Source organism: Poseidonocella sedimentorum, from assembly GCF_900116005.1.
GTDB lineage: Bacteria > Pseudomonadota > Alphaproteobacteria > Rhodobacterales > Rhodobacteraceae > Poseidonocella > Poseidonocella sedimentorum.
Genome location: NZ_FOYI01000006.1, coordinates 1 through 115343, shown reverse-complemented (window position 1 = coordinate 115343; position 115343 = coordinate 1). Strand labels below are relative to the sequence as shown.

Annotated in this window: 94 protein-coding genes, 2 tRNA genes and 2 riboswitches (1 of these 98 running past the window's edge); of the genes, 39 read left to right on the top strand and 57 right to left on the bottom strand. The window is 65.5% G+C overall.

Annotated features, from left to right (window positions below):
* Both queA and BM353_RS10185 read right to left on the bottom strand, forming a co-directional pair.
* Nucleotides 1–183, bottom strand: the start of a protein-coding gene (gene queA / locus BM353_RS10190) for a tRNA preQ1(34) S-adenosylmethionine ribosyltransferase-isomerase QueA (protein ID WP_092080298.1). Its footprint begins 867 nt before the window's first position; only the first 183 of its 1050 coding nucleotides appear in the window; its start codon is at nucleotides 181–183; the stop codon falls past the left edge of the window.
* Nucleotides 184–189: 6 nt separating this feature from the next.
* Entirely contained in the window at nucleotides 190–3471 is a 3282-nt protein-coding gene (locus BM353_RS10185) for an AsmA-like C-terminal region-containing protein (RefSeq protein WP_092080294.1), read from the bottom strand.
* 63 nt (nucleotides 3472–3534) lie between these two features.
* On the opposite strand from BM353_RS10185, the gene BM353_RS10180 reads away from it, so the two are divergent.
* From BM353_RS10180 to BM353_RS10165, 4 genes are all read left to right on the top strand, one after another.
* Nucleotides 3535–3996: a peroxiredoxin gene (locus BM353_RS10180; RefSeq protein ID WP_092080291.1), complete on the top strand. Its 462-nt coding sequence runs from the start codon at nucleotides 3535–3537 to the stop codon at nucleotides 3994–3996.
* A 14-nt stretch (nucleotides 3997–4010) separates the two neighbouring features.
* A complete protein-coding gene (locus BM353_RS10175) occupies nucleotides 4011–4799 on the top strand; it encodes a ferritin-like domain-containing protein (protein WP_092080631.1) in 789 nt (262 codons plus the stop codon).
* A 189-nt stretch (nucleotides 4800–4988) separates the two neighbouring features.
* Nucleotides 4989–6326, top strand: coding sequence for a DUF5930 domain-containing protein (locus BM353_RS10170; RefSeq protein ID WP_092080288.1), 1338 nt, complete (start codon nucleotides 4989–4991; stop codon nucleotides 6324–6326).
* Nucleotides 6316–6822, top strand: coding sequence for a bactofilin family protein (locus tag BM353_RS10165; RefSeq protein ID WP_092080285.1), 507 nt, complete (start codon nucleotides 6316–6318; stop codon nucleotides 6820–6822). The genes BM353_RS10170 and BM353_RS10165 overlap by 11 nt, the downstream gene beginning before the upstream one ends.
* A 76-nt stretch (nucleotides 6823–6898) precedes the next feature.
* Here BM353_RS10165 and BM353_RS10160 read toward each other — a convergent pair whose 3' ends face one another.
* The 9 genes from BM353_RS10160 to BM353_RS10120 form a co-directional block, all read right to left on the bottom strand.
* Entirely contained in the window at nucleotides 6899–9982 is a 3084-nt protein-coding gene (locus BM353_RS10160; protein WP_177220526.1) for a methyl-accepting chemotaxis protein, read from the bottom strand.
* A gap of 194 nt (nucleotides 9983–10176) precedes the next feature.
* On the bottom strand, nucleotides 10177–11535 hold the full coding sequence (gene glmM / locus BM353_RS10155) for a phosphoglucosamine mutase (RefSeq protein ID WP_092080279.1): 1359 nt from the start codon (nucleotides 11533–11535) through the stop codon (nucleotides 10177–10179).
* A gap of 1 nt (nucleotide 11536) precedes the next feature.
* On the bottom strand, nucleotides 11537–12547 hold the full coding sequence (gene folP, locus BM353_RS10150; protein WP_092080276.1) for a dihydropteroate synthase: 1011 nt from the start codon (nucleotides 12545–12547) through the stop codon (nucleotides 11537–11539).
* Nucleotides 12548–12565: 18 nt separating this feature from the next.
* Entirely contained in the window at nucleotides 12566–13495 is a 930-nt protein-coding gene (locus tag BM353_RS10145; protein WP_092080273.1) for a dihydroneopterin aldolase, read from the bottom strand.
* A 105-nt stretch (nucleotides 13496–13600) separates the two neighbouring features.
* Nucleotides 13601–14215: a cell wall hydrolase gene (locus tag BM353_RS10140; RefSeq protein WP_245759620.1), complete on the bottom strand. Its 615-nt coding sequence runs from the start codon at nucleotides 14213–14215 to the stop codon at nucleotides 13601–13603.
* A 149-nt stretch (nucleotides 14216–14364) separates the two neighbouring features.
* Nucleotides 14365–16920, bottom strand: coding sequence for a putative PEP-binding protein (locus tag BM353_RS10135; protein ID WP_092080267.1), 2556 nt, complete (start codon nucleotides 16918–16920; stop codon nucleotides 14365–14367).
* A 150-nt stretch (nucleotides 16921–17070) separates the two neighbouring features.
* Nucleotides 17071–19152, bottom strand: a complete 2082-nt coding sequence (gene glyS / locus BM353_RS10130) for a glycine--tRNA ligase subunit beta (protein ID WP_092080264.1) — start codon at nucleotides 19150–19152, stop codon at nucleotides 17071–17073.
* A gap of 12 nt (nucleotides 19153–19164) precedes the next feature.
* Nucleotides 19165–19683 carry a DUF6446 family protein gene (locus BM353_RS10125; RefSeq protein ID WP_092080261.1) on the bottom strand — a complete coding sequence of 173 codons (519 nt, stop codon included), beginning with the start codon at nucleotides 19681–19683 and terminating at the stop codon, nucleotides 19165–19167.
* Entirely contained in the window at nucleotides 19680–20612 is a 933-nt protein-coding gene (locus tag BM353_RS10120) for a glycine--tRNA ligase subunit alpha (protein ID WP_092080258.1), read from the bottom strand. The genes BM353_RS10125 and BM353_RS10120 overlap by 4 nt, the downstream gene beginning before the upstream one ends.
* 226 nt (nucleotides 20613–20838) lie before the next feature.
* Between BM353_RS10120 and BM353_RS10115 the strand changes: the two genes are divergently transcribed.
* Complete coding sequence (locus tag BM353_RS10115) at nucleotides 20839–22557, top strand: serine protease (RefSeq protein WP_092080628.1); 1719 nt, start codon at nucleotides 20839–20841, stop codon at nucleotides 22555–22557.
* Between the two features lie 13 nt (nucleotides 22558–22570).
* Here the strand turns inward: BM353_RS10115 and BM353_RS10110 are convergent, their stop codons facing one another.
* From BM353_RS10110 to metZ, 3 genes are all read right to left on the bottom strand, one after another.
* A complete protein-coding gene (locus BM353_RS10110; RefSeq protein ID WP_092080255.1) occupies nucleotides 22571–24019 on the bottom strand; it encodes a TrkH family potassium uptake protein in 1449 nt (482 codons plus the stop codon).
* Nucleotides 24020–24087: 68 nt separating this feature from the next.
* Nucleotides 24088–25173, bottom strand: a complete 1086-nt coding sequence (gene folE2, locus BM353_RS10105; protein ID WP_092080252.1) for a GTP cyclohydrolase FolE2 — start codon at nucleotides 25171–25173, stop codon at nucleotides 24088–24090.
* 93 nt (nucleotides 25174–25266) lie between these two features.
* Nucleotides 25267–26448 carry an O-succinylhomoserine sulfhydrylase gene (metZ, locus tag BM353_RS10100; protein ID WP_092080250.1) on the bottom strand — a complete coding sequence of 394 codons (1182 nt, stop codon included), beginning with the start codon at nucleotides 26446–26448 and terminating at the stop codon, nucleotides 25267–25269.
* 74 nt (nucleotides 26449–26522) lie between these two features.
* A riboswitch (SAM riboswitch) is annotated at nucleotides 26523–26600 on the bottom strand.
* A gap of 152 nt (nucleotides 26601–26752) precedes the next feature.
* Here metZ and BM353_RS10095 point away from each other — a divergent pair.
* Nucleotides 26753–27640, top strand: a complete 888-nt coding sequence (locus tag BM353_RS10095) for an alpha/beta hydrolase (protein WP_177220525.1) — start codon at nucleotides 26753–26755, stop codon at nucleotides 27638–27640.
* Nucleotides 27641–27644: 4 nt separating this feature from the next.
* Here BM353_RS10095 and BM353_RS10090 read toward each other — a convergent pair whose 3' ends face one another.
* Complete coding sequence (locus BM353_RS10090; RefSeq protein ID WP_092080625.1) at nucleotides 27645–28475, bottom strand: fumarylacetoacetate hydrolase family protein; 831 nt, start codon at nucleotides 28473–28475, stop codon at nucleotides 27645–27647.
* 125 nt (nucleotides 28476–28600) lie between these two features.
* Here BM353_RS10090 and BM353_RS10085 point away from each other — a divergent pair, with 125 nt between their 5' ends.
* Together BM353_RS10085 and BM353_RS17120 are read left to right on the top strand one after the other, a co-directional pair.
* Nucleotides 28601–30421, top strand: a complete 1821-nt coding sequence (locus tag BM353_RS10085; protein WP_092080245.1) for a M3 family oligoendopeptidase — start codon at nucleotides 28601–28603, stop codon at nucleotides 30419–30421.
* 83 nt (nucleotides 30422–30504) lie between these two features.
* Nucleotides 30505–30648 carry a hypothetical protein gene (locus BM353_RS17120; protein ID WP_245759619.1) on the top strand — a complete coding sequence of 48 codons (144 nt, stop codon included), beginning with the start codon at nucleotides 30505–30507 and terminating at the stop codon, nucleotides 30646–30648.
* A gap of 7 nt (nucleotides 30649–30655) precedes the next feature.
* Here the strand turns inward: BM353_RS17120 and BM353_RS10075 are convergent, their stop codons facing one another.
* From BM353_RS10075 to BM353_RS10060, 4 genes are all read right to left on the bottom strand, one after another.
* Nucleotides 30656–30958, bottom strand: a complete 303-nt coding sequence (locus BM353_RS10075; RefSeq protein WP_092080239.1) for a DUF4389 domain-containing protein — start codon at nucleotides 30956–30958, stop codon at nucleotides 30656–30658.
* Nucleotides 30951–31940: a Gfo/Idh/MocA family protein gene (locus BM353_RS10070; protein ID WP_092080622.1), complete on the bottom strand. Its 990-nt coding sequence runs from the start codon at nucleotides 31938–31940 to the stop codon at nucleotides 30951–30953. The genes BM353_RS10075 and BM353_RS10070 overlap by 8 nt, the downstream gene beginning before the upstream one ends.
* Before the next feature lie 219 nt (nucleotides 31941–32159).
* Nucleotides 32160–33056 carry an RNA polymerase sigma factor RpoH gene (rpoH, locus tag BM353_RS10065; RefSeq protein WP_092080236.1) on the bottom strand — a complete coding sequence of 299 codons (897 nt, stop codon included), beginning with the start codon at nucleotides 33054–33056 and terminating at the stop codon, nucleotides 32160–32162.
* Nucleotides 33057–33314: 258 nt separating this feature from the next.
* Nucleotides 33315–34346, bottom strand: a complete 1032-nt coding sequence (locus BM353_RS10060) for an RluA family pseudouridine synthase (protein ID WP_092080233.1) — start codon at nucleotides 34344–34346, stop codon at nucleotides 33315–33317.
* Between BM353_RS10060 and BM353_RS10055 the strand changes: the two genes are divergently transcribed.
* Entirely contained in the window at nucleotides 34345–34647 is a 303-nt protein-coding gene (locus BM353_RS10055) for a DUF6476 family protein (protein WP_092080230.1), read from the top strand. The genes BM353_RS10060 and BM353_RS10055 overlap by 2 nt on opposite strands.
* A gap of 30 nt (nucleotides 34648–34677) precedes the next feature.
* Here BM353_RS10055 and BM353_RS10050 read toward each other — a convergent pair.
* The 4 genes from BM353_RS10050 to BM353_RS10035 all read right to left on the bottom strand — a co-directional run bounded on the left by BM353_RS10050 (nucleotide 34678) and on the right by BM353_RS10035 (nucleotide 38087).
* A tRNA-His gene (locus tag BM353_RS10050) sits at nucleotides 34678–34754 on the bottom strand.
* Between the two features lie 182 nt (nucleotides 34755–34936).
* Nucleotides 34937–35010: transfer RNA gene (locus tag BM353_RS10045), tRNA-Gly, on the bottom strand.
* Between the two features lie 83 nt (nucleotides 35011–35093).
* Nucleotides 35094–37196 carry a putative bifunctional diguanylate cyclase/phosphodiesterase gene (locus BM353_RS10040; protein WP_092080227.1) on the bottom strand — a complete coding sequence of 701 codons (2103 nt, stop codon included), beginning with the start codon at nucleotides 37194–37196 and terminating at the stop codon, nucleotides 35094–35096.
* Nucleotides 37197–37454: 258 nt separating this feature from the next.
* The gene (locus tag BM353_RS10035) at nucleotides 37455–38087 is read right to left on the bottom strand and encodes an EF-hand domain-containing protein (protein ID WP_092080224.1); all 633 of its coding nucleotides are present in this window, start codon (nucleotides 38085–38087) and stop codon (nucleotides 37455–37457) included.
* Between the two features lie 276 nt (nucleotides 38088–38363).
* Between BM353_RS10035 and BM353_RS10030 the strand changes: the two genes are divergently transcribed.
* From BM353_RS10030 to BM353_RS10020, 3 genes are read left to right on the top strand one after another with little or no spacing between them, the layout of a single operon-like run.
* Nucleotides 38364–39086, top strand: coding sequence for a response regulator (locus tag BM353_RS10030; protein ID WP_092080221.1), 723 nt, complete (start codon nucleotides 38364–38366; stop codon nucleotides 39084–39086).
* Entirely contained in the window at nucleotides 39083–40453 is a 1371-nt protein-coding gene (locus tag BM353_RS10025; protein ID WP_092080218.1) for an ATP-binding protein, read from the top strand. Before BM353_RS10030 ends, BM353_RS10025 begins: the two co-directional genes overlap by 4 nt.
* Before the next feature lie 44 nt (nucleotides 40454–40497).
* Entirely contained in the window at nucleotides 40498–41076 is a 579-nt protein-coding gene (locus BM353_RS10020) for a thymidine kinase (protein ID WP_092080215.1), read from the top strand.
* Between the two features lie 180 nt (nucleotides 41077–41256).
* On the opposite strand, the gene BM353_RS10015 is transcribed toward BM353_RS10020, so the two are convergent.
* The 7 genes from BM353_RS10015 to BM353_RS09985 all read right to left on the bottom strand — a co-directional run bounded on the left by BM353_RS10015 (nucleotide 41257) and on the right by BM353_RS09985 (nucleotide 48282).
* Nucleotides 41257–43284 carry an ion transporter gene (locus tag BM353_RS10015; RefSeq protein ID WP_143104146.1) on the bottom strand — a complete coding sequence of 676 codons (2028 nt, stop codon included), beginning with the start codon at nucleotides 43282–43284 and terminating at the stop codon, nucleotides 41257–41259.
* Between the two features lie 247 nt (nucleotides 43285–43531).
* Nucleotides 43532–44659, bottom strand: a complete 1128-nt coding sequence (locus tag BM353_RS10010; RefSeq protein ID WP_092080208.1) for a beta-ketoacyl-ACP synthase III — start codon at nucleotides 44657–44659, stop codon at nucleotides 43532–43534.
* Nucleotides 44660–44730: 71 nt separating this feature from the next.
* The gene (locus BM353_RS10005) at nucleotides 44731–45681 is read right to left on the bottom strand and encodes a 2-hydroxyacid dehydrogenase (protein ID WP_092080205.1); all 951 of its coding nucleotides are present in this window, start codon (nucleotides 45679–45681) and stop codon (nucleotides 44731–44733) included.
* On the bottom strand, nucleotides 45678–46016 hold the full coding sequence (locus tag BM353_RS10000; protein ID WP_092080202.1) for a tRNA-binding protein: 339 nt from the start codon (nucleotides 46014–46016) through the stop codon (nucleotides 45678–45680). The genes BM353_RS10005 and BM353_RS10000 overlap by 4 nt, the downstream gene beginning before the upstream one ends.
* On the bottom strand, nucleotides 46009–46824 hold the full coding sequence (gene proC, locus BM353_RS09995; RefSeq protein ID WP_092080200.1) for a pyrroline-5-carboxylate reductase: 816 nt from the start codon (nucleotides 46822–46824) through the stop codon (nucleotides 46009–46011). Before proC ends, BM353_RS10000 begins: the two co-directional genes overlap by 8 nt.
* 66 nt (nucleotides 46825–46890) lie before the next feature.
* A complete protein-coding gene (locus BM353_RS09990; RefSeq protein WP_092080197.1) occupies nucleotides 46891–47391 on the bottom strand; it encodes a type III secretion system chaperone family protein in 501 nt (166 codons plus the stop codon).
* 225 nt (nucleotides 47392–47616) lie between these two features.
* A complete protein-coding gene (locus BM353_RS09985; protein ID WP_092080194.1) occupies nucleotides 47617–48282 on the bottom strand; it encodes an SDR family NAD(P)-dependent oxidoreductase in 666 nt (221 codons plus the stop codon).
* A gap of 453 nt (nucleotides 48283–48735) precedes the next feature.
* Between BM353_RS09985 and BM353_RS09980 the strand changes: the two genes are divergently transcribed.
* From BM353_RS09980 to BM353_RS09950, 7 genes are all read left to right on the top strand, one after another.
* The gene (locus tag BM353_RS09980; RefSeq protein WP_092080192.1) at nucleotides 48736–50310 is read left to right on the top strand and encodes a 2-isopropylmalate synthase; all 1575 of its coding nucleotides are present in this window, start codon (nucleotides 48736–48738) and stop codon (nucleotides 50308–50310) included.
* A 149-nt stretch (nucleotides 50311–50459) separates the two neighbouring features.
* Complete coding sequence (locus BM353_RS09975; protein ID WP_092080189.1) at nucleotides 50460–51506, top strand: rod shape-determining protein; 1047 nt, start codon at nucleotides 50460–50462, stop codon at nucleotides 51504–51506.
* A 25-nt stretch (nucleotides 51507–51531) separates the two neighbouring features.
* Nucleotides 51532–52461 carry a rod shape-determining protein MreC gene (mreC, locus tag BM353_RS09970; protein WP_092080186.1) on the top strand — a complete coding sequence of 310 codons (930 nt, stop codon included), beginning with the start codon at nucleotides 51532–51534 and terminating at the stop codon, nucleotides 52459–52461.
* Nucleotides 52454–52993: a rod shape-determining protein MreD gene (locus BM353_RS09965; RefSeq protein ID WP_143104145.1), complete on the top strand. Its 540-nt coding sequence runs from the start codon at nucleotides 52454–52456 to the stop codon at nucleotides 52991–52993. The genes mreC and BM353_RS09965 overlap by 8 nt, the downstream gene beginning before the upstream one ends.
* Complete coding sequence (gene mrdA, locus BM353_RS09960) at nucleotides 52990–54909, top strand: penicillin-binding protein 2 (RefSeq protein WP_092080180.1); 1920 nt, start codon at nucleotides 52990–52992, stop codon at nucleotides 54907–54909. Before BM353_RS09965 ends, mrdA begins: the two co-directional genes overlap by 4 nt.
* Entirely contained in the window at nucleotides 54906–56054 is a 1149-nt protein-coding gene (rodA, locus tag BM353_RS09955; RefSeq protein ID WP_092080177.1) for a rod shape-determining protein RodA, read from the top strand. Before mrdA ends, rodA begins: the two co-directional genes overlap by 4 nt.
* Complete coding sequence (locus tag BM353_RS09950; RefSeq protein WP_092080174.1) at nucleotides 56051–56983, top strand: 2-hydroxyacid dehydrogenase; 933 nt, start codon at nucleotides 56051–56053, stop codon at nucleotides 56981–56983. The genes rodA and BM353_RS09950 overlap by 4 nt, the downstream gene beginning before the upstream one ends.
* A gap of 2 nt (nucleotides 56984–56985) precedes the next feature.
* Here BM353_RS09950 and BM353_RS09945 read toward each other — a convergent pair whose 3' ends face one another.
* The 3 genes from BM353_RS09945 to aroC are packed head-to-tail and all read right to left on the bottom strand — an operon-like array spanning nucleotide 56986 to nucleotide 59468.
* Nucleotides 56986–57774, bottom strand: coding sequence for an SseB family protein (locus BM353_RS09945; RefSeq protein WP_092080172.1), 789 nt, complete (start codon nucleotides 57772–57774; stop codon nucleotides 56986–56988).
* Nucleotides 57767–58375, bottom strand: coding sequence for a uracil-DNA glycosylase family protein (locus BM353_RS09940; protein WP_092080170.1), 609 nt, complete (start codon nucleotides 58373–58375; stop codon nucleotides 57767–57769). Before BM353_RS09940 ends, BM353_RS09945 begins: the two co-directional genes overlap by 8 nt.
* The gene (gene aroC / locus BM353_RS09935) at nucleotides 58359–59468 is read right to left on the bottom strand and encodes a chorismate synthase (RefSeq protein WP_092080167.1); all 1110 of its coding nucleotides are present in this window, start codon (nucleotides 59466–59468) and stop codon (nucleotides 58359–58361) included. The genes BM353_RS09940 and aroC overlap by 17 nt, the downstream gene beginning before the upstream one ends.
* Before the next feature lie 131 nt (nucleotides 59469–59599).
* Nucleotides 59600–59709, top strand: a riboswitch (TPP riboswitch).
* Between the two features lie 36 nt (nucleotides 59710–59745).
* Here aroC and BM353_RS09930 point away from each other — a divergent pair.
* From BM353_RS09930 to BM353_RS09900, 7 genes are all read left to right on the top strand, one after another.
* Nucleotides 59746–60732 carry a thiamine ABC transporter substrate-binding protein gene (locus tag BM353_RS09930; RefSeq protein ID WP_092080164.1) on the top strand — a complete coding sequence of 329 codons (987 nt, stop codon included), beginning with the start codon at nucleotides 59746–59748 and terminating at the stop codon, nucleotides 60730–60732.
* On the top strand, nucleotides 60708–62222 hold the full coding sequence (locus tag BM353_RS09925) for an ABC transporter permease family protein (protein WP_092080162.1): 1515 nt from the start codon (nucleotides 60708–60710) through the stop codon (nucleotides 62220–62222). Before BM353_RS09930 ends, BM353_RS09925 begins: the two co-directional genes overlap by 25 nt.
* A complete protein-coding gene (locus tag BM353_RS09920) occupies nucleotides 62209–62904 on the top strand; it encodes a thiamine ABC transporter ATP-binding protein (protein ID WP_092080159.1) in 696 nt (231 codons plus the stop codon). The genes BM353_RS09925 and BM353_RS09920 overlap by 14 nt, the downstream gene beginning before the upstream one ends.
* Nucleotides 62905–62966: 62 nt before the next feature.
* Entirely contained in the window at nucleotides 62967–63905 is a 939-nt protein-coding gene (locus BM353_RS09915) for a bifunctional riboflavin kinase/FAD synthetase (protein WP_092080620.1), read from the top strand.
* Nucleotides 63902–64372, top strand: coding sequence for a YcgN family cysteine cluster protein (locus tag BM353_RS09910; protein ID WP_092080157.1), 471 nt, complete (start codon nucleotides 63902–63904; stop codon nucleotides 64370–64372). Before BM353_RS09915 ends, BM353_RS09910 begins: the two co-directional genes overlap by 4 nt.
* The gene (locus tag BM353_RS09905; protein ID WP_092080155.1) at nucleotides 64372–65406 is read left to right on the top strand and encodes a threonine aldolase family protein; all 1035 of its coding nucleotides are present in this window, start codon (nucleotides 64372–64374) and stop codon (nucleotides 65404–65406) included. The genes BM353_RS09910 and BM353_RS09905 overlap by 1 nt, the downstream gene beginning before the upstream one ends.
* Nucleotides 65407–65543: 137 nt before the next feature.
* Nucleotides 65544–66554, top strand: a complete 1011-nt coding sequence (locus BM353_RS09900) for a ribose-phosphate pyrophosphokinase (RefSeq protein ID WP_092080152.1) — start codon at nucleotides 65544–65546, stop codon at nucleotides 66552–66554.
* 80 nt (nucleotides 66555–66634) lie between these two features.
* Here BM353_RS09900 and BM353_RS09895 read toward each other — a convergent pair whose 3' ends face one another.
* The 7 genes from BM353_RS09895 to BM353_RS09865 all read right to left on the bottom strand — a co-directional run bounded on the left by BM353_RS09895 (nucleotide 66635) and on the right by BM353_RS09865 (nucleotide 73704).
* Nucleotides 66635–67288 carry a VPLPA-CTERM sorting domain-containing protein gene (locus tag BM353_RS09895; RefSeq protein WP_143104144.1) on the bottom strand — a complete coding sequence of 218 codons (654 nt, stop codon included), beginning with the start codon at nucleotides 67286–67288 and terminating at the stop codon, nucleotides 66635–66637.
* 506 nt (nucleotides 67289–67794) lie between these two features.
* Nucleotides 67795–68229, bottom strand: a complete 435-nt coding sequence (locus BM353_RS09890) for a F0F1 ATP synthase subunit epsilon (protein WP_092080146.1) — start codon at nucleotides 68227–68229, stop codon at nucleotides 67795–67797.
* A gap of 12 nt (nucleotides 68230–68241) precedes the next feature.
* Nucleotides 68242–69666 (bottom strand): F0F1 ATP synthase subunit beta, encoded by a 1425-nt coding sequence (gene atpD / locus BM353_RS09885; protein ID WP_092080143.1) that lies wholly within the window; start codon nucleotides 69664–69666, stop codon nucleotides 68242–68244.
* A 15-nt stretch (nucleotides 69667–69681) separates the two neighbouring features.
* Nucleotides 69682–70560, bottom strand: a complete 879-nt coding sequence (locus BM353_RS09880; protein WP_092080141.1) for a F0F1 ATP synthase subunit gamma — start codon at nucleotides 70558–70560, stop codon at nucleotides 69682–69684.
* 12 nt (nucleotides 70561–70572) lie between these two features.
* Complete coding sequence (gene atpA / locus BM353_RS09875; protein ID WP_092080138.1) at nucleotides 70573–72111, bottom strand: F0F1 ATP synthase subunit alpha; 1539 nt, start codon at nucleotides 72109–72111, stop codon at nucleotides 70573–70575.
* On the bottom strand, nucleotides 72112–72672 hold the full coding sequence (locus BM353_RS09870; protein ID WP_092080617.1) for a F0F1 ATP synthase subunit delta: 561 nt from the start codon (nucleotides 72670–72672) through the stop codon (nucleotides 72112–72114). It lies immediately after the preceding gene.
* 231 nt (nucleotides 72673–72903) lie between these two features.
* Entirely contained in the window at nucleotides 72904–73704 is an 801-nt protein-coding gene (locus tag BM353_RS09865) for a class I SAM-dependent methyltransferase (RefSeq protein WP_092080136.1), read from the bottom strand.
* A gap of 61 nt (nucleotides 73705–73765) precedes the next feature.
* Here BM353_RS09865 and gloB point away from each other — a divergent pair, with 61 nt between their 5' ends.
* The 3 genes from gloB to BM353_RS09850 all read left to right on the top strand — a co-directional run bounded on the left by gloB (nucleotide 73766) and on the right by BM353_RS09850 (nucleotide 78275).
* Nucleotides 73766–74533, top strand: coding sequence for a hydroxyacylglutathione hydrolase (gloB, locus tag BM353_RS09860; protein ID WP_092080133.1), 768 nt, complete (start codon nucleotides 73766–73768; stop codon nucleotides 74531–74533).
* A gap of 179 nt (nucleotides 74534–74712) precedes the next feature.
* The gene (gene clpA, locus BM353_RS09855) at nucleotides 74713–77040 is read left to right on the top strand and encodes an ATP-dependent Clp protease ATP-binding subunit ClpA (protein ID WP_092080130.1); all 2328 of its coding nucleotides are present in this window, start codon (nucleotides 74713–74715) and stop codon (nucleotides 77038–77040) included.
* Between the two features lie 125 nt (nucleotides 77041–77165).
* A complete protein-coding gene (locus BM353_RS09850; protein WP_092080128.1) occupies nucleotides 77166–78275 on the top strand; it encodes a bifunctional transcriptional activator/DNA repair enzyme AdaA in 1110 nt (369 codons plus the stop codon).
* Here the strand turns inward: BM353_RS09850 and BM353_RS09845 are convergent.
* The 4 genes from BM353_RS09845 to BM353_RS09830 all read right to left on the bottom strand — a co-directional run bounded on the left by BM353_RS09845 (nucleotide 78227) and on the right by BM353_RS09830 (nucleotide 82472).
* On the bottom strand, nucleotides 78227–78634 hold the full coding sequence (locus BM353_RS09845; RefSeq protein ID WP_092080125.1) for a VOC family protein: 408 nt from the start codon (nucleotides 78632–78634) through the stop codon (nucleotides 78227–78229). The genes BM353_RS09850 and BM353_RS09845 overlap by 49 nt on opposite strands.
* Nucleotides 78631–80601, bottom strand: coding sequence for a peptidoglycan -binding protein (locus tag BM353_RS09840; RefSeq protein ID WP_092080121.1), 1971 nt, complete (start codon nucleotides 80599–80601; stop codon nucleotides 78631–78633). Before BM353_RS09840 ends, BM353_RS09845 begins: the two co-directional genes overlap by 4 nt.
* A 3-nt stretch (nucleotides 80602–80604) precedes the next feature.
* A complete protein-coding gene (locus BM353_RS09835; protein ID WP_092080118.1) occupies nucleotides 80605–81765 on the bottom strand; it encodes a biopolymer transporter ExbB in 1161 nt (386 codons plus the stop codon).
* A 173-nt stretch (nucleotides 81766–81938) separates the two neighbouring features.
* Nucleotides 81939–82472, bottom strand: coding sequence for a gamma-glutamylcyclotransferase (locus BM353_RS09830; RefSeq protein WP_092080115.1), 534 nt, complete (start codon nucleotides 82470–82472; stop codon nucleotides 81939–81941).
* Nucleotides 82473–82585: 113 nt separating this feature from the next.
* On the opposite strand from BM353_RS09830, the gene BM353_RS09825 reads away from it, so the two are divergent.
* A complete protein-coding gene (locus BM353_RS09825; RefSeq protein ID WP_092080112.1) occupies nucleotides 82586–83581 on the top strand; it encodes a DUF2125 domain-containing protein in 996 nt (331 codons plus the stop codon).
* Here the strand turns inward: BM353_RS09825 and BM353_RS09820 are convergent.
* The 8 genes from BM353_RS09820 to BM353_RS09785 all read right to left on the bottom strand — a co-directional run bounded on the left by BM353_RS09820 (nucleotide 83578) and on the right by BM353_RS09785 (nucleotide 99163).
* Nucleotides 83578–84279 carry an extensin-like domain-containing protein gene (locus BM353_RS09820; RefSeq protein ID WP_092080109.1) on the bottom strand — a complete coding sequence of 234 codons (702 nt, stop codon included), beginning with the start codon at nucleotides 84277–84279 and terminating at the stop codon, nucleotides 83578–83580. The genes BM353_RS09825 and BM353_RS09820 overlap by 4 nt on opposite strands.
* Nucleotides 84279–85196: a prephenate/arogenate dehydrogenase family protein gene (locus BM353_RS09815; RefSeq protein WP_092080106.1), complete on the bottom strand. Its 918-nt coding sequence runs from the start codon at nucleotides 85194–85196 to the stop codon at nucleotides 84279–84281. Before BM353_RS09815 ends, BM353_RS09820 begins: the two co-directional genes overlap by 1 nt.
* Nucleotides 85193–86278, bottom strand: coding sequence for a histidinol-phosphate transaminase (gene hisC, locus BM353_RS09810; protein ID WP_092080104.1), 1086 nt, complete (start codon nucleotides 86276–86278; stop codon nucleotides 85193–85195). The genes BM353_RS09815 and hisC overlap by 4 nt, the downstream gene beginning before the upstream one ends.
* A gap of 121 nt (nucleotides 86279–86399) precedes the next feature.
* A complete protein-coding gene (gene rpsD / locus BM353_RS09805; RefSeq protein WP_092080101.1) occupies nucleotides 86400–87020 on the bottom strand; it encodes a 30S ribosomal protein S4 in 621 nt (206 codons plus the stop codon).
* Between the two features lie 393 nt (nucleotides 87021–87413).
* Entirely contained in the window at nucleotides 87414–87956 is a 543-nt protein-coding gene (locus tag BM353_RS09800; protein ID WP_092080098.1) for a VPLPA-CTERM sorting domain-containing protein, read from the bottom strand.
* A gap of 30 nt (nucleotides 87957–87986) precedes the next feature.
* Entirely contained in the window at nucleotides 87987–96644 is an 8658-nt protein-coding gene (locus tag BM353_RS09795; protein ID WP_092080095.1) for a Calx-beta domain-containing protein, read from the bottom strand.
* A 157-nt stretch (nucleotides 96645–96801) separates the two neighbouring features.
* Nucleotides 96802–98016 (bottom strand): glycosyltransferase, encoded by a 1215-nt coding sequence (locus tag BM353_RS09790; protein WP_092080092.1) that lies wholly within the window; start codon nucleotides 98014–98016, stop codon nucleotides 96802–96804.
* A gap of 4 nt (nucleotides 98017–98020) precedes the next feature.
* Nucleotides 98021–99163, bottom strand: coding sequence for a TIGR03032 family protein (locus BM353_RS09785; RefSeq protein ID WP_092080089.1), 1143 nt, complete (start codon nucleotides 99161–99163; stop codon nucleotides 98021–98023).
* 280 nt (nucleotides 99164–99443) lie between these two features.
* On the opposite strand from BM353_RS09785, the gene BM353_RS09780 reads away from it, so the two are divergent.
* Complete coding sequence (locus BM353_RS09780) at nucleotides 99444–100526, top strand: tyrosine-type recombinase/integrase (RefSeq protein WP_425439407.1); 1083 nt, start codon at nucleotides 99444–99446, stop codon at nucleotides 100524–100526.
* 67 nt (nucleotides 100527–100593) lie between these two features.
* On the opposite strand, the gene BM353_RS09775 is transcribed toward BM353_RS09780, so the two are convergent.
* A complete protein-coding gene (locus tag BM353_RS09775) occupies nucleotides 100594–101706 on the bottom strand; it encodes an alcohol dehydrogenase catalytic domain-containing protein (protein WP_092080086.1) in 1113 nt (370 codons plus the stop codon).
* A 189-nt stretch (nucleotides 101707–101895) separates the two neighbouring features.
* On the opposite strand from BM353_RS09775, the gene BM353_RS09770 reads away from it, so the two are divergent.
* The 4 genes from BM353_RS09770 to BM353_RS16625 all read left to right on the top strand — a co-directional run bounded on the left by BM353_RS09770 (nucleotide 101896) and on the right by BM353_RS16625 (nucleotide 106680).
* Nucleotides 101896–102510, top strand: a complete 615-nt coding sequence (locus BM353_RS09770; protein WP_092080083.1) for a glutathione S-transferase family protein — start codon at nucleotides 101896–101898, stop codon at nucleotides 102508–102510.
* A gap of 17 nt (nucleotides 102511–102527) precedes the next feature.
* Nucleotides 102528–103130, top strand: a complete 603-nt coding sequence (locus tag BM353_RS09765) for an SDR family oxidoreductase (protein ID WP_092080080.1) — start codon at nucleotides 102528–102530, stop codon at nucleotides 103128–103130.
* A gap of 355 nt (nucleotides 103131–103485) precedes the next feature.
* Complete coding sequence (locus BM353_RS09760) at nucleotides 103486–106278, top strand: ATP-binding protein (RefSeq protein WP_177220523.1); 2793 nt, start codon at nucleotides 103486–103488, stop codon at nucleotides 106276–106278.
* A 117-nt stretch (nucleotides 106279–106395) separates the two neighbouring features.
* On the top strand, nucleotides 106396–106680 hold the full coding sequence (locus tag BM353_RS16625; RefSeq protein ID WP_143104143.1) for a hypothetical protein: 285 nt from the start codon (nucleotides 106396–106398) through the stop codon (nucleotides 106678–106680).
* A gap of 21 nt (nucleotides 106681–106701) precedes the next feature.
* Here the strand turns inward: BM353_RS16625 and BM353_RS09755 are convergent, their stop codons facing one another.
* Genes BM353_RS09755 through BM353_RS09745 form a run of 3 tightly spaced genes read right to left on the bottom strand, consistent with a single transcriptional unit; the run spans nucleotide 106702 to nucleotide 110668 of the window.
* Nucleotides 106702–107691: an ATP-binding protein gene (locus tag BM353_RS09755; protein ID WP_092080074.1), complete on the bottom strand. Its 990-nt coding sequence runs from the start codon at nucleotides 107689–107691 to the stop codon at nucleotides 106702–106704.
* On the bottom strand, nucleotides 107688–109931 hold the full coding sequence (locus tag BM353_RS09750; RefSeq protein WP_092080071.1) for a Mu transposase C-terminal domain-containing protein: 2244 nt from the start codon (nucleotides 109929–109931) through the stop codon (nucleotides 107688–107690). Before BM353_RS09750 ends, BM353_RS09755 begins: the two co-directional genes overlap by 4 nt.
* The gene (locus tag BM353_RS09745; protein ID WP_092080068.1) at nucleotides 109928–110668 is read right to left on the bottom strand and encodes a hypothetical protein; all 741 of its coding nucleotides are present in this window, start codon (nucleotides 110666–110668) and stop codon (nucleotides 109928–109930) included. Before BM353_RS09745 ends, BM353_RS09750 begins: the two co-directional genes overlap by 4 nt.
* A gap of 1324 nt (nucleotides 110669–111992) precedes the next feature.
* On the opposite strand from BM353_RS09745, the gene BM353_RS09740 reads away from it, so the two are divergent.
* From BM353_RS09740 to BM353_RS09720, 4 genes are read left to right on the top strand one after another with little or no spacing between them, the layout of a single operon-like run.
* The gene (locus BM353_RS09740; protein WP_143104142.1) at nucleotides 111993–112409 is read left to right on the top strand and encodes a hypothetical protein; all 417 of its coding nucleotides are present in this window, start codon (nucleotides 111993–111995) and stop codon (nucleotides 112407–112409) included.
* Nucleotides 112406–113092 (top strand): hypothetical protein, encoded by a 687-nt coding sequence (locus BM353_RS09735; RefSeq protein ID WP_092080062.1) that lies wholly within the window; start codon nucleotides 112406–112408, stop codon nucleotides 113090–113092. Before BM353_RS09740 ends, BM353_RS09735 begins: the two co-directional genes overlap by 4 nt.
* A complete protein-coding gene (locus tag BM353_RS09725; protein WP_143104141.1) occupies nucleotides 113068–113712 on the top strand; it encodes a hypothetical protein in 645 nt (214 codons plus the stop codon). The genes BM353_RS09735 and BM353_RS09725 overlap by 25 nt, the downstream gene beginning before the upstream one ends.
* The gene (locus tag BM353_RS09720) at nucleotides 113709–114773 is read left to right on the top strand and encodes a hypothetical protein (RefSeq protein ID WP_143104140.1); all 1065 of its coding nucleotides are present in this window, start codon (nucleotides 113709–113711) and stop codon (nucleotides 114771–114773) included. Before BM353_RS09725 ends, BM353_RS09720 begins: the two co-directional genes overlap by 4 nt.
* Before the next feature lie 307 nt (nucleotides 114774–115080).
* Here the strand turns inward: BM353_RS09720 and BM353_RS09715 are convergent.
* Nucleotides 115081–115343: transposase (locus BM353_RS09715; protein WP_177220522.1), on the bottom strand; the 263-nt coding region annotated here is incomplete at its 5' end.

Sequence of the window (115343 nt, the reverse complement as noted above, 5' to 3'; positions counted from 1 at the left end):
GACCTTGGTGTCGTTGAGCACGAGCCGGTCGCCGGGCCGCAACCAGCGCGGCAAATCAGAGACCCGCGCATCCGAAAACCGCGCGCCCTCTGCCACCAGAAGTCGCGCCGATGAGCGCGGCTTTGCCGGGCGCGTGGCGATCAGATCCTCGGGCAGGTCAAAGTCGAAATCCGAAAGCTGCATAGCCTCTCAATTCTCCTCGGGCACGGGCGCCGGGCGGCGGAATATCTCGCGCAGGAACCCCGGCGTGAGGGCCGACAGCGGATTGACCCCGATGCGCGGCGCGGCCGGATCGCCCGTCACTGTGTAGGTAAATCCGATCAGCCCCTCGCCCTTGCGCGCGAGAAACCCGCCAAGCATGTTGATCGCATAGATCGGCGACAAGACGCCCTGCATGTCCAAGTTCCGCCTCTGCCGGTCATAGATTCCATCGACCGTGATCCCAAGCGAGGGGCCGGTCGCGCGGGCTTCCGTGATGGTAAGGCGGCTCGGGGTCAAGCGGAATTTGGCATCGACGTTTTCAAAGAAAATGCCCGGGCCCCGCATCTGGTCGAGGATCCCGACGACGGAGATCGCATCGAGAAGTTGGGCCAGCGCGGGCAGATTCTGCAGCCGCACGTCGGAGATCGAGAGGCTGCCGTCATAGCTGCCCGGCCCGGCGCGCGGCACGAGGCGCAGATCGAGCGCGCCCTCCCGTGCCCGCTCCAGAAGGCCCGCATCGCGCATGGCGCGCCCGGCGTCCTCGGCGGTGAGGCGGATCGCCGTGCGCCCGTTCTGTGGCGAGAGCTCCGCGCGGACCGGCGTCTTGCCGTTGATCCGCCCGGTGATGACGCCCGACAGCCCGCTTGCGCTGGTGAGCTGCCCGCGCAGACCGGTCAGCGTGACCTCGTCGGAGAGGACAAGCCGGTCGAGCGACAGATCGAGCGGAACGCGCCCCGCGCCCCCGCCGGTCTCGGGCCGCGCGCGCAGATCGACGCGCCCGCCACCGATGGCGATGGCCGGAGCCTCGCCCGCGCCCCGTGCGGTGAGCGTGACCGGCGCATCGAGCCAGCCCCCGCTCCGCAGCCTCGAGAACCGCGCCGCGCTGAAGGCGCCGGTCCCGGTGAGCGACAGCGTGCCTTCGAGGTCGAGCCCCGGCGCGCTGAGGGCGATGCGGTCGATCCGGGCGGGGGTGGCGAGCGCCCCGGAAATCTCGAACCGGCCCGCCGCGCCCGGCCCCTTGCGCCAGCCAAGCGGATCGATCCGCAGCGCCGCGCCGCGAAGCTCCGATGTCAGGGTGAACTCGGGCGGCGCGCCTTGGGGCAACGCGATCGCGATCCGCGCCGGGGTCTCGCCGGTGAGGGTTCCCGGCGGCAGGGCGATGCCGAGCGCGTCCAGCCCCGCGGGCGAGATGGTGAGATCCGCATCCACCGTCGCGGGGCGTTCGGACCCGTCCAGCGCGCGGAACGGCCGCGACCATTGCCCGTCGAAGGGTACGCCGTCGAATGTCCCCTCGCCCGTGATGCGCAGCCCGGTGTTGTCCGCCGCAAAGCGCAAGGCCGGCGCCGCGATGCGCCGCCCCGGCACGATCATCTCGCTGCTCACGTCGCGCAGATCGGCGGCGATGTGATAGCGCACCTCCGCCGGGGTCAGCCGGCGCTTGAGCGGGAAGGCGATCTCGCCCGTGGCCGCCGCCGTCCCCTGGGCCAGATCGGTGCCCCGGCCCGAGCGGGACATGAAGCGGAACGGCGGGCGGTCGATAGTCGACAGAATCGCCGGGATCGGTCCCTCCGCCGCGAGGCGCACGGTGGCGGGCATCGGCCGCTGGCGCATGTCGGACAGCTCGAAAACGCTGCCCGCGATATCAATCACCCCGCCCTCGGGCGCCTCGAGACTGCCCGCCTGCGATGTGGCGACAAGCCGGTGGTCGTGAATTTCGAGATAGCCCGAAAGCCCCGTCGCCTCCGGCAAATGCTTCAAGAAGCGCAGCCGTGCGCCCTCGAATCCGGTCCCGAGATAGAGCGCCGGCGCGCCCCCCGGCCGCAAGCGCAGCGCGGCGTTCAGATCGCGATAGCGCGCGTCCCGGATATTCTCGGCGATCCATTGGCGGGGCACGACTTTATGCGCCGGCGGCCAGAAATTCAGGATCGTGTCATGGGCGATCTGGCGCGCCTGCGCATCGGCGCTGACCGACCAGCCCGCATCGAGAGCGACGGCCTCGCCGCTGATCGTGACCACATCGGCCCCCGCAACGAGGCTCCCCTGCCCCAGTTCAATGCGAAACGGATCGAGCGAGAGGCGGGTGTCAAACCGTGCGCTCTCGACGGCGCGCGGGGTGTCGAACATGCCTTGCGGGTTGGCGCTGAGCTCGGTGAAAACGACCTGGCCGTCAAAGCCTTCGGGCCAGCCGTCCGGCCCGAGCCGCATCCGCGAATGCCCCCGCCCCGCGCCGCTGACCCATGGGCTCGACAGGGTGAAATCATCCACCGACAGCACCCCCGTCGCGGGATCGTAGCTGACATAGCTTTCCACCATGTCGAACGGCACCGGTTTGGTCTGGGCGTTGGGCTGAAGCACGCCCTTGCCGATCTGCATCGTCGCGGCCACCGGGCCGAGCGCGCCCGCCTCGTCCAAAACGCCGCGCAGAGCGCCGGAGATCGGCGCGCGCAGGGGCTCCATCCAGGCGAGAGCAGGAAGCTGCGAGGCCAGATCCTCCGAAGCGACCTGATCAAAGCGCAGGGCGAAGCGCGCCTCGTCCTGCGCCTCCGGAACGAAGAGGTTGGCCTCCAGCACCGCGAGCCCCGTCGCGCCGCCGAGCAAGGTCACGGTGCTCGACAGCTCCACGCCACCGGCCTCGCGCGTGATGCGGATCGTGCCGTCATCGGCGGTCCAGGCCCGGCCGGAATGCGCGTCCTCGTAGCGCAAGGTAAAGCCCTGCACCGTGATGCTGCGCAGCCGCGCGAGCCGGGGGGCGGACATCCACGCGCCAAGATCGTCGCGCAGGCGTTGCAGGCTGAGCGGCTCGGCCTCTGCCCCGCCATCCGCGGCCTGAAGGCCGAAGCCCAGATCCTGCGCGCGCCGCACCGCCGCCGAGCCGCCGATGACCGACACCGAACGCAGCATGATCTCGCGATTGAGCAGCGAGCGGACCGAAAACCCGAGGTTCACATCGTCCAGCCGCACTGCCGGCGCGCCGCCCAGTCCGATCGTCACATCGCGCAGCCGCACCCCGGGCCGGCGAAATTCGGCAATGTCGAAGACCATCGCTTCGAAGCGCACGTCGGCCTCCGGGGCGACCTCGGCGATGCGCTCGACCACGCGCCGTTGCACCCAGTCCGGCGCCTCGATCTGCCGCTCATAGGCATAAAACCCCACCGCCCCGACAAGCAGCGCGGAGACGAGAAGCGCCGCCGCGCCCCAGCCGATCGAGCGGCCGAGCCATCGCCGCGCGCCCGTATCCCGGGCCGGTTTTTCACGATCCTGCCGTGTCATGCCTTTATTCTCGCCCCGAGACCCCTAAGATCAACCGAAGTTTGATACCGCAGGAGCAAACCGATGATCGAAACTGGCGCCCCGGCCCCTGACTTCACCCTGCCGCGTGACGGTGGCGGCGAGATTTCCCTGTGTGACCTGCGCGGCCGGGCGGTTGTGCTGTTCTTCTACCCGCGTGATGACACGTCGGGCTGCACGAAGGAAGCCATCCACTTCACCGAAAGCGCCGCGGCTTTCAAAGCAGCGGGCGCCGAGGTGCTTGGCGTCTCGAAGGACGACGTGGCCAGCCACGACAAGTTCCGCGACAAGCACGCGCTTGGGGTGATCCTGCTGTCGGACGCCGAGGGCGACACCTGCGAGCGCTACGGCGTCTGGAAGGAAAAGAGCATGTATGGTCGGAAATTCATGGGGATCGAGCGCACCACGGTGCTGGTCGATGCCGAGGGGACCATCGCGCGGATCTGGCCGAAGGTGAAGGTCGCGGGCCATGTCGAGGCGGTTCTGGACGCGGTGCGCGCGCTGTGATGACGCTCGCGCAGATGGCGGTCGAGGTGCTGAGCTGTGCCGGGGGTCGCGAAAAAACGCGCCTCTCGCGCGCCCATGCCGCGACCTGGTTTGCCGCGCGGGAGGCCGGCACGCCGCTCGAGATCGGCCGGGCCGCGCCCCCCGATCGCCCGGCCAGGCCGGCCAAGCCCGAACTTCTCGACCCGCGCGAGGTGCCCAAGCGCAAACCGGGCAGCCCGGAGGGGCGCATCGCGCTGCTGCACGCGGTCGCGCATATCGAGCTCAACGCCGTCGATCTGCATTGGGACATTCTCGCGCGGTTCAGCGATGTGCCCATGCCGATGGGGTTCTACGACGACTGGGTGAAGGCCGCGGACGAGGAGAGCAAGCATTTCACCCTGATGTGCGACTGCCTCGAAGAGGCGGGCAGCTTTTACGGCGCCCTGCCCGCCCATGCCGGCATGTGGCGCGCCGCCGAGGACACCGCCCACGATCTGCTGGGCCGGCTCGCGGTTGTGCCGATGGTGCTCGAAGCGCGGGGGCTCGACGTGACGCCGGGGATGATCGGGATCTTTCGCAAGGCCGGTGCGAAAAGCGCGGTCGCGGCGCTGGAGACGATCTACGCCGAAGAGGTCGGGCATGTGGCCTTTGGCTCCAAGTGGTTTCACTTCCTCTGCGGCCGCCACGAAAAAGACCCCAAGGTTGTCTTCCACGACCTGGTCCAGACCTATTTCCACGGGGCACTCAAGCCGCCCTTCAACGAGGAAAAACGCGCCGAAGCGGGCCTGCCGCCGGATTTTTACTGGCCGCTCGCCAACGCCTGAGGCCCCGGCCCGAGACCGCGCGGCGCGATTTTCGGCGGAAACCTGCCGCAAATCCCTCAATTCGGGGCATTTTCCGCCTTCCCATGCGCGAGAGCATTGCTGCGCCGCGCCGCGCCCGTTATCCATACGCCGACGGCGCCTATGGGGACTACGGAGCGCCGATAAACACAAAGACATGGGGAGCGGACAGTGACATCTCGCTTCAGACAAAGACTTGATTCCGCGCTGGAACGGTATCTGCCGGAACGGCGCATCTTCCTTCGGTCCGACAGCGAGACGCGCTTCATTCGCCTCAAACCCAGCTCGCAACTGCTCGCCGCGAGTGGCTGCGCGGTTGTGGTCGGCTGGGCGGTGGTCGCGACGGCGATCCTCGCCATGGACAGCATCGGATCGGGCAATTTCCGCGATCAGGCCGAGCGCGACCTCGCGATCTATCAGGAGCGCCTGAGCGCGCTGGCCGAAGAGCGGAATACGCGCGCCCGCGAGGCACTCGACGCGCAGGAGCGCTTTGCCTCGGCGCTCGAACAGGTTTCGGTGATGCAAGGCGAGCTTCTCTCTTCGGAAGAGCGCAACCGCGAACTGGCCAAGGGGATCGACGTGATCCAGTCGACCCTGCGCACGGCGATGAAGGAACGCGATGCGGCGCGCGAAGATGCTCTGCAACTGCAAGCCTCCCTGACCGGCGAAAGCGGCGCAGAGGCCGTGGCCGCCCTGCCCGCCGAGACGGCGGCGACGCTTGAGCTTGTCTCCGAGGCGCTGGCCGACACCGCGCGCGAGCGCGACGATATCCACACTGCCGCCGCAGATGCGCTCGGCCACGCCCAGGATCTGTCCCACAAACTCCGGCTTATGGAAGACAAGAACGATCTCATCTTCCGCCAGCTGGAGGAGGCGATGGCCGTTTCGGTGGAGCCGCTCGACAAGATGTTCCGCAGCGCGGGCGTCGATCCCGACACCGTGCTCGATCAGGTCCGCCGGGGCTATTCCGGCCAGGGCGGGCCGCTCACCCCGATCACCTTCTCGACCATGGGCGAGGCGCCCGGCGCCGACGAGGCGCGCGCCAACAAGATCCTCGACAAGCTCGACCGCCTGAACCTCTACCGGATCGCGGCCGAGAAACTGCCCTTCGCAACGCCCGTCGCCTCGTCCTATCGCTTCACCTCGCCCTTCGGCTACCGGCGCGATCCCAAGACCGGCGCGCGGCGGATGCACTCCGGTGTCGATTTCGCCGCCGGCCACGGCACCCCGCTTCACGCCACCGCCGACGGCACGGTCGTCTTCGCCGGCTGGCAGTCCGGCTACGGCCGCCTCGTGAAGATCAGACACCAATTCGGAATCGAAACGCGCTATGCGCATATGTCCAAAATCCGGGTAAAGGTGGGCGATAAGGTCTCGCGCGGGGATCGGATCGGTGATATGGGAGCGTCCGGACGTGTGACCGGCGTACACCTGCATTACGAAGTCCATGTGAACGGCCGTCCTGTCAATCCCATGAGCTACATCAAGGCTGCAAGAGATGTTTTCTAAGAGCAAAATCAACGAGCCCGCAAAGACCCCCTCTGAAACACCTCGGCCGAGCGCGCCTGCGGGATCCGCGCCGACGGGCGCCGGCGATGCCAAGACCCCTCGCCCCGCCCCAAAGGCCAAGCCGCCTGCCTCCGTGCTGTCTTCGGATCTGCACGTGACCGGCAACATGAAGACCACGGGCGACATTCAGGTCGAGGGCACGGTCGAAGGCGACATCCGCGCGCATTTGCTGACCATCGGCGAGGGCGCGACGATCAAGGGCGAGGTGATCGCCGATGACGTGGTGATCAACGGGCGCATTGTGGGCCGTGTCCGCGGGCTGAAGGTTCGCCTCACCTCCACCGCGCGCGTGGAAGGCGACATCATCCACAAGACCATCGCCATCGAATCCGGCGCGCATTTCGAAGGCTCCGTCCAACGGCAGGATGATCCGCTCAACGCTGGCGGCAAGTCCGCCATGGCAGAGCCCATCGCGACGCCAAAAGCCGCAAGCTGATCCCAGCTCAAGTTTAGATGAAAAAGCCGCCCCTGAGGGCGGCTTTTTTTGTTTGTTTCGGGGGATCCCTTGGGGATCAGAAGTCGCCCCAATCCGAGTCGAAGTCGGTCTTGAGAGCTGCCGATCCGTCAAAGCTGGCCGGGCTCCCCGCGGCCTTCGCGGGTTTTGGTGCCAGTGCCGCCGGGGCGACTTTCGGGCTACGCCCCGAGGCGAGCACCGCCGTGTCCCCGACCTTGAATTGCTTGGTCGTGTCGGTCAGGCGCGTGGCCTCCTGCGCCAGAAGTTGCGAGGCCGCCGTGGTTTCCTCGGCCATCGCGGCGTTGTGCTGCGTTGCCTGATCGAGCTGGTTGACCGACGAATTGATCTCCTGCAAGCCGCCCGCCTGTTCGACGGAAGCCTGCGCGATCTGTCCGACGTGGCCGGAGATATCGATCACCGATTCCACGATCCCCTTCAGTGCTTTACCGGTGGCATCCACCAGCGAAACCCCGCGCTTGACGTGATTGCCCGACGCCGTGATCAGGTTGTTGATCCGGCTCGCCGCTTCCTGCGAGCGTTGGGCAAGTTCGCGCACCTCGGAGGCCACCACGGCAAAGCCACGGCCGGCATCCCCCGCGCGCGCCGCCTCGACGCCGGCGTTGAGTGCGAGCAGGTTGGTCTGGAAGGCGATATCGTCGATCAGGCTGGTGATCTTGGAAATCTCCTGCGAGGAGGTCTCGATCTCCTTCATCGCCTCGACGGCTTCGCGGACCACCGATCCGCTGTTTTCCGCATTGCCACGCGCGTCCTTGACCACGTTCTCCGCCTGCTGGGCCCCGTCCGACGCGGACTTGACCGATGCGGTCAGCTCGTCCAGCGCGGCGGCGGTCTGTTGCAAGGTAGCGGCCTGGCTCTCGGTGCGTTTCGACAAGGCGTCGACGGCCGAGCTGATGTCGGAGGCCTCTTCGCGGATCTGGCTCGCATTGGCGACAACGTTCTGCATCGCATCCTGCAAGCGGGTCACGGCGCGGTTGAAGTCTTCGCGAAGCTGCTCGTATTCCATCGGGAAGGGCGTATCGAGCATGGCCGTGAGGTCGCCCTCGGCCACCCGCTCGAGGCAGACCCGCAGCCCGTCGACGACGCGTGCCTGATCGGCGGCCATCGCCTTGCGGCGCTCATCCGCGGCTTCGATTTCCGCCCGCGCTTCGGTCACATCGCCGCCCATCAGAATGAACCCGGAGGGCTCACCGTGCTGGTTCGGTACGGGTGAGATGCTGCCTTCGAGGATACGTGTGCTGCCATCCTCGCTCTTCACGGCAAATCGGCCCAAAACGCTGCGCCCGCTGCGCAGATCGCTCCACATTTCACTCTGCTTGCCTTCGCTGTCGTCGTAGGACACCATCTTGGTCGCGGATCGCTCAAGGAGGTGGCCTTCATCCATGCCCACCGCCTCGCAGAACGTCTTGTTGACGGTCTTGATCGATCCTTCGACGCAAATCAGCGCGCGGCACAGGTTCTTGTCGAGCGCCTCGAGCGTGGTCTCATTGCGGATTTCTTCGGTCCGGTCGCTCCACTCAAGCGCATACCCGATCGGCTCGCCGTCGCGGCCGCGGACAAGGCCCGCGAAGAGTTCGAGCGAGGTATCGCCGGCGTCGATCTTCAGATGCTTGGGCAGCACGGCCGGATCAAGAAGCGCGGCCACCGAGGAGCCGAACAGACCCTTGAACAGATCGAGGTGGTGACCGACGATCGCCGCCGGATCGAAGCCGGGCACCTTGGTCGCGATATCGTCGGCGGCGGTTTCCACGAGCTTTTCGAAGGCCGGGTTGACCGTGAGCACCTTGTGCTCGAGATCTGTGAGCATCATCGGAGAGGCCGAGGCACCGTAGGCCGCGCCCTTGAAGGCTGCGTCTCGGGCGTCTTCCTCAGCATCGGCCAGTACCGCCCTGAAGGACTCCAGCGCAGAGGCAATCTGGCCGATCTCATCGCCGCGATCCTGCGACGCCACTTCGGCATCGTAATTGCCCGCGGAGATTTCGGCCACAGAGCCCGACAGACGCCGCAGCGGCATGGCGATCCCGCGGGACACGACGATGCCGATGGCGATGGCCGCAGCGAGCAGGATCGCGCCCTGGATCATCTGGACCCGAAGCGTCTTGCCGACGGCCGCGAAGAGCTCATCCGTGCTCTGTTCGACGATCATGCCCCAGGTCACACCGCCGAAGTTGATCGGGGCGTAGTAGCCATAGACCTCATTGCCCCAGGAGTCGTTGAACAAACCGAGCCCCTGTTCCCCGGCCAGAGCGCGATTCACGACATCCGCATCGAGACGGGTGGTCAGAGCGTCGTTCACTTCTGACTTGGGCGTGTCGGTGCGGTAAAGATGGTCGCCGCCGATGACGAACGCGGTCCCGCTCTCGCCGAGACCGGCGGTGGAGGACACGGCACTGTTGAGACGTTCGGTCGGGATCGTGAAGGCCACGACGCCAATCCGGTCACCATCATTGCCGAAGACAGGGCGTGCGATGAAGGAGGCCGGCAGATCAGCGGCAGCACCATAGGGCGCAAAGTCGGCAAAGGCGGAGCCACCATCGGGCGCGGCCTGATTGGCGCGGCGGAACACGTCGGCGAGGCCGGTGTCCTTCCAGGGGCCGGAGAGAAGGTTTGTCGCGAAGTCCACGCCCTTGGAGACGCTGTAGATGATGTTGCCCTCGTCATCGATCAGGAAGATGTCCTGATAGCCCATGGCATCGCGCAAACCGTGGAAGGCGGGATGGTACTGCCGATGCGCGGCGTCGTAGAATGTCCCGTTGTCCGCCGCGGTCATGGCCGCTTTCTCATCGGTGCCGTTGGGATTGTCGGTGATGTAGATCTGCTGGAGTTCCGACGCCGGATCCCCAATCCACTGGTAGGCGCGGGCAAAGGCCGACATCGCGCCAACAACCCCGGGGCTTCCGGCCTGCAACTGAATGTCGCGCTCGATCTCGGCGAGCATCTGTTCGAGAGTCTGGACCTGAAGCTGGGCGATACCTTCGAGCTTCGATCCGGCCTCTTCTTCGAGGGTCGACCTCATGCTCTGATAGGAAAAGTAGCTCAGCCCAGTGATCGAAGCGACGATAAGAAGAGAAATGATGATGGGGAGCTTTGCCCCGATCGACATGTTCTGCAGTTTGGACAGCATTTGGGGATCCCTTGACACGGTAGCGCTCAGACAGGCCGACGACGTGGCCCGGGATGGGTCGCGCATCAGATTGCCAATTTGGGAGCACCTTGGTGGGGGAGCTTTAAAAAAACTGTTTACGCCATGGAAATTCAACGTGCGCAGACACAAGGCCTTTGCCTCTAATTTTCAAGGCTATGATATGTATACACTTTTTATAGAGAGGCGGTTTCTATCGCCTCGACCACCTGCCCCACAACCTGCTCCAGCTGCGCCTGATTCTCGCATTCCGCCATGACGCGGATGAGCGGTTCTGTCCCGGATTTCCGGATGAGAAGACGACCGGAGCCGGAAAGCGCGGTCTCGGCCGCCGCGATCGCGGATTTGACCTCCGCCGCCTCCAGCGGGGCGTCTCCGGCCCCGTATCGCACGTTGCGCAGCAGTTGCGGGACCGTCTCGAAGCGCCGCGCGAGGGTGCTGGCGCTGGCGTTGCTGCGCACCATCTCGGCGAGGAACTGAAGCGCGGCCATGAGCCCGTCGCCGGTGGTGGCGTAATCGGTCATGACGATATGTCCCGATTGCTCGCCGCCGAGGTTGAACCCGCCGCTGCGCATGCGCTCAACCACGTAGCGATCGCCGACCCCGGTGCGCTCGAGCCCGACCCCGCGCTCCGCGAGAAAGCGCTCCAGCCCGAGGTTGGACATGACCGTGGCAACAAGCGCGCCGCCCGCAAGCCGGCCCTCGGCGGCCCAGCGTTCGGCAAACAGGGCCATGATCTGATCGCCATCCGCGACCGCCCCGGTCTCGTCGATCAGGATGACCCGATCCGCGTCGCCATCGAGGCAGATCCCCACATCCGCGCCATGGGCCACGACCTGCTCGGCGGCGGCCTGCGGCTTGGTGGAGCCGCAATTTGCGTTGATGTTCTTGCCATTGGGCGTAACGCCCATCGGGATCACCTCGGCCCCAAGCTCCCACAATACTTCGGGCGCCGCGCGATAGGCTGCTCCGTTGGCGCAATCGATCACGACCTTGACCCCTTCGAGCGTCATGCCCTGCGGGAAGCTGCTTTTCACCCGTTCGATATAGCGGAAGCGGCCGTCGTCGATCCGCTTGGCGCGGCCGATGTTCTCAGCTTGCGCGGGCTCGACCCCCTCGGCGACCAGCGCCTCAATCTCGACCTCGGCGTCATCGGAGAGCTTGAATCCGTCGGGGCCGAAGAACTTGATCCCGTTGTCCTGATGCGGGTTGTGGCTGGCCGAGATCATGATCCCCAGATCGGCGCGCATCGACGGCGTCAGAAGGCCCACCGCGGGCGTCGGGACCGGGCCGAGCAGCAACACATTCATGCCCGTGGAGGTGAGCCCCGCGGTCAGGGCGTTTTCGAACATGTAGCCCGACAGGCGGGTGTCCTTGCCGATGACAACCCGGTGCGCCGCCGATCCACCGCGGCGGAAATAGCGGCCCGCCGCGGCCCCGATGCGCAGCGCCATCTCGGCGGTCATGGGCGCCGTGTTCGCTGTGCCGCGCACACCGTCCGTGCCGAAAAGCTTGGGTGGGATATCCTTGGCCATGTCAGTGGCTCCCTGTTGTGGCGGCGCGGTAGAGGCAGATGCCTTGCGCGGTTTCGGCCACGTCATGAACGCGCAGCACCTGCACCCCTTGTGAGACGGCGGCGAGGGCGACGGCAAGCGAGCCCGGCATCCGCGCCCCGGCCTCCGCCGCCCCGGAGATCGTGCCGATGAACCGCTTGCGCGAGACGCCGAGCAGGATCGGCAGGCAGAGCCCGTGAAACAGGCTGATCCGCGCCAGAAGCGCGAGATTATGCGCGACGGTTTTGCCAAAGCCGATGCCGGGATCGATCATGATCCGATCGCGCGGAATGCCCGCCTCGACGGCCGCATCGACGCGCGCGCCGAGATAGTCGTAGACCTCGAGCAGCACATCGTCATAGCGCGGATCGTTCTGCATTGTCTGCGGCGCGCCTTGGGAATGCATGAGGCACACGGGCGTGCTGGTGTCGGCCGCGAGGGTCATGAGGGCGGGATCGAAGCCGAGCGCGGCCACGTCGTTGATCATGTCGGCGCCGGCTTCGAGCGCGGCTTCGGCGACGGGCGCCTTGCGGGTGTCGATGGAAATCGGGGTCGCGATCTCCTGGCGAAGCGCGGCGATCACGGGGGCCGTGCGAGCGATTTCCTCGGTGATGGCAACCTCATCCGCGCCCGGGCGCGTCGATTCGCCACCGATGTCGATCATGTCGGCCCCCGCCGCCACCATCGCGCGGGCCTGAGCGAGCGCGGACTTCGGCTCGCGGAAGAGGCCCCCGTCGGAAAAACTGTCGGGCGTGACATTGAGGATGCCCATGATCGAGGGGCGCTCGAAACCCAGCCCCGCCATGCGGCGGCGCGGCGCGCTCAGGCGGCTCCGCCACGGTTCGGGCAGGTCCGAGGCGGGGATGACTTCCGGCGCGCGCCCCCGTTCGAGGCATTCGACATGGGTGAACCAGCACCAGCCGCCAGCGAGCGACAGGGCCCCCTCGGGCCGGCCGGGGCCGGTTTGGGCGATCGGGCGGAAATACTGGCTCATGCGGGGATCATCGCCGGGTCAGATTGTTGGGCTCTGCACGGAGACGAGGCTCACGGGACAGGGCGCCGAGGCGGGCGGGCGGGCGCCGACAACGGTCAGCTCCGTCGCCTTCACCTCGCCGGCGAACCACGACACCAGCTCCAGCGCATCCTGCGGCGCCGCCATCGGCCCGCCGACCGCATCGAGCACGACCTTGGACGGCGCCCAGACGCTCAGCTGCCCGTTGCGCATGCCCCAGTCCAGTTCGGTCCGCGAGCCGGTCACAACGCAGCGCCGGTCACAGCTCGCGAGAACCCAGGCGTTTTGCTCGATGGCCAGAAGATCCACCCGTCGTTGCACGAGCGGACGGCCCTCGATCCGCGGCGCGGGCATATCCGGCGCCCCGACGCAGAGAATGACCGGATCGGCGCTCGCATCGAGTTGGTCAATCCAGGATTTGAGATGCGGCGCGGTGAAGGCCTCGTTGGAGACATAGATCACGCGCGGATGCGGAACCGGATCTGCGTCCTCGGGCGCCGCAAGATCCCGGCGCGCGCGGACGATTTCGACCCCGAGCGCCCCCGGCCCCCGGTCGAGCTTCTCGATCCGGACGAAAACGCGCACGGCCTGAGGCTCATGCAAGATGCGCTCGGCCACACGGTCTGCCAATGTTTCCAAAAGGTTGAGCCGCTCCGCGCGGAGCTCGAAAGCGATCGCCTCGGTCACGCGGTCATAAGAGAGGATGCGGTCCACGTCATCGCCAAGCGGCGCCTCCATCGGCGCGACCTCGACCACCACGTTGAAACAGATCCGCTGGGAAATCCCGCGCTCGGCCTGAAACGCGCCGATCTCGACTTCGACGGTGTGATCGCGCAGCGAGATCCGGTCCAGCGGACGGTCCTGCCCCATGGACGAGGCGGCAGCCCGCTCGTCGGGATGCGCGAATGCAAGGCGAACTTCGTTGCTCATGAGCCCTCCACGGCTGCGGGCATCTCCCGCGCCCCGCCTGTTTCTAACAGGGGGGAAAGCCATGGGAAAGCCCGTCTGCGCCCGCGCGCGCCGGCGCGGCGCGGATCAGCCGCGGTAGAAGTGGTGCACCCCGATCGTCGCCGTCCGGCGGAACACGCGCGACCAGCTCGGGCTCACGTGTTTGGTGTGGTAAAAAAGCGCGCCGTTGGTGAGCGTTTTGGGCATACCGTCAAGTGCCGCACGGGCGATCTTGCCCACGCGCTGCCAGGCCCGCTCTTCGGCGATGATCTCTTTCTTGCCATCGCAGGTATAGGTGAACTGGCATTGATATTTCCGGCCCGTGCCTTGGGTGATCACGCCGCAAACCGAGTTGGGGAACTTTGCGCTCTTGACCCGGTTGAGAATGACCTCGGCGACGGCAAACTGACCCTCGACCGTCTCGCCCCGCGCCTCGAAGTAGAGCGCCTCGGCAAGGCAGCGCCACTGTTCGTCGCCGCTCGCCTTGGGCAGCTTGGCGATGAAATCGCGGGTGTAGCGGATCTGCGGGAAGCTCTTGCGCAAGGGCACGTTGAGGTCCCGAAGCTGTTCGGTGTCGAGGCTCGCGAGAACCTGATCCTCTGCGGTCACCAAAGATTTGAGGCGATCCGCCGTTTCGGCCTGAGCGGTGGCAGCCGCGAGGCCAAGGAGCAGTCCAACGCTCCAAAGCATTTTATTAAACATCTCTTCCGTCCCCCAGGATCGGTATCGGTCCAACCATCGTTATCGATCGAGGCGGATACCCCAGAGTCACCCGGCGGTCCACCCTGCCCGCCCTCCGCCCCCTCCAAGCGGCGAAAACCTGCCGTCTGGGGCGCTCTTGGCGCGAAACCTCAGGGTTTGCCGGGGGTCTGGTCTCTGGCGGCGATGGCAAGCCGGGCGGCGGCGAGTCGCGCCACGGGCACGCGGAAGGAGGAGCAGGACACATAGTCGAACCCCAGATCGCGGCAGACGGCGATGGATTCGGGGTTTCCCCCGTGCTCGCCGCAGATCGACAGGGTTATACCGGGGCGCGCGCCGCGTCCGCGCACCGCGCCGATCGCCAGAAGCTCGCCGACCCCATCGGTGTCGAGCGTGTGGAACGGGTCTTCGGGAAAGACCCCGGCGCTGACATAGGCCGACATGAAGCGCCCCGCGTCATCGCGCGAGAGGCCATAGGTCATCTGGGTGAGGTCGTTCGTTCCGAAGCTGAGGAAATCGGCGTGGTTGGCGATGTCGCCGGCCCGCAGCGCGGCGCGCGGGGTCTCTACCATAACGCCCAGCCGGAAGGCGACATCCTGCCCCGTTTCATTGCGGACCGCGGCGGCCACCGCATCGATGCGCGTCTTGACCAGCTCGACCTCGCGGCGCGCCGAGACCAGCGGGATCATGATCTCCGGCACCACCGGCTCGCCCTTGCGCGAGGCCGCGACACTCGCCTCGAAAATCGCGCGCGCCTGCATGTCATAGATCTCGGGCACAGTGATCCCGAGCCGCACCCCGCGCATGCCCAGCATCGGGTTGTATTCCGCCAGCGCCTCGACCCGCCGCGTCACATCCGACATCGGCAGATCCAGCGCCTCGGCCAGCTCGCGCAGCCCGGTCCGGTCGGTGGGCAGGAATTCGTGCAACGGCGGATCGAAGAGGCGGATGCAGACCGGCATGCCCGCCATGATGTCGAAAAGCGCGCTGAAATCCGCGCGCTGCATCGGCAGCAACAGATCGAGCGCGACGCGCCGGTCTTCGGCCACGTTGGCAAAGATCATCTCGCGCATGGCCCGCAGCCGCTCGGCATCGAAGAACATGTGCTCGGTGCGGCACAGCCCGATCCCCTGGGCCCCGAAATTCCGCGCCGTCTGCGCGTCCTGCGGCGTATCGGCATTGGCGCGCACGTCGATATCGCGGCACGCATCGGCCCAGCTCATGAGCTCCTGAAACGCGTCGTCGAGCGCGGGCTCCTGTAGCGCCGGGCTGCCCGCGAGGACGCGCCCGCCCGTGCCGTCGACCGTCAGCGTATCGCCCTCGGAAAAGACCCGCCCGTCGGGCATGACGAGGCGCCGCATACGCAGCTCGAACCGGATCTCGGAGGCCCCGACGACACACGGCACCCCAAGCCCGCGCCCGATCACCGCCGCGTGGCTCGTCATCCCGCCCCGTTCCGTCAAAACCGCCGAGGCCGCATGCACCCCGCGCACGTCCTCCGGCCCCGTCTCGCGCCGCACAAGCACACAGGCCTCCCCCCGCGCCGCGGCCAGTTGCGCCGCATCCGCCGAGAAGACGAGCCGGCCGGTCGCCGCGCCGGGGCTGGCCGCCACCCCCCGCGCGAGGACGTCGAGCGGCGCGTTAGGGTCGAGTTGCTGGTGCAGCAGCTCGGTCAGAGCCTTGGGCTCGATCCGCATCAACGCCTCATCTCGTGGGATGATCCCGTCGCGCGCCAGCTGCACCGCGATCCGCACCGCCGCCCGGGACGAGCGCGAAACGCGTACCCCGTCAAGAATGTGCAACTGCCCGTCCTGCAGGGTAAACTCGACCTGCATCTCCTCGCGCAGCCGCTCCCGCATCCGCGCGGCATGCGCCTTGAGCGCGGCGAAAGCCTCCGGCACCTCTTCCTCCAGCGAGGGCCCGCGCGGATCCCGCTCCAGAAACAGCGCCCGCGCTCCGGGCTCCAGGGCTTCTCGCCCCTGGCTCTGCGAAAGATACCGCCCGGTGACCTGCGCCATGCCGGTCTGCGAGCTCACGATCTGCAACACGCCCGAGCCGCTCTCGCCGCGCCCAAGCCCAAGCGCCAGCCGCTGGACCACGAGCCCGAGCCCCGCATCCGCCGGCGCGCCCTTCGCCTCGCGCAACAGCCGCGCCGATGTCCCCTCCCAGGCCCGCGCCATGGATTGCAGGACCTCCGAAAGCTGAACCTCAAGCGCCTGCGGGAACGGCTCCTCGGCTTCATCCTCATAGGCGGCCAGCGCGCGCTCCAACGCCGCCCCGAGATCCTCGGGCAGATCGTCAAACATATCCGGATCGAGCCGCGCGACATCGATCGCGTAGGTCTGAACGAAGCGCAGATACAGCGCCTTTGCCGCCACCTCGCCGATCACCGGGATCAGCGCGGCACAGGTCTCATCGCTCATCCCGATATTGAGGATCGCCCCCGGCCCGCCCCAGTCGGGATCCTGGCTTGACGGCCGGACACAGAGCAAGGGCGCCGCGCCGAAGGGCGCCAGCAAACTGCCAAGATCGGAAATCGCCCCCTGCGCGATCCGGTGCACCGCATCGAATGAAAGCGCGACCGTCGTCGGGACCGGCAGATCAAGCCGAATGAGCCGCTGCAAACACTTCGCGCGCCCGCCATGGCTCTCGGACGAAAGCGTCGCGGTGGCGGTGATCAACGTGTGATCGCGGGTCTGCTGGAGCATTCGGGCTATCCTGATGTCGCAGCCGCAGCATAACCACCCCGCTCAGCCACGCAAGCGCCACCACGCGGGCCGGGCACCGGAAGGCGCCCCGCGCCGACGCGGGCGGGGAGGCTTCGATGGCCTCCCCGCCCGCCCGTTCTCACGCCGGTCTCAGCCCTCGAGCCGCGTCAGATCGGCGACGGTGCCGCAGATCCGTCGAATCTGCCCCAGAAGGTTCAGCCGGTTGCGCCGGACAATCTCGCTCTCGGCATTGATCTGCACCGTTTCGAAGAACGCGTCGATCGGCGCGCGCAGCGCGGCCATCCCGGCCATCGCGTCGCCATATCGCTCCGCCTTCGCCGCCGCCGCGATCTCCGGCCCCTTGGCCTCCAGATCGTTGAAAAGCGCGCGCTCCTCGTCGGCTTCGGCGTATTTCGCGTCCGCCCCAAAGGAATATTCGACCCCGTCTTTCGCTTCGGCCTGGGCGAGGATGTTGTTCGCCCGCCGGAACCCTTGCACAAGGTTAGTGCCCTCTTCGGTCTCGACAAATGCCCCCAGCGCGCGCGCCCGCGCGACCACCGAGGCCAGATCGTCTCCGCCCTCCATCTCGAGGCAGGCGTCGATCACATCGTGGCGCAGCCCCTCGTCGCGCAGGTGGACCTTGAGACGATCATGCACGAACCCGAGCAGATCCGCCGCAAGGCCCTCGCCCGCGCCCTCATGCCGGGCAAGCTGCGCGTCAAATTGCGCGCCGAGCGGCAGGCGCAGCCCGTTGCTCAACACGATCCGGATCACCCCGAGCGCCGCGCGGCGCAGGGCGAACGGGTCTTTCGAGCCGGTGGGTTTTTCGTCAATCGCCCAGAACCCGGTCAGAAGATCGATCTTGTCGGCCAGCGCCACAGCCACCGACACCGGCTCGACCGGCACGTCATCCGACGGCCCCAGTGGCGCGTAGTGATCGCGCGCCGCATCCGCCACCGGCTGCGCCAGACCCGCCTTCATCGCGTAATACCGCCCCATGATCCCCTGCAACTCGGGGAACTCATAGACCATTTCGGAGGACAGATCCGCCTTGGCGATCTCTGCCGCGAGGCGGGCCTGCGCGGGATCGGCGCCAACGCCCGGCGCGATCTCTTCGGCCAATGCCGCGATCCGCGCGATGCGGGCGCCCTGGCTTCCGAGCTTGTTGTGGAAGGTGACGTTCTCGAGCGGCGCGGCCATCGCCTGCAACCCCTCGCGCTCCACCGTGCGCAGATCGTTCTCCCAGAAGAACTTGGCATCCGAGAGCCGCGCCGAGAGCACCTTCTGATTGCCCGCGAGGATCGTCGCGCCGCCGTCGGGCGTCTCGATATTGGCCACGGTGGCAAAGCGCGTGATCTGCCCCGACTTGGGGTCGCGCAGCGAAAAGAATTTCTGGTGTTCCTTCATCGAGGTCTGGAGCACCTCGGGCGGCAGGTCGAGAAAATCCGCCCCGATCTCGCCGACCAGCACCACCGGCCATTCCACCAGCCCGGCCACTTCCGCCAGCAACCCGGCGTCCTCGACCACCTCGAGCCCTGCGGCAAAAGCCTGATTGCTGGCATCCGCCCTGATGTGCTCGGCCCGCTCGGCCGGGTCCAGCACCACCTTGGCCGCCTTGAGCTTGGCCGTGTAATCCGCGAAGGAGCCTACGGAAAACGCATCGGGCGCCATGAACCGGTGGCCGCGGGTTTCGTTGCCCGCCACGATCCCCTCGATCTCGAACGGCACGACCGATGCCTCGCCGGCGTCGTCGGTCAGGATGCAGAGCACCGAATGCAGCGGCCGCACCCACCGCAGCGTCCCGGCGCCCCACCGCATGGATTTCGGCCAAGGGAAATTGCGGATGGTCTTGTCGAGCACATCGGCAACGATCTCGGCCGCCGGGCGGCCCGGAGTCGTCACCGTGGCGAAATAGACCGCGCCCTTGGGCGTTTCGCGCGCCTCCAGATCCGCAATCGCAACACCGGCGCCGCGGCAGAACCCCTCGATCGCCTTCTCGGGCGCGCCGACCTTCGGCCCCTTGCGCTCCTCGCGCAGGGTCGGGCTCGCGCCAAGCAGGTCTTCGATGTGCAGCACCAGCCGCCGCGGCGTCGCGAAGGCGCCCGCGCTGCGGTAGGTCAAGCCAGCCTCGACAAGCCCGTCGGTCATCAGCTTGCGCAGGTCCTCCGAGGCGCGGCGCTGCATCCGCGCGGGGATTTCTTCGGAAAAGAGTTCGATCAGCAGATCGGGCATAGACGTGTCCTCTTACTCGCGGGTCGGGCAGGCCTCGCCCACCGGCGTGCCGTCATAGGCTTTTTCGCCGCAATCGTTCAGCTGGTGCCAGGCATAGGCGCGCCCATCGTCGAAGACGACGACCAGCCGATCCACGCCATAGGCGATGTTCTTCTCGCCCAGAAAAGGCAGTGCCGCGCCGGAGCGGAGCCCCTCGGCGATGGCGATGGCGTCAAAACAGTCGAACCAGCCGGGCGCGACGAGCGGCTCGGCCCGTTCGTAGGGCGCGAAAGTCTCGCTCAGCATCGCCTGGCTCACCGGCGTGGTGAAGCAGGCGCGAAACCGGATCGGCGAGCTGGCCGCATCGATGCCCTCGAACCCCTCGACGGGCAGCGCCTCCTGCGTTCCGTCGAACCGGGTCAGGCGGATCTCGGCCTCGGGGCTCGTGGCGGCCACCTCCTCATAATATCCGTAGATCTGGAGGTAATACAGCGCGCCCCCCGCGATCAGCGCCGACAACAGGATCGCGATGACAAGAACCTTGCCGCTCATGCCGCGTCCTGGCCCGTTGCGCCGCCCGCCTCCGTCATGACGAAGGCATCGGCGCAGCGTTTGGCAAGCGCCCGAACCCGGCCGATATAGGCCTGACGCTCGGTGACGGAGATCACGCCGCGCGCGTCCAGGAGGTTGAAGATATGGCTCGCCTTGATGCACTGGTCATAAGCCGGATGCGCCATGATGATGCGCTTGCCGGTCTTGGGATCGACCGCCTCCTGATCGAGGATCGCGGCGCATTCAGCCTCGGCCTCCTCGAAGTGCTTGAGCAGCACGGCGGTATCGGCCACGTCGAAGTTCCAGCGGGAATATTCTTCCTCGGTCTGGCGGAACACGTCGCCATAGCGCAGCGGGATCGGCGCGTCGGGGGCGTTGAACGGCATCTCCATCACGTGATCGACGCCGAGCACATACATCGCCAGCCGTTCGAGCCCATAGGTCAGCTCGCCCGAGACCGGGTGACAGTCATGCCCGCCGACCTGTTGGAAATAGGTGAATTGCGAGACTTCCATCCCGTCGCACCAGACCTCCCAACCGAGGCCCCAGGCGCCGAGCGTCGGGCTTTCCCAGTCGTCCTCGACAAAGCGGATGTCATGCGTGGCCATGTCGATGCCGATCGCTTCGAGCGAGCCGAGATAGAGCGCCTGTAGATCCGGCGGGCTCGGCTTGATGATGACCTGATACTGGTAATAGTGCTGGAGCCGGTTGGGGTTCTCGCCATAGCGCCCGTCCGTGGGCCGCCGCGAGGGCTGGACATAGGCCGCGGCCCAGGCCTTGCCCCCGAGCGCACGCAGGGTCGTGGCGGGGTGGAACGTCCCGGCGCCCACCTCCATGTCATAGGGTTGCAGCACGGCGCAGCCCTTCGCGGCCCAGTAGGTCTGCAGCCGCAGGATGATCTCCTGAAAACTCGTTGGTTTGTCGCTCATGCCGAACCCCTTGCACGTAACCGCGCCTTCCTATTGCGGCGCGGCCGGAGGGTCAACGCACCGCGCCACCCCGATCTATGGCGGATGCGCAACAAATGTGGCGTTTGTGGTGAAACCGGATGCGCGGCCTTGGCGATTTGATAACCTCTCCCGGTAGAGATCGTGGCCGGGCAGTGCGGCGCGGGATGTGGCCAGCCCCCCGGGGCGGACGGAAGGAAAGATGACGATGCGGCGTTGGGTAATGAGTGCGGCACTGGCCGCGGTACTTTGGGCGGGCGCGGGCGCGGCCCAGCAGCAGCCCGTCTGGGTTCAGATCGAGGCGCTCCCGACGTTGCAACAGGCCGAGGACCGGCTGCGCGCCTATGCGGCGGCGCTGCCCGATGTGAACGGGTTCGATCTCGGCAATGGCTGGTACAGCGTGGCGCTCGGCCCCTACGCGCGGGACGATGCCGAGAGCGTCCTGCGGCAATACCGGGCCCAGGGCGCGATTCCGTCTGACAGCTATATCGCTCTGCCGTCGGCCTATGAGCGTCAGGTCTGGCCCGCCGGACAGCAGAGCGCGGCGTTGGTCCCGCCTGCCTCGGCCGAACCCGCCCCACAAGAGGTCGAGCCACTCCGGCAAGCCGAGGAAACCCGCGCCGAAGCGCTCCGAACTGAGCGCGCACTGGGCCGCGCGGCGCACGCCGAGCTGCAAACCGCCCTGCAATGGTCGGGCCATTACAGCGGCGCGATCGACGGGCTGATCGGTCGCGGCACGCGCGGCGCGATGGAACGCTGGCAAGCCGCCAACCGCTATGAGCCGTCCGGCGTGCTCACCACCGCGCAACGCGCCGCGCTCTTCGCCCAGTACAACGCCGTGCTGGACGGGATGGGCCTGCAGACCGTCCAGAGCGCCGAGACCGGGATCGAGATCGCGCTGCCGCTGGGCGTCGTGGCCTTTGACCGGCTGGAGCCGCCCTTCGCCCATTATGCGCCCACCGGGGATCTGGCCGCGCGCGTCCATCTCATCAGCCAGCGCGGTGGCCGCGCCGATCTCGTTGGCCTCTTTGATGTCATGCAGACCCTCTCGGTCGTCCCGCTCGATTCGACAGCGGAGATCCGGTCCGGCAGTTTTACGCTCGCCGGCGCCGATGACGAGATCGCGAGCCACACGCAGGCCGAGCTGTCGGGCGATACGATCAAGGGCTTCACGCTGGTCTGGCCGGCCGGGGACGAGGCGCGCCGGATGCGCGTCTTGCAGGAAATGCAAGCCAGCTTCCGGCCCATCGACGGCGTCCTGCCCGCCACGGCGGGCAATGCGGCGCAGGATATCGACCTGCTCTCCGGGCTGGAAATCCGGCGCCCCGCGCGGACGCGCTCGGGCTTTTACGCCAGCGCCGATGGCATCGTCGTCACCACCCGCGATGTCGCGCAAGACTGCACACGCCTGACACTGAACGACCGCTACGAGGCGGAGCTTCTGCTTGAGGACGCGGCCCACGGGCTGGCCCTGCTGCGCAGCACCGAGGCGATCGCGCCTCCGCGCCACGCGAGCTTGCGCACCACCGCGCCGCTCTTGCGCTCGGAGGTGGCCGTCGCGGGCTATTCCTATGGCGGCCGGCTCGGGGCACCGACCCTGACCTACGGCCGGCTGGCTGACGTCAAGGCGCTCGACGGGGCCGAAACGCGCGACCGGCTGGAGCTTGCCGCGCTTGAGGGCGACGCGGGCGGGCCGGTGCTCGACGCGGCGGGTCAGGTGTTCGGGATGCTCCTGCCCCGCGAGGCGGGCGCGCGGCAATTGCCGGATGGCGCGGCCTTCTCGGTCGATGCCGCCGTGATCGCCGATCTGCTGGCCGAGGCCGGGATCGCCACGCCGCCCGCGCCCGCCGCGGCCCCGGATCTGCACGCCGAGGCACTTGGCGAGATGGCGTCGGAGATGGTGGTCCTTGTGAGCTGCTGGAACTGAGACCGGGGCGGCCTCACCCGCGCCAGAACTGCGCGGTGAAAAGCACGAAGACGGCCATGAGCTCCAGCCGCCCGATCAACATGGCCAGCGCCAGCAGCCATTTCGCCGCATCATTGAGCGCCGCATAGTTGCCCGCCGGGCCGATGATCTCGCCAAGGCCCGGCCCGATATTGGCCAGCGCCGCCGAGGCCCCGCTCACCGAGGTCACGAAATCGAGCCCGGTGATCCCGAGCGCGACGGAAAAGATCCCGAGCGTGACGATGAAGAACACAAAAAACGACATCACCGAGTTCATGATGTCGGGCGTCACTGTCCGCCCTTCGTATTTGTTGGCGAACACCCCGTGGGGCGAATGGATGCGCTTGAGCTCGGTGCGCACGGCGCCGAACAGCAGCTGGTAGCGGAAGATCTTGATCGAACAGGTCGTCGAGCCCGCGCAGCCGCCGATGAGGCCGATGAAGAAGAACATCGCGATCAGGAACGTGCCCCATTGCATGTAATCGACGCTGGCGTAGCCGGTGCCGCTGGTGATTGAGGTGATGTTGAAGAGCGCTTCGCGAAAGGCCTGTTCCCAGGGGTGCGCGGAGAGGGTCGAGAGAATGGCCGCGGTGATCACGACAAGCGCGGCAATGAGCAGGAGGAAGCTGCGGACCTGCGTGTCCTGAAGCAGCGGCTCGGCGCTGCCGTTGAGGATCTGGACGTAGCGCACGAAGGGCAGCGCCGAGAGGATCATGAAGGCCGTGGCGATGTATTCGGCGCCCCCCGAGAAGGCCGCGAAGGAGGCATCGTAGTTGGAGAATCCGCCCGTGGCGACCGTGGTGAAGGCATGGACCAGCGCGTCGAACCAGCCCATGCCCACCGCGAGGTAGGAAAAGAAGCAGGCGGCTGTGATCGCTACGTAGATGACCGAGATCTGGCGGGCGATTTCGGTCGCGCGGGGGAGGATCTTGCCCATGGTCTCGAACCCTTCGGCCCGGAAGATCTGCATCCCGCCCACGCGCAATTCGGGCAGGAACACCATGGCGAAGACGATGATCCCCACCCCGCCGAGCCATTGCATGATCCCGCGCCAGAGCAGGAGCCCACGCGGGAGATCGTCCAGCCCGCTGAAGACCGTGGCGCCGGTGGTCGTGAGGCCCGACATGGCCTCGAAGAAGGCATCCACCGCCCGCGCCTCGGTGGCGCCGAGCGCGAAGGGGATGGCCCCAAAAAACGGCAGCGCGACCCAGACGCCGGTTGTGATCATGAAGGTCTGTTGCAGCGAGAGCTTGTCATGCACCCCGTTGGCGCAGGCGAGGGCCATCATCCCGCCGCACATCATGGTAAAGATCGCGCCTTCGAGAAACGGGGGCCAGGCGCCGCGCGCGTCGTGGATCTCGAGCGCGAGCGGCAGAAGCATGGTGACGCCAAGCGCCAGCACGAGCAGACCGATCACATAACCGACGGGGCGCAGATCCAACATGACACGCAGGCTTGGCGGCAGGGCGCGCCGCTGTCAAGCGCTCGCCGTGCGCCGCTGCGGCCCCGGGATCAACCGGTATGGAAGAGCGTGCTGAAAAGCTTGGGGTCGAGGCTTTTCTGGGCGAAGGTCTCGCCCTCGGTCAGGACGCTGACCGCATCGTGGCTGTGCAGGCTTTCCTGATGGCTGGCGATGACGCGGAAATCGCCGATGCGCGGCTCCGACAGGAGTTTTTCGGCAAAGAGCCGCGCCGCATCCTCGACAAAGATCGGGTTCGCGGCGTTCAGCTCGGCAAAGGCCTGTTCATCCTCGCGCTTGACCATGACCTGGGTCTCCGTCGGCACAGCCTCACGGCACAGATCGATCAGATCCTCGAACCACAGGCAATCGCCGGGCAGAACCTCCACCGAAATCCGCGCCACAGAACGTTGCGAATGAGGCGTGGCCAGTTGCCCGCGCGCGCGGCGGGCATGTTCGCTCAGCTCCAGCGAGCAGGGGCAGGTTGAGGAATAGACATAGTCGAGGTGGAGGTACTTGCGGCGAACGCCCTCCTGCTCCACCAGTTCGAGCGCGATGTCGTAATACTGGTAGCCCGAGAGACCGGAGCGCAGGCTCTGGATCGTCGCCGGGAAGGAAAAGCGCATCTGGATGCGCGCGTCGATGCTCTCAAGGTCGGCCTTGTAGTCGTCGAGCGCGGCCTCGATCACCTCGAAGCTGAAGGTCTTTTCCGCATGTTTGTAAAAGCTGCGCATGATGCGCGACATGTTGATGCCCTTCTTCTCGGCATCGAGGCTGACCGATCCGGTGACCGAGGTTTCCAGCGTCAGATCCCGCCCGCCGCGGGTGTGGAAGGCGATGGGCAGGCGGAAATTGGAAATCCCCACGTATTGGATCTGGCGGCGCGCGCCGCGAATGAGGCTGGCCGGCCCGTTTTGCAGATCGGGCATGCTCGCCTTGTAGACGGCATCGGGGATGAACTCGCCCTGATAGTCGGATTTGAGCGCCGGATACCCCGCCGCGGCCGCAAGAAGCTGAGCAGTATCAGGGTCTTCCGCGCCTTCGTTCACCTTGGCCGCCCAGCGGCGCAACAGGTCGAGCGCCGCACGCGCGTCGTCTCGAGTGGGGGTGTCGTTGAGCTCGCCCAGATGCAGGTTCATTGCGTCTTCGCCTCCGAAGGTCTGATCGCTACATAGGGGCTTGGGCGCCCGCTTTCCAATAAATTGCGCAAAGCGGGCGTTAAGTTCTGCTTATCAAACCTGCGCCAGAGCGCCCGTCAGATCGGCCAGAAGATCCTCCTCATCCTCAAGCCCGACCGAGAGCCGGACCAGACCCGGGCTGATCCCCAGCAATGCCTTCTGATCGCCTGGCAGGCGCTGGTGGGTCGTGGTGGCCGGGTGGGTGACGATGGATTTCGCGTCGCCAAGGTTGTTGGAGATGAGCACGATCCGGAGCGCGTCGAGGAAGCGGAATGCAGCCGCCTCGCCCCCCTTGACCTCGAAGGTCAGCACCGTGCCGCCCGCGCCCATCTGTGCCATGGCGAGCGCATGGTGCGGATGGCTCTCGAGCCCCGGATAGATCACCCGCGCGAGCTTGTCGTGCCCCTCCAGCGCGGTTGCGATCCGCGCCGCCGCCGCCGCCTGCGCCCGCACGCGCAGATCGATCGTCTCAAGCCCCTTGAGCATGATCCAGGCGTTGAACGGGCTCATCGCGCCGCCGGTGTGCTTCATGTAAGGCTCCACCGTCCCGCGGATGAACTCCCGCGTGCCTAGGATCACCCCGCCGAGCGCGCGCCCCTGCCCGTCCACGTGTTTCGTCGTCGAGTAGACAACCGCATCGGCGCCCTGCGCGATGGCATCCGAAAAGACCGGGGTGGAAAAGACATTGTCGACCACAACCAGCGCGCCATGCGCCCGCGCAATCTCGGAAATTCCTTTGATATCGGCAACTTCCAGCCCGGGGTTCGAGACGGTTTCAAAGAAGACAGCGCGGGTCGTATCGCGCACCGCGGCCTGCCAGGCGGCCAGATCGGTGGCATCCACCAGCGTGACCTCGACCCCGAACCGCGGCAGGATCTCCTCAACGATATAAAGACAGGAGCCAAAGAGCGCGCGGCCCGCGACGATATGATCCCCGGCCTTGAGCATGGACATCAGCGCGCCGTTGACCGCAGCCATCCCCGAGGCCGTCGCGAAGGCGTCCTCCGCCCCTTCCAGAAGCGCGATGCGCTCCTCGAACATCGCGACCGTCGGGTTGCCGTACCGCGCATAGATGAACTCGTCTTCGCCGAGCGCCTCGAACCGGCCCTTGGCCTGCTCCGCCGTCTCGTAGACAAAGCCCTGCGTCATGAAAATCGCTTCGGAGACCTCGTTATACTGGCTGCGGCGCGTGCCGCCGTGCACCAGCTTGGTCTTCGCTTTCCACTCATCGCTCATGTGCCGTCTCCTGACCGCTGCGGGCCGTCCGGGGCGGCCACGAAAAAACCCCTACCGCGGCCATGCGACAGGGGTCCCCCACGTCTCAGACCTCTTTAGCGGCATGTTTAACGTGGCCCGCAATCCGGTAACAAATCGCCACGCGCGATCTCATACGCGCAGACATGTTACAGGTCAACACCGTCACGCAGTCGTAACCTCAACTTCATTTCGCTGTCGTATCTCTGTGGAAAAGGGAAACCACAAGACAAGGCGGAACGACACGATGCCCATCCTGCAGGTTACAGCTTCTGAGAGAGCGCCGGTGCTGCGCAATCAGAACGATCTGCCGGATCACGCGCTCGACAGTCTTCTGGCCGGAACCGGCCCGGTGATCATCATGATCCACGGCTACAAATATCTCCCCGAGACCACGCATTGCCCCTTCGATACGATCCTGTCGCTCGCGCCGCGCGCCGGTGGGCGGCTTTCTGTGAGCTGGCCCCGGCATCTGGGGATCAGCGAGGATGCGGGCTGCGGGATCGCCTTCGGATGGCGGGCGCGGGGCAGTCTCAAGGATGCCTACGGCGAAGCGGAACGTGCGGGCGCGGCGCTGGCGCGGCTGATTGCACGGATCTCTGCGCGGGCGCCGGAGCGCGAAATTGGCGTGATCGCCCATTCGCTGGGCGCGCGGGTCTACCTTCAGGCGCTGAAGTCCATGCCCCGGATCGCCACGCGTGCGGTGCTGATGACCGCCGCGGAATTTCAGGGCGAGGCGCAAACGGCGCTGGCCTCCCCCGCCGGGCGCCTTGCCCGCGTGATCAACATCACCAGCCGCGAAAACGATCTCTTCGATTGGCTCTTCGAGCTCTGCCTGCCCGCCCCCGTTGGCGGCCCGCGTGCGCTCGGCCAGGGTCTCGGCGCCGGGGCCGCCCGCTGGGTCGATCTGCAAATCGACAATTCCGGTGTGCTGCAGACGCTCGGCGCGCTCGGCTATCGGGTCCCGGCCCCGACGCATCGGGTCTGCCACTGGTTCCCCTACATGCGCACCGGCCTCTTCGACCTTTATCGCGATTTCTTCTTCGGCGCGCCCGGCCGCAGCTTCGAATATCTCGCAAGCCAGCTCCCGGCAGAGCCCTGCCGCCGCTGGTCGCGCCTGCTGCCGCGCTTCCAGCGCCAAACGCCCCCGCCCGGCCCGCTGGCCTCCGCCTGAGCGATCAGATCGGCGGGCGGACCTCCTGCCGCTGCACACCCAGTGTTGCGATCTCCAGCTCCATCACATCCCCCGGCCGCAACCAGCGCTGCGGGGTCTGGCCCATGCCCACCCCAGCGGGCGTGCCGGTGGCGATGATATCACCGGGCTCGAGCCGCATCAGACCGCTGAGATACGACACGATCGTCGCGACATCGAAGATCATGTTGGCCGTCGATCCATCCTGCATGACCGCGCCATTGACCCGAGTGCCGAGCCGCAACCCCTGCGGATCTCCGACCTCATCTGGGGTGACGAGCCACGGGCCGACGGGCGCAAAACTGTCGGCGCTCTTGCCCTTGGTCCACTGCCCGCCGCGCTCCAGCTGAAAGGCCCGTTCGCTCACGTCGTTGACGATGGTGTAGCCCGCGACATGGGCAAGCGCCTCCTCGCGCGGCACGTAAAGCGCCTCGCGCCCGATGACGATCCCGAGCTCGACCTCCCAATCGGCTTTCTCAGCCCCGCGCGGCAGGATCACCGGATCGTTCGGCCCCGACAGCGCGGAGGTGGCCTTCATGAACACGACCGGCTCCTCCGGCGCGGCCATGCCCGCTTCCTCGGCGTGATCGGTGTAATTCAGCCCGATCGCCACGAGCTTGCCCACGCCCGCAACCGGCACCCCGAGACGCGGCGCACCGGCCACGCGGGGCAGCGTCTCGGGATCGACGCGCGGTAAATCGCCCAGCACGGCCCCGCCAAGATCGGCCACCACACCGGAGAGGTCGCGCACCCCTCCGCCTACGTCGATAACCCCGGGCCGCTCCTGCCCTTTTTCGCCGTATCTGACAAATCGCATGCCCATGCCTCCACTTCTCGCGCGACCCTAAAATCGGCTGCACCCCATGACAAGCGCCCCCTGCCCCTTGATCCGGATGCGCATCCCCTCCTATCTGTGTTCGGTGGCCAAACTCAGGAGATCCCATGTTCCAACTGCCCTTCCCCCTTCGCGATGCAAACGCAAGCTCCGGCGGAAAGGACCTTGGCGACCTGCCGGAATGGGACCTGACCGACCTCTACGCGAGCCCCGAAGCGCCCGAACTTGAGCGCGATCTGGCCTGGCTTGAGGGCGAATGCGCCGCCTTCGCCGCCGATTACGAGGGCAAACTCGCAGATCTCGACGCCGCGGGCCTGCTCAGCTGCGTGCAGCGCAACGAGAAGATCAACATGGTCGCGGGGCGTGTGATGTCCTTTGCGGGCCTGCGCTACTACCAGCAGACGACCGACGACGCCCGGGCCAAGTTCCTCTCCGACTGTCAGGAAAAGATCACCAATTTCACCACACCGCTGGTGTTTTTCACCCTTGAGCTCAACCGGATCGAGGACAGCGCGCTTGAGGCGCAGTTTGCAGCCAACACCGAGCTGGCGCGCTACAAGCCCGTCTTCGACCGGATCCGCGCGATGAAGCCGCACCAGCTTTCGGACGAGATGGAGAAATTCCTGCACGATCTCGGCGTCGTGGGCGATGCCTGGGAGCGGCTCTTTGACGAGACCATGGCGGGGCTCAGCTTCACCGTGGATGGCGAAGACTACGGCATCGAGGGGACGCTGAATTTCCTCACCGAACAAGACCGCTCAAAACGCGAGGCCGCGGCCCGTGAGCTTGCGCGCGTCTTTGGCGAGAACATCAAGATCTTTGCCCGTGTCCACAACACGCAGGCCAAGGAAAAGCAGGTCATCGACCGCTGGCGCAAGATGCCCACGGCGCAGACCGGGCGGCATCTGTCCAACCATGTGGAGCCCGAGGTGGTCGAGGCGTTGCGCGACGCTGTGGTCGCGGCCTATCCGCGCCTCAGCCACCGGTACTACGAGCTCAAACGCAAATGGCTCGGGCTCGAAACGATGGAAGTTTGGGACCGCAACGCGCCCCTGCCGATGGAGAGCGAGAAGGTCGTCGGCTGGGAAGAGGCGCGCAAGATCGTCTCCGATGCCTACGCCGGGTTCGATCCCGAAATGGCCCGGCTGGCCGAGCCCTTCTTCACCAAGGGCTGGATCGATGCGGCGGTCAAACCGGGCAAGGCGCCCGGGGCTTTCGCCCACCCGACCGTAACGGATGTGCACCCCTACGTGATGCTCAACTACCTCGGCAAACCGCGCGACGTGATGACGCTGGCGCATGAGCTGGGCCACGGCGTGCATCAGGTGCTGGCCGCCGATCAGGGCGAAATGCTCTCCTCAACCCCGCTGACCCTGGCCGAAACCGCCTCGGTCTTCGGCGAGATGCTGACCTTCCGCAAGCTGCTCGAGGGCGCGAAAACCCAGCAGGAACGCAAGATCCTGCTCGCGGGCAAGGTCGAGGACATGATCAACACGGTCGTGCGCCAGATCGCCTTCTACGATTTCGAATGCAAGCTCCACGCCGCCCGGCGCGAGGGGGAGCTTACCCCCGACGACATCAACGCGCTCTGGATGTCGGTGCAGGCCGAGAGCCTAGGGCCCGCGTTTACCTTCATGGAAGGCTACGAGACCTTCTGGACCTACATCCCGCATTTCGTGCATTCGCCGTTCTACGTCTATGCCTATGCCTTCGGCGACGGGCTGGTGAACGCGCTCTACGCGAATTACGAGGAAAACCCCGAGGGTTTCCAGGAGAAGTATTTCGAAATGCTCCGCGCGGGCGGCTCGAAACACCACAAGGCGCTCCTCGCCCCCTTCGGCCTCGACGCCTCCGACCCGGCCTTCTGGGACAAGGGCCTGTCGATGATCGAAGGGTTCATCGACGAGCTTGAGGCGATGGAGAGCTGAACCGCAGCCAACATGAGCGGAAAGACTGGCGCGCGCGGGTGGCCCGGGCGCGTCTTGCGATCCGGCGGCGTGTCCGGCCGGGGATGCGGCTTTGGGTCGGGCTGCTGCTGATCTTCGGCGGGGTGCTGGGGTTCTTGCCGATCCTCGGGTTCTGGATGATTCCGCTGGGACTCGCCGTTGCCGCGATGGACATCCGGCCGATATGGCGGCGGTGGCGCGGCCGCTAGGCGCGCGTCAGTCCAGATCGGTCCAGGGCCAGGGCTTCACATCGCTTCCCGCCGTCTGATACCGCACCGCCTTCGCGATCCAGACCCCGAGGTCGAGCCCGAACTCGGCCAGCCGGTCATTGGGCTTGCCGCCATGCAGCAGCATGATGACGAACTGGATCACCGTGACCACAACCAGCACGGTCTGCGCGAGGTTGATCAGGATCGCGATCAACACGGTAAAGATAAGCCGCATCAGTAACCCGTCGCGCGCCTCCGGCTCCGGCCGCTCGCCCCGGATCCGCCCGTCGAGGTGATCATGTTCAGCCATCGGCCTTCTCCCTTTTGGCGGCCGCAAAGACCGCATCGATCATCGCCTGCGTGCCCTTGGAAAACTCCAGCGGGCAGGCATAGTCGCCCCCGTGCAGCGCGGCCGTGTTGAACGCTTCCACCTGGATTTCATAATGGTTATCGGCGGTGAACCGCGTGATTTCCGTCTCGAACCCGTCCTTGTGAAGCTCCACCCGCGCCTCGCCGAAGACCCGCGCGTTGAACGGCGCGGTGAGCTTGATGAGCCCCTCGCTGCCGTGAAACTGCATCTCCTGCGCGGGGAACATGCGCATCGAATTGATCGCGTGATAGCGGAACGAGGGGAAACGCGCGCAGATTTCGGCATAGACATCGACGCCGTTTTCCCAGTCGATATCGACATAGGTGATCTCCTCGGGCTCCTCGCCGGTCACGAACCGGGTGCAGCCGTAGGTATAGACGCCGATGTCGGGGATGCCGCCGCCGCCCAGATCGGGGTTCAGCCGGATGTTGCCGGCATCGTCCGAATTGTCATAGGAAAACACCGCCCGGACCGAAATGAGCTTGCCGATCCGGCCCGCCTCATAGAGCGCCTTGGCGTGTTGCCACTGGGGATGATGCACGATCATGTAGGCCTCAGCCGCCATGAGCCCGGTCTCATCGCGCTTGGCGATCACCGCGTCGAACGCGCCCGCCGACATGGCCAGCGGCTTTTCCACCAGCACATGCTTGCCCGCGTCCAGCGCCTTGAGTGCCCAGTCCACATGGAGCGTATTGGGCAGGGGGATGTAGATCGCGTCGATCTCGGGATCGGCGAGCAGGGCCTCGTAGCTGTCATGGATCCGCAGGCCGGGAAAGCGCGCGTGAAACGCCGCGGCCTTCTCGGGTGATCCGGTCGCCAGCGCCTCCAAAGCCCCATGCGGCGCTGCGTGCAGCGCTTGCCCCATGTGCCGCAGCGCGAAATTCGCCGCCCCCAGAATGCCCCATCGAATGTAATCTGTCATCGTCCCGCCCCCGGTGGCGCGCTCGCGACGCGGCGAGCCCAAGTAAAGTCACCAAGGTTTTACGCCCCACTCCGCCGACTGTCACCCACCCATGAGACAAGGGCGCCGCGCCGAAGGGTGACTTTCTCCGGTGCGGGCGGATCTGAGGTCGCCGGACACAAAAACGCCGGAACCTCGTGTCGAGGCCCCGGCGGAATTGTTGCCGATGGGGGGGCGCGATCAGGCGTCTTCGAGCATGCCGCGCTCCGCCGCAAGATCGCGCATCCGCTCCTGCAGCTTTTCGAAGGCGCGGACCTCGATTTGGCGGATTCGCTCGCGGCTCACGCCGTATTGGCCCGACAGGTCCTCCAACGTGACCGATTTGTCGGACAGGCGCCGCTGGGTCAGGATGTCGCGTTCGCGCTCGTTGAGCACGTCCATCGCCTCGGCCAGCATCTCGCGCCGCGCTTCAAGCTCGTCTCGCGCTTCATAGTCGCTGGCCTGATCGGCGTCTTCGTCTTCGAGCCAATCCTGCCACTGCATCGTCCCCTCGCCTTCGGAGCCGATGGTCGCGTTGAGCGACGCATCCCCGCCCGACAGGCGCCGGTTCATGCTGATCACCTCGGCTTCCGTCACACCGAGATCGGTGGCGATCCGCTTGACGTTGTCGGGGTGCATATCGCCTTCTTCCAGCGCGCCGATGCGCGCCTTCGCCTTGCGCAGGTTGAAGAAGAGCTTCTTCTGCGCCGAGGTCGTCCCGAGCTTCACAAGGCTCCAGGACCGCAGGATGTATTCCTGAATCGAGGCGCGGATCCACCACATCGCATAGGTCGCGAGGCGGAACCCCTTCTCCGGGTCAAACCGCTTGACGGCCTGCATCAGGCCCACGTTGGCCTCCGAGATGACCTCCGCCTGCGGCAACCCGTAGCCGCGATAGCCCATGGCGATCTTGGCCGCGAGCCGCAGGTGCGACGTGACCATCTTGTGGGCCGCGCCGGTGTCTTGTTCCTCAACCCACCGTTTGGCGAGCATGTATTCCTCTTCCGGCTCCAGCATGGGAAACTTGCGGATTTCCTGCATATAGCGGTTGAGGCCGCCTTCCGGTGTCGGTGCGGGCAGATTTGAATAATTGCTCATGCGTCCCGATACTCCGTTATGTTTATGACCTTAACATCAAGATAGGAAGGCCGTGAGGATGTTTCAAGCGCGCAGAGGGTATTGGGCGGGCCCGCGCGCCGGCTGGCCCAACCTAATGGTTTTGCCCGACAGGGAAAACCATGCGTCATCGGCGATCACGGCCGATTGAAAGGCCTGTAACAGTGCACCCGTTTGCGGCCTTGCAAGAGCAACGGGTTGGCGCGGGATTGGTTCCGAACCCGGGCCCGGGGGGCCGGCTCAGCCCGCCCCGGCCTCCAACGCGGCGATCAGCCCGGCCATGTCCGCCGGCAGGGGCGCCTCGAAGCGGAGCATCTCCCCGCTCACCGGATGCGCAAAGCCCAGGGTTGCCGCGTGAAGCGCCTGGCGCGGGAAGGCGCGCAGGGTCTCGGCGGCTTCGGGGGTCAGCGCCGTTTTGGCCAGCACGCGCCGGCCGCCATAGACCGGATCGCCCAGCAGACTGTGGCCGGCATAGGCCATATGGACGCGGATCTGATGCGTCCGCCCCGTCTCCAGCCAGCAATCAAGCTCGGCCAGCGCCCCGCCGCCAAACGCGCGGCGCACCTTCGCCCGCGTGACCGCGTGCCGCCCGCCCGATTGCACGACCGCCTGGCGCTGCCGATCCGCCGGGTGACGCGCGAGATTGGCGGTGATCTTCATGATCCCGCCGCTTTCGAAACTCACGCCCCGCATCCCTCGCAGCCGCGGATCGCCCGCATCCGGCACCCCGTAGCAGAGCGCGCGGTAGAGCCGCTCGACGTGGTGTTTCTCGAACTGCGCCGCGAGCCCGTGATGCGCCCGGTCGCTCTTGGCCACGACCAGAAGCCCCGAGGTCTCCTTGTCGATCCGGTGCACGATCCCGGGCCGTTTCTTGCCCCCCACCCCCGAGAGCGCATCGCCACAATGGTGGAGCAGCGCGTTGACCAACGTGCCCGAGGGCGAGCCGGGCGCAGGATGCACGACCATGCCCGCCGGTTTGTTGATGACGATGAGATCCGCGTCTTCGAACACCACGTCGAGCGCGATGGCTTCGGGCAGGATATGGCTGTCCTCGGCCACGGGCACGGTGATCGCGACCGCATCGCCCTCGGCCACCCGTGCTTTTGGCGCGCGCACCACCGCGCCGTTGACCGCGACAGCCCCGTCGGCCAACAGCCGCACCAACCGGCTGCGCGACAGCGACGCGCTCTCTGGCACATCGCGCGCCAGTGCCTTATCAAGTCGCGGCGGCGGATCGGCCGCGATGACGAATTCCACAAGGGTATCGGACATGGATGATGAGCCCCCTCTGAGCCCCGAGGACGCCGCCACGCTGCGCTTTCTCAAACGGCTGGTGACGGTGTTGACCACGGTGATGATCGGCGGGGTCATAGTGCTGATCACGCTGCTTGTCATCCGTTTACCGCAAAGCGCCCCTCCCTTTCCCGACAGCATCGCCCTGCCCGATGGCACGGTCGCCGAGGCCTTCACCCGCGGGCGCGGCTGGTACGCGGTGGTGACGGGCGCGCAGGAGATCCTGATCTTTGACGCAACCTCTGGCGCGCTGCGCCAACGCATCGAGATCACACCCTGAGGCGCGTCTGTCATGTCGGGCTGGGGGGAATGGTACCGCCTCCCTGGCTTGAACAGGGGACCTCTGGATCCACAATCCAGCGCTCTAACCAACTGAGCTAAGGCGGCACGAAAGCCCGGATCGTCGAAGGCGTCGCCGCCCTCCTCCGGAACCGTGCGGGTAGCTAGCATGGAGCATTTGAGGCTGCAAGACCAATCCGTCGCGGATTATTGACGAAATTTGCAGCTCGGGGATGCAATCGGCACTGGCGAGAAACAGAGCCCAAGCGCCCCAAAGGGCCGGGCGGATCTGGAGCGGGTAGACGGAATCGAACCGACATAGCCTGCTTGGAAGGCAGGGGCTTTACCATTAAGCTATACCCGCGTCGTAGGTCAGGGTGGTATTTTATGGCCGGCGCTTCGTCAAGTCGTGGCGGGCGGCTTTCCGATCCGGCTGGGGCGCCGCGCTCAGCGCGCGTCGAAAACCGAAATATCCGAGTCGTGCAGCAGGCGAAGCCCCGACATCGCCTCCGAATATTCCTTCGCGCCGAAGCTCGGCCGCGGTTTTCCGAAGAAATACCCCTGCAGGCTGGTGACCCCCATCGCCTGAAGCTTGCGCGCCTGTTCGAGCGTCTCGACCCCTTCGGCGATCGTTTCGATATTGAACCGGTCCGCGATCATCACGCTGCCCTGAATGATAGCCGTCTCCTGCTTGCTCATGTTCTGAACGAAGGACTTGTCGATCTTGAGCGCGGCGATCGGCATCTCGTTGAGGCGCGAGAGCGAGGAGTAGCCGGTCCCGAAATCGTCGATGTGAACGGCGATTCCCATGTCGGAGAGCTCGTGCAGCACCCAGGCCACCACCTCGCGGTTGCGGTCTTCGAAGATGTTCTCGGTCACTTCAAGGATCAGCTTGCTCGCGGGCATCCCATGGCTGTCGAGGATACTGCGCACGCGGCTGGAGAATTTCTGGGAGACGAGCTGGCGCAGCGAGACATTCACCGCGACCGTGGGAACCGCGCGCGAAATAATCCCCGATGTCATGGCCGCGCAGGCCGTATCGAGGACGTATTCGCCTATTGCCACGATGTCGCCAGTGTCCTCGGCAATGGAGATGAACTCGTCCGGCCCAACCGGGCCGATGCTCGGGGTCGACCAGCGCAGCAGCACCTCGCAGGAATCCACCTGCGCCGCGCGAGCCGAAACGATGGGTTGGAACGCGAGCGAGAATTCGCGGTAGCTCACCGCATGTTTGAGCCGCTGCGCGATCAGGAAATTGCGCTTCTGCTCGGCAAAGAGCTCTTCGGAGAAATAGCGCGCCCCGCCCCGCCCCCGGCGCTTGATTTCGGCCATGGCAAGGTCCGCCGAACGAATCGATTCCCGCACCGCATCAGGCGAGGGCCCGGAAATCGACATGCCCGCGCTGAAGCCCACCTGAAGCTCGCGCCCGTCGATACTCATGGTGTCTTCGACCTGCGGGCGGACCGCCTCGATGAATTCGGCGCCCGCCTCGTGGCAGACCTCCTCGGGGAGCTCGATGAGCAGCACGAACTCATCGCCGCCCCACCGGCAGAGGGCCGCGTCCTTGGGCGCCGCCACGCGCAGCCGGTTGGCGACCTCCACGAGCACCCGATCCCCGACCGCGTGGTCCATCCCGTCGTTGATCTGTTTGAACCGGTCGAGATCGATGAAGACGCACAGGTACGCGTGGCCCTCCTCGACCGCGCCATAGCGGCTGTCGACCCAGTCGAGGATGCCGCGGCGGTTGTAGATGCCGGTCAGACCGTCATTTTCGGAGAGCCGCTTGAGTTCGCGCGTGCGCCGCTGGACGCGCTCTTCGAGCGAGGAATTGAGCTCCTCCAGCTTGCTGCGCTGATCGGTCAGATCGCCGATCAACGCGCTGTTTTCAAACTGAAGGCGCAGCGAGCGGCGTAGCACCTGATGATTGTTGCTGTGACTGACCAGCATCACGATGGCGAAGACGATGCCGAGTATGGCCAGCACGATATCGCGCTCCGGGCTCAGGGCGAGCTGGAGCGAGCCCTGCAGGAGCATCATGAAGATGTAGGCCCGGCCGATGGTCAGCACCGGCGCGAGAATGCCGGTCGCGCCGGCCGCGAGCGCCGAGATCACGATCAGGGCGGTGAACCGCACCGCCACGATATCGCTTTGCATGGCGATGTAGGTGAGCGCGGTCCAGAGCACCCAGCCCAGCGAGAGCCCGAGGGCATAGGTGGCGATCATCCAGCGCAGGCGTTTTGGCGAGAGCGGCTCTTCGCCGTGCAGACATCGCAGGTCGATGGCGGTCGCGATTGCCCGGATGACGGTCAAGGCCGTCAGGGCCGCGATCCAGGGCACCATCTCGGCGATCGCGCCGCCATAGCTGATGATGATGGCGATGACGCCGAGCCCGGCGATGAGGTTGACGCCGATATTGGCAAGGTTGTTCTTGTAGGCGATTTGCAAGAGCCCGATGGAGACGCGGGCGTCGATGTCTGCATCGCAGCGCTCGCGCCCGGACTGCTCCGGGGAACCGATGGCTGGGTCTTGTCCTGACACCAGGTTCTCCATGTACTTGTTACTTCAAAACAGGTGCCGAGCAGCAAAAGCGGCCAGGAAAAGTCTTACTGATAAATGGTGCTAGGGCTAAATCGTTTAAGATTGGTGAGGATTTGCCCCCTGGTGCGGCGCGGCGCGGGGCCTCTGTTCAGATCGCGTGTTTCGCACGCATGAACCGATAAATGCCGGAGCGGGCCCGGATACCCGCTCCGACAAGGATCGGCGCGCCACGCTTTCGAGGGACAATGGCACGCCGAATGAGAGCCTGGGTCAGCGGCGTTTGGCGCGGTCCTGCAGGGTCAGGGCGCCGTCGTCGTCGCGGTCCATGCGCTCAACCACGTTCCCGAGCCGTGCGTCGAGTTCTTCCGAAGAGACGCTGCCGTCGCCATCGGCATCGAAGACCTGGAAGATGTCGACCATGCGCTCGCGGGTGAAGCTGCGGTACAGATCGTCGAATTCCTCGATGTCGAGCGCCCCGTCGCCGGAGGCATCGACCGAGGCCACCTTGTCGGCGCGATAGGCATCGATGTCGGCCTGGGTGATGGATTTGTCACCGTCGGCGTCGATCTCGGCGAAGATCGCGGCGACGTTCACGCCCATCGGGCCGAACCCGCCCATGCGCGCGCCTTTCTTGCCGAAGCCACCCGGGCCACGGCGCTCGCCGCGCTCGCCCCGGTCTCCACGGTCGCCGCGCTCGCCGCGGTCATGATCGCGGGTCCTGTCATGGTCTTTGAGCATTTGAGCCTTGAAGGGCCGTTCGGGCCCGCCGTTGGATCCGTCGGCGGGCATTTCGGTGGTTTGCGGCGCCGTGTCGGTGGCGCTCTGTGCGGTGGCGATGGCCGCGCCGGAGACGCTGACAGCCGCGATGAGGAAGAGGCCGGGAATGAGGGTGCGTTTGGTCATGAGTACAATCCTTTACTTGGCGTGCCTTTTTTAGGCGTGGTGCCCGTCTGGGGCGTCGTTGCCGGGGCAGTGCTGCCCGGTGACACTCACCTAGGCGTTGTGGCCCGCGGATGTGTGTCACCGCCAGCGGGGTTTTGTCGCGCCGCGTCTCAGACCGGGCGGCTGACAAGGTTTGCGACAAACTTCTCGCGTTTCCCGGTCAGAACGGGGCTGGCGCCGGCGGGGCGGGCGGCCTTAGGTTGAGCGCCAGAGACCGCATCAGAGCCCGCAGCGCCCATGACCGAGACCCCGAGCCCCCAGATCCTCATCGTTGACGATGCGCGCGACATCCGCGAGCCGTTGGGCCAGTACCTGACCAAACAGGGGCTGCGCACCCGGCTGGCGGCCAATGCCGCCGAGGCGCGCGTGGCGCTGGAGGAGGCGGCGATCGCGCTCGTGATCCTCGATGTGATGATGCCGGGCGAAGACGGGCTGAGCCTTTGCCGCTGGTTGGTGGCGCGGGGTGGGCCGCCGGTGATCCTGCTGACGGCGATGGCCGATGAGACGGACCGCATCGTCGGGCTGGAGCTGGGGGCGGATGACTATGTGGTCAAGCCGTTCAACCCGCGTGAGCTGCTTGCGCGGGTGCGCGCCGTGCTGCGCCGGGCGCCCCAACCCGAGACCGAGGTGCCGGGCCGCATACGCGCCTTTGCCGGATGGCAGCATGACCCGGGCGCGCACAAGCTGCTCGACGCAGCGGGCCGCGAGACCCCGCTCACCACCGGCGAGAGCCGCCTGCTCACCGTCTTTCTCGACAACCCGCGCACCGTGCTCAGCCGCGCGCGCCTGCTCGACCTCACCCAGGGGCGGGACGCCAAACCCTATGACCGCGCGATCGACAACACCATCAGCCGCCTGCGCCGCAAGATCGAGGCCGACCCGCGCAGCCCGGAGCTGCTGGTGACAGAATGGGGCGGCGGCTACCTGCTGGCGGCGGATGTCTCCGAGACCGGCGCATGAGCACGCGGGGCTGGGCCTCCAGGCTGCTGCCCGACGGGCTCGCGGCGCGGTTCGCGCTGCTGCTGGTCGGCGCGCTGCTGATCGCCAACCTGATCGCGCTCGCGGCCCTGCAGAGCGAGCGCACGCGGCTTGATCGCCAGACGCTCGACCGGCTGGAAACCGAGCGGATCATCTCGCTGGTGCCGGTCATCGAGGCGCTGGACCCGTCGCTGCGCGGCGAGGTGGCGCGCGACAGCTCCACCCGCCTCGCCCGGGTCTCGATCGATGACGCGGCTCTGGTGCGCCGCCCTTCCGGCGATGCCCGCGCGCGCGCGATTGTCGAAGAGCTCTCCGCCGAATTGCCCGGCCGCCGGATCCGGGTGCGGATCATGGAACGGCCCAACGCCGAGGATCAGCGCTGGCGCGGGAATGAACGCCTGCCGCGCCGCGCCGTGGCCATCTCGATCGAGCTGACCGCAACGCGCGGGCAGGAGAGCCGCTGGCTCAACATCCTCTCCGCGGCCCCGCCCCGGCCCGCGCGCGATCTGCAACAGGAGGTCGTGTTGCTGCTGCTCGGCGCCTCGCTCGTCGCCGTGCTCGCCGTCGCGCTGCTCTTCATCCGCTACCTGACCCAGCCGCTGGCCGCGCTTGCCCGCGCCGCGCGCGCCGCCGGCCGGGGGGATCGCAGCATCCGCGTGGCCGAAACCGGCGCGCGGGAGATGCGCGCCGCGGCCGAGGCCTTCAACGACATGCAGGCCCGCATCGCCCGGTTCGACGCCGAACGGATGCGCCTCCTCGCTGCCGTGGGCCATGACCTGCGCACGCCGATCACCAGCCTGCGCCTGCGCGCCGAGCTGATCGACACGCCCGAGGCCGAGGCGATGATCCGCACGCTCGATGACATGACGATCATGGCCGAGGGGCTCGTCGCCTACGCCAGGGGCGCCGTCGAGAGCGAGGCCCCCGAGGAGATCGCGGCAAGCGCGTTCTTGCAGGAGATCGCCGCGGCGCGGGACATCCCCCTCGATCTGCGCGCCGAGGCCCGGCTCCGGGGCCGCCCCGTCGCCCTGCGCCGCGCCATCGGCAACCTGCTGGACAACGCCGCGCGCTATGCCTCGGAGGCCCGGCTCGTTCTTGAACTGGACGGCGACGAGGCGCTCCTGTCGGTCGAGGATCGCGGCCCGGGCATCCCGGAGGACCGGATGGCCGGGATGGTCGAGCCCTTCGTGCGCGGCGAGGAAAGCCGCAATCTCGACACCGGAGGCGCGGGCCTCGGCCTCGCGATCGCGCGCATGGTCGCCGAGAGCCACGGCGGCCGTCTGGAGTTGGCCAACCGCCCCGGTGGCGGCTTGCAGGCCACGCTGCGCCTCCCCACCGCCCCCCGATGATCGCGCGGCCTTGCATCCGGCGCGGAGCGGGGCGATGAAAGCCCATGGCCAAGCTCTATTTTCACTACTCGACCATGAACGCCGGCAAATCGACGGTGCTCCTGCAAGCCTCGCACAACTACCGCGAACGCGGGATGGAGACCTATCTGCTCACGGCGGACCTCGACAACCGCGCGGGCGCAGGCCAGATCGCCTCGCGCATCGGCATCGGCGCCGAGGCCGACACCTTCACCCCGGAAGACGACCTCTTCGCCCGAATCGAAAGCCAGCTTGCCGCAGGACCCGTCGCCTGTGTTTTCATCGATGAAGCGCAATTCCTGACCGAGCCACAGGTCTGGCAACTCGCCCGCGCGGTCGACGACCTCGGCGTGCCGGTCATGTGCTACGGGCTGCGCGTCGATTTCCGCGGCAAACTCTTCCCCGGCTCGGCCACCCTGCTGGCCCTCGCCGACGAAATGCGCGAAGTCCGCACGATCTGCCACTGCGGCCGCAAGGCCACCATGGTCGTCCGCATGGGTCCGGACGGCACCGTCCTCACCGAAGGCGGCCAGGTCCAGATCGGCGGTAATGAGACCTACGTCAGCCTCTGCCGACGCCACTGGCGGGAGGCGGTCGGGGATTAGGGGCTGGAGCGGTTGGGACGGTTAGGTTGGCAACAATTTTGAATAATCGTTTGAAGCATTGGCAAATGTTGTCTAATGACCGTTTTGAGACCATATTGCTTGGTGCTGAACCGCGCTTTGTCGATCTGCTATCAACAGAAAGTCAAACTTCCTCAGAAGAGTGTTTTCGTGCCTGATTGCTCATCCCTGTGGAGGCGCTGATAGAACTATCGCGTAGTCGCTCTTGTTTTTGCCGAACCGGTTCGAGCTCCGAGTGGTGACCGTCAGTTTACCTTCAGCATCCAAAAGTCCAACTACCGTTTGCTCGTCTGAGAGCGCTAGCCGCTTGGCCAAGCCTTCAGGCGACATCAATCGTTGCCGCTTTTGCAGCGCTGTGAAGGTGATGTTTGAACCTTCATTAACATTGGCAACGTCGTCCCAGTTCGAGAACCAACCTTTCAGAACCCCAGGCGAAATCAATTCATGAAACAATGATAGTGCCGCGGCGAACTCTATTGCGAACACAGAAAGGTGTGCGTCTGGGTTGTTGGAAAGGTCTGCATTTCGATCGATAAGCTCGAACGCCGCTACGTAAGCAAAAACGCATGACTCTGACGCCAGATTTGGGTGCTGGTTAATCGCTGAAATGACCGTTTCGAGCCTACGAAATTCGAGTAATTCTTCTGGCACATCGTCTGACGCATCGCTCGCCGAAGTAAGGTCCAAGAGCAGATTGTTGCCTCGACGAACCACTTCGATACCAAGCGCCTCCTGAAGTAAACCACGAAAAATCTCGGCCGCTTCTTCTTGTCCCGAGAAAGCGCTCAAGTCGGGAAACTCAACCACATCCTCAAACTCATCAGTCAGCTTGTGTAAGTACGCAAATTGCAACGAATTTCTTCGCCATGCGTTCCGCTCGATCACCTGAATAAGACTGTCGAGTTGAATTTGAATTATATCCGCGTGTGGTCCCAGTTGCTTGCGGAGGTAACCTTCTCCCTCGTTTACTATGTTGAAAATAACCGCTCGACCGCCCGTACGCCGTCCTCCGGGACACATGAAGTTGTGGAAGTCCGATTCCTTAAGAAGATCGTGGGTTCCGAGAAGGACAAGGGCATCCGCAGAACTGGCCGCACACCGCCTCCACGTTCCTGGGTCCTGTTTGTCTCCTCGAATCTTGGATATGTTTTGCCAACCTGACAAATCGATATCTTCTGCGCCGTCCTCAAGCATAAAAACCTGTCTGTCTGCCGACCGATTGAAAACATAAAAGAGCTCCTCTAGGAAACCTTCGTACTTGTCTGCATCGTTCAAGCAAACGATTACGTGACCTTCAAGTAGATCAAGGTTTTCGATGCTCCTCTGTTCAATCCTGATCCTCTCCATAATGGGCGCATAAAAGATAGCAATCATATTGGCGATCGCAGCAATAATAAGAACGGCGGCCGCTAATGCGAAAGGCTCGCTACCCTTGCCGCCGCCTAGATTATTGAAAACCTGGGAAATTATTGCCTTCCAGCCTTCGATAGGGCTCTGGCTTCTTGCGATGCTGATCACACAACCGAACAAGAAAACGATCGTCAGGATTATGAGAGTCAAGCCCAAGAGTGCTTTCACGTGTGGCAATACACTTCGCCAGAATAGGACGCGGCGTTGCTTCTCAAAAGCATATCGCACCAATTTCAGCGATCGGAACAGCCGAGCTACGCGTAGCAATCTCAAGACAGCAGCACCCTCCGGGGAGTTAACGCTGAGGACTTTCCCAAAGGGTAGGCTCGCAAAAAGATCAAAGAAAATGATGATAGTGGCGAAGTCAACCAAGATTACCAAAAGGTCGATCCCACCCCATGGCAGCATATATGCGAAGCCCTTCATCCAAAATCGCAAAACGAACTCGAAAACGAAAATCAACACTAGAAAACATGTCGCATAGGCGATCATTGATTCGTCTTCGGGAAGGATTGATAGAATTGTGCCGATCTCGTAGATCACTAGTACGACACCAAACAGGATGACGCAGATCAGCACCTTGTCCGCTGGAGGCATTTTACTTTTTCTTGTTGACGGGTAGAGCTGCCGAAGCAACCAACTGTCGCGAAAATACTCGGGTACTGGTTTTGATCGGATGGCGTCATCTCGCGCTTGAAGCCAAGCAGAAGAAGGAGGATGGAATAGCATAACTGAAGTCAATGCAGTGACTACGGCTAAAAAGCAAAGAATGAGAAGCATTGAAAAACCATTACTTCAAGAAGATGGTGCAAGAATGCACAAATGAATGCAATTTTCAACCTTCATCCGAAGCGAGTGTCGGCCGTCCTTTGCCCAAACACAACACCTTTCGTCTTTCGCCTGGAAAGCCGACCTTGGCACAACTGCAGCGAATTCACTTTTCGTCCGCCAATCAGCCTTACAATGACGCGGCGCGGGTAGACCCTTGGCCACGAGCCCATGATCTGTTCGAACTCCGGCCTGCCGCCTAAACCCGTTCCACCAACACAGACCCCACCGAATACCCTGCCCCGAAGGAGCAGATCACGCCGAGGTCGCCGGGGGCGAAGTCTTGGGAGTATTGTGAGAAGGCGATGATTGAGCCTGCGGAGGAGGTGTTGGCGTAGTCCTGCAGGATGTTGGGTTGTTCGCCCGCTTCGGGGGTGCGGCCGAGGACCTTTTTGCCGATGAAGTCGTTCATCGATTTATTGGCCTGATGCAGCCAGAGGCGGTGGATGTTGTCTGCTGAGAGGTGTTCGTCCTCGAGGTGGCTGAGGATATGGGCCGAGACGAGCGGGAGCACTTCCTTGAAGACCTTGCGGCCGTTTTGCATGAACTGCATGTCGCGCTGGTCGGGCAGGTCCTGGCCGGTGGTGCGGGTGCGGCGCAGGAAGCCGTTGTTGTTGCGGATGTTGTTGGAGAACTGCGTCGCGCAGCGGGTGGAGCGGATGCGGAAATGGGGGCCTTTCGCCTCCTCCTCGCGCTCGATCACCACCGCTGTACACACGTCGCCGAAGATGAAGTGGCAATCGCGGTCGCGCCATTCCACATGGGCCGAACAGATCTCGGGGTTCACCACGATGGCGCGGCGGGCGCTTCCGGTGCGGATCATGTCGGCGGCGGCCTGAATGCCGAAGGTCGCCGAGGAGCACGCCACGTTCATGTCGAAGGCAAAGCCGCCCGCGCCGATGAGGTCCTGAATCTCCACCGCGATGGCCGGGTAGGCGCGCTCGTGGTTGGAAGCCGCGCAGATCACCAGATCGACCTCCGCCGCCTCACGCCCCGCCGCCGCGAGCGCCAGATTGCAGGCCTTGATCGCCATCTCCGCCATGACGGATGGCTCGTCATCGGTGCGCTCAGGCAGGACGGGATGCATGATCTCGGGATCGAGCACGCCGGTCTTGTCGAGTACAAACCGCCGCTCGATGCCGCTTGCGCCGACGATGAACTCCGCGCTTGAGAGCGGCATCGCCGCGACCTCGTTGCGGGCGATGGCGCCGGCATTCGCGGCGTTCTGCCGTTCGGCATAGGCGTTGTAGGCCGTGACCAGCTCTTCGTTGGTGATGACCGCGTCCGGCGTGAAGACACCGCTGCCGGTGATGGCGGGCTGAAACATGACTAACTCCGAGAACCAGGTGCGTCGTCTTGCCCCGGACATGGCCCGGGGGTCAAGACTTGCCCTCACTGTCAGACCGGGTTCGGAAGCTCCTCACCGGTGAAAAAGGCCCGGAGATTCTCCACCGCCATCATCCCCATGTCCTCGCGCACTTCGAGCGCCGCCGTGCCGAGATGCGGCAGGAGCGTCACGTTCTCGCGCTTGATCAGGGCCTCGGGCACCTCGGGCTCGAACTCGTAGACGTCGAGCCCTGCCCCCGCGATCTGGCCTGCCTCCAGCGCGGCGACAAGCGCGGCCTCATCGACGATGTTGCCCCGCGCGATGTTGACGAAATGCGCGGTGGGTTTCATCGCCGCGAAGACATCCGCGTTGATAACGTGATGGGTCTCTGCCCCGCCCGGCAGCGCCACGACGACCACATCGGCCGCGGCCGCGACGTCGGCGATGGAGCCGAGCTGCTCGGCGGGGAACTCCACCGACTTCGGCGAGCGGTTCTGGAAGACCACCTTCATGCCGAAGCCGAAATGGGCGCGTTTGGCGATGGCCTGGCCAATGCGGCCCATGCCGATGATGCCGAGCGTCTTGCCGGACATGTGCAGGCCGAGCATCTGCGTCGGGTGCCAGCCCTCCCAGTCGCCCCGGCGCACCATCCGCTCGCCTGCGCCCGCGCGGCGGCAGGTCATGAGCATGAGCATGAGCGCGATGTCCGCGGTGGCGTCGGTCACGGCGCCGGGTGTGTTGCTGACGGCGATCCCGTGCGCGCGCGCGGCATCCACGTCGATATGGTTGTAGCCCACGCCGAAGTTGGCCAGCAGCTTGCAGCGATGGCCGCCCTCCTCGAAAATCTCCTTGCTGTAGAGATCCCCGAGCGTCGGCAGCACCCCGTCATAGAGCGCGAGCGAGGCGCGCATTTCCGCGGGCGACATCGCCGTCGTCTTCTCGCGCAGTTCCACGTCGAAGTGCTTGCGGGCCTCCGCGATCACGCGCTCGGGCAAGGGCCTTGAGATGAAAATCCGTGTCAAAACATCCGTCCTCCAATCGGTGTGTCCATATCCGGCGCGATGAGAACGACCTCCCCGTTCTCGTCCGGCACGCCCAGCACCAGTATCTCGGACATGAAGGGTCCGATCTGGCGGGGCGGAAAGTTCACGACGGCCAATACGCGGCGCCCGACGAGATCGTCGGGGCTGTAATGGACCGTAATCTGGGCCGAGCTTTTCTTCGTCCCGATCTCGGGGCCAAGGTCGACCCAGAGCTTGATCGCGGGTTTGCGCGCCTCGGGGAACGGTTCGGCGCGGAGCACCTCGCCCACCCGGATGTCGACCTTCTGAAAATCGTCGAACCCGATCTCAGCCATTCGCCAATTCCTTCGACCGCGCGGTCGCGGCCTCCACGGTCCGGGCGATGAGAGGGGCCAGGCCCGCGCCTTCGTCCATCAGGACCGCGAGCCCGGCCTGGGTCGTGCCGTTGGGGCTGGTGACATTGTCGCGCAGGGTCGCGGGGCGCTCGGCGGCGCCGGCGGCCAGCGCGCCCGCGCCCTCGACCGTGGCCTTGGCAAGCTCCAGCGCCAGGTCGGGCGCGAGCCCTTGGGCCTCCCCGGCCGCAGCCAGGCACTCGATCATGTAAAAGACATAAGCCGGGCCAGAGCCGCTCACCCCGGTCACCGCGTCGATCTGATCCTCGCGCTCCAGCCGGACGACCGAGCCCACCGCCGCGAGCAGCTCTTCGGCGAGGTCGAGATCCTGCGCGCGGGCAGCATCGTTGCCGATCATCGCCGTGACACCCTTGCCGATGGCGGCGGGCGTGTTGGGCATCGAGCGCACGATGGGCGTCTCGGAGCCGAAACTTTCCTCGAATTGGGCAATCGGCGTTCCGGCGGCGATGGAGACGAAGAGCGTGCGACCATTCCCAAGCGCCTGCAACGCCGGCAGCGCATCGCCCATCATCTGCGGCTTGACGGCGATCATCGCGATCGCGGGGTCCGCGGGCAGCGCCGCATTCACCCGCACCCCGGCCTCGGCCAGCCAATCGGCCGGCGCCGGATCGAGCACCGTGACCGCGCCTGGTGCGAGCCCGCGCTCCAGCCAGCCCTTGAGCAGCGCCGTCCCCATCCGGCCGCAACCAAGCAGCACGAGCCCCCTGCGGGAGACCTCTTCCAGTGCCATAAAGCCCCTCCAAAACAGCGGGCCGCAAGCGATTGCGGCCCGAAACTTTCGTGCGTCCTTGCGACCTTAAGCCCGGCCGTAGGCTTCCGCAATGGCAACCTGCAGCGCCTCTTTCGGGGTGCTGCCGCTCCAGGAGACAAGCTGAAACGCGGGGTAGAACCGCTCGGCATTGAGCACCGCGCCGCGGATCAGCGTCGCGATCTGATCGGGGCTGGCCATCTGGCCGCCCGAGAGCACGAGCCCGTAGCGATAGACCATCAGCTTTTGCTCCGACCACCAGGTGAAGGCCCCGCTCCAGCACTGGTCGTTGACCGCGTTCAAGAGCTCGAAGAGCACGCTTTCGGTCTCATCCGGCGGCTCCATCTCGAAGCTGCAGACCATGCGCAGCGTCTCGTCATAGCCCGACCAGGCGAGCGTGATGGAATAGGTACGCCAGCGCCCCTCGACAGCCATGGCGATCTGATCGTCGGCCACGCGGTCGAACTCCCACTCGTGATGTTCGGCGAGGGTTTCGACGATGTCGATGGGATGAAGGTCTTCTTCAAGATACTGCTCGGACAATGCCATTTGGTCACCTCTTTTTTGACTAGCGAGAGGAGCATGGCAGCGCCCCTAGCGCTCGGTGCCTACGCAAGAAGACGCGGGTCTTTCCGGTCTCCTTACCACATATGGTGGGGGCAAGGTGGAGGGGCTGTAAAGCAAAATCTTGGGGATAACCGCGATAAATTGTGGATGACTTGAAAACTTCATCAATATCGGCGAATTGACGCTAGGGGCCAGACGGCATCTGGCTCACCACGGGACCTCGTGGCCCGCCCAGTCGTAGAACCCGCCGCTTTGCGCCCGGGTTAGCCCGTCCATCACCGCCAGCAGGTTGCGCGCGGCCTCCCCCGGCGAGACCGTGGGGTGGCGGTCGGCGTAGGCGCGGGTGAATTCGGTGCGCACGGTGCCGGGGTGGAGCGCGGCGACGATGGCCTCCCGCCGGCGACGGTTGATCTCGATGGCGGCGCTGTGCAGGATCTGGTTGAGCCCGGCCTTGGCGGCGCGGTAGCCGTACCAGCCGCCCAGCCGGTTGTCCCCGATCGAGCCGACCCGGGCGGAGAGCACGGCAAAGACCGACCGGCCCTCGCGCGGCAGGAGGCGCCAGCCGTGCTTGAGCAGCAGCGCGGGGCCCACGGCATTGAGCGCGTATTGCCCCAGCAGCGTCTCCGGGTCGATCTCGTCGAGCGATTTTTCCGGGACGGCACCCGCGATCTCCAGCGCGCCGGTGGCGACGAAGATCAGCTCGAAGGGCCCATCCAGCGCAGCGAGATGCGCGCGCACCGTGGCCTCGTCCGTGAGGTCAAGCCCGTGGGTGGCGCGCGACAGGCCGGTGACCTCATCGCCCCGCGCGCGCAAGGCGGCGGCCACGGCCCCGCCGATGCCACCACTCTCACCGATGATCAGGGCGCGCGTCATGTGCGGGAGCTAGGGCGCGAAAGGCGAAAATCGAGCGCGTCGGGCGGCGGGAGGTCGCGGCTGCGGCCCTGTGCCCAAGGCAACGGCAATGAGCCGCAAGTGCGCCAGACGTGGAAATCGCCTTCATCGTCCCACCTGCTGTAGATCAGAGTCACAAAAACCCGGCGCGCCGACCCGCTGCCCGCCCGACCCCCTGTCCAATGCCTTCCCTGAGACGAGGCGCGCCAAGGGGAAAGCGGATTCGCGATCCCCCCTTTTCTTTTAACCGGAGCGCTGTATAAATCGCCGCCATGACACGGACAGACCATATCGCCCCCGCGATCCCGCGCCCCGCCGCACGGGTCCGTCCGCTTGCCCTACGCCTAAGCCGCCCTTGAGCGTGCCCCGTGGCGCGACGTGCTCGAGGGAGAACCGGTTCGCGCCAAGAGGCTTGGGAATAAAAGAGATACCGACATGACCGATACCGTGACCAAAGATCGCGTTCTGATCTTCGACACCACCCTGCGCGACGGCGAGCAAAGCCCCGGCGCGACCATGACCCATGAGGAGAAGCTGGAGATCGCCGGGCTTCTCGACGAGATGGGCGTGGACATCATCGAGGCGGGCTTTCCGATTGCCTCGGAGGGCGATTTCCGCGCCGTCTCCGAGATCGCGAAACAGGCCCGAGGCTCGACGATCTGTGGCCTTGCCCGCGCCAATCTGGCCGATATCGACCGCTGCTGGGAGGCGGTGCGCCATGCCAGGAGCCCGCGCATCCACACCTTCATCGGCACCTCGCCGCTGCACCGCGCGATCCCCAATCTGGACATGGACCAGATGGCCGAGCGCATCCACGAGACCGTGACCCACGCGCGCAACCTGTGCGACAATGTCCAGTGGTCGCCGATGGATGCGACGCGCACCGAGTGGGATTACCTCTGCCGCGTGGTGGAGATCGCGATCAAGGCGGGCGCCACGACGATCAACATCCCCGATACGGTCGGCTACACCGCGCCGCGCGAGAGCGCCGATCTCATTCGCCGGCTGATCGCGGCGGTGCCCGGCGCCGACGAGGTGGTCTTTGCCACCCACTGCCACAACGATCTCGGCATGGCGACGGCCAACGCGCTGGCCGCGGTCGAGGGCGGCGCGCGCCAGATCGAGTGCACGATCAACGGCCTTGGCGAGCGCGCGGGCAACACCGCGCTGGAGGAGGTCGTCATGGCGCTCAAGGTGCGCGGCGACATCATGCCCTACGAGACCGGGATCGAGACCAAGCGCCTGATGCATATCTCGCGCCGCGTCGCGACAGTGTCGGGCTTCCCGGTCCAGTTCAACAAGGCCATCGTCGGCAAGAACGCCTTCGCCCATGAGAGCGGCATCCATCAGGACGGGATGCTCAAAAACGCCGAGACCTTCGAGATCATGCGGCCCGAGGATGTGGGCCTGTCGGAGACCAACCTCGTCATGGGCAAGCACTCGGGGCGCGCGGCGCTCAGGGCCAAGCTCAAGGACCTCGGCTTCGAGCTGGGCGACAACCAGCTCAAGGATGTGTTCGTCCGGTTCAAGGAGCTCGCCGACCGCAAGAAGGAGGTCTATGACGAGGACCTCGTCGCGCTGGTGAGCGCCGCGCCCGAGGCCGAGGCGGACCGGCTTCAGGTCATCTCGCTCAAGGTCGTCTGCGGCACGGGCGGCCCGGCGGAAGCCACGCTGGAGATGGAAGTCGACGGCGCAGAGCACATCGCCACCGAAGAGGGCGACGGGCCGGTGGATGCGACCTTCAAGGCCGTGCGCAAGATCTTCCCCAACGCGGCCCGGCTCCAGCTCTATCAGGTGCAGGCGGTCACGGCGGGGACCGATGCGCAGGCGACTGTGAGCGTTCGGCTGGAGGAAGACGGCATGATCGCCACCGGCCAGTCGGCCAATACCGACACGGTCGTCGCCTCCGCCAAGGCCTATGTCAACGCGCTCAACCGGCTGCTGGTGCGGCGCGACAAGACCGGCCCCGGCACCGACCGGCGCGAAGTATCCTACAAGGACGTCTCCTGACCGGCGCCCGCCGCCAGCACACACCAGCGTGATTGCGCTGATTGCCGCCCGAGGAGGCCTTTCAACCTCGGCGCGCGCCACCTATAAAAGCCACGGTCCGCGCCTCTGTCCCGAGTCGCGGATCCAACGACCAATGCGTGAGGCGCTTCATGGCAATCCTGGGAAATCTTGGCGGACTGTTCTCCTCCGACATGGCAATCGACCTCGGTACGGCGAACACCCTCGTCTATGTGAAAGGGCGCGGCGTGATCCTGAGCGAGCCGTCGGTGGTCGCCTATCATGTCAAGGACGGGGTGAAAAAGGTGCTCGCCGTGGGCGAGGACGCCAAGCTGATGCTCGGCCGCACGCCGGGCTCGATTGAGGCGATCCGCCCCATGCGCGAAGGGGTCATCGCCGATTTCGACACCGCCGAGGCGATGATCAAGCACTTCATCCGCAAGGTTCACAAACGGACCACCTTTTCCAAGCCCAAGATCATCGTTTGCGTCCCCCACGGTGCGACGCCGGTGGAAAAGCGGGCGATCCGTCAATCGGTCCTTTCGGCCGGCGCGCGCCGCGCGGGGCTCATCGCCGAGCCCATCGCCGCGGCCATCGGTGCGGGCATGCCCATCACCGACCCAACCGGCAACATGGTCGTCGACATCGGCGGGGGCACGACCGAGGTCGCAGTCCTGTCGCTGGGCGATATCGTCTATGCGCGCTCGGTGCGCGTCGGCGGCGACCGGATGGACGAGGCGATCGTCTCCTATCTGCGCCGCCAGCAGAACCTCCTGATCGGCGAGGCCACGGCGGAGCGGATCAAGACCACCATCGGCACCGCGCGGATGCCCAATGACGGGCGCGGCGCGGTGATGCAGATCCGGGGGCGCGACCTTCTGAACGGGGTGCCGAAGGAGATCGAGATCAGCCAGGCCCAGGTGGCCGAGGCGCTGGCCGAACCGGTGCAGGCAATCTGCGAGGCGGTCATGACCGCGCTGGAAACCACGCCGCCGGACCTTGCCGCCGATATCGTCGACCGGGGCGTCATGCTGACCGGGGGCGGCGCGCTTCTGGGCGAGCTTGACCTTGCCCTGCGCGAAGAGACCGGCCTTGCCGTCTCCGTCGCCGACGAGAGCCTCAACTGCGTCGCGCTCGGCACCGGCAAGGCGCTGGAGTATGAAAAACAGCTCCGGCATGTGATAGACTACGACAGCTGAGACCCGTCCCAGACGAGGGAGCCGCGTGGCCAAGACAGGCACCAACAGCGAAGACTACACCCGCCCGATCCGACGGCTGCTGATCGGTATTCTCGCGCTGTGCCTGTTCGCCGTCTTTCTGGTCTGGCGCATCGACAGCCCGCGGGTGGAGCGCTTCCGCATGGCGGTGATCGACCGGGTGATCCCGGGCTTCGACTGGGCGATGGCGCCAGTCACGGCCTCGGTCAACATCCTGCGAGATTTCCAAAGCTACAGCCGCGTCTACCAGCAGAACCAGGACCTGCGCCGCGAGCTGCAACAGATGCGCGCCTGGAAGGAAGCAGCGCTGCAGCTCGAACAGGAAAACGCCAAACTGCTTGATCTCAACAACGTCCGGCTCGACCCGCGTCTGACCAAGGTCACCGGGGTGGTCATGGCCGACAGCGGCTCGCCCTTCCGCCAATCGGTGCTGCTCAACGTGGGCGCGCGCGACGGGATCCGCGACGGCTGGGCGACGATGGACGGCGCCGGGCTCGTGGGCCGCATCTCCGGCGTGGGCCAGGAGATTTCGCGCGTCATCCTCGTGACCGACAGCAACTCCCGCGTGCCGGTGACGATCCAGCCGTCGGGCCAACGCGCGATCCTACAGGGCGACAATTCCGCCGCGCCCCTCATCGAGTTTCTGGAAAACCCGGATCTGGTGCGCCCCGGCGATCAGGTCATGACCTCGGGCGATGGCGATGTCTTCCCCGACAACCTGCTAATCGGCCGGATCGCGGCTGATCCCTCGGGGCGGATGCGCACGCGCCTCGCGGCCGATCTGGAGCGGCTCGAATTCCTGCGGGTTCTGCGCAGCCTGCCGATCGCGCCGCTCACCGATCCCGGCGGGCTGATCCTGCCCGAAGGCGAGGCGGTGCGCGTAGCCCCCGATGCCGCCGATGCCGCAGCCCCGCTTGCGGAGGCTGGCGATGACTGAGGCCCCTCGCGCGAAAATCTGGGGCATGCGCGCGCTCTTTCTCGGCTGCGCCGCGCTGATCGTCTTCCTGCATCTGCTGCCGGTCTCGACCGTGCCGCGCGGCTGGGCCCCGCCGGACCTGCTGCTGGCGCTGAGCTTTGCCTGGGTGGTGCGCCGCCCCGACTACCTGCCCGCGCTGATGATCGCCGGGGTCTTCCTCATGGCCGACCTGCTCTACCAGCATCCGCCGGGCCTGCGCCCGCTGCTCATCCTGCTCGCGGCCGAATGGCTGCGCGCGCACGCGCCCGGCTTCCGCACCGCGCCCTTCTCGCAGGAATGGCTGCAATGCTCGATCCTTCTGGCCGGGATCACGCTGGCCTATCACGCGGCGCTCTCGCTCTTCTTCATCGATCGGCCCGGCGTTTCGCTCTCGCTGATCCAGACCGCGGCCACGATCCTCGCCTACCCCTTCGTCGCCGCTTTCAGCCACTACGTGCTCGGCGTGCGCAAACTGGTGCCCGGCGATGGCGCCGCGATGGGGCGGCTGTCGTGAAACGCACCGCGCGCGATACCCAACTCTCGACCCGGCGCATCTCGCGGCGGGGGCTGATCATGGGCGGCGCCCAGCTGGCCTTTGCCGGGCTACTGGGCTTCCGGATGCGCCATCTGCAGGTCGAACAGGCCGACCGGTTTCGCCTTCTGGCGGAGGAAAACCGCGTCAAGGTCCGGCTCCTGCCGCCCTCGCGCGGTCAGATCTTCGATCGGGACGGGACGCCCATCGCCGTCAACGAGCCGGCCTATCGCATCATCCTCGTGCCCGAGGACGCGGGCGATGTGGACGGGGTGATCGGCGAGCTTTCGTCGCTCATCGAGCTTGACCCCGATGACATCAACCGCGCGCTGGCCGAGATCAAGAAAAGCCGCCCCTTCCTGCCGGTGACCATCGCGGACCGGGTGAGTTGGGAGGAGGTGAGCCGGATCGCGGTCAACACCCCTGCCCTGCCCGGCATCACCCCCGAGGTCGGCCTCTCGCGCCGCTATCTGATGGGTGAGGATTTCGCCCACGTGGTCGGCTATGTCGGCCCGGTGAGCCCGCGCGATCTTGCAAAATACGAAGAGCCCGACCCGGTGCTCCAGATCCCGCGGTTCCAGATCGGCAAGGTGGGCGTCGAGGCCAAGCTCGAGGACACGCTGCGCGGCGAGGCCGGCGCGAAACATGTCGAGGTCAATGCCATCGGCCGCGTCATGCGCGAGCTCGACCGGCGCGAGGGCACGCCGGGCAACAACATCCAGCTGACCATCGACCACAAGCTCCAGTCCTTCGTCCAGAGCCGGCTCGGGACGGAAAGCGCCTCGGCCGTTGTGCTCGATTGCCAGACCGGCGATCTGCTGGCCATCGCCTCGGCGCCGAGCTTCGATCCCAACCTCTTCGTGCGCGGCATCAGCGTCGCCGATTACGCCCAGCTGCGCGACAACGACCACCGCCCCCTCGCCTCCAAGGCCGTGCAGGACGCCTACCCGCCGGGCTCGACCTTCAAGATGGTGACCGCGCTCGCCGCGCTGGAGGCGGGCATCGCCGGGCCCAACGACACGGTCTATTGCCCCGGGCACATGGAGGTCAGCGGGCGGCGGTTCCACTGCTGGAAACGCGGCGGGCACGGGACGATGGACCTCAACACCTCGCTGCGCGAAAGCTGCGACGTCTACTTCTACGATCTCGCGCTCCGGGTCGGGATCGAGCGGATCGCCGAGGTCGGGCGCAAGCTCGGGCTCGGCGCGCGCAGCGGCGTGCCGATGTCGGCCGAGACCTCGGGCCTCATGCCCGACAAGGAATGGAAGCGTATCAACCGGGGTCAGGAGTGGGTCATCGGCGACACGGTGAACGCCTCCATCGGTCAGGGGCTCATCCTCACCTCGCCCTTGCAACTCGCGGTCATGACCGCGCGGCTCGCGACGGGGCGCTCGGTCACCCCGCGGCTGATCTCGCGGCTCGACGGTGTGCCCCAGCCCGATGGCGCGGGTGAAGATCTGGGCCTCTCGCAGGACAACTTGCGCCACATCCGCCGGGGCATGTTCGCAGTCTCGAACCACCGCCGCGGCACCGCCTACCGCTCGCGCATCATCGCCGAGGAGATGCGCATGGCCGGCAAGACCGGCACCGCGCAGGTCCGCAGCCAGGTGGTCCGCAACGAGGACGTGCCGTGGGAGCAGCGCGACCACGCGCTCTTTGTCAACTTCGCGCCGTTCGATGCCCCGCGCATCGCGGTTTCGGTGGTGGTGGAACACGGCGGCGGCGGCTCCACCGCGGCCGCCCCGATCGCGCGCGACATCACACTGCAGGCACTCTATGGCGAGGCGCCGCCGCTCTCGGCCTATCCCGCGGGCGACCGCGAGCGCATCGAGCAGATGCAGGAGGAGCTGCGCCGCAAACGCCCCGGCATCGCGCCCACCGCGAGGGACCGCGCGTGAGCTATCTGGAGTACAACCTCAAGTCGACGCCCACGGGCCTGTCGAAGCTGCTCTATCTCAACTGGGCGCTGATCCTGCTGATCGCGGCTGTGAGCGGCGTGGGGTTCCTCATGCTCTACTCCGTCGCGGGCGGCAGCTTCTCGCCCTGGGCCGAGCCCCAGATGAAGCGGTTCGTGCTGGGGCTATTCGTGATGATCTTCGTCGCGATGGTCCCGATCTGGTTCTGGCGCAACATGGCCACGGTGGCCTTCACCGGCTCGCTCCTGCTGCTGCTTGCGGTGATGTTCATCGGCGACAGCGGCGGCGGCGCGCAGCGTTGGATCGATCTCGGCTTCATGCGGCTCCAGCCTTCGGAGCTGGCCAAGATCACGCTGGTGATGCTGCTGGCGGCCTATTACGACTGGCTCCCGGTCGACAAGGTGTCGCGCCCGCTGTGGATCGTGATCCCGGTGATCATCATCGCCCTGCCGACCCTGCTCGTCTTCGAACAGCCCGACCTCGGGACCGCGCTGCTGCTGATGATCGCGGGCGGCGGGATCATGTTCTTCGCGGGTGTCCACTGGGGGTATTTCGCCGTGGTGATCGCCGCGGGCGTCGGCGCGGTCACGGCCGTTCTGCAATCGCGCGGCACAAGCTGGCAACTCATCAAGGACTACCAGTTCGACCGGATCGACACTTTCCTCGACCCCGGCAAGAACCCGCTCGGCACCGGCTATCACATCACCCAGTCCAAAATCGCGCTCGGCTCCGGCGGCTGGACCGGCCGCGGCTACATGCAGGGCACGCAATCGCGGCTCAACTTCCTGCCCGAAAAACACACCGATTTCATCTTCACCACGCTGGCCGAGGAGTTCGGCTTCATCGGCGGCATGTCGCTGCTGCTGCTTTACGTGCTGATCGTGGGCTTTTGCGTGGCGAGCGCCCTGCGCAATGCCGACCGCTTCGCCTCGCTGCTGACACTTGGCATCGCGCTGACCTTCTTCCTCTTCTTCGCCGTCAACATGTCGATGGTCATGGGGCTCGCCCCGGTGGTGGGGGTGCCGCTCCCGCTGGTGAGTTATGGCGGCTCGGCGATGCTGGTGTTGATGGGGGCTTTCGGGCTCGTCCAGAGCGCGCATGTTCACAGACCAAGGACCCCGTCATGACCAACGTACTTTTCGCCGCCGAGACGAAACTCTGGCCGGTCTATGCGCCCCTCCTGCGCGCGGCATTTGCCGAGACGGGGCTGGGCGGGATCACCCTCGAAACCGACCTGCCGCCTGAAGAGGTGGATTACATCGTCTACAGCCCGGGCTCGACCCTGCAGGATTTCACGCCCTATACCCGCTGCAAGGCGGTGCTGAACCTCTGGGCCGGGGTGGAGAACGTCACCCGGAATGCCACGCTGACCCAGCCGCTCGCGCGCATGGTCGATCCGGGCATGGAGCAGGCGATGGTGGAATGGGTCACGGGCCACACCCTGCGCCACCACATCGGCATGGACCGCTATATCCACGGGCTGGGTGGCGCGTGGTCGCGGATCATCCCCCCGCTCGCGCCCGACCGCCCGGTGACGGTGCTCGGCCTTGGCGCTCTCGGGTCGGCCTGCGCGCGCGCCCTCGCCGGGCTGCACTTCCCGGTACGCGGCTGGAGCCGGTCACCCAAGGATATTCCGGGTGTCACCTGTTTTTCGGGGGAGGACGGCCTCAAGGCCGCGCTCGAGGGGGCGCAGATCGTCTCCCTCTTGCTGCCCTCAACGCCCGGCACGCGGCACATCATGACCGACGAGACCTTCGCGCTGCTGGCCAAGGGGGCGGTCTTGCTGAACTCGGGGCGCGGGGCGCTGGTGGATGACGAGGCCCTGCTGCGCGCGCTCGACAGCGGGCAGGTCTCGCACGCCACGCTCGATGTGTTCCACGTCGAGCCGCTGCCCGAAGAGCATCCGTTCTGGTCCCACCCCGGCGTGACCGTGACCCCGCATATCTCGTCGGAGACGCGCCCGCCCACCGCGAGCCGGGTGATCGCCGAGAATGTGCGCCGCGGGGAGGCGGAAGAGCCCTTCCTCCATCTGGTGGACCGCGCCGCGGGCTACTGAGCTCAGATCAGCCGGGGCGGCTTGTCCGGATCCATCCCCGGCGCAGTCGGGCCGTCGGGAACATCGACGGGCGGCGGGGTCATGTCGAAGCTGTGGCCCACCGCGCGAATGTCCGGCAGGCGCGGATCGTCCGACGCGAGAAAGCCCACATCGAGCAGCTCGCCCTCCATCCCCGAAAAGACCGACGCCTCGTTGATCGCGCCCGAGAGCGCCTCTTCCGCGCCCTGCGCCGGGCCTGCGATCATCAGGCAATGGGCCCGCCGGCCCGAGCGGTAGACCGCATCGACCAGCCAGGCCCCCGCCGCCAGCCGCGCCGCCGCCGCCAGCCGCGCGGCCAGTGAGGCCATCAACGCCTCCGGCACGGTCTCGGGCCGCTCGAAGGCCGCGATCTCTTCGACCACCGCGCCGGGCCGGGCGGCGAGCTGATCGGTCAGCCAGCTCAGCACATCGGGCGGCAACAGGATCTGGCTCGGCGCGACACCGAGGTTGAGCCCGAGCCCCAGCCCCTGCCCCGCAAGAAGGCCGATGATCGCCCGCCCCGGCAGCGCCGCATAGGGCACCACCTCGCCGGAAAACTCCGCCAGCCGCTCCTCGCTGTCGAAGACCACCACCACATCGCCATCGCTCAACCCGAAGACCTGCGGCGTGATCCGCTCGCCCGCCGGCTCCTCTTCGAGCAGCAGCAACAGCTCGCTGTCGGCGATCGCCTCATAGAGCTTGAGCCGCGCCGCGCCGTCCTCCGGGGCGGCCTCCATCGCGGCGAATGCGTGGTCAATCGGTGTCTCAGTCATGCAGTATCTCCGCGACCCGCTGCCGAAGCGCGGGCAAGATGTCGGTCTCGAACCAGGGGTTGCGCCGCAGCCAGCCGGTGTTCCGCCAGGAGGGATGCGGCACGGCGATGCGCGCGGGCCAATGCGCCCGCCAGCCCTTCACCGTGTCGGTCACGCTGGTCTTCACCCCGAGGTGGTAGCGATGGGCATAGCCGCCCACAAGCACCGATAGCCCCAGGTGGGGCAGGCTCCGCATTACCCGGTCGTGCCATGTCTGGCGGCAGATCGCCGGCGGCGGCAAGTCGCTGCCCTTGGCGTCATAGCCGGGAAAGCAGAACCCCATCGGGACGATGGCGATGCGGGCGGTGTCGTAGAATGTCTCGCGGTCCACCCCGAGCCAGTCGCGCAAGCGCTCCCCCGAGGCATCGTCGAAGGGGCGGCCCGAGGCATGGACCCGCGCGCCCGGCGCCTGGCCCGCGATGAGAATCCGCGCGGTGCTGCGGAACCAGACGACGGGCCGGGGGGCATGGGCCGTGGCCGTCGCGGCAAAGCGCGGCGCGCAGAGGCGGCAGGCGGAAATCTCCTGTCGCAAGCCCGCGCTGCTGTCAGCCCCGGGGGCCAATCGCGCCCATCCGGTCGCCGACCTGCCCGCGATGGAGCAGCAGGTGATCGAGCAACACGCAGGCCACCATCGCCTCGCCCACCGGCACCGCGCGGATGCCGACGCAGGGATCGTGCCGGCCCTTGGTGACGATGTCGGTCTCTGCGCCCGATTTGGTAATGGTCCGGCGCGGGGTGAGGATCGAGGAGGTCGGCTTGACGGCAAAGCGCAGCACGATCTCCTGCCCCGTCGAGATGCCGCCCAGGACGCCGCCCGACTGGTTGGAGCTGTACTCCGGCCCATTCGGCCCCATGCGGATCTCGTCGGCGTTTTCAGTCCCGGTGAGTTCCGCCGCGGCCATGCCAGCGCCGATCTCGACGCCCTTGACCGCGTTGATCGACATCGCCGCGGCCGCAAGATCGGTGTCGAGTTTGCCATAAACCGGCGCGCCGAGGCCGGGCGGGACATTGCGCGCCACCACCTCGATCACCGCGCCAACCGAATTGCCGGATTTGCGCAAGCCATCGAGGCTCTCGGCCCAACGTGCGGCCGCGGCCGCATCGGGGCACCAGAAGGGATTGCGCTCGATCTCGGCCTCATCCACCGCGCCGCGGTCGATCCGATCCGCGCCCATCTGGACCATGTAGCCGCGGATCTCGATCCCCGGCACCAGCTCGGCCAGCGCCGCGCGCGCCAGCCCGCCTGCGGCCACCCGCGCCGCCGTCTCCCGCGCCGAGGAGCGCCCGCCGCCGCGATAGTCGCGGATGCCGTATTTCTGCCAATAGGTGATGTCGGCGTGGCCGGGGCGGAATTTCTCGGCGATCTCGCCGTAATCCTTGGAGCGCTGATCGGTGTTCTCGATCATCAGCTGGATCGTCGCGCCGGTGGTTTTCCCCTCGAAGACCCCCGACAGGATCCGGACCTGATCGGGCTCGCGCCGCTGGGTGGTGTATTTGCTGGTGCCCGGTTTGCGCCGGTCGAGCCAATGCTGAAGCATCGCTTCATCCACCGCTACTTGCGGCGGGCAGCCATCCACTGTCGCCCCGAGCGCGGGCCCGTGGCTCTCGCCCCAGGTGGTGACGCGAAAGAGATGGCCGAATGTGTTGATGCTCATGGGGGCGGGCCTTGCTGCGGGTGGAATTCACCGCCGCGCTTAGCAGATGCCCCCGGACGAGGCAATCAAGCGGGGCGATCGGGCCTGCCTCCAACGCGCCGCTTGCAACCGGCGCGGCCCTCGCTATGGTCGGCCCCACCTCGGGGTGCTTCGCAAGATGCGGCGGAGCTGAGATGCGTCACGCGAACCCGTCGAACCTGACCCGGTTTACACCGGCGGAGGGAAGGCCCGGACGAAACTCCACCTTTGCCTTTCGCCGCAGAGATGGAGAAACGGCATGAGAGCCTACATTTTTGCTGCAAGCCTGCTGACCACGGCGGGGGCCGCCGCCGTCGCGCAAAGCGATCCGCTGACCGTCTACGCGCCTGATTATTTCACCTCCGAATGGGGCCCCGGCCCCGCGATCGAGGCGGCGTTCGAGGCCGAGTGCGGCTGCGAGATGGAGTTCCTGCCCGCCGATCTGCCTTCGATGCTGCTGCTCGAAGGCGCGCGCACGCGGGCCGACGTCGTGATCGGGCTCAACACCGATGTGACCAAACGCACCCGCGAGAGCGGCCTTCTCGCCCCCCACGGGCAGGATCTTTCGGCCCTCACGCTCCCTATCGACTGGACGGACGAGGTCTTCCTGCCCTTCGACTGGTCCTACGTCTCCTTCGTCTACAACGCCGAGGCCGTGGCCAACCCGCCGCGCTCTTTCGCCGAGCTGCTGGATGCGCCCGAGGACCTCAGGATCGTCATTCAGGACCCGCGCAGCTCGATCTCCGGGCTCGCGCTCCTGCTCTGGGTCAAGACGCTGTATGGCGACGAGGCCGAGACCGTCTGGGAACGCCTCGCGCCGCGCATCCTCACGGTGACGAAGGGCTGGTCCGAGGCCTACGGGCTCTTCACCGACGGCGAGGTGCCGATGGTGCTGTCGTTCAACACCTCGCCCGCCTATCACATCGTCGCCGAAGAGGATGAGACCAAGGTCAGCGCGATCTTCGAGGAGGGGCACTACGCCTATGTCGAGCTGGCCGCCAAGGTGGCGGGCACCGATCAGCCCGAGCTCGCCGATGCGTTCATGGAATTCATCTTGAGCCCGACCTTCCAGGCGATCATCCCCGAGACCAACTGGTCCTACCCCGCCGCGCTGCCGCGCGAAGACTGGCCGCAGGTGTTTCAAGAGCTGCCCGAACCTCCGAGCGCCATTTTCCTGACCGAGGACGAAGCCGACGCGATCCGCACGGAGGCCCTCGACGAGTGGCAGCGCGCGCTCTCCCGCTGATCGCCAAGGCGCTGGTGCTGCTCTTCGTGGCCGCACCGCTCGCCGCCGTCATCTGGCGCGCCGAGGGGCTCGGGGCGCTCGGGCTTGCCGACCTGCGCGCGATCCGCTTCACGCTGCTTCAGGCAGTCCTCTCGGCGGCGCTCTCGGTCCTGCTCGCGGTTCCGGTGGCGCGCGCGCTCGCCCGCCGCCGCTTTCCCGGCCGGGGCCTGCTGATCTCGTTGCTGGGCGCGCCCTTCATCCTGCCGGTGATCGTGGCGATCCTCGGGCTGCTCGCGGTCTTCGGCCAATCGGGCCTGCTGAGCGCGGCGCTCGGTCTTATCGGCCTGCCCCCGGTGCAGATCTACGGGCTGCACGGGGTGCTGCTCGCCCATGTCTTCTTCAACCTGCCGCTCGCCACGCGGCTCATCCTCCATGGTTGGCTCGCGGTTCCCTCCGAGCGGTTCCGCCTCGCGGCCCAGCTTGACCTGCCGCCCATCGCGGTGTTCCGGCTGATCGAATGGCCCATGCTGCGCCGCATCCTGCCCGGCGCTTTCGCGATCATCTTCGTGATCTGCCTGACCAGTTTCGCCGTCGCCCTGACGCTCGGCGGCGGCCCGCGCGCCATCACCATCGAACTCGCGATCTATCAGGCCTTCCGATTTGATTTCGACCTCAGCCGCGCCGCAACCCTCGCCCTGCTTCAACTTGCCCTGTCTGGCGCCGCGGCCCTCCTCGCCCTGCGGCTGACGGTCGCCGATGCGATGGGCGGCGGGCTTGACCGGCCCCTCCGCCGCTGGGACAGCGCGCCCGGCCAGCGCCTCGCCGACATCGCCGCGATCACCCTCGCGAGCGCCTTCCTGCTGCTGCCGCTGGGGATGATCGTCGCCGACGGGGCGGGCACGGTCTGGCAGCTTCCCGGCTCGGTCTGGCGCGCGCTCGGCCACTCCTTCGCCGTCGCGCTCGCGGCCACCGCGCTTTGCCTCGCGCTCGCCCTGCCCCTCGCCGCACGAGGCGGCACGCTCATCAGCACGCTCGGCCTCGCCCTCTCGCCTCTGGTGCTCGGCACCGGGCTCTTCCTCATCGCCCAGCCCGTCGTCTCGCCCTATGCCCTCGCCCTGCCGGTGACGGCAGCGGTCAACGCGCTCGTCTCGCTGCCCTTCGCGGTGCGCGCGCTCCAGCCGGAGATTGCTGCGGTCGAGGCGCGCTTCGGCCCGCTGGCCGACAGTCTCGGCCTCACCGGTTTTGCCCGCTGGCGCCGCCTGATCCTGCCGCGTCTGCGCCGCCCGATTGGCTTTGCCGCCGGGCTTACAGCCGCGCTCTCGATGGGGGATCTTGGGGTCATCGCGCTCTTTGCCAATCCCGAATTCACCACGCTGCCGCTCCAGATGTACCGCCTGATGAGCGCCTACCGGCTCGACGATGCCGCCGGCGCCGCGCTCCTGCTCATGGCGGCGAGTTTCGCGCTGTTCTGGCTTTTCGACCGGGGAGGCCGCGCCGATGTTGACGCTTGAAAACACCCGCGTGGAGATGGAAGGCTTTGCCCTAGCGGCCGACCTGACGCTCGCCCCACGCGGGATTACCGCCGTCATCGGCCCTTCCGGCGCGGGCAAATCGACCCTGCTCAACCTCATCGCCGGGTTCACCCCGCCGACCCGCGGCCGCCTGCTCTGGGACGGGGCGGAGATCACCGCGGCGCCCCCGGCCGAGCGGCCCGTGGCGATGATCTTTCAGGACAACAACCTCTTCCCGCACCTGAGCGCCGCCGATAACGCCGCGCTCGCCCTCACCCACCGCCGACCAAATGCGAACGACCGCGCCCGCGTGGCGGCCGCGCTGGCGCGGGTGGGGCTTGCGGGATTGGAGGGGCGCAAACCCGGGCAGATCTCTGGCGGGCAGCAAAGCCGCGTGGCGCTCGCGCGGGTGCTGCTGCAGCGCAAACCGCTCATCCTGCTCGATGAGCCCTTCGCCGCCCTCGGCCCCGCCCTGCGCGCCGACATGCTCGGCGCAGTGCGCGAGGTGGCGGCCGAGATCGGCGCCGGCGTGCTCATGGTGACGCACGATGCACGGGACGCGGAACGCGCCGACCAGGTCATCACCGTGATCGACGGCCGCGCCACACCGCCCCGCCCCGCCGCCGAGCTTTTCGCCGATCCGCCCCCGGAGCTTGCCGCCTATCTCGGCGACCACGGCTAGGACAGGGGCGAATGCGCGAGGAGCGCTTGCACAGGCGCGCGCGCGGCGTTACCTCCCGGCTCATGCGGATCGTGCGTGACTATCAGTTTGTGGAACCCGAGGACCGAGGCGCGAGCGTCGCCATCGGCAATTTCGACGGCGTTCATCTTGGCCACCGCGCGGTGATCGACATCGCGCGCACGCAGGCCGAGGCGATCGGCGCGCCGCTTGGCATCCTGACCTTCGAGCCGCATCCGCGCGAGTATTTCGCCCCCGACGCGCCGCCCTTCCGCCTGATGAGCCCCGCCGCGCGCACCCACCGGTTCGAGCGAATGGGGATCGAGCGGGTCTTCGAGCTCAACTTCAACGCAGCGCTCGCCGCGCTGGAGCCGCGCGCCTTCGCCGACGAGGTGATTCACCGCGGCCTCGGGCTGCGCCACGCGGTGGTCGGCGCGGATTTCTGCTTTGGCAAGGGCCGGGCCGGAACGGCGCAGGATCTCAAGGCTTTCGGCGAAGAGCTCGGCTTTGGCGTGACCATCGCGACGCTGCTGGAGGGCGCGGGCCAGCGGGTTTCTTCGACCAACATCCGCGTGGCGCTCGCCGAGGGGCGCCCGCAGGACGCGGCGCAAATGCTCGGCCACTGGCACCGGATCGAAGGCGAGGTGATTGGCGGCGAACAGCGCGGCCGCGTGCTCGGCTACCCCACCGCCAACATGGGGATCGGCGGGCTGCACCTGCCCAAACTGGGGGTCTATGCAGTGCTGGTCGATGTGCTCGACGGGCCGCAAGCGGGCAGCTACCAGGGCGCGGCCTCGCTCGGGGTGCGGCCGATGTTCGGCGCCAATGCTCCCAACCTCGAGACCCACCTCTTCGATTTCAGCGGCGATCTTTACGGCGCGACGCTCTCGGTCGCGCTCGTCGAGTTCCTCCGCCCCGAGCAGAAATTCCCCAGCCTCGACGCGCTCATCGCCCAGATGGACCGCGATTGCGACGTCGCGCGCGCGATCCTCGCCGCAACATGAGCGACGATCCCATCGACCGCTCCGGCCTTCGCCCCGCCTTCTGGGAGACCGTGCCGCTCAAGCGCATGACGCAGCGCGAGTGGGAGGCGCTCTGCGACGGTTGCGGGCGATGCTGTCTCAACAAGCTTGAGGACGCCGAGACCGGCGAGGTGGCGCTTACGCGGGTGGCCTGCCGCCTGCTGGACGGCGAGAGCTGCCGCTGCGCGCAATATCCGATCCGGCATCAATTCGTGCCCGAATGCATTCGCCTGACCGCCGCCACCATCGAGCAACACGCCTACTGGCTCCCCCGCACCTGCGCCTACAAGCGCCTGTGGGAGGGCCGGGGTCTGCCCGACTGGCACCCGCTCCTGACCGGCACGGCCGAGTCGGTGCATGAGGTTGGCGTCTCGGTCCGGGGCTGGACGATCCCGGAGTTCGAGGTCGACGAAGACGACTGGGAAGACCACATCATCGAGGAACAGTAATGCAATTTGCATCGGACAACGCCGGGCCCGCCCACCCTTCCGTTCTCGAGGCGCTGATCGACGCCAACGCCGGCTATGCCCCGGCCTACGGGGTCGATCCCGTGACCGAAGGCGCCCGCGCCGCGCTCCGAGAGACGCTGGAGGCGCCGTCGGCCTCTGTCCAGTTCGTGACCACCGGGACCGCCGCCAACTCCATCGCCCTCGCCGCGCTCTGCCCGCCCTGGGGGACGGTCTTCTGCACGCCGGTCGCGCATATCCATCAGGACGAATGCAACGCGCCGGAATTCTTCTCCGGCGGCGCCAAGCTGACCCTCGTGGGCCAGAGCGACAAGCTCACCCCCGAGACGCTCGACGAGGCCATCCGCGCCGAGGAATCCCGCGGCGTCCATGGGCCCCAACGTGGCCCCGTCTCCATCACCCAGGCCACCGAGCGCGGCCGGATCTACACCCCTGACGAGGTCGCGGCGCTGGCGCAGGTCGCCCATGACCACGGGCTCGCGCTCCACATGGACGGCGCGCGCTTTGCCAACGCTGTGGTCGCGCTTGGCTGCACCCCGGCGGACCTGAGCTGGAAGGCCGGGGTCGATGCGCTCTCCTTCGGCGGGACGAAAAACGGCTTGCTTGGCGTGGAGGCCGTGGTCTTCTTCGAGCAGGGCCGCGACTGGGAGGTGCAGCTTCGGCGCAAACGCGGCGCGCATCTGATGTCCAAACACCGCTACCTCGGCGCGCAGATGGCGGCCTATCTCGACGGCGGTCTCTGGCTGGAGCTGGCGCGCGCGGCCAACGCCGGCGCGACCCGTCTGGCCGAGGGGCTGGCGCCCGCGGGCGCCGGGATGGATCACCCGCCGCAAGCCAACATCGTCTTCGCCCGCCTGCCCCGCGCGGTTCATGCGCGGCTCAAGGACGCGGGCGCGGTTTACTACCTGTGGGATGCGGATGACGGCGGGCCGGAGGACGAGATGCTGCTGGCGCGCTTCGTCTGCGACTGGTCGCTCGGCGCCGATCAGATCGACGCGTTTCTCGCCCTGCTCTGAGGCGCGCGCGCCCCCGTGACCGCAAAGCCCCCATCGCGCGAATTTTGTGCAGGCACAGTCCAGATGCTTTGCCCGGGGGGGAGCCCATGTTAAGCGGAGCCCAAGTCACGAATCTGTCATATCGGGAAGACGCCTGCATGCCATCGACGACCGAACCGAAGCTCATTGCGGGCAATTCGAACCTGCCGCTTGCCGAAGCCATCTCCCGCCGCATGTCGATGCATCGCGGGGTCAACGTGAACCTTCTCAACGCGCGTGTGGAACGGTTCAACGACGGCGAGATTTTCGTCGAGGTGTTCGAGAACGTGCGCGGCGAGGACATGTTCCTCATCCAGTCCACGTCGAACCCGGCCAATGACAACCTGATGGAGCTTCTGATCATCGCCGATGCGATGAAGCGCTCCTCGGCCAGGCGCACCACCGCCGTGATCCCCTATTTCGGCTATGCCCGGCAGGATCGCCGCACCAAGGCGCGCACGCCGATTTCCGCGAAACTCGTGGCCAACATGATCATGGGCGCAGGGATCGAGCGGGTCCTGACGATGGATCTGCACGCCGCCCAGATCCAGGGCTTCTTCGACATCCCGGTGGACAACCTCTACGCCTCGCCAATCTTCGCGCTCGATATCGAGGCCCAGTTCAAGGGCCAGATGGATGATCTGATGATCGTCTCGCCCGACGTGGGCGGCGTGGCCCGCGCGCGGGAACTGGCCAAGCGGATCAACGCGCCGCTCTCGATCGTCGACAAGCGCCGCGAGAAGCCTGGCGAAGTGGCCGAGATGACCGTGATCGGCGACGTGACCGGCAAGACCTGCATCATCGTGGATGACATCTGCGATACCGCCGGGACGCTGTGCAAGGCCGCCGAGGTGCTGCTCGAGGCAGGCGCGGCGGAGGTGCATTCCTACATCTCCCACGGCGTGCTCTCGGGCCCTGCGGTGGAGCGCGTGACCAACTCGGTCATGAAATCGCTGGTCATCACCGACAGCATCGCGCCCACCCAACCGGTTCTGGCCGCGCCGAATATCCGCATCCTGCCGACCGCGCCGCTCTTTGCCCGCGCGATCCTCAATATCTGGGACGGCACGAGCGTCTCCTCGCTCTTCGACACGGAGTCCCTCGCCCCCGCCTATGAGGGCGTTCTCTGAGCGAGCACCTGCTCCAATAGCAAGAAGACGATAACGGTTCGGTCGCTGAGTTAGCGTCCGAACCCGCAAAGCTCAGCCTTTTATGTGAGTTTGGTCGCGCGTTTTCGCCCAAGACCGAAGACACCCGCCAGACCAACAGTCAGCAGCCAGCCTGAGGCAGGCAGCGGCACCGCAATGACAGAACCGCTCGTATCGAAGGTGAATGAGATGTCATCCAAGGCGTAGTCGTTCCCGCCAAACCCCACGCTGTTTTCAATGATCTGGAGGACGATGTTCCCGCTCGCGGGCGCAATCCAACTTCCGCTGAATTGGCTCCAGGTGGACGTCGCCCCAACAGTCGTCGCGCTGGCGACCGTCGACCCATCGACAACAAGATCAAGATCAGTGCTGCCAGTCCCAAACAGATTGGCCAACCAGATCGAAAACTCATACTCTTCGCCCATCGTGACGGCTGCGGTCTGCTCCCAGGAAATGGTTCCACTACTCGTGGTTCCGTTGATAGCCATCATGTTTCCGGTGCTGGACGTATGGTCCCCGATGCTGATGAAAGAGCCGTGCACACTCACGGGGTCCGTTGTGACCGCATAAGTTCCGGCAGTAGTGAGATCTGTTGGTGCATGTGTCAGCTCTGTGTTGAACCCGACATTTCCGGATTGAAAATCGCCATTCACGACCAGATCAATGGTCGCGGCCTGCGTTGTTCCGCCCAGACAAGCGACGGTCGTGAGGACCACGACTGGGATAAATCTCCGCATATTTTTCCTCCAAATTGACAACAATACTGGTCGCTGGAGGGAGCCTACCGCCTGACTTCCCCGTTGCGTCAACACTTCACTTTCTGCATTTTCAGAATGCAAATGCCCCAATCGGCAACTGAGCAGCGCCTAGGCCTGTGATGTATAGACTTGGTGTTGTTTCAATGCGTTAGGGATAGACATCCTCACGTATGCGAGAAAATTTTTCAATTTGAAAACAGCTCGTTTTCTGTCTCGCTTTGTTGTTTGCGACGTGAGGATCGTTTGGCCAGAAGCTCTACTGAAGTTCATCGGGCCGCCCACACTTTCCAGCTCAACCGGGACTTGTCCAATTTGATGCCGCGAGAGTGGATCGGTCGCCAATCGGAATTTATTGGGACGACGGCGACCCGTCAGCCTAATGCCCCGGCACTCACTCCGCCCAATAGAAAAAGCCCCGCTTGAGATGAGCGGGGCTTTCCTGGATTTCAGACTGCTCTGTACGATCAGAGTGACGGCTGCTTCGGCGAGAGGCCGATATGGCCGCCGATCGCGACCATGTCCGACAGCAGCTTGGCCGCGTCATCGACGGGGCCGGGCTCGTTCTGGAAGGTCGCCTTGGTGCGCTGGTAGCTGGCATGAGCCTCGTCCACGAGCGCCTCATAGGCTTCCTGCGTCAGCTCTTCGCGCGGCAGGGCGTTCTCCGCGAGGATGGTGCAGCTCTCCCCGATCTCGGCGAACCCGCCGGTCACGACATATTGCTGCGTCCCGCTCTCGCCCTCGACGGTGAGAATGCCCGGGCGCAGCGTGGTGATCAGCGGTGCGTGGTTCGGCATCGCCGTCAGGTCACCCTCTGCGCCGGGAATTTGCACCGCCGTCGCCGGCCCGGAGGCCACGCGGCGCTCCGGGCTGACGAGGTCGAATTGCATCGTTTCTGCCATTGATGAGGCTCCTTAAGCCGCTTCCGCAGCCATTTTCTCTGCCTTGGCGATCACTTCGTCGATGTCGCCGACCATGTAGAAGGCGGCTTCGGGAAGGTGATCGTACTCGCCCGCAACCACGGCCTTGAAGGACGCGATGGTCTTTTCAAGCGGTACCTGCACCCCGTCGGAGCCGGTGAAGACCTTGGCCACGTCGAAGGGCTGGGAGAGGAAACGCTGGAGCTTCCGGGCGCGCGCCACGGTCAGCTTGTCCTCTTCGGAGAGTTCATCCATCCCGAGGATCGCGATGATGTCCTGCAGCGACTTGTAGCGCTGGAGGATGCCCTGCACGTCGCGTGCGACCTGGTAGTGCTCTTCCCCAACGATCTGCGGATCCATCAGGCGCGACGTCGAGTCGAGCGGATCCACGGCGGGGTAGATGCCGAGCTCGGAAATCGCCCGGTTGAGAACCGTCGTCGCGTCAAGGTGCGCAAAGGTGGTCGCAGGCGCCGGGTCGGTAAGGTCATCCGCGGGGACGTAGACGGCCTGGATCGAGGTGATCGAGCCGTTCTTGGTCGAGGTGATCCGCTCCTGCATCGCGCCCATGTCGGTCGCGAGCGTGGGCTGGTAGCCCACAGCCGAGGGGATACGGCCCAGAAGCGCCGACATCTCGGAGCCGGCCTGGGTGAAGCGGAAGATGTTGTCGACGAAGAACAGAACGTCGGTGCCGGTGGAATCGCGGAACTGCTCGGCGAGCGTGAGGCCGGTCAGTGCGATCCGGGCACGGGCCCCGGGAGGCTCGTTCATCTGGCCGAACACCAGCGCGATCTTGGAATCGGGCAGGTTGTCAGGCGTCAGAACACCGGATTCGATCATCTCGTGGTAAAGGTCGTTGCCCTCGCGGGTCCGCTCCCCCACCCCGGCGAACACGGACAGACCCGAGTGCACCTTGGCGATGTTGTTGATGAGTTCCTGGATCAGAACCGTCTTGCCCACGCCGGCGCCGCCGAAGAGGCCGATCTTGCCGCCCTTGGAATAGGGCGCCAGCAGGTCGATGACCTTGATCCCGGTCACGAGGATTTCCGCCTCGGTCGCCTGGTCGGCGAAATCCGGGGCCGGCTGGTGGATCGCGCGGCGTTCGTCGGCTTCGACGGGGCCTTTCTCGTCGATCGGCTCACCGGTTACGTTGAGGATCCGGCCCAGCGTCGCGGTGCCCACGGGCACGGAGATGGCCTCGCCGGTGTCGGCGACGGGTTGACCGCGGACCAGACCTTCGGTGGCGTCCATCGCGATGGCCCGGACGGTGTTTTCGCCAAGGTGCTGGGCCACTTCGAGCACCAGTTTCTTGCCGTTGTTATCGGTGGTCAGCGCATTCAAAATCGCCGGCAGGTGGTCGTCGAACTGCACGTCGACCACAGCGCCGATGACCTGGGTCACTTTGCCATTTTCGTTTGCCATCAGTTGTCTCCGGTCCTAGAGCGCTTCCGCGCCCGAAATAATTTCGATGAGTTCGTTGGTGATCACGGCCTGCCGCGAGCGGTTGAACTCGATGGTGAGCTTGTCGATCATCTCGCCGGCGTTGCGCGTCGCGTTGTCCATCGCCGACATCCGCGCGCCCTGTTCGGACGCCCCGTTTTCGAGCAGCGCGGCGAAGATCTGCGTCGCGACACCGCGCGGCAGAAGATCGGCCAGAATGCCCTCTTCATCGGGTTCGTAGTCGTAGATCGTGGACGCGCCCTCGCCGTCATCATTGGTCTCGAAGCTCGCCGGGATGATCTGTTGCGCGGTCGGAACCTGCGCGATCACCGACTCGAAACGGGCGAAGAAGATCGTCGCCACGTCGAATTCGCCCGCGTCGAACCGCGACAGCAGATCCCGTGCGACGTCCTGCGCGTTGCTGTAGCCCAGGCGCTTGACCTCCGAGAGATCGACGTGGGCGACCATCTGATCGCCCAGATCGCGCTTGAGCTGTTCGCGGCCCTTCTTGCCGACGGTCAGGATCTTGACCGTCTTGCCCGCGGCGCGCAGCTTTTGCGCATGGGCCCGGGCAAGCTTGACGATGGAGCTGTTGAAGCCCCCGCAAAGCCCGCGCTCGGCCGTCATGACGACGAGCATGTGCACCTGGTCCGCACCGGTCCCCGCAAGGAGCCTCGGCGCGCTGTCGCTGCCGCCGACGGAGGCCGCGAGCTGACCGAGCACCGCGTTGAAGCGCTCGGTGTAGGGGCGGGACTGTTCGGCGGCATCCTGTGCCCGCCGCAGTTTCGCGGCGGCCACCATCTGCATGGCCTTGGTGATCTTGCGGGTCGATTTGACCGACTCGATCCTGTTTTTCAGGTCCTTAAGACTTGGCATTGCCTCGTCCCCTTACGCGAAATCGGCGGCGTATTCGTCCAGCGCGGCGCGAATCTTGTCCTCGGCCTCACCCTTGATCTTGGGATCCTCGTTGGTGATGAAATCGAGCAGGTCCTTGTGTTTGCCGCGCAGGTGCGCAAGCAGGCCCTTCTCGAACCGGCCAACATCGGACACCGCGACCTTGTCGAGGTAACCCTTGGTGCCGGCGAAGATCACACAGACGATTTCGGCGTTGGTCAGCGGCGAATACTGCGGTTGCTTCATCAGCTCGGTCAGGCGCGCACCACGGTTCAGCAGGCGCTGTGTGGAGGCGTCGAGGTCGGAGCCGAACTGGGCGAAGGCCGCCATCTCGCGGTACTGCGCGAGCTCGAGTTTCACCGGACCCGCGACCGACTTCATCGCGTTGGTCTGGGCCGAGGAGCCCACGCGCGACACCGACAGACCGGTGTTCACGGCGGGGCGGATGCCCTGGTAGAAGAGCTCGGTCTCGAGGAAGATCTGGCCGTCGGTGATCGAGATCACGTTGGTCGGGATGAAGGCCGACACGTCCCCGCCTTGGGTCTCGATGATCGGCAGCGCCGTCAGCGAGCCAGCACCGTGATCCTCGTTCAGCTTGGCAGACCGTTCCAGCAGGCGGGAGTGGAGGTAGAACACGTCGCCCGGGTAGGCTTCGCGCCCGGGCGGGCGGCGGAGCAGCAGGGACATCTGGCGGTAGGCCACGGCTTGCTTGGAGAGGTCATCGTAGATGATGAGCGCGTGTTTGCCGTTGTCGCGGAAGTACTCGGCCATCGCCGTCGCGGCATAGGGCGCGAGGAACTGCATCGGCGCGGGGTCCGAGGCGGTTGCGGCGACGACGATGGAATATTCGATCGCGCCGGTCTCTTCGAGCTTCTTCACCAGCTGCGCCACGGTCGAGCGCTTCTGGCCGACAGCGACGTAGATGCAGTAGAGCTTCTTGCTCTCGTCATCGCCGGCGGCGTCGTTGTAGGATTTCTGGTTGAGCACGGCGTCGACGGCGACGGCGGTCTTGCCGGTCTGACGGTCGCCGATGATGAGTTCGCGCTGGCCACGGCCGATCGGGATCATCGCGTCGACGGATTTGAGGCCGGTCGCCATCGGCTCATGGACCGATTTACGCGGGATGATGCCAGGCGCCTTGACGTCGGCGATCCGGCGCTCGGAGGCGACGATTTCGCCCTTGCCATCGAGCGGGTTGCCAAGGCCATCGACGACGCGGCCCAGAAGCGCGTCACCGGCCGGCACGTCCACGATGGAGTTGGTGCGCTTGACGGTGTCGCCTTCCTTGATGTCGCGGTCGGAGCCGAAGATCACGACGCCGACGTTGTCGCTCTCGAGGTTCAGGGCCATGCCCTGAATGCCGCCCGGGAATTCGACCATCTCGCCGGCCTGGACGTTGTCGAGGCCATAGACACGGGCGATACCGTCCCCAACCGAGAGCACGCGACCAACCTCGGCAACTTCGGCTTCCTGGCCGAAATTCTTGATCTGGTCCTTCAGGATCGCAGAAATCTCTGCTGCTTGGATACCCATTTATCCGACCTCTTTCATTGCATTTTGTAGGGAGTTGAGCTTCGCGCGGATCGAGCTGTCGATCATGCGCGAGCCTACCTTGACCACAAGACCGCCGATGAGGCTCTCATCCACGGTCGCTTCGATCTTGATGTCCTTGCCGACGCGCTCCTTGAGCGTCTTCGCCAGTCTCTCGCTCTGCGCCTTGGTGAGCGCCTTGGCGCTGGTGACCTCGGCGGTGATCTCGCCGCGGGAGGTCGCGATCATCTCGCGCAGCGCGGCCACGAACTGGGGCAGCACGAAGAGACGGCGCTTCTGGGCCATGAGGCGCAGGGTGTTGGTTGTGATCCCCGACAGCGCCATCTTCGCGGCAAGCGCGGCGATCGCTGAATCGAGGGTCTCGCGGCTGTAGATCGGCGAGGCGATCATGGCGCGGAAATCGTCGCTTTCGGCCAGAGCATCGGCGAGTTGATCGACGTCGCTCTCAAGCGTCGGGAGTTCATTGGCATCGCTTGCCAGGTCGAAAGCAGCCGATGCATAGCGGGCCGCAATACCTGAGGAAATCGAAGCTGGTTCGGACACGTCCACCCTTTCGATATCGTTGGCCCCGGAGCGCAGATTTAAGGCCCGCAGCCCGAAGCGTGTTCACCCCGATTTGAAGCGGGGCCGTTAAATCAGGCGTGCATGTAGCAGAGGCTTTCCTACCCCGCAACCGACTCAATCGTAATTCACCCTGCGCGCCAAGCCCTGTGTCACAGGGTTGTCGCGGCCTGCGATGCCACACCCGACGAAATTATATTTCGCGATCATATTTCACGAATGGCCCCGCGCCGCCAGCCCTCCTCTTGCGGCCAGCGGCGATTCTTCGCGCCCGGCGACGGGATGTGCCTCCGGAGCGGTCAATCCTTCGAGGATATTGCGGCTGCGCGAGGGCTGGCGCGGGCGCATGACGCCGGCCTGCGCCTGTTTGCTGACCTCCACCAGAAGCACCCCCCCTGCGAGCATCGCCGGCAAGTTGCGGCCGAAGCGTTCCCACATCGGCGCGGTGCGGCGCCAGAACCGCCGCGACGAGGGCGGCTGGTAGAGCGCGGCGCCGGCGGATTCGGTGATGAAGGCGTGATCGCGGAGCTGGGTTTCCAGCTGGCCGAGCGAATAGGGGCGGCCGAAGCCGAAGGGCGTCTCGTCCCGGCTCGACCACAGGCCCGCGCGATTCGGCACGATGAAGAGCGCCCTGCCCCCCGGCCCGAGCACGCGGTGGATCTCCGACAGGAGCGCCGCGGGCTCCTCGCTCGTCTCCAGCCCGTGCATCACCACAAGCTTGTCGACCCGCCCGGTCTCCACCGGCCAGCGCGTCTCCTCGCACAGCACGCTGACGTTCGGCATCCCCGCGGGCCAGGCCATGACCCCTTGCGGGCCGGGCATCAGCGCCGTGACGCGCCTCGCCGCACCGAGATATGGCCGCAGCAGCGGCACCGCGAAACCGAACCCCACGACCGTCTGGCCCTTGGCTTCGGGCCAGAGCGTGGTCAGCCGATCACGGATCGCCTTCTGCGCCGCCCGCCCCAAGGCGCTGCGGTAATAGAATTCTCGCAGGTCATGCACATCCAGATGCATTGCGGCGCGCCGCCCCTTCGTCCAATTTGGAGGCAGTGTAGCAACCAACGCTGGAAAAACCATGCCCCTTGAGATTCTGACCGTGCCCTGCCTTTCGGACAACTATGCCTTCATCGCGCGCGACGCGCAGACCGGCGCCACGGCGGTGGTCGATGTGCCCGACGCCGCGCCGATCATCGCGGCGCTGGAGGCGCGGGGCTGGGCGCCGGACATGGTGCTGCTCACCCACCACCACGCCGATCACGTTCAGGGGCTCGATGCGCTGCTCGCGCGCTTCCCCGCAAAGGTCTACGGCGCCGCCGCGGATGCCCATCGCCTGCCGCCGCTGGACCGCGCGCTCAAGGAGGGCGACAGGTTCGAGCTCGGCGCCGAGCGGATCGAGGTGATCGATGTCTCCGGCCACACGGTTGGCCACATCGCCTTCCATGCCCCCGGATCGGCCGCCGCTTTCACGGGGGACAGCCTGATGGCGCTCGGCTGCGGACGGGTTTTCGAGGGCACCATGCCGCAGATGTTCGCCAGCCTGCAAAAGCTCGCGGCCCTGCCCGGCGAGACGATGATCTATTCCGGCCACGAATACACCACCGCGAACGGCGCCTTCGCGCTTTCGGTTGAACCGGGCAATTCGAAACTTATATCTCGTATTGAAGCGGTCGCCAAAGCCCGCGCCCAAGACACACCAACCGTTCCCTCCCAACTCTCGCAAGAGCTGGCCACCAACCCGTTCCTGCGCGCCGATTCCCCCGAGATCCAGGCCTCCGCCGGCTGTTCCGGCGCCGACGGGGCAGAGGTTTTCGCCAAGGTCCGTAAAATGAAGGACGCCTTCTGATCGCGCGTCTCCAAGCCCAAAAAATAACCGTGAAACGGGGGTTGCGGTAAAATTCTCGGGGTCCGGACGCGAGAAAGGACTTGAAGCGCGGCCATGATCGACCAAACTTTAACCATATCGGACCACCGTTGCAGGCGCGTCCAGTCGCCATCGACACCCAATCAGAAGGAGCACGCCCAGTGCCTTCATTCTCGACCACACTTGAGCAGGCAATTCACTCCGCGCTGGCCATGGCCAATGCGCGGTCCCACGAATTTGCAACCCTTGAGCACCTCCTCCTGGCCCTGATCGACGAGCCAGACGCGGCCCGCGTGATGAATGCCTGCGCGGTGGATCTGGAGGATCTGCGAAAGACATTGGTCGAATTCATCGAAGACGATCTGTCAAACCTGGTGACGGATGTGGAGGGCTCCGAGGCCGTTCCCACCGCCGCGTTCCAGCGCGTGATCCAGCGGGCAGCGATCCATGTGCAATCCTCGGGCCGCAACGAGGTCACCGGCGCGAATGTGCTGGTGGCGATATTCGCCGAGCGCGAGAGCAATGCCGCGTATTTCCTGCAAGAACAGGACATGACGCGCTATGACGCGGTCAATTTCATCGCCCACGGTGTCGCCAAGGACAGCGCGTTCGGTGAGAGCCGCCCCGTGACCGGCGCGACCGAATCCGAGGACGAGACCGCCGCCGGCGCCACCGAGCAGGGCGAGGCCAAGGAAAGCGCGCTCGACAAATATTGCGTGGATCTCAACATCAAGTCTCAGCAGGGCGACATCGATCCGCTCATCGGCCGCGACAGCGAGGTCGAGCGCTGCATTCAGGTGCTCTGCCGCCGGCGCAAGAACAACCCGCTCCTGGTGGGCGATCCCGGCGTCGGCAAGACCGCCATCGCCGAGGGGCTCGCGCGCAAGATCGTCAAGGGCGAGACGCCCGAAGTGCTGGCCGAATCGACCATCTACTCGCTCGACATGGGCGCGCTTCTGGCCGGGACGCGGTATCGCGGCGACTTCGAGGAGCGCCTCAAGGCCGTCGTGACCGAGCTTGAACAGCACCCGGACGCGATCCTCTTCATCGACGAGATCCACACCGTGATCGGCGCCGGCGCCACCTCGGGCGGCGCGATGGACGCGTCCAACCTGCTGAAACCCGCGCTTCAGGGCGGCAAGCTGCGCACCATGGGCTCGACCACCTACAAGGAATTCCGGCAACATTTCGAGAAGGACCGCGCCCTCTCCCGCCGGTTCCAGAAGATCGACGTGGCCGAGCCGAGTGTCGAGGACAGCATCAAGATCCTCAAGGGCCTCAAGCCCTATTTCGAGGATCACCACAGCGTCAAATACACCGCCGACGCGATCAAGACCGCCGTGGATCTTTCGGCGCGCTACATCAATGACCGCAAGCTGCCCGACAAGGCGATCGACGTGATCGACGAAGCCGGCGCGGCCCAGCATCTGGTGGCCGAAAGCAAACGGCGCAAGACCATCGGCGCCAAGGACATCGAGGCCGTGGTGGCGAAAATCGCGCGCATTCCGCCGAAAAATGTCTCCAAGGACGACGCCGAGGTGCTCAAGGATCTCGAAGTGTCGCTCAAGCGCGTGGTCTTCGGGCAGGATCCGGCCATCGAGGCGCTCTCCTCGGCGATCAAGCTTTCACGCGCCGGGCTGCGCGAGCCGGAAAAACCCATCGGCAACTACCTCTTCGCGGGCCCGACCGGCGTCGGCAAGACCGAAGTCGCCAAGCAACTCGCCGACACGCTCGGCGTCGAGCTGCTGCGCTTCGACATGTCGGAGTACATGGAGAAACATGCGGTCTCCCGGCTCATCGGCGCGCCTCCGGGCTATGTCGGCTTCGATCAGGGCGGGCTGCTGACCGATGGCGTGGACCAGCATCCCCACTGCGTGCTCCTGCTCGACGAGATGGAGAAGGCGCACCCGGATGTCTACAACATCCTGCTCCAGGTGATGGACCATGGCCAGCTGACCGACCACAACGGCCGGACGGTGAATTTCCGCAACGTGATCCTGATCATGACCTCCAACGCGGGCGCCGCCGAACAGGCCAAGGCCGCGATCGGCTTCGGCCGTGATCGCCGCGAGGGCGAAGACACCGCCGCCATCGAGCGCACCTTCACGCCTGAATTCCGCAACCGTCTCGACGCGGTCATCAGCTTCCAGCCGCTGCCCAAGGAGACGATCCTGCAGGTGGTCGAGAAGTTCGTGCTCCAGCTTGAGGCCCAGCTCATGGATCGCAACGTGACCATCGAGCTCACTACCCCGGCCGCCGAATGGCTCGCCGATAAGGGCTATGATGCCAAGATGGGCGCGCGGCCGCTGGCCCGCGTCATTCAGGAGAACATCAAGAAGCCGCTCGCCGAGGAGCTGCTCTTCGGCAAGCTCGCCAAGGGCGGGCTCGTGCGGGTCGGCATCAAGGATGGTGCGCTGGATCTCAAGGTCGAAGGCCCTGAAAAGCTGCGCCTGTCCGGCAAGAAGCCCCCGCTTCTGACCGCCGACTGATCCCGCCTCACGCTCATCGCAAAGGCCGCGCCATCCCGGTGCGGCCTTTGTCGTTTCAACGCGAGGTGACATCCCCGCCCGAAAATCGGCGGCAGGGGCGGTCCGGCCTGTGCTAGTCTCGGCCCATGTTGTTTCAGCTCCCCGATACCGCCACGCTCTACCAGGCCCTGACCGCGCGCGATCCGCGATACGAGGGTCAGGTCTATGTCTGCGTCACCTCGACAGGCATCTTCTGTCGCCTGACCTGTCCCGCGCGCAAGCCAAAGCCCGAAAATTGCGTATTTGCCGAAAGTATCTCCGCCTGCATCACCGATGGTTACCGCCCGTGCAAGCGCTGCCGCCCGCTTGACCCACAGGACCACGATCCCGATGTGACCCGCTTGCTGGAGGCACTGGAGCGCGCACCCGAGCGCCGCTGGTCGGAGCGCGACGTGGCCGCGATGGGGCTCGATCCCTCCACCATCCGCCGCCGGTTCAAACGGCTCTACGGGCTCACCTTCCTCGATATGGCCCGCCAGCGGCGCCTGCGCGCCGGGTTCACCGCGCTCGGTCAGGGCGATCGGGTGATCGAGGCCCAGGTTGAGGCCGGGTTCGAGAGCGCCAGCGCCTTCCGCGCGGCTTTCGCCCGCCTTCTCGGCCGCCCGCCCGCGAGCTTCAAACTGGAGGGCCAGCTGCTCGCCGACTGGATCCCGACGCCGCTGGGCGACATGATCGCGGTGAGCAGTCACACGGAATTGCACCTGCTGGAATTCGTCGGCCGCAAGGCCCTGCGCGCGGAGCTTTGCCGGCTGGACGCGGCGGTCGGGGGCGATCTCGGCATCGGGACGACACCGGTGGGCGAGACGCTGCGCGCCGAGCTCACCGCCTATTTCTCCGGCGCCTCGGCCCGCTTCCGGACCCCGCTCGCCCGGCATGGCACCCCGTTCCAGCGCGAGGTCTGGGCCGCATTGCGGGAGATTCCAGCCGGGGAAAGCCGCAGCTACGCCCAGATCGCCCGCGCCATCGGCCGCCCGAGCGCGACCCGGGCCGTTGCCCGCGCAAACGGGGCGAACCAGATCGCCTTGCTGATCCCCTGCCACCGGGTGATCGGCGCGGACGGCGCGCTCACTGGCTACGGCGGCGGGCTCTGGCGCAAACAGCGGCTCTTGGAGATCGAGCGGCACTACGCCGCTGCGGAGCCCCCCGCTCAGGCCCGCCCGTCGGTGAATTCCACAAGATCCCAGCGGTTGCCGTAAAGGTCCTCGAAAACAGCGACCTTGCCGTAAGGCGCCTCAAGCGGTGGCCGCACGAACCGCACGCCCCGCCCCTGAAACCGCGCGTGGTCCCGCGCGAAATCATCGGTCCGCAGGAAAAGGAACACCCGCCCGCCGGCCTGATCCCCGATAAACCGCGCCTGCTCCGGCGTCGCGGCCCGGGCCAGCAGCAGCGCGGATCCCTCCTCGCCCGTTCCGGGCGACATGGTGACCCAACGCTTGGCCTGCTCGGGCTGCGCGACGTCCTCCAGAAGAATAAAATCGAGCTTGTCGCGAAACCAAGCGATCGCCTCGTCATAGTCCCGCACCACCAGCGCGACGCAGGCCAGCGACCGCGTCATCGCTCGGTGAGCTTCAGTTCGATCCGCCGGTTCTGCGCCCGCGCCTCGGGCGTGTCCGCGGGGTTCACCGGCTGGTATTCGCCAAACCCGTTGGCCGAGAGCCGTTGCGGCGGGATGCCCTCCTCCTCGACCATGTAGCGCACGACCGAGAGCGCGCGCGCCTGACTGAGCTGCCAGTTGTCGGCATAGGTCCCGGCGCCGGAGAGCGGGGTGTCGTCGGTGTGGCCATCAACGCGGATGATCCAGTCGATCTCGGGCGGGATTTCGGCGGCGATGCGTTGGAGCAGATCGGCCACCTTGGCCACCTCGGCCTGTCCACTGGGCGACAGCGCGGCTTCGGCGGGCGGGAAGAGCACCTCGGAGGAGAAGACGAACCGGTCGCCCTCGACCCGGATGCCATCTTCGTCGTCCAGCACCTCGCGCAAACGGCCGAAAAAGTCGGACCGGTAGCTTTCCAGATCACGGTTTTCCGCCTCGAGCCGCTGCCGCTCGGCCTCCTCCAGAAGCCGCCGGCGACGTTCTTCCGAGGCAACGCGAGCCAGCGCGGTGTTGAGCTCGGCGCCAAGCGATTCCAGCTGCACCTGCCGGTCCTCATCCCGCTCTTTCGCGTCATCGAGCAGGGTCTGAAGCGCGCCGACCTGCTGGCGCAACGCGGCCACCTGCGCGTTGAGCGCGGCGACCTGCCGCTGAGCCTCGGCGCTCTGGGTCTCGCGGTCGGAGAGCTCCGCCCGGGCCTGTGCGAGCAGCGCCTGGCGCTCCTCCTCCGCCGTGAGCCGGCGCTCGGCCTCTTGCTCCGCGGCGAGCTTGGCGGCCAGCGCCGCGGCAAGCTCCCGGGCGACCTCATCGCGCGCGCTTTGCACCGAGACCGTCTCGGCCAGCGCGGCGGCAAGATCGGCCTCCGCGGCCTCCCGCGCCGCGCGTTCGCGCTCCAGCGCGTCCTGTTGTTCGCTCACGGTCGTGCGCGCCTCGTCCCGGGCCGCATCCGCCTCCAGCAGAGCCGCTGCCAACCGGGTGTCGAGATCGGCCTCCGCCTCCCGCGCAGCCGCGAGCAGCGTCAGCGTCTCTTCCGCCGCGCGCCGCTGTTCTTCCAGCGCAAGGGACATCGCCGTCAGTTCCGCATCCGCCGATTTGAGCCGCTCGCGCAGCGCCTCCGCCGCGGCGGCCTCGGCGAGCCGGGCGCGTTCTTCCTCGGTGAGCGCATCGGCGGCCTCGGCCAGCCGGGCGCGCAACTCTTCGGCCAGCGCCGCTTCCGCCAGCCGCGCGGCCTCCGCCGCCTCCAGTTCGGTCTGCAGCTCCGAATTCTCCGACGCGCTTTCATTGAGCCGCGCGAGCGTGTCGGCAAGCGTGGCCTCGGCGCTCTCCGCCTGGCCCCGAAGCTCGGCAACCATCGCTTCAAGCGCCTCGCGGCGGGCGGCGGCGAGCCGGGCCGTCTCGGCCGCGGCGTCGATCTCAGAGCGCGCATCGGCGAGGGCGAGATTGAGCGCCTCCTGCTCCGAAAGAAGCTCGGCCTGCGCGGACTCCAGCCCCGCGACCGCCTCCAAGGCGCCATCGCGTTCGGCCAGCAACGACGCCACCTGCGCCTCGAATGTCACGATCTGCCCGCGCGCCTCCGCAAGCGCGGCTTCGGCGGTATCGCGCTGGCCGGTCAGCGCGGCGATCAGCGCGGATTGGGTCGCGATCTCGGCGTCCGCGTCCTCAAGCGTGGCGCTCAGCCCGGCGACTTGCGTGTCCAGCGCCTCGTTGCGCGCGCGCTCCAGCCCGAGCGCGCGGGCCAGCGCCTGTACCTCGGTGGAGAGCTCGGAAAGCTCGCTTTCCTGCCCGGTGATTTCCTCTTGCAACACGAATTGGACGATCATGAAAATCGTCAGCACGAACATCAGGACCAGCAACAGCCCGGTCATCGCATCGACGAACCCGGGCCAGATCGAGCCCTGAAACCGCTGTCCGCTACGCCGCGAAAGGGCCATGGCCTAGCCGCCGCCCAGACGGTCGATCGAGGCGCGCAGATCGGCCAGATCGGCCCGCAGCGCGGCAAGACTGTCGGCCCGGCCGCTGCCGGTATCCTCCAGCAGGCGCAACATCTGCACATCGATCGAGCGCAGGCGCATCCGGCTTTCCGCATCGAGCTCGACGGTCCCGGCGGCGGACTGATGCGCGCGCAGATGCTCGACCAGCTCCGATTGCGCCGCGGCCACCCGGTCAAGCGCCTCGGCGGGCCGCGTGCCAAGCCCGCTCACGGCGGTTTCCATCGTTCCGGTCAACCGGTCGATCCGATCCTCCAGCGCGCCGCGACGCGCCTCCGATTGGGCAAAGAGACCCTGCATCGCCTGCATCTGCTCGGCGATCTGGTCGAGCAGAATGACCGTCGCACCCGACTTGCCGCCCTCATCGCCTTCCGCCGAATAGCCCAGCCGCGTGATCGTCGAGAGCCATTCCTCCAGCTCGCGGTAAAAGCGGTTCTGGCCGTGCCCGGCCAAAAGCTCCAGCAGCCCCACGATGAGCGAGCCCGCAAGCCCCAGAAGCGACGACGCAAAGGCCACGCCCATGCCGCCGAGCTGCGCCTCCAGCCCGGTCATCAGCCGGTTGAACACGTCCACACTCTCCTCGCCCTCGCCGGGCGCGAGGCTGCGGATCGTGTCGACCACGGCGGGGACGGTCGTAGCGAGGCCGTAGAACGTCCCGAGAAGGCCAAGGAAAATCAACAGGTTGACGATATATCGCGTGATCTCGCGCACCTCGTCGATGCGGGTGGCGACGGAATCGAGGATCGAGCGGGCGGAGGACGCGCTGATGTGGGTGTGCACCCCGCGCGAGCGCAGAAGTTGTGCCAGCGGCGCAAGCGTACGCGGCGGACGGATCATCCCGTGCCCGGGCCGGTTGGCCGCGAAGCCCTCGATCCAGCGGACCGAGCCGATCATCTGGTAGACCTGGTAGAAACAGGCCAGCACGCCAATCACGAAGACCAGCACGATGAAGCCGTTGAGCCACGGATTGGCCTGAAACACCGGCAAGACCTGAGGCAGCGCGAGAAACGCGCCCGCCCCCGACAGCAGGAGAACCGCGAGCATGAGCACGATCTGGCGCACCGGCTGCGAAAATTGCGGGCTGCTGTCCTGCTCCAGCCTGTCCATGATTTGGGCTGCTCCTGCCGCTGTCTGTCTGCTGTCCACTCAGGCGCGAGGATAGGCGGTCGCCCCAATGGTGCCAAGCGTTTAGCCGGTCTGGACGGGGCCGCGTGGCGCCGCGCGCCCCAAGCGATGCAATCGGGAAACACTTGTGGGCCGGCGGGGCCCGGCGGGCGGGCTCAGCGCGCGTCCTTGAGCGCCTGCACCCGCAGCGAGAGCCAGTTGAGATCCGCGTCCTCGATGCGCAGATCGCGCAGGAGCGCGGCGGTGTTGAAGAGGTATTCGTCGTTGGGCCCGCGCCCGCCCACGGCCCGCGCGATGATCTGCGCCTGCACCTCCAGCGTCAGGTGGCAGTACTGGACATGATCGCGATCGATCACATAGGCCAGCGCCTCCACGACGCGCCCGTCCTCCATCCGCAGCGGCACATGGCGCTCGACATAGGCGCTGCTGATCAACTCGCGCTCGCGCAGATCCGCAAGGACCGGCGCCTCCTCCCCCGGGGCGACCCGCAGCGCTACCCCGTGGCAGATCTCGCCCTCCGCCTCGTCAAGCGCGAGCACGAGGCCGGGCTCCTCTTCGCTGCCCCGGTGATGGATCGAGCGCATGCAGAAGGAACGCGCATAGCCCGAGAGCGACGCCACCACCCGCTCCGCCGGCTCGAACCCGGGATTCCACAGCAACGATCCATAGCCGAAGACCCACATGCTCATCGGCGCTTTGCCTCCTGTTGCCAGCTGGTGTAGAGAGCGGGCCGGACACCGCGCTCGCCAACCCTGTTCCAGCGGTTAAACACCATGGGCGCGGGCGGATAAAGGGGGCAAAGATGCGCGCGATCGTCGGAGTGGTGCTTGTCGGGCTGATCGCCTGGTGCGGCTATTGGGTCTGGGGCGCGCGCGCGAAATCCGCCGCCGTCGAGGCCTGGTTCGAAGCCCGCCGCGCCGAGGGTTGGCAGGCCGATCACGCGGGCATCTCTGTCCGTGGCTTCCCGTCGCGGTTCGACACGGTGATCGACGCGCCACTGTTGGCCGATCCCGAGACCGGGCTGCTCTTCTCGGCCCCGGAGATGCGCCTCGTCATGCTCGCCTACCGGCCCACCCATGTGATCGCGCTGCTGCCTGAGACGTGGCGGATCGCGACCCCACAGGACAAGATCGACGTCACCAGCCCCGATCTGCGCGCGAGCCTCGTGCTGGCGCCGGGCCTTGCGCTCGAGGCCGAGCGGATCACCATCGCGGGAACCCAACTGCGCCTTGCGGCGCAAAGCGGCTGGCAAGTGGCCGCGCCAGAGCTCAGCCTCGCCGCTGAACGGCAGGCTGGGGAGGGTGACGCCCAGTATCGCATTGGCCTCGCGGCGGAAGACATCCGGCTCGACCCTGCCCCCCGCTCGTTGCGCGATGGCCTGCCCGACAGCCTCGGCGCGCTGCGGCTCGACATGGACGCGGCCTTCGACCGGCCGTGGGACCGGCGCGCGCTGGAAGACGCCCGGCCGCAGCCGCGCCTGCTCGATATCCGCCTTGCCCGCGCCAGCTGGGGCGCGCTGGAGCTCGCGGCCACCGGAGAGATGGAGATCGATGCGCGCGGCACACCAGACGGCGATCTCACGCTGCAGGCCCGCAACTGGCGCGCGATGCTGGCGCTGGCGGCGGAGGCCGGCGCGCTGCCCGAGGTCCTCGTCGACCAGATCGCCGGCGGGCTGGGGCTTCTCGCGGGGCTCAGCGGCAACCCCGACCGGCTGGAGCTTCCGCTCCGCTTCGACGATGGGCAGACCCGGCTCGGCCCGATCACGCTCGGCCCGGCCCCGCGCATCCGCCTGCGCTAGCGGCAGTAGCTGCCGCTGCGATAGCGCGCGGTGTCGAAGTGGAAATGATCGCGGTGAAACCGGTTCGCCTCGGGGCCCAGCACTGTCCCGAACGGCCCGCAGGCGGCCTTGTGCATCCGCCGCAACGCGCGGGCCGCGCTGCTGTTCCAGCCTTCCAAAACCGAGATTTCCCGCCCGTCGCGCAGCACGAAACCGCCCACGTCGATGGCCCGGCCCCGCCCGTGTTCGCTGATCTTCGCGCCGGGCTGGCTGTTGCGCGGCCGGCACGCGTAATGGGCAAAAACCTTGAGTTCGGCGAGCCCGCCCCCGGTCTGGCCGAGCGCGGGTTTGGCCCCCTTGCGGATCCAGGTCTTGAGCGCGCGCGCGGTGGTGCAATCCATCAAGGAGGTCTGGCTGAGGCGCACCCCGAGCACCGACCGGACCCGCACCGCCTCGCCGATGCCACAGCCCTTCATCCGGCCCGGGATCGCGCCGACCCGGTCGCCCTGGATATCGGGATCGCCGCAGACCGCGCCGCGCGCCCGCGCCTGCTGCTGCGCCATGGCGCGCCGGATGATCTCCGGCGGGCGCGGCTTGGGCACAAGGGACACCGCGATCCGCGCCGTCTGATCGGGCCGCATCAGCGGGCGCAGATCAGACGACGCGGAGGCCGCCGGCGCGGCGAGCACCCCGATCAGGAGAGCCGCCGCCAGCCGCATCAGCGCGCCGCTCCGCGCCCGAAATTCGGCGCGTCGACGTCCTGACCCGCATCGAGAATGCTGCGCCGGATCGCCCGCGTGCGGGTGAAATAGTCAAAGAGTTCATCGCCTTCGCCGGTGCGGATCGCGCGCTGCAGCGCGAAAAGTTCCTCGGTGAAACGCCCCAGGATCTCGAGCGTCGCGTCCTTGTTGTTGAGAAACACATCGCGCCACATCGTCGGATCGGAGGCCGCGATCCGGGTGAAATCGCGAAAGCCCGCGGCGGAATACTTGACGACTTCGCTATCGGTCACGCGGCGCAGATCATCGGCCACGCCCACCATCGTATAGGCGATGAGGTGCGGGACATGCGAGGTGACGGCGAGCACAAGATCATGGTGATCCGGGTCCATCTCATCGACATTCGCGCCCATGGCGGACCAGAGCTGCCCCAGCCGGCGCACCGCCTCCGGATCGCTCTCCGCGACCGGCACGATGAGGCACCAGCGATTGTCGAAGAGCTCGGCAAAGCCCGACCGCGGCCCGGAATGCTCCGTCCCCGCCAGCGGGTGCGCGGGGATGAAATGCACCGATGGCGGCAAATGCGGGCCCACCGCGTCGATCACCGCGCGCTTGACCGAGCCCACATCCGAGACCGTCGCGCCCGGCGCAAGATGCGGCGCGATCTCTTCGGTAACGCGTTCCATCGCGCCGACCGGCACGCAAAGCACCACAAGATCCGCGCCCTCCACCGCCTCGGCCGCGCTGTCGCAGACCCGGTCGCAAAGCCCGATCTCCCGCGCGGTTGCCCGCGTCTCCTCGGTCCGGGCATAGCCGGTGACCTCGCCCGCGAGCCCCCCGCGCTTGATCGCCCAGAACATCGACGAGGCGATGAGCCCCAGCCCGATCAGCGCCACACGCTCGTAAACCTGGCTCATCCCTGCCCCTCCATGAAGCTGCGGAGCACATCCGCCACCCGGCCACAGGCACGCTCATCCCCGATGGTGATCCGCAGCCCCTCGGGGAACCCGTAGCCCGCCACCGCGCGCACGATCAGCCCCTCGGCCTTGAGCGCCGCATCGGCGGCTTGGGCCTGCGCGGGGCTCGCAAACCGCGCGAGGATGAAATTCGTGTGGCTCTCGTCCACCGCGATCCCCGCCGCGATCAGCTCCGCCCGCAGCCAACTGCGCAACCGCGCCGTCTCATCCCGGCAATACGCGGTCCACTGCTTGTCGCGGACCGCCGCCTCGGCGGTGTCAAGCTGCGTGGGCGAGAGGTTGAAGGGCTGGCGAATCCGGTTGAGCACATCGATGATCGCCCGCGGCCCGTAGCCCCAGCCGATCCGCAACCCCCCAAGCCCGTAGATCTTGGAAAACGTCCGCGTCATCACCACGTTGTCGCGCGCCTCGACAAGGCTCGCCCCGCCGTCGAACCCGGGAATGAAATCGGCATAGGCCGCGTCGATCACAAGGATCGCCCGGCCTGCCAGCCCATCGGCCAGCCGCGCAATATCCGCCGCCCCGATCATCGTCCCCGTGGGGTTGCCAGGGTTGGTCAGAAAGACGATCCGCGTCCGCGCGCTGCAGGCCGCAACGATCGCATCCACATCCACCACCCGCTCGCGCTCGGCCACACAAACCGGGGTCGCGCCCACCGCCCGGGCAAGGATCGGATACATCGAAAACCCGTGCTCGGTGTGGATCACCTCATCGCCCGGGCCGGCGTAGGCCTGACAGATGAATTGCAACACCTCGTCGGATCCGACCCCACAGATCACCCGATCCGGATCAACCCCTTGTACCTCGCCAATCGCCGCGCGGAGCGCCTCATGCGTGGTCCCCGGATAGCGATGCAACGTCTCCGCCGCCGCCGCATAGGCCGCCCTCGCCGAAGGGCTCGGCCCGTAGGGGTTCTCGTTCGCCGAGAGTTTGACCACCTCGGTCATCCCCTCAAGACGGCTCTGCCCGCCCTGGTAAAGCGCAATCTCCATGATGCCGGGTTGCGGTGCGATCGGTGCCATTGGTGTCTCCTGTTCGGTCCGGTTCTATCGGGGTGCCGGAGGGGAGACCAGATGCAACGCGCAAAAGAAAAGGCCGCGACGGTCTCCCGTCACGGCCTTGCGCTGGAACTTGCTGTCAGGCTCAGTTCTGAGCGTAGAATTCGATGACGAGGTTCGGTTCCATCATCACCGGATACGGCACGTCCGACAGGCCGGGCATCCGGATGAAGTTCACGGTCATCTTGGAATGATCCACGTCGAGATAGTCCGGCACGTCGCGCTCGGGAAGCTGGGCCGCCTCGAGAACGATGGCAAGCTGCTTGGACTTCTCACGCACCTCGATCACATCGCCTTCCTTCACACGGTAGGAAGGAATGTTGACGCGCTGACCGTTCACCAGCACATGGCCGTGGTTCACGAACTGACGCGCGGCAAAGATCGTCGGGACAAATTTCGCACGGTACACGACCGCGTCGAGACGGCGCTCCAGCAGGCCGACAAGAAGCTCGCCTGTGTCACCACGCAGACGCTCGGCCTCGGCATAGATGCGGCGGAATTGCTTCTCGGTCAGATCGCCATAGTAGCCCTTGAGCTTCTGCTTGGCGCGCAGCTGCAGACCGAAGTCCGACAGCTTGCCCTTGCGGCGCTGGCCGTGCTGGCCGGGGCCATATTCGCGGCGGTTGACCGGGGATTTCGGACGGCCCCAGATGTTTTCGCCCATCCGGCGGTCGATTTTGTACTTGGCAGCGGTGCGTTTGGTCACCTCTGGTCTCCTTCAGGATAAAAGCCACCCCGAGAGCGGCAATGAAGGGCGTTGTCCTTTGGTCTTACCCGGTTGCCCGGCGCCCGACAGGCATCCCCTCGCGGGGGCCACCAACACCAATGAAGCCGCGCTTATAGCCACCCCTCCAACAGAGTCAACAGCTATTCAAAACCGCCCCCGCCCCCTTCTTCTCTTGGCAAAATACTCCGGGGGAGGCCGCCAAAGGTGGCCGGGGGCAGCGCCCCCCACTGTCCTCCGATCGCCAAGGATCACACCGCTCGCGCAAACGCCATAAGGCGCGGCCCTTCTGGCACGCGCCTCAAGTCGACCCCGCGGCAGCCAAAGCCGCCCGGGAGGGCCGGGCGTTTCCCCCGGCGGATCCCTCGTGGATCCTTAGCGGGCGGCCTTACGCAAGCGCAGGGCGGCCAACCCGCCGAGCCCCGCGAGGAGGAGCGGCATTCCCGCAGGCAACGGAATCACCGCCGTCTCGAGCTCCCAGACCGTCAGGGAGGCATCACTGAAATCTGCCCCCGTAAGCATGTTGTCGAGGCTATCCCCATCGGCCAGCACGAGGCGTGCGAAAATCGATGTGCCAAACAGAAGCTCCAGTTGGCGATCCCCCTCACGCGCGGTCTCCGTCGTTGCCTCAGTGAAACCCGGGGAAACAACCAGGTTGTAAAGCAAACCGTCACCCGTATTCAGCTCAAGCACAGGGCTCCCGGTCGCGTCCAGAGCCTGGAAAAATCCCGGGACTAGGACAATCGGTGGCGTGCCTGGCGAGAGGAACGGGGGAATATCCACGATAGCCATCGTCGAGCTGGATCCGATCACCGCTCCGGTCTCGAGCCCGAGGGCATCGAGGTCGATCGTGGCGGCTTGGGAAGCGGAGGCCAGCCCGAGAACACTGGCCACCGCGAGAAGGGTATTTCTGATCATTGGTCCTACTTTCACTTTGGTACCTATTCTTTAGATGAAGCTGATGTCGTCGAAGCTGGTCGCGCCCACCACGGTGATGACGTCGAAGTCCTGATCCGTGAAGAGCAGCACCCGGCCTCCGGCGGCCACATGGTGGATCACTGATCCATCGCCAAGCTCGATGGCGTCTTCGCCGACCGAGTAGTCGAGGATCGTGCGGAACTCGCGGGCGCCGTTGTGGACCGTGTCCGAGAAGTCGAACACATCCGCACCGCCCCCGCCTGCGACCGTCTTCATCGCGCCCGCGTTGGGCTTGATGATCTCGTCGGCGTCGCTGCCGAAGATCTGCGCGTCGCTGCCGCCTTCGATGAGCACCGGATCGGGCGTCTCGTCCACGTCGGCCACGTTCACGAAGACGAAGGTGTCGTCGTTGAGCGTCCCGTCGCTGACCTGCACCTGCACCTCATAGCTGTTGTCGTCGCCTGAGGGCGCTTCGAAGTCAGGCGCGGTCTTGAAGCTCAGCAGCCCGGTCGTCGCGTCGATCTCGAAGAGGTCGCCATCCTCGCCACCGATCACCGAGAACGTGAGCCCGTCGCCTTCCACGTCGCTGGCGCTGAGCGTGCCCACCTCGGTGGTGTTTTCGTCGATGGTGAAGGGCCCGGCAGCGTCAAGCTCCGGCGCATCGTTCACCCCGCGGACATCCACGGTCAGCGTGGCCGTCTCGCTCAGCGTGCCGTCGGAGACCTCGTAGCTGATGGTGAAGCTCTCCGCCGGGGGCTCCGGCTGTGGGTTGAACCCGAGCGCTTCCAGCTGGCCCGCCGGATCGTAGACCACACCGCCATCGGTGTTGATGGTGATCGTGCCGAGCCCGTCCAGCGTGACCTCGGAGCCCAGTGCGATCGACGTGCCATCGCTCAGCTTGGCCCCGATGATGCTCAGCGCATCGCCGTCGACGTCATCGTCGTTGTCCAGCAGGTTGATGCTGCCGGCGCTGTCCTCGTCCGTCTCCAGCGTCTCGCCTTCGACGTCCGGGCCGTCATTGACCGGCCTGATGTCGATCGACACCGTCGCATCGTCGACGCCGCCGTTGCCGTCGCTGATCTCGTAGGTGAAGCTGTCCTCGCCGTTGTAGTCCTGGTCGGGTGTGTAGATCCAGCCTTCGCCGTCGAAGTTCAGCGTGCCCTTGGTCGGGCCCTGCTTGATCTCCACCTCAAGCTCGTCGCGGTCGTCGTCGCGGTCGTTTTCGGTGAAGAAGAAGTAGGTCGGTGTGTCCTCATCGATCTCGTACTCGTCATCCACAGCCACCGGTGCGGCGTTGGGACTTGCGGTGCCCTTGATCGAGAGGGTCACGGTCGCTTCATCCACCCCGCCGTTGCCATCGGAGACCTCGTAATCGAAGCTGAAGGTCTCGACGCCACCGAGTTCAAGATCGCTGTAGAACCCGTTGGGATCGAATGAGAAATCGCCATCCTCTTCGACCGTGAGCTCGCGCCCGTCGGCCAGCGTGATGGTCCCGTCCGCAACCGCGTAGGCCACGCCCCCGATGAAGACCCGGGTCACGCTCAGCGTATCGCCATCGGCGTCGCTGTCCTCGCCGAGACCGTTGTCATCGAGCAGGTTGCCGGTGATGTCGACCCCGGCATTGCCGGTCTTGGCATCGTCCTGCGCCTCGGGCCCGAAGTCATCGGTCACGATCGTGGTCTCGCCCTGGGCCCCGCCGATCAGAACACCGTCGTTGTTGGTGCCCGTGATCGAGACGGTCAGCGCCTCGGAGTCCTCGGTCGCGAGATCGCCCTTGACGATCACGTCCAGCGTTACCTCTTCCTCGCCATCGTCAAAGGTGATGACGCCCGAAAGCGGGGTGTCATCGCCGAGGTCCGCGGCATCCACATCGCCGCCGATCTCGTAGGAGACCTCCAGCGCGCCGGTCGCATCGCCGATCCGGTAGAAGGTGTAGGAGACCGTCTGCACGCCCTCGTCGCCCTCGGTGATCGCGCTGGTGTTGGCGGTCACGCTGACGGTCGGGGCCACATCGGGCGCCTCGGTCGCGGTGGTTGCCGCTTGCGGTGTGGCGGCGAGCTGTGTCGCCCCGCCGAGGAAGGCGCCCATCCCGGTCAGCGCGAAGTCAAGCACCGCGCTTTCAAAGATGACCGGATCCTCGTCCGGGTCGAGCCCGGCCTCGATTGCCGCCTGTCTGGCCGCCGCCTGCACGCTCTCGGGCAGGTTCTCCAGCTTGAGCGGCGCGGCCGGGAAGCCTTCGGGGTACTCCGGCGTCTCGCCCGAGAAGAGCGCCTCGCCATCGTCCAGCGCCCAGCTGTCGCGGTAGCTGTTCCCCTCCCAGTCGCCGAAGCCGTAGATGTAGTCGAAGGTCAGGCTCGGCACGCCGTCGTCGTCGAAGCTCTGGACGCCATCGGGCAGCTCGGAGCCGTCGCGCAGGCCGAAGTCATCGGTGAGATCCTGGTTGGCGTTGCCCATGAGCCCGCGCACCTGGCCGGCATTGCCGCCCGCGGCGGGATCGGCGAGGAAGACGCAGACGTTGAGCGCCCCGTCAAGCATGCCGACCATGAGCAGGTCGCCGCCATCGTTGAGCTTGATGAAGAATTTGCCATCGTCGATCGCGAAGATGTCGCGGGCGTTGCTGTCGTCGTCATCAAGGTCGATCCCGGCGAATTTCGCGTCGTCAAGGCTCACCGCCACGCCATCGACCAGAAGCGGCGCATCCGGCGAATGGGCGTCGACCTCCACGACCTTGCCCTTGACCTCGACCGCCATCCGCGTCGTCACGGAGACAAGATCGGAGCCCGGGAAGGCCTCGAAGCGGACCTGGACCGAGAAGGGATTGTCGACCCCGTCGACCGTCTCGACCAGCACGTATTCCCCGACCGCCTGGAAGTCGTAGCCAAGCCCGTCGAGCGTGACGATATGCGGATCGCCGAAGACATCGGCCTCGACCCGGATGAACTCGCCCGGTTCGATCACGCCGTCGCCGTCCACGTCGAAGGGCAGCTCGGGGATCGGCGGGCGGCCGTCGTCGTTGCGGATGGTGATCGAGGTCGAGCTGTTCTTCAGGTCATAGGATTTGCCCGGCGCGGCATTGACCGAGGTGATCTGGGCCCAGAAGCTCTCGTTGGCCTCGATGATCCCATCGCCGTTGATGCGCACGGTGTAGGTCGCCGTGGTCTCGCCGTCGAGGATCGTGACCGATTTGCCGACGCCCGGCAGGAAGCCCTCGATATCGTTGCTGTCGGCGGCAAAGACCGAGCCCACGTTGGTCTGCAGATCGAAGTTGACCGTCACGTCGCCGTCGGTGTCGCCCTCGCGGACGAAGGTCAGGATGACGTCGGTGTAGCCCGAGTTGCCCTCGTTGACCGATGTGCCCCATTGCGAGCCATTGGCCAGCATCTGGATGCTCGGCGCGAAATCGTCGTTGTAGACAATGCCGTAGCCGATCGCGCGGGTGATCTGCGCCGTGGCCTCCGCGTCGCCCGAGATGATTGTGGGGTTGGAGATGGTCAGACGGCCGCGCTCGTTGCCCTCGATCTCCTCATCCTCCAGCACCGCGAAGGACACCGTCTTGGAGGTCTGGCCCGCGGCGAAGGTGACCGTGCCCGATTGCGGCAGCCCGCCTTCGAAGTCATCGGCGCCGAGCGGGGTGTAGCTGTCGCCCGCGAAGGTGTAGTCCACGCTGACGCTCGACGAGGTGTCGCCCGACCGGGTCAGGGTGAAGGACAGCACGTTGGCATCGCCCGGATCGCCTTCGTAGATGTAGGACGAGTAATTGACCTGGATATAGGCCGGGAAGTCATCGTTGGTGATGACCGCATAGGCGGAGCTATTCGACAGGCGCGCCTCGATGCCCGCGTCATCCGACACCGGGTTCGAGAGGGTCATGTAGGTGTATTCATCCCCCTCCACGTCCTCGTCGCCCGCGATCTGGAGCGTCACGGTCTTGGAGGTCTCGCCCGCCGCGAAGGAGAGCGTGCCCGAGGTGGGCCAGCTGCTGTCGAAGTCGGCCGCGTTGGCGGTCCCTCCGGCGATGTTGTAATCGACCGAGGCGGCTGCCGAGGTGTCGCCCGTGCGGCTCACGAGGAAGGAGACGGTGTTGGTATCTCCGCTGTCACCCTCGACCGCGCTGTAGCCATAGACGCGGAAATAGGTCGGCACGTCGTCGTCGTTGATATAGCCGTAGTTCCGCGAGGTGGTGATCCGCGTCACCGCGTCCGGATCATCGGCCACCGGGTTGGAGATGTCGATCTGCAGGTACTCGGTGCCCTCGAAGGCATCATCCCCGAGCACCGTCACATCGACGAATTTCTGCGTTTCGCCCGCCGCGAAGCTCACCGTGCCGGACATCGGCAGCGTGCCGTCCACATCCGCGTCGGTCGCGCCGCTGTAGGGGTAGGTCGAGACCTTGTAGTCGATCGAGGCCGCGATGGAGGTATCGCCCGAGCGCTGGATCAGGAACTGGAGCGTCGAGGTTTCGCCCGGATCCTTCTCGGTCGTGGTCGCGCCGAAGACCCGGAAATCAACCGGCTTCTCATCGTCATAGATGTAGCCGTAATTGACCCCGGTATTCGCGGTCGCGCCTTGCGGATTGTCCGGCGCGGAGGGGTTGCTCAGCCGGAACTCGACATATTCCAACTCCTCGAAGACCTCGTCGTCCCTGACCTGGAAGCTCACGGTCTTGGAGGTCTCGCCCGCGGCGAACTCCACAGTGCCGGTGCGCGGCAGCCCGCCCTGGAAATCGGGGGATTCCGCCGTCAGGAGCGCATCGGCAAAGGGGGTGAGTTCGTAATCCACCGAGGCTGCGACATCGGTCTCGCCATTGCGGTAGATGGTGAAGGTGAGCGGCGTCAGCGCGCCCCCCTGGCCTTCCGTGACGGAGGCAGAACCGGTGTAGAAATTGACCGGGACATCATCGTTGTTGATCCGGCCGAGGACCGATCCGGTATCGAGCCGCGTCGCGACCCCATCGGCATCGGGGTTGGAGAAGACGATCTGGAAGAACTCGTCGCTCTCCTGCGTGTTGTCGCCCTGAACCTGGACCACGATCTCCTTCCTGGTCTCCCCGACCGCGAAGCTCACCGTCCCCGAGGTCGGGAAGTCGGTGGCGAGGTCATCGGCATCGGCCTCCTGCGAGCTGGAATAGGTCCCGACCGCATAGTCGAGCGTTGCCGCGACCGACGTTTCCCCGCTGCGATAGACCACGAAAACCATTTCGGTGGTCTCGCCCTCATCGCCTTCGGTGACTGTCGCGCCGGACGCCGAGAAGACGACCGGGTGGTCATCATTGTAGATGTAGCCGTAGCGCGTGCCGCTTGTTATCTGAGCGTTCTCGCCCACGGCCGTGGGATTGGAGAGCACGATCTGCACATACTCCGTGCCCTCGATCTCGTTGTCGCCCGAGACAACCGCGGTCACGGTTTTCTGCGTCTCGCCCGCGCCGAAGGTCAGCGTTCCCGATTGCGGGAAGCCCGATACGAAATCATCCGCATCCGCCGAATTGGAGCCGTCATAGGCCTCCAGCGAGAAATCGACCGTCCCTTCGACATCCGTCGGGCCGGAGCGGATGATGGTGAAGGTCAAGGTCCGGTCCGTGCCGGGATCGCCCTCGGTCACAGAGGCGTCGCTCGTCCTGAAGGCGACCGGCAGATCGTCATCATATATGAAGCCGTTGCCGCGTCCGTCGATGATTTCCGGCGCATCGGAGCTTTCGGCCGTCGGGTTGGACAGAATAATATCGACCCGCTCGGTCCCCTCGGTCACGTTGTCGGGCGCGATTTGCATGGTGACGGTCTTGGTCGTCTCACCCGCCGCGAATTCCAGCGTCCCTTCGTAAGGCAAGCCGGTGTCGGGATCGATGAACCCATCGGAGAAATCATCCGCGCTCGCCGAGCTGGATTCCAGCCGGTAATCGACCGTCGCCGCAACCGTGGTATCGCCCGAGCGGGTGATGGTGAAGCTCATCTCCACATCACTGTCGTCGGTCTCGGTCGCGCTGGTGTTGTTCACCGCGAATTGCACCGGGAAGTCATCGTCGTAGAGAGTACCGATAGCGTAGCCGTCCGAGATCTGGGTGTTGCCGGTGTCGGCGACCGCGTTCGAGAGGGTCACCTCCATGTATTCGGTGCCTTCGATGAGATCATCCTCATTGATCGGCACCTGGATGTAGGCAAAGGTCTCTCCGGCGGCGAAGGTGAGCGTGCCGGTGAGCGGCAGGGTCCCTTCGATATCCTCATTCTCGATCGTGTAAGTGGCCGAACTGTAGGGCGAGACCACATAGTCGACGCTCACCGCCGTGTCGGTCTTGCCGCTGCGCGAGACCTGGAAGGACATGACCACATCGTCGCCCGGATCGCCCTCGGTCACGTAGCTGTTGTAGATCCGCAGATACACCGGGGCGTCGTTGTCGTTGATATATCCCGAGCCGCGCCCTTCGTCGATGACCACCGGGGCCGCGTTGTCCGTGGTGGGGTTCGACAGGACGACCGAGAAGTCCTCAGAGCTTTCGTCCACCAGATCGCCCGCGATCTGGATCGTGAGCAGCGCGGTGTCACTGCCGGACTCAAAGGTCACGGTCCCGCTCGGGAAGGCGCCGCCCTCGAAATCTTCGGCCGCCGCATCGGTGAAGTAGTTCAGATAGCCGTTCGAGCCGCCTTCGACCTGGAAGTCGACCGTGACTTCCGACGTAAGATCGCCCGTCCGCGTCAGGGTGAAGACAACGTCCACCGGGGAGCTGTCGCCCTCCAAGACGTTTCTGTACCCCTGCTCTATCGAGATTTCGATCGGCACGAGGCCGGTGTCCACGTCCACGTTCAGGTTTTCGACAGCGATGATGTTGTCGTCTTCGCCATCGGCATTGTCGGCCGCTTCGGCGGCATCGATGCCCCCGTGAATGACAATCGCCTCGCCGTCGCCATCCTCGCCATTCGCATCGCCCACGAGGATATCGGCGATCCCGTCGCCGTTCACATCGCCCGCCGCGGCGAAGACCAGCGGATCGTCGTAGTAGATCCTGTCGGTCGCGTACACATAGGCCCCGTCTGACGCCAGGAGATCCTCAAGGCTGAAGACGCCGGACCGGCTCTCTTCGGTGCCGAGCACCAGATAGGCCTCGATGTGGAAGCCGTTTTCGACGTTGTAGCGCGTGCCCGCGATGAGCATGTCGTCAATGCCGTCGCCGCTCGCATCGCCGACCCCGAGAATGACCTCGATGTCAAACCATGAGGTGCGCTCCTCCCCGTCCCCATCCACGTAGGTCTGATAGGAGTAGAAGAAGCTCGCATCGCCGTCGTTGACCGCGTCCGCATCGAGCGTGATGAAGCCATCGTCGAAAATATCGTTCCGCCCGTTCAGCACATAAACGCCATCGACGGCGAAGCGGGTCGGGATCTGGGAAAAATCGCTGTCACTGGCGAAACCGAGCACGGCCAGTTCTTCGGGCGCGTCGTCGCCGGAGAAGTTGCCCAACCCCGCGGTCACGTTGTCCTGACCCTCGTCGAACGACTGGACGTAGACATCCACGTCAGTGCCGCTGTAGCTGTCGGTCACCACCGGGTTCGACGCATAGGCGAAATAGCCTGAGTAGTCGTAAGCGTCGCCGGTATACCCGTCGTCGTCGGGCCCGCGGAAGTAGTAGCTCGTCCCCTCGCCGTAGACATCGACATAGCCCCGGCGGCTCACCAGATCGTCGAATCCGTCGCCGTTGAGATCCACCGCGCCCGAAAGCTCCGCGCCCGAGTCCTCGTAGTAGCCATAGCCGCCCACGCTCCCGGAATCGAACTCCGAGAGGGCCAGTCCGAACTCGCCGTAAAATCCGTAGCCGCCGAGGATCTGGCCAAGGTCGACCTTGAACCCTCCGTCCCCATCGACATCGGCGAGATCAACGATGACGCTGCTGCCGCCCTCATTCGCGATCGGATCGAAGGCGGTGGCCTCCTCATCGGTGCCGAAGATCACATGGCTGGTCACATTGTCGACCGAGGTATCGTAGTACTGTGTCCAGGCGATGTATTCATCGGGGTTGGTGTCGGGGTCGTAGTCGTAAACGCCGTTGTCATTCGCGTCGTAGACATACACGCGATTGAACGACGTGCTTTCGTACCGCTGTGTCTCGACGAGGCCGAAATCGGAGAACCCGTCGCCATTGAGGTCCCCGAGATTGACCATGTCGATGATTTCGCCGTTGGCGTCGAAGCGGACGTGATCCAGATCGTCGACCTCGTGGGAGGCGCCCGAGAAATCCTGACCGCCGAAGATCACATAGGCGACGCCCTCACCGGGGACATAGTCGCCGCCGTAGTAGCCATAATATCCGTAATAGCTTCCTGTGCTGACGAAGTCTGTCGTGTTCTCGACGATGCCGAAATCGGCGTAGCCATCGCCATTGACGTCGCCGAGCCCGACCACGGTCGAGCCAAAGACTGAACGGTAACTGTAATCGCTGACCTGGGTGTCGGAGGTGATCTCGAAACCGTTGGTTCCGTCAAGATCCTCGAGGTTGAGAGTGAGCTCGGCCTCCTCCTGGCCGAAGACCACGTAGACCGACCCTGTCTCGTTGCTGTACTCGTTGCGGCCTTCCTGAGCGGTGACCGCGAAATCGCCGATCCCGTCGCCGTTTACATCACCAATGCCAGAGACGCGGTAGCCTGCATTCTCGTACTCGTTAGTTTCACCTTTAATGAAACGAGCGCCGTAATTTCCCCCCATGGGTCAATACCTCTGTGTAAAGAATGTCAAAAAAAGTCCGCTGCAATCCTCTTAATGTTAACCTGACGTTCACCAAAATCCGTAACGAATAATTTTAAGACGTTTCAGACATATGCGCGGTTTCTGCGGCGCGGCGAAACCGGCCCCAGACGCGATTTCACAGCAATGCGAGAAGTGATTCGGCCGCGGTTTCCGCAGGGTCAAGCGCGCCGGGATCTCGCAACCCTTGCGCCGCCTCCGCGACCCGCTGGCGCATCGCCTCATCGCCGAGGCAGCGCCGGATCAGCGCGACCACCTCCTCCGCGCCGTAGCGCCCGCCGAGCCCCAGCCCGAGCCGCGATCTGGCGAGGGTCCGGGTGAAGAGCATCTGTTCGACATGACCGGGCAGGCCCACCTGCGGAATACCGTGTGAAAGCATCAGGCTGCTCAATCCGTTGCTGCCATGCGAGACCCCGAGATCGCAGCTTTCGAGCAGGGGGTCGAGCCGCACCGGCGCATCGAACACCTGCACCGAGCGCGCCCGGAGGCGCTTGGCGTCGCCGGGCGGAATTCCCGGGGCGGAGAGGATGATATCGGACTCCGGTCCCAGATGGTCCAGCGCGCCGAAACCCGCGCCCGCGCTCGGCGATCCCGGCCGCAGATAGGCGAAGATGCGCGGCCGGCCATTGCCCCGCCACGCCGCCGCCTGCCCCGTGCCCGTGGTCGCCAGCGCCCCGAGGTAGCGCGCCGGTTCGGCCTCGATCTCTCCGCGCGGGGCGTAGTGATCGGCAAGCTCCCACGTCATGAGCAGCGACAGATCGGGGCGAAACACCTCCGACAGCCGCGGCAAGGCCGGCTCGCCCAGCCGCGCCCGGGCGGCGTTCACCACCTCCAGAACCTGCGCATGCTGGGCCGCGGCGAGGCGCTCCGCCTCCGGGGTTCCGCGATCGAACGCGGGCATCGGATCGGCAACTGGCGGGTTGTCATAGCCCGAGCCGAGCACGACGCGGGGGATCCCCTGCCCAAGGCCGGCAAGCATCGCCGTCGGCGCGGCCTGCGCCACGATCGCGGCAGGGCGCAGCAGATCCACCAGACCGCGCCAGGCTTCGACGCGCGCGGCAAGCCCTTCGGGCGCGTCCCAGCCTTCGGTCAGCAGCAGCCCCGAGTAATTCGCCCCGCCGGCCTCGCCCTTGGTCAGACGGCGCGTCGGCCCGTAGGGCGCGGGCAACAGATGGATATCCGCGCCCGGCGCCATGGCGCGGATCGCCTGCGGATCGCGCGCCGCGACCCAGACGTCAGCGCGCCCGCGCAGGGCGGCGGCCACCTGGGTGATCTTTGTCGCGTGACCGAAATTGGCCCCCAACTCCCAGGCAAACAGGATCCGGGGGACCATCGCGTCACTCGGTTTGCGGGGTGTGGGCATAGGGCGCGGGGCGGATCTGGAACCGGATTTCGGGCGTCTTGAAGCCAAGGATCTTGGGCCGCGTTATCCCGGGCAGGAAGGCCACGTCGTAAAGCTCCTGCACCACGCCGGTGATCTCCAGCGTGTGCTCGATATCGCCGGTCTTGAGGTTCACCACGGCGATCATGGATTTGGGCTCGAGCCCCTCCGCCTCCAGCCGCGCATCGACCTGAAGCTCGCGGAAGGTCTCTTCCTTGCGCGGGCGCGAGACCCCGATAATCGCGTGATCGCCGACGAAAGTGACCCCGCGCACGAAGCCGGGCAGGAAGCACAGCGGCTCGAACTTGCCCGTCGCGCGGTCAATCCGTCCGAATTCGCCAAGGCCCGATTGCAGCACGTAGAGCTCGCCGCCGTAGAGCCGCGGCGAATGGGGCATGCTGAGCCCCTCGGCCACAGTCTCGCCGGTGCGTACGTCGATCACGATCCCGCCTGATTGCCGGTGATCGCGCCAGGTGCCGCCGACGTTGGTCCGGGCCACGCAGGTCGCATAGGCCGGCACCCCGTCCTCCATGGTGAAGCCGTTGAGATGGCAGCGATCTTCCGCGGCGAGACGGTCCACGAAGGGCGGCATCCAGACCGGCTTGAATGAATGGACCCGGTCCAGCGTCGCGAGGCAGTTGAACCGCGTGGCCACGAAGGCGGGATGGGCGCTGTCGGGACTGCCGTGAATGTCGTGGATGTCGATATCGCCCGTGGTGCGCCCCTCGACGGGGACGAAAACCGCGTCATAGCCATCGTTCGTACGGGCCCCGGGATCGAGGAAATTCTCGATCCGCCAGAGCTGGTAGAGCGACGACATCCACAGCGTCGTCCGCCCCTCGCGCTGCTCCACGCCGAGGCCCATGCAGCGGGGAAAGGAACGCTCGTAAATCGACAACCGCCCGGTTTTCGGCTGCACACCGATCATGAAAAGCTTGCCGACCTGATAGGTGGAAAAGGCCAAAGAGCCCCCGACCGATGCCAGCCATGGCGCGAATGTTCGCGATGACTTGATGTCGAATTTCCGCGCCTGCGTCTCTGCTGCGGCCTCCTCGCCGGAAGCCTCCCCCACGATGCCCTGTTCGTCGCTCACCGTCATCTCCAAATCTGTGATATCAAAATCTGTGCAATCAACGGGCGCGAGCCTGACCAGAAATTTCCGTCAAGTCAACGACGCAGCGCCTGCTCTGTGACGGGGGGCATGGGTGAAGCAGAGCGTCGCGGCAGGCACCTCGCCTCGCGACTGAAGGCGCTTTTCTCCCTTGGAAACGTCCCAAAGCGCCGCGCCATGTGGATTCGCCTTCTGTCCGATAATTGCCATGCCTTTCGCTCTGGGCTACGCTTCCATACAACCTCAACGTAGACGGATTTTCAGTCAATTGACGGACAGCGCACAAGACCAGTCGCCGCAGCCCGCCCGCCCAGTCGGACAGGGCGATGAGAGCCCGCAGGATGGCATCGCCCTACCCGCCCATGTCGCGGGATCGGGCTCGCTTGATCGGCTGGTAGACACCGCCCGCGATTACGCCCGCGCTGCGGCATCCGAGAACACGCTCAAGGCCTACACCAAGGACTGGGCCCATTTCGGGCGCTGGTGCCGGGTGAAGGGGGCCGAGCCGCTGCCCCCCTCGCCGGAGCTGATCGGGCTCTACATCGCGGATCTCGCTTCAGGCGCGGGCGGTGCCCCTGCCCTGTCGGTCAGTACGATTGACCGGCGTCTCTCGGGCCTTGCCTGGACCTATGCGCAGCGCGGCGTCCCCTTCGATCGCAAGGATCGCCACATCGCGACGGTGCTGGCCGGGATCAAGCGCCGGCACGCGCGCCCGCCGGTGCAGAAGGAGGCGATCCTGGCCGAGGACATCCTCGCGATGGTGGCCACGCTGCCCTTTGATCTGCGCGGGCTGCGGGATCGGGCGATCCTGCTGATCGGCTACGCTGGCGGCCTGCGCCGGTCCGAGATCGTCGGTCTTGATGTGCACAAGGACGACACGCCGGGAAGCGGCGGCTGGATCGAGATCCTCGACGAGGGCGCGCTGCTGACGCTCAACGCCAAGACCGGTTGGCGCGAGGTCGAGATTGGGCGCGGCTCCACCGATCAGACCTGCCCGGTGCATGCGCTGGAGCAATGGTTGCATTTCGCCAAGATCGACTTCGGCCCGGTCTTTGTCGGCACGTCGCGGAACGGAAAGCGCGCGCTGGAGACGCGGCTCAATGACAAGCACGTGGCGCGGCTCATCAAGCGCACGGTGCTCGATGCGGGCATCCGTTCGGAGCTTCCCGAAAAAGACCGGCTTGCCCTGTTTTCCGGCCATTCCCTGCGGGCGGGTCTGGCCAGCTCCGCCGAGGTCGACGAACGCTATGTCCAGAAGCAGCTCGGGCACGCCTCCGCTGAGATGACCCGCCGCTATCAGCGCCGCCGCGACCGGTTCCGCGTCAACCTGACCAAGGCCGCCGGTCTCTGAGCGGCCGCAACCGGACCGGAGCACTGCGGCGCCGCCACGGTCGGGCGGCGCCGGCTTCATCGGCGGCTCAGGCCCAGGGGGTCACGAGGTATTTCTCGCCCGTGCGCATCTCGCGATAGTCCAGCACGGCCTCCTTGGTGAGCATCTCCTCCAGCGTGACGCGCGTCTTGTACTGGCTGGCGAAGGTCGTCGTGAGGTTGTCGCGCACGCGCTGGCGCATCCGGCCCATCGTCTCCCGCCCGACCGACTGGAGGAACGGGGACAGCAGCCAGCCCGAGAGCGTCCAGCCGAACCCGTAGCGGGCGGTCAGGATCGTGGGGCTGGTGTCAAGGCGGCCGTAGATGAACATGCGTTTCATCTGGTTCGAGCCATAGCGCGAGTACTCGCTCATCTGCTCGGCGGCGACGCGCTCCATTGCCAGGAAGGACGTATCGACAAGCGAGCCTCCCCCGACCGGATCGAAGCCGTAGAACGCCCCGGTTTCCCGAACGGCGCCGGTCAGCTGGTCGATGAAATCAGCGTCCGAGGAATTGACCACATGGGTAGCGCCGAGCCCCTTGAGTGCGTCGACCTGATCGCTCTTGCGAACGATGTTCACAAGGCCCATCCCGTCCTCCTGACAGATGCGGGTGAGCATCTGGCCGAGGTTCGACGCGCCGACCGTGTGCAGGATGGCGCTCTGTCCGTCGCGCTTGGCATTCTCGACAAACCCAAGCGCGGTCATCGGGTTGACGAAGGCGCTGGCCCCCTCTTCGGCGGAGTGATCGCCGAGCGGAAGGCACATGGCGGCATCGGCGATGCAGTACTGGCTCAAGGCGCCGCCCGGCAGGCAGGAGACCCGCTGGCCCATCAGCGCCTGTGCCGCCTCGCCCTCGCCGGCGGCGATCACCGTGCCCGCGCCTTCATTGCCGGCGGGCAGTTTCAGCCCGTGACGCGTCGCCGAGGCGGCGTTGGCCTGCGCCGGCATCCCGGCGACGAACTTGCCCGGCGTGTACTCCGCGTTCTCGACATCCGCGCCGCCCACGAGGATGGCAAGATCGGAGGGGTTGATCGGCGCCGCCTCCATTCTCACCAAGACCTGGTTCCCGGTAGGGTCCGGGAAGGACACCTCTTCGATCTCGACGGTCAGCGTGCCGCCTGCGTCCAATGTGGTGAAGAGCTGTTTTCCAATGGTGGCCATGGTCGGTCATCCTTTCCTCGAGTTCACGTTGCCGCGACAGATAAACCGCGCGGGCCCGATGTCACACCGCCGATACGTGCCGCGGGGCCGATCGCGGTCACGTCTCGGTGATGATGCGGGCGGCGGCGCGGCAATCGGGAACCCGATCCGGCCTGCGGGGTTGGCCCTCCGACGCAACGAGGAGCCGACATGATCACGCTGCACGCCCTGAAATATTCCCGCGCGACCCGTGTGTTGTGGTTGCTGGCCGATCTCGGTCAGCCCTGCAACCGCATCGACTATGACCGCACCGAGAGCTTTCGCGCCCCTGAGGCGTTGCAGCGGGTTCACCCCTTGGGGAAATCCCCGGTGATCGAGGACGATAGCGAGAAAATCGCCGAGTCGGCGACGATCTTGCGGTATCTTGCGCATAAATACGGCGACGACAGCCACACCCCGCCCCGCGGCACGGCCGAATTCTGGCAGCATGAAGCGCTGCTGGACTACGTAGAGTCGTCCCTGGCCGGGGTGGCGCTGCAGGCCATCCTGCCCGCCTTCGCGGGCGAGCCGGTGCCGCAGGAAGCGCGCGGCGCGCTAGACCGTCATCTCAACTACATCGCGCAAGCCATTGGCGACGGGCCCCTTTTCTTCGGAGCGCGCGCGATGCTGGCGGATATCCAGCTGTCCTACCTCATTGCCTTCCTCGCGCGGCTCGACCTTTTGGCCGACCACCCGAGGATCGCGGCCTACTGGGACGCCCTGCAACAGCAGCCCGGCTACATCGCCGCCACCCAAACCGCGGGCCCGATGGCCCCGCCAACCTGACACGAAAAGGACATCCCATGACCAAGACCATTCTCATCGCCGGCGCTACCGGCAAGACCGGCCGCATCCTCGCCCGTACCCTCGTGGATCAAGGGCACAGCGTCACCGCCCTCGTCCGCGACGGCTCGGACACCAGCGTTCTGCCGGAGGAGACGCACCTCCGCCAGGCGGACCTGACCGACCTGAAACCGGGCGCCTGCGACGGCGCGGAGGTGGTGATCTTCGCGGCCGGATCCGGCGGCTCGACCGGCCCCGAGATGACCGACAAAGTCGACCGCGACGGCGCGATGCGGCTCGTCGATCTGGCCCGCGACGCCGGGGCCGAACGGTTCGTCATGCTCAGCTCAGTCGGCGCCGATCAGTCCGATCCCTCCGGCGCAATGGCGCATTACCTGAAGGCCAAGCATGACGCCGACGAGCACCTCAAGGCCTCCGGCCTGACCTACGCCATCCTGCGCCCGGTGGCCCTGACCGACGATGGGCGCAGCGAGGATGTCGTGCTTGGCGATGACGTGGACACCTCCGCCGAAGCCAGCCGCGCCGACGTGGCCCGGGTCTTGGCGACCGCCGCGACCACCGGCGAATTCGACGGCAAGGCGCTGCTGATGCAGTCCGCCTGACCCGGCAGGGACACCACGTCTGGCCCACCGCCCCTGTGGCGCGGTGGGCAGCACTCCCGAGCCTCTGGTGTTACTGGTTCGGAGCCCGACCTTGAATTGCCCGGTTTTTGCCCCCCGCAATTGATCTGCGACCGAGTGACCTATCCAAAGGATCGCCCTTGGGCCTGCGGGAAACCCCTAGACAAAAACCTTACTGTTCGCGCTAGAGTTGAGCTACAGTGTCAAGACACCGCCGTAGAACACGGCCTCTGTTGGTGGCTGTTGCGAGTGCCGAAGTGAAAATGGGATCGAAAAATCTCATAGCTGTTCGGATAGGATGTTTAAGTTGGCAGTCACAGGGACCACTCAACAGAGGTTGTCTGATAGCCTGTCGGCGGTCATTGAAAAGCTGCGTACCCGCTTCGCCATTATTGCCCTTCTGATCGTCGTTCCACTTTCGCTCGCCATGCTCTGGATGGCGGTGGAGGAACGGCGCGAAACCCTGAACGGGCAGATCGAAATCGCGCAGAGCTTGGCGGAGAACCTTGTCGAGGCGCAACAAGACCTGCTCACACACACCCGCACGCTCCTGATGCAGATCGCGCTGTCGCCCGCGGCGCGCGCGCCCTCTTCTCCCGACTGCAGCGCCTATCTGGCCGCATTGCTTCCATTGGAGCCAAGATACGTCAATTTCGGCGTGCCGCGCAGTGACGGCACGCTATTGTGCAATGCTCTGCCGCTTTCGCGCGCGGTGAACGTGGCGGATCGCCCCTACATCCGCCGCGCGCTGGAGGCGCAAGAGTTCAGCGTGGGGACCTTTCAGCTCGATCGCGCGGTGCAGAAAGTCACCGTCAATTTCGCCTACCCCGTCTATGACGAAACGCAGGGCGCTGCACCCGTTGGCGCCGCTGTCGCGGTTGTCTCGCTCGACTGGTGGAGCGACGCACTCGCCGCGGCAGATTTGCCCGAGGGCAGCATCGCGTATATTGTTGATTCAGACTACATTTTATTGGCGCACTTCCCGCCCCGGCCTGGCCTGATCGGCACGGAGAAACGCGAAGGCGGCCTCGACCGTCCCGGAGACCTGCCCGAGGGCGCGCGCGCGCGGCGCGATCCCGATGGCGCGCGGCGTGTCTACGACAAACGGGCGCTGTTCTCGGCGGGCGGGGTCGACATGGTCAGCATGACGATTGGCATTCCAATCGACGCGGCGCTCAGCGCGGCCAACACCCGCAACCTCAACCGCTTCGCGCTTCTGGTACTCGGCCTGCTCGGATCATGGGTCTTTGCCTCGCTGCAATTCCGCCGGCTGATCCTGCAGCCCCTGAGCGTGGCGCAGGCCGAGCTCGAATCCATCGGAACCGACCCCCGCGCTGACCAGAACCACCCGGAGAGGCCCGACGGGGATGCCTCGGACATGGTCCGTTTCACCGAAGGTGTCCGCGAAATATGGCACCGGGGCCAGATCGCCGAAGACGCCGAAAGACGCACCTCGCGACAGATGTCGGCGCTCCTGTCGGCGCTGCCGGACCTGTTTTTCCACCTCGATCGCGAGGGGCGGGTCATCGACTTCAAATCCGGGAACAAAGGCGATCTGCTGAAGCCTCCCGAGTGTTTCCTCGGAAAACGCATATCCAGTGTCATTCCCGAGACAACGGGCGAGGAATTCGAGCACCGCCTGCAAGTGGCGCAGGACAGCCAGACCATCTCCACCTGGGATTACCAAATGGAGGTCGGAGGCGCCGAAAAGGTTTTCGAGGCGCGCATCTGTCCCGTTGTGGACGCCGATGAATTCCTGCTGGTCATCCGCGATATATCCTTTCGCAAACGCGAGGAGCGCAAGCGACAGGCGGCGGAAGGGCAGTTGCGAGAAGTTCTGCGGAATATCGACGGGGCGGCCATCACGTACACCATTCCGGCGGGACAAGATGCGCCCGGCCCGGACGATACCGTGCGGTTTTTGAACAAGGAAGGGTGCTTCCGGATCTGGGGTATCGATGCAGAGGTCGCCGAAGCGGATATCATGGCGTTGTGGAACCAGATGCCCGAAGGCGCGGAGCGCGACGAGGTCATAAGGAGCATCTCGGCGGCGACGCGCGACTTGCATCCCTGGCACGCGATCCTGCCCTTCGTAACACCGCAGGGACAGCGCATCTGGGTCGAGGAGCGCGGGCTTCCCAAACGGCAAGAAGATGGGTCGACCCAATTCTTCTGTCTGGCCGTGAACGTGACCGAGCAGGTCGAAAAGGAACGCGAGCTTGAACATCAGAAAGAGGTGAACAACCGCGTGCAAAAACAGCAAAGCCTCGGCCAACTCACCGGCGGCATTGCCCATGACTTCAACAACCTGCTCGCGGTCATCATGGGAAACCTTGAGCTTCTGCGCGACGACCTCGCCGATCCCGAGCAGATCGACATGGTCGATGCGGGGATCAATGCCACCAAGCGCGGCGCGGATCTGACGCGGAGCATGCTTGCCTTCGCAAAGGAGGCGCGGCTGGAGCCGCAGCCCATTAACCTGAACACGCTGGTCAGCGAGACGCGCAAATGGGCGGGGCGGACGCTGCCGGAAACGATCGAGATCGAGACCTCGCTTTCGGCCGGGCTCTGGACGATCGAAGCGGATCCCGCCTCCACCGAATCCGCCCTGCTGAACTTGATCCTGAACGCGCGGGACGCGATGCCCGAGGGGGGCAAACTGACCATCGAGACGGCGAATATTCGGATCGATGAGCCCTATATCGACGCGCGCGACGTGGAGCTTTCCCCCGGCCGGTACACGATCCTTGCGGTATCGGATACGGGCCACGGGATCGCCGCCGAAAAGCTGTCGCATATCTTCGAGCCCTTCTTCACCACAAAGGCGCCCGGCGCGGGGTCCGGGCTAGGTCTGGCAATGATTCAAGGGTTTATCGAGCAATCGGGCGGCACGGCGCAGGTCTATTCCGAGCCCGGACACGGCACCACGTTCAAATTGTATTTCCCGGCGACATGTCGGGACGCCGGCGAGGTTGCGAGCCGGCAACCGACAGAGCCGGACGTGCCGCACGGGGATTTCAACATCCTGCTTGTCGAGGACGAAGACGATGTTCGCAGGGTCCTTGCCAGCTTGCTGGAAAAAGCCGGCTACCGCGTCACCCCGGCGATGAGGATGACGGCGAAACCGTAGTATCATAACTGTCTATAACTGTTGTGTCGACTATATATCGAACTGCCTACTACATCTTGCCGATCGTGCAGACGGCTCGTGGATTTGTGGAGACAACTCCGCCCTGATGGACACGACTTGGTTGTCAAATGGTCATCCGAACGGGTCCCTTGGTCAAGTTTCGATGGTCGTTTCAACTTCAGTCAGGGAAAGCAGATGAATGCGCAAAATCAATCACTTCCGATTCGGCGCCAGGAATCCATAAACATTTTCAACAACTTGCCGGACGCGATCTCCAGAATGAAAGCATATGCCTGCGCAGAAACCAAAAACCTGCACAGCATCAGCGGCTTAGCTGGTGCGGGCATCCGGGCGCCAGCATCCAGGCATAAAAGAACCCGCGCCGAAGCGCAGGTTTCTTGAAGACTGAATTATCCTGAAGGGTCAGGTGCCGATGGCAGCCCGGAACGGCTTGTCCCGCCGGAACATCCTCTCGTAGCTGTCATGCGTGAACGGCGTCGCTAGCTGGTTCATTCCGGTTTTCTCGCACCAGGTCGACACGAAATCCGACCGCTCTACCACCCCTTCCCTCCTGGCAACGGCAAGCGCCACGGCATCGACAACGATGTCGATGACCAGGCCCCACCTGAATGCGCCGGCAGTCGCGAGGCGGTGCAGGAAATCTCCCGTCGGCAGGCTCGCATCTACATCGAGCCCCGCGCTGATCGCGTAGCTGCCAACGATCTCGTTGAGCGTTTCGTAGTCCTGTGCCGGATGCCCGGGCGCACTGCTCAGATCGATTTCCAGGAACTCGATCCTGGTCATCAGTCGATCGAGCTGTGGCTCGCGCTGCACGTAGTCACCCAGTTCCGGCACGCCCGAGAGGATTAGCATTAGCGGCCAGTCGTGTGACTTCATGAGCGTCTTGAACGCATCCAGGACGCTCAGAACCTCGGCATCCGACTTTCCGCGTATGATATGCTGGGCCTCGTCGTAGTAGATCCCGATGACGCCCTGGAGCTTGGCCTGCTTGATGACCAGATCCCAGATCTCAAACTGGGTCCGGCGCGTCTTGTTCGTAATGGGATAGCCCAAGGCGTGAAGCGTCTTGCGGCCAAGATCCTTCCAGGACCCTTTCGCCTCAAGCACGCAGCTTGCAAACCGCGCATCCTTGCCGTCCGGCAAGAGAACGGCGGTCTCGTTGAAGCGGTTCAGCATGTCCGAGATCTCGGCGGTCTTGCCAGAACCAGACAGCCCCGTCACAAGGAGGCTACGTGCCTCGAAGCCCTTCCCGGACCGCAGACGCCCCAAGTGGCGACTGAAGAGCTGCGCGAAGGTCTGCTGAAGTTCCTCGCCCCTGGCGAGCGGGAAATGCCGCTGCGCCAGGTCCGCATTCAGGTTTGCCAACGAGGGAATGATGAAGGGGTTGATCACAGTTTGCTATCCTTGATGGGGCCGAAGGTCATGGTCTTTATGTCGTCAGGGTCTGGCGCCGAAGTTGCCCCCGTCTCTGGGGGCCCATCCTCCTGTGCAGCGGACCGCGGCGACGATGTACTTGCCCTGGGAGGCGTCGAAGCGGATGGCGGTTTAGACGGAGCCGTACCGGCCGGGCGTGCCGGCACCACACCCGACGTGCGGCCCCTGTTCATGAGGTGCCCGGGGGCGGCAGTCGCACCGACATAGGCGGCAGGTCGCGTTTCTACCTGGAGCAGTTCGCTCGCGCGAGCCTCGAGCTGCGCGAGTGTCTGGTAGCTCGACGGATCGCGTGAATCCGGGAAGAAACGGGAGTCGCGTGCGCGACGCGCGCGAGCTTCTCTCAACTGCCGGTCATGCAGCTCACGCAGCGTCGGGTTGGATCTCGACGCTGCCTCCATGATCTCAATGGCCTCCTCGAGCGATTGGTCTTTGAAGACAGTCATGCTCAGCTCTGCCTCCATGACCTCCTCCACTCCCTCGGCGGTGACATAGACCTTGCGGAGGTCATCGGGGTCGAGATGAACCGTAACCCGCTTGGACTTGCCATCATCGAAGCGCACGAGCTGGCTCGAATTGAAGGGGATATTGAAAGCCCGAACGCCATCTGAAGTCGTGGTCGCAATGACTTTTGCACCAAGATGGAGACACCTGTCACGCTGGGAGGGCGCCTCGATAGAGCCATATAGCTTCTGCGCCTCTTCTCGCTTCTGGCGTGGGGTCGCCCCGTTCATCCCGGTGCCGCGATGCGGTCGGAAGGGATACTCGTCGATGAAGTACCGCGTGATGATGCCGTAAAGCTGATCATGGCTGAGCTTGGCAGAATTCTTCGGGTCGTACCCGGTCAACTCTCCAGGACGACTGCCCGTGTACCCCGGCAGGGTATTGAGCACCTGCCACTGCAGTGTCCCGAACACCCGTTCGACCACTTGCTTATCGAGGGGCTGGTAGGCACGCGCAGTCATGACGCTCATGCCCATACCAAGTTGGCTGGCATAGACATGGGCATTTCGAGTGGCGGTACCATTGTCGGCTAGGCTGAGGCCGAGCCGCACGGGAGGCACTGGCTCCTGCTTGCATCCGTAGCGGACCTTTTCCTTAGTCTTGTCCCGCGTCGCCATCCGAAGCAGCGCTTTGGTATGGTCGGCGTCTGCTGTCTCGGAGATAACCCAACCAAGCACCTCGCGGGTGGCGACGTCGATGATCAGGTGAAGCCAGCAGCGTCGGACCTCGTTGTCCGCGAGCTCTTGTGGTGCCTGCTTGGGATCGATCACCTTCGCTCTGACGACGCCGTCGCCGGAGGTGAAGATCGAAAGCAGGCACTGATCGGTTTCGAACTTCTCACCGAACGCCAGGGCGCGCACGTCCGTTGAACCGGGCCCCTTTACGTTCGTCGCGTGCCGCTTTCCACCCCGACCGATAACGCGCACGACTTCCGAGATGGCCCTGATCCTGTTTCGGATCGTCGTGATCGTCGGAAAGCTGATACATTGCGCGATCTCCTGGGGAGAGCGGTGAAACTCCTCCTTCGCCTGAGCGTAGAGTTCGGCCAGCTTCGGCTTCTGTGGAACTAGCCAACAATCCAGCACGAAACTGATGAATCGCTCCTGCCAATCCCAGAGCCTGGGTTCCCGGCGTCCTTTCTTATGATCGCGGTCGGCCAGAACCACCGGGTTGCGATCAAAGCGATGATAGACATCATAATAGCTGGCAAAAGTACGCCCCTGAGGAACATCAAAACCGGCGGCCAGCTTGCCGCCCCGTCGAGTTCTGAGGAAATTGAAACCTGGTGCGATCCTGTCATCTCGCTCCAGTACAAGACGGCGATGCTTCCCGGCCTTATCCATGGAGCGCTGGGTGAGTTTTTCGCCCTCTTCACGTAGCGCGTCCTGGGCCAATACGAGGGCGAGACGGCCCTGCACGACACGCTGGGTCTCTTCCGGAAACTGCTCCACGCGTTCAATGCCGCCGGTGTACTCCAGAAGGGCATACCTCTTCTCTGCATCCGCTGGCTTGATCACCTCGCAATCCCGCTCCCGGATTGCATCGTCGACCAGTTCAACCGTCAGGCTGAAGCACTCACCGCTGTCGAGACACCGCACCGCATAGCCGCTCTCCTCGCGAACCGACACCATCAGTTCGCGACCATCCAGCTTCAGGACGGATCCTTTGGGGATGTTGTAGAGCGGCTGCGAGGTCATGCGTTCAGCGCGACCCGGGAGGGGTAATCAATGACCCCATGCATGTCCGTCCAGAGCACATTCTGGCCGATGAGCCGCATCGCCGCCTGGTAGCAGCGCCACGGCTCCATGTCGCAATTCGCGATCAGGTCGCTCAGATACCAATAGCTGGTATTGCGTGCGGCATCCTCGACGAGCGTATCCGCGTCATCGTCCGACACCTGCAGATAGTCCCAGATACGGCGCAGGTTGTCGCGATAGGCGCGCGTGTAGTCATCGGTGCAGACGACCATGCAGTCGTCAGCAAAGTCCTCGGTGACCGCGGCGAAGATGTCGCCGATCTCGTCCTGGGTTTCGCGCTTCGCCAAGCTCGTCGCGTTGCGGACGAAAACCGCGCGTCGGTACCCATCCCTGAACGTCAACCGCAAGTCGAACCGATGGGTCCGCACCTTGCGCTTCTGCCGACAGTAGAAGCTGAGTGGAGGAAGCTGCACCTCCAGTCCATAGACCTCAGGGCTGCGAAGGGCATCCAGAGTGACGGCGTATTCGGACTCGCCATCAATATGGTAAACCTGTCGGATGCCGCCCGTCATCGGCGTTGCGAGAGCTGTCGACACCCGCTTGACCGTGTCGCTGCGCGTCAGGGGATTGCGGTCACCTGCATATGGCAGAACCCCGTGGATCGGCGCCACCATCAGGGCTGCCTGTTTCTTTTTGGGTGCCGGTTGGTCCTGCAACCAATCTTCGTAGTTCGACATGCCTTCTCCGTTCCCGGAAACGAGGCGTTTCCGGGGTAGTCATCTTTTCATCCTGGAGCTCAGACCGCGCTTGCCCGGGCCGTTTTCGGCCTCTAGCGTGGCAAGTGATACACGGGCGATCTTTGCCCCAACTTCCAGGCGCGCACCCGAGGGTGCGCGTTTTCTTTTGCGCAGGACGTGGCCCTCATGGACCGCCGACCTGCACAAGGGAAAGGTCCGCGAATCCGCTGAAAATCCAAAACAGAAAAATGCGCTCGGCCTTGAAGGCTCTCGCCAAGATGGAGTCAACACACTGAAAATGCGAAAAAATTTACTCTGAATTTTCTTCGGATGACCACTTCGGGAGCCATCGGCGTCACGTTCCCGGGGCCGGCGCGACGATGGCGGACATGTTCTCGCAAGGTGATGATCAGGACATCGCGAGAAAAAAGTTGCCACGCTCCCTGCGGGCGATCAGCCATGGCGCAATTTCGGTAGCGGCCAGATCTCGCTTTGGTTGCAAGCCATGCCGCCGTCGACGCTGCCGCAACAAGTCGCACAGGACGGACGAACCTATGAGCGAGGAAAATCCGGAGGTTTGAAGATCGGGCAGTTTGTACCCATGGCGGCAACAAACTCGCTTGGGGGTAAACCCGACGCCCTATACGTTTCGTGCGAAGTGACCTGACGGGCCGCGGAGACCGTAAGATGCAGCCGTTCGCCAGGCACGAATTACGATGGATTGCTGGATGTTGACGACGCAGATCGCGGCGTACAGGGCGGTTTCCGGACATTCTCTGCACCTGCGAACTCAACCTTCCCAGATCATGGAAGCGGACACTCCGCCAGGATAACGCGGCGGAACCCCTGGTGACATACGGGAAGGGCAGGAAACGACCTTCGCTGCGGGCCACTCTAAGGTCGGATAAACGGGACACATTGGCACGACCTGTTGCTTGTAGACTATCCAAATTCAGTCAGGCAGAACTGGTTCATGAAAATCGGTCACGCTCAAAAAGAGGTGGTCGCGGGATTTCGGACCAGGTGCTAAGCTGCACCGCCGATCGAGAGCTTGGATGCCAATTCATTTACGCACGTTCGAGCGGCGCTCGACGCTTCAACCGCGCGCTACAGTCGCCAAAGCAAGGCATGTGGCTGATAAAACCAACTTTCTGATATTGCGTCAGAGGTCTGCCTGCAGATCGGCGACCGCCTCCTAATCCTCTCCGCGTTGTCTCGACGACAGGCCCCTTCACGCGCCTTCACCTCTCCTTTGAAAAAGCTTGTCGCGCGCCCTTGGTGATGCAACGATATATTTATCTACCCCTTATAGAATTCAATGCTGATGTTTCAGGATCTCCTTCGCCGATTTGCTGCGCCGTCCCGTCACCGGGAGCATCGCGCTTTCTTGCCGCTGGCTAGTCTCTTGGCCATTTTCGGAAGTGATCTGGCGGCACAGGCCTGCGAAACGGTCCGCCCTTATGGGCCTGCCCCACACACGGCCGAGGATTATCCGCTCCCTCTCAGCGCGCGGATCAACTTGCGGCGCCTGATGAAACGAGAGATGCATGCAATCGGGCGCTACAATGACGCGGCCACCGTGGACGACGGGGTTTTCCACACGCTGCTAAGGTCAGAAATCATGCGCCTGCAGCGCGAACGTGATGAGGATCCCACTGGCTGCATCACCTGGGAGCTCGTGACCTTGCTCGACAACAAAGGTCGCACCCCGCCACCCGAATCCGTTGCGGCTTTCAAATGACCGGCAACCCTGACCATCCGGTCGCGGCCCCGGGGAAATTGCCGGCAACCGGTGCCGTGGACTCTAAGAAAGAGGGTGAAGGCGCAGATGATACTCCGAAGAACGAAACGCCCATCCCCGTCTGCACCTTTTGCGGCACGTCGATGCCTAATAAAGCACGCCTCTGCCCCAATTGCGATCGCTGGCAATTCTCCGGCGGCTGGCTCATCTCCCAGATCAGTCTCGGCGACATCGCCCTTTACGGCTCCATCGTCGTCGTATTGTGGTCAAGTTTCAATATCGCCCTGACCGGGAAAAAGGCTAAGTTTGACGCAACCCCGCTCAGTTGCTCAGCCTTTGCAGCCGATGTGTTTATTGGCAATACCGGCACCACCCGTGGCATCTTGCTGACCGCAACGGTCACGCCCGTCGGCGACGGCGCCGCGGGTAAGACTTACAGCGCCCAAATCGTTCACTCCGACGGCCAGAAACACTTATCACTTGCGCCAGAGGCCGACGGTGTGATCACCGTGTCACTAGCTGGCAGCGCCGACAGCGATCGTGGAGAATTCGCCGTCAGCTCTGCCGCACTGCCGAACTGCACCGTCACAATAGAACTCGAAGCGATTCATCGACCAAACGGCAGCACAATAAGCATTCCAATTCCAAAGGCATGTCCATGTTTCGACTTCAGAAAGGATTAGTCCCCGCGCTCATAATTTGCCTCGCTGGCATAGGTGTCCATGCCCAGCCCTTCGAAAAAAAGATTTGGGTCGGCAAGCACTTGCATGAAGTCGGCACGGACGAACTGGATCGCGCTGATGCGGTTGCGGATTATATTGATCTGCTGCTCGGAACTTACAAGGGCGGCCTGACCTTCGATGCAGGTTTGCAAGAATTTCTTGGCCACTACGACGTAGAAATCGACCCAAGCATCCTGACACGGGGAAGGGACCGCGAAGCTTTTTTCGTGGACAACAGCAGCGGTACGCTTTTCGTCGCCTCAGGACGTGGGGTCGGCCCCGCGGCCAGTTTCGCCTCCGGTCTCTACCTTGGCCCGCGGCGCCCGAGACTCGGTTTAGAGGCGGCTCGCGTGAAACTGCTGGCGGTTGAGACGAACTCCGCTGCCGAGATGTACTTCCAGTTGCTCTTGCATTATGCCCTGATAAAAGATGCCCTCAACCAAGGCATGGACCGTAAAGCCATCGTGACCCCTCTGATCTCGAAGGCAATCGACTTGCTTCCTCAGGCGGAGCCCGCGGAACCCGCCTTGGTGTCGGCGATCAAGCGCGAATTAAACACTCTGTTGGAACCGGCCCAATGAGCCTCCATCGCCGCCCGCGCGTCCGCGCCATGCTCACGGCGCTGTGCCTGGTTCTGCCTATCACCGCTCCTGCGCAGGAGGAGACGCCCGATCAGGTCGGGCTGGTCTTCCCTGCATTCTTCACGTCCGGCGAAGACGCCGCGCCAAGGTTAGGGCATGCTGTTGCCTTCGCGCTTAAGCTCACCGTGCAATCGCAGCTCGCAATGGCGGACCCCATTTCCGGCCAAGGGATGTATGGCCGGGGCATCACTTTCTACGTCCCCGCCGAAATGTCCGAACGCAGCCACGACGCCGCGGCCCGCCTGGCTCGGATCAATGGGCTGCAGGGCACCATTTGGGGCGTCGCAATGCCGCTCATTGACGGCATCGCGCTTCAGTCGTTTCTTACATTGACTGAACAGTTCGAGGACTACCGGGACAACCGGCAGGAGCTTTGGCGGACGGAGGTTGCCGGCCTGCCCTTCCAGCTTGGGCCACCGCAACAGACCGTCTCGTTTCTTTCGGAGACGGTGCCAAACGAGCTGGTTGCAAATTTCGGCGACCCCGCTGAAGTAGACTATTGCAATGCGCAGACCGGCTGCGTGCGCTTCCCGGACGCCCAGATCACACGCGTTCGCTCGGTGGCGGATGACGGCACCGCGATTATCAGGCGAGACCGCACTGATTACTCCGTGCAACTTCCCCCCTCGGGCATCTACACTTCCGAGGTCGTGGACTATGCCAACCTCTACATCTCTTATGCCCGCGGCAATCTGAATCAAGCAATCGTTTTGGCCGATCTCTATATCGAACGCCACGGCCCCTCCGGAACCACGATAGATGCACACCTATTCAAGGCCGCTGCCCTAGCTCGGACCGAACGGTTCGAAGAGGCGGATGCCGAGATTCGCGCTGCGCTTGAGTTGAACCCAATCGCCCGGCGCAGCCTGCGTTATGGCATCATGCTGGAACTTGTACGCGATCTCGGGCCAACAGAGCGATCAGAAGCACTCTTTGCTCAGCTCGAGGCTAATTACGTCCTCAGCGACGGGTTCGACGAGATTTACGCCAAGATTCGCTAGATTAGCTCAACCACCTGACGGGCAGGCAGATCTGATTGCGAATTGGTTTTGGACTTCGAGTCTATTGGGACGATAGTTTCGAGTGGGACATAGTTTCGAGATCCGACGGACGGTGGCCCAAGGTACTGCGTAGTGGAACGTGCCGCAATTGCTCGGTGTCGAAACGACCAGACCCAGTCGTTGCCGCAACGACAATGCTGCGCGGCATTCGAACGGCAGGAAAGCGCAAGCTGCACTGCAGAGGATGATGTCCCACGGCGTGGTGTAGCTCGTGACGGGCCTCGTGCTCACCGGCGGGCCGAGCTTGTCAGTCGCGCTGCGCTGCAGGCAGGCTGACCACGACATCATCGCAGACCGGAGCCAGCGTTTCCAGCGTCATGTACCGACCGCGCTGCACCGTCCATTCCTCGGTCTGTTCCATCAGGCTGGCGCCGACGAGGCGGCGTATGGATGCCTCGTTGGGAAAGATCCCGACCACGTCGGTGCGCCGCTTGATCTCGCCGTTCAGACGCTCGATTGGATTCGTGCTGTGCAGCTTCGTCCGGTGCTGCTGGGGAAAGGTCATGTAGG

What these genes read in the sequence shown, in the direction of transcription:
- BM353_RS10185 (WP_092080294.1), bottom strand. Translation starts at nt 3,471, where the DNA reads ATGACACGGCAGGATCGTGAAAAACCGGCCCGGGATACGGGCGCGCGG.
- BM353_RS10180 (WP_092080291.1), top strand. Translation starts at nt 3,535, where the DNA reads ATGATCGAAACTGGCGCCCCGGCCCCTGACTTCACCCTGCCGCGTGAC.
- BM353_RS10175 (WP_092080631.1), top strand. Translation starts at nt 4,011, where the DNA reads ATGGCGGTCGAGGTGCTGAGCTGTGCCGGGGGTCGCGAAAAAACGCGC.
- BM353_RS10165 (WP_092080285.1), top strand. Translation starts at nt 6,316, where the DNA reads ATGTTTTCTAAGAGCAAAATCAACGAGCCCGCAAAGACCCCCTCTGAA.
- BM353_RS10160 (WP_177220526.1), bottom strand. Translation starts at nt 9,982, where the DNA reads ATGCTGTCCAAACTGCAGAACATGTCGATCGGGGCAAAGCTCCCCATC.
- glmM (WP_092080279.1), bottom strand. Translation starts at nt 11,535, where the DNA reads ATGGCCAAGGATATCCCACCCAAGCTTTTCGGCACGGACGGTGTGCGC.
- folP (WP_092080276.1), bottom strand. Translation starts at nt 12,547, where the DNA reads ATGAGCCAGTATTTCCGCCCGATCGCCCAAACCGGCCCCGGCCGGCCC.
- BM353_RS10145 (WP_092080273.1), bottom strand. Translation starts at nt 13,495, where the DNA reads ATGAGCAACGAAGTTCGCCTTGCATTCGCGCATCCCGACGAGCGGGCT.
- BM353_RS10140 (WP_245759620.1), bottom strand. Translation starts at nt 14,215, where the DNA reads ATGTTTAATAAAATGCTTTGGAGCGTTGGACTGCTCCTTGGCCTCGCG.
- BM353_RS10135 (WP_092080267.1), bottom strand. Translation starts at nt 16,920, where the DNA reads ATGCTCCAGCAGACCCGCGATCACACGTTGATCACCGCCACCGCGACG.
- glyS (WP_092080264.1), bottom strand. Translation starts at nt 19,152, where the DNA reads ATGCCCGATCTGCTGATCGAACTCTTTTCCGAAGAAATCCCCGCGCGG.
- BM353_RS10125 (WP_092080261.1), bottom strand. Translation starts at nt 19,683, where the DNA reads ATGAGCGGCAAGGTTCTTGTCATCGCGATCCTGTTGTCGGCGCTGATC.
- BM353_RS10120 (WP_092080258.1), bottom strand. Translation starts at nt 20,612, where the DNA reads ATGAGCGACAAACCAACGAGTTTTCAGGAGATCATCCTGCGGCTGCAG.
- BM353_RS10115 (WP_092080628.1), top strand. Translation starts at nt 20,839, where the DNA reads ATGCGGCGTTGGGTAATGAGTGCGGCACTGGCCGCGGTACTTTGGGCG.
- BM353_RS10110 (WP_092080255.1), bottom strand. Translation starts at nt 24,019, where the DNA reads ATGTTGGATCTGCGCCCCGTCGGTTATGTGATCGGTCTGCTCGTGCTG.
- folE2 (WP_092080252.1), bottom strand. Translation starts at nt 25,173, where the DNA reads ATGAACCTGCATCTGGGCGAGCTCAACGACACCCCCACTCGAGACGAC.
- metZ (WP_092080250.1), bottom strand. Translation starts at nt 26,448, where the DNA reads ATGAGCGATGAGTGGAAAGCGAAGACCAAGCTGGTGCACGGCGGCACG.
- BM353_RS10090 (WP_092080625.1), bottom strand. Translation starts at nt 28,475, where the DNA reads ATGCGATTTGTCAGATACGGCGAAAAAGGGCAGGAGCGGCCCGGGGTT.
- BM353_RS10085 (WP_092080245.1), top strand. Translation starts at nt 28,601, where the DNA reads ATGTTCCAACTGCCCTTCCCCCTTCGCGATGCAAACGCAAGCTCCGGC.
- BM353_RS17120 (WP_245759619.1), top strand. Translation starts at nt 30,505, where the DNA reads ATGCGGCTTTGGGTCGGGCTGCTGCTGATCTTCGGCGGGGTGCTGGGG.
- BM353_RS10075 (WP_092080239.1), bottom strand. Translation starts at nt 30,958, where the DNA reads ATGGCTGAACATGATCACCTCGACGGGCGGATCCGGGGCGAGCGGCCG.
- BM353_RS10070 (WP_092080622.1), bottom strand. Translation starts at nt 31,940, where the DNA reads ATGACAGATTACATTCGATGGGGCATTCTGGGGGCGGCGAATTTCGCG.
- rpoH (WP_092080236.1), bottom strand. Translation starts at nt 33,056, where the DNA reads ATGAGCAATTATTCAAATCTGCCCGCACCGACACCGGAAGGCGGCCTC.
- BM353_RS10055 (WP_092080230.1), top strand. Translation starts at nt 34,345, where the DNA reads ATGGATGATGAGCCCCCTCTGAGCCCCGAGGACGCCGCCACGCTGCGC.
- BM353_RS10060 (WP_092080233.1), bottom strand. Translation starts at nt 34,346, where the DNA reads ATGTCCGATACCCTTGTGGAATTCGTCATCGCGGCCGATCCGCCGCCG.
- BM353_RS10040 (WP_092080227.1), bottom strand. Translation starts at nt 37,196, where the DNA reads ATGGAGAACCTGGTGTCAGGACAAGACCCAGCCATCGGTTCCCCGGAG.
- BM353_RS10035 (WP_092080224.1), bottom strand. Translation starts at nt 38,087, where the DNA reads ATGACCAAACGCACCCTCATTCCCGGCCTCTTCCTCATCGCGGCTGTC.
- BM353_RS10030 (WP_092080221.1), top strand. Translation starts at nt 38,364, where the DNA reads ATGACCGAGACCCCGAGCCCCCAGATCCTCATCGTTGACGATGCGCGC.
- BM353_RS10025 (WP_092080218.1), top strand. Translation starts at nt 39,083, where the DNA reads ATGAGCACGCGGGGCTGGGCCTCCAGGCTGCTGCCCGACGGGCTCGCG.
- BM353_RS10020 (WP_092080215.1), top strand. Translation starts at nt 40,498, where the DNA reads ATGGCCAAGCTCTATTTTCACTACTCGACCATGAACGCCGGCAAATCG.
- BM353_RS10015 (WP_143104146.1), bottom strand. Translation starts at nt 43,284, where the DNA reads ATGCTTCTCATTCTTTGCTTTTTAGCCGTAGTCACTGCATTGACTTCA.
- BM353_RS10010 (WP_092080208.1), bottom strand. Translation starts at nt 44,659, where the DNA reads ATGTTTCAGCCCGCCATCACCGGCAGCGGTGTCTTCACGCCGGACGCG.
- BM353_RS10000 (WP_092080202.1), bottom strand. Translation starts at nt 46,016, where the DNA reads ATGGCTGAGATCGGGTTCGACGATTTTCAGAAGGTCGACATCCGGGTG.
- proC (WP_092080200.1), bottom strand. Translation starts at nt 46,824, where the DNA reads ATGGCACTGGAAGAGGTCTCCCGCAGGGGGCTCGTGCTGCTTGGTTGC.
- BM353_RS09990 (WP_092080197.1), bottom strand. Translation starts at nt 47,391, where the DNA reads ATGGCATTGTCCGAGCAGTATCTTGAAGAAGACCTTCATCCCATCGAC.
- BM353_RS09985 (WP_092080194.1), bottom strand. Translation starts at nt 48,282, where the DNA reads ATGACGCGCGCCCTGATCATCGGTGAGAGTGGTGGCATCGGCGGGGCC.
- BM353_RS09980 (WP_092080192.1), top strand. Translation starts at nt 48,736, where the DNA reads ATGACCGATACCGTGACCAAAGATCGCGTTCTGATCTTCGACACCACC.
- BM353_RS09975 (WP_092080189.1), top strand. Translation starts at nt 50,460, where the DNA reads ATGGCAATCCTGGGAAATCTTGGCGGACTGTTCTCCTCCGACATGGCA.
- BM353_RS09965 (WP_143104145.1), top strand. Translation starts at nt 52,454, where the DNA reads ATGACTGAGGCCCCTCGCGCGAAAATCTGGGGCATGCGCGCGCTCTTT.
- BM353_RS09950 (WP_092080174.1), top strand. Translation starts at nt 56,051, where the DNA reads ATGACCAACGTACTTTTCGCCGCCGAGACGAAACTCTGGCCGGTCTAT.
- BM353_RS09945 (WP_092080172.1), bottom strand. Translation starts at nt 57,774, where the DNA reads ATGACTGAGACACCGATTGACCACGCATTCGCCGCGATGGAGGCCGCC.
- aroC (WP_092080167.1), bottom strand. Translation starts at nt 59,468, where the DNA reads ATGAGCATCAACACATTCGGCCATCTCTTTCGCGTCACCACCTGGGGC.
- BM353_RS09930 (WP_092080164.1), top strand. Translation starts at nt 59,746, where the DNA reads ATGAGAGCCTACATTTTTGCTGCAAGCCTGCTGACCACGGCGGGGGCC.
- BM353_RS09920 (WP_092080159.1), top strand. Translation starts at nt 62,209, where the DNA reads ATGTTGACGCTTGAAAACACCCGCGTGGAGATGGAAGGCTTTGCCCTA.
- BM353_RS09915 (WP_092080620.1), top strand. Translation starts at nt 62,967, where the DNA reads ATGCGGATCGTGCGTGACTATCAGTTTGTGGAACCCGAGGACCGAGGC.
- BM353_RS09910 (WP_092080157.1), top strand. Translation starts at nt 63,902, where the DNA reads ATGAGCGACGATCCCATCGACCGCTCCGGCCTTCGCCCCGCCTTCTGG.
- BM353_RS09905 (WP_092080155.1), top strand. Translation starts at nt 64,372, where the DNA reads ATGCAATTTGCATCGGACAACGCCGGGCCCGCCCACCCTTCCGTTCTC.
- BM353_RS09900 (WP_092080152.1), top strand. Translation starts at nt 65,544, where the DNA reads ATGCCATCGACGACCGAACCGAAGCTCATTGCGGGCAATTCGAACCTG.
- BM353_RS09890 (WP_092080146.1), bottom strand. Translation starts at nt 68,229, where the DNA reads ATGGCAGAAACGATGCAATTCGACCTCGTCAGCCCGGAGCGCCGCGTG.
- atpD (WP_092080143.1), bottom strand. Translation starts at nt 69,666, where the DNA reads ATGGCAAACGAAAATGGCAAAGTGACCCAGGTCATCGGCGCTGTGGTC.
- BM353_RS09880 (WP_092080141.1), bottom strand. Translation starts at nt 70,560, where the DNA reads ATGCCAAGTCTTAAGGACCTGAAAAACAGGATCGAGTCGGTCAAATCG.
- atpA (WP_092080138.1), bottom strand. Translation starts at nt 72,111, where the DNA reads ATGGGTATCCAAGCAGCAGAGATTTCTGCGATCCTGAAGGACCAGATC.
- BM353_RS09865 (WP_092080136.1), bottom strand. Translation starts at nt 73,704, where the DNA reads ATGCATCTGGATGTGCATGACCTGCGAGAATTCTATTACCGCAGCGCC.
- gloB (WP_092080133.1), top strand. Translation starts at nt 73,766, where the DNA reads ATGCCCCTTGAGATTCTGACCGTGCCCTGCCTTTCGGACAACTATGCC.
- BM353_RS09850 (WP_092080128.1), top strand. Translation starts at nt 77,166, where the DNA reads ATGTTGTTTCAGCTCCCCGATACCGCCACGCTCTACCAGGCCCTGACC.
- BM353_RS09845 (WP_092080125.1), bottom strand. Translation starts at nt 78,634, where the DNA reads ATGACGCGGTCGCTGGCCTGCGTCGCGCTGGTGGTGCGGGACTATGAC.
- BM353_RS09840 (WP_092080121.1), bottom strand. Translation starts at nt 80,601, where the DNA reads ATGGCCCTTTCGCGGCGTAGCGGACAGCGGTTTCAGGGCTCGATCTGG.
- BM353_RS09835 (WP_092080118.1), bottom strand. Translation starts at nt 81,765, where the DNA reads ATGGACAGGCTGGAGCAGGACAGCAGCCCGCAATTTTCGCAGCCGGTG.
- BM353_RS09830 (WP_092080115.1), bottom strand. Translation starts at nt 82,472, where the DNA reads ATGAGCATGTGGGTCTTCGGCTATGGATCGTTGCTGTGGAATCCCGGG.
- BM353_RS09825 (WP_092080112.1), top strand. Translation starts at nt 82,586, where the DNA reads ATGCGCGCGATCGTCGGAGTGGTGCTTGTCGGGCTGATCGCCTGGTGC.
- BM353_RS09820 (WP_092080109.1), bottom strand. Translation starts at nt 84,279, where the DNA reads ATGCGGCTGGCGGCGGCTCTCCTGATCGGGGTGCTCGCCGCGCCGGCG.
- BM353_RS09815 (WP_092080106.1), bottom strand. Translation starts at nt 85,196, where the DNA reads ATGAGCCAGGTTTACGAGCGTGTGGCGCTGATCGGGCTGGGGCTCATC.
- hisC (WP_092080104.1), bottom strand. Translation starts at nt 86,278, where the DNA reads ATGGCACCGATCGCACCGCAACCCGGCATCATGGAGATTGCGCTTTAC.
- BM353_RS09800 (WP_092080098.1), bottom strand. Translation starts at nt 87,956, where the DNA reads ATGATCAGAAATACCCTTCTCGCGGTGGCCAGTGTTCTCGGGCTGGCC.
- BM353_RS09795 (WP_092080095.1), bottom strand. Translation starts at nt 96,644, where the DNA reads ATGGGGGGAAATTACGGCGCTCGTTTCATTAAAGGTGAAACTAACGAG.
- BM353_RS09790 (WP_092080092.1), bottom strand. Translation starts at nt 98,016, where the DNA reads ATGGTCCCCCGGATCCTGTTTGCCTGGGAGTTGGGGGCCAATTTCGGT.
- BM353_RS09785 (WP_092080089.1), bottom strand. Translation starts at nt 99,163, where the DNA reads ATGACGGTGAGCGACGAACAGGGCATCGTGGGGGAGGCTTCCGGCGAG.
- BM353_RS09775 (WP_092080086.1), bottom strand. Translation starts at nt 101,706, where the DNA reads ATGGCCACCATTGGAAAACAGCTCTTCACCACATTGGACGCAGGCGGC.
- BM353_RS09770 (WP_092080083.1), top strand. Translation starts at nt 101,896, where the DNA reads ATGATCACGCTGCACGCCCTGAAATATTCCCGCGCGACCCGTGTGTTG.
- BM353_RS09765 (WP_092080080.1), top strand. Translation starts at nt 102,528, where the DNA reads ATGACCAAGACCATTCTCATCGCCGGCGCTACCGGCAAGACCGGCCGC.
- BM353_RS09750 (WP_092080071.1), bottom strand. Translation starts at nt 109,931, where the DNA reads ATGACCTCGCAGCCGCTCTACAACATCCCCAAAGGATCCGTCCTGAAG.
- BM353_RS09745 (WP_092080068.1), bottom strand. Translation starts at nt 110,668, where the DNA reads ATGTCGAACTACGAAGATTGGTTGCAGGACCAACCGGCACCCAAAAAG.
- BM353_RS09740 (WP_143104142.1), top strand. Translation starts at nt 111,993, where the DNA reads ATGTTTCAGGATCTCCTTCGCCGATTTGCTGCGCCGTCCCGTCACCGG.
- BM353_RS09735 (WP_092080062.1), top strand. Translation starts at nt 112,406, where the DNA reads ATGACCGGCAACCCTGACCATCCGGTCGCGGCCCCGGGGAAATTGCCG.
- BM353_RS09725 (WP_143104141.1), top strand. Translation starts at nt 113,068, where the DNA reads ATGTTTCGACTTCAGAAAGGATTAGTCCCCGCGCTCATAATTTGCCTC.
- BM353_RS09720 (WP_143104140.1), top strand. Translation starts at nt 113,709, where the DNA reads ATGAGCCTCCATCGCCGCCCGCGCGTCCGCGCCATGCTCACGGCGCTG.